Origin of the sequence: Advenella kashmirensis WT001 (genome assembly GCF_000219915.2) — a bacterium.
GTDB lineage: Bacteria > Pseudomonadota > Gammaproteobacteria > Burkholderiales > Burkholderiaceae_B > Advenella > Advenella kashmirensis.
The window spans coordinates 3052461-3167803 of sequence record NC_017964.1 but is presented as its reverse complement, the minus strand read 5'-3'; the positions used below and the strand labels follow the sequence as shown (position 1 = coordinate 3167803).

Sequence of the window (115343 nt, the reverse complement as noted above, 5' to 3'; positions counted from 1 at the left end):
ACAGCGCGATGGAGCGCAAGCCCATGTCGAATACGTCGGCATCGCCGCTTTCGAGTTCGGCAATGGGGCTAAGCATGCCGGCGGCTGTCCAGCCGGCGGCCCCCCGCGCCTGTGCAGACGTGGCGGGGTCAAACACGGAAACCTGATGCCCCTGGCGTGAGAGCACCAAGGCAAGAATGCGCCCCAACAGCCCGGCGCCGGCAATGCCAATATTCATGGTGTAATTCGCTTGCGGACCCGCAGGCCCTGTGATGTTCGATTCGATGCAACAGTATATCGCTGTCCTTGCCTGGTGCAAGGACAACTGCGATCTGGCACCGCAATTGCGCGGCATCTGGACTCATGGTGCCGCGTTTGCAAGCGCCTTGCAATAACCTATTGGCTGACTGTCGCGCCTATCTGCCCAGCTTTTGCTGCAGGGGCGGGCCATATTGCAGGGCCACGGAGGTCAGGTCATTTACAATGGTGGTGGCGCAGCTGCCGCTCGATTCTGACAGGCAGATACGGATGTGCTGCTGGATATTGAGCCAGGGATTGATGGGCGAAGCGGCGTTGACGATGTCCACATTTTCCGCGATGGCGGTAAATCGGCCTCGCGCGTGGGGTCAGCGCTTTGCAGATTCAAGCGGGCAACTGCCCGATTCATATCGTTGACCAGGGTCAGCGTGGGCGAGTTGGCAATCTGGTTGCGGATCTGCGCCGTGATGTAGGTGCCTATCGGATCATTGGGCGTATTGCCAAAAACGTACACCGGGATTTTTGCCAGCGCAGATTGCGCAGCAACGGCAAGCAGGCAACCGATGGCCCCTGTCAGCACATGTGTGATTTTCATATCGAACTCTCCGTAGCGGTATAACGATTATAATAGCTTTATACCCGTGCCGGACAGCGGACCCTTGGTCGCTGCGGCTTAAACCTTTGTCAGTTAATTACCGGCTTTTATTTTTGTGTCTCATTTCTAGTGTCTGATTCCAACACCCCGCTGTCTGTCCTGAAACGTGTTTTTGGTTACGATTCCTTTCGTGGCGAGCAGCAGGCCATTGTCGAACATCTGGTCGCAGGCCATGATGCGCTGGTCCTTATGCCAACCGGCGCCGGCAAATCGCTGTGCTATCAGGTGCCTGCGCTTATCCGGCCGGGAACCGCCATCGTGGTGTCGCCGCTTATTGCGCTGATGCAGGATCAGGTCGACGCCCTGCGCGAGCTGGGCGCACGCGCCGCCTTCCTCAATTCCAGCCAGGAATGGGAGACCATTCGCGAGGTGGAAAACGCGTTTGCACGCGGTGAGCTGGATTTTCTCTATGTCGCTCCCGAGCGCCTCCTGACCGACCGCTGCATGCGCCTGCTGGAGCGGGGACGCATTGCCCTGTTTGCGATTGACGAAGCCCATTGCGTCTCGCAATGGGGGCATGATTTTCGTCCGGAGTACCTGGGCCTGTCCCGCTTGCAGGAACAGTGGCCGGATGTGCCCCGCATTGCACTGACAGCCACTGCAACGCCGCAGACCCGGGATGAAATCGCGCAACGATTGGGTCTGACGCAGGCGCGACACTTCGTCGCAGGGTTTGACCGTCCCAATATCAGATATGTCATTGTCGAAAAAAATGATGTGCGCCGCCAGCTGCTGGGCTTTATTCGCGAGGAGCATGCGGGCGATTCCGGGATCGTGTATTGCTTATCGCGCAACAAAACCGAAGACACGGCAGAGTTTCTTTGTCGTGAAGGCATCGACGCGATGGCCTATCATGCGGGCCTGCCGGCCGAGTTGCGGGCGCAGCGCCAGGCCCGCTTTTTGCGGGACGATGGTGTGGTCATGGTTGCCACGATTGCATTTGGCATGGGCATTAATAAGCCCGATGTGCGTTTTGTAGCGCATATCGATCTGCCCAAGTCGGTCGAAGGGTATTATCAGGAAACCGGCAGGGCAGGTCGTGACGGCTTGCCTGCCACCGCCTGGATGGCCTATGGGCTGCAGGACGTCGTACAGCAACGCAAGATGATTGACGACTCTACGGGCGATGAATTTTTCAAGCGACGCTCGGGGGCGCAACTGGATGGCATGCTGGCCCTGTGCGAAACAGTGCAGTGCCGGCGCACGCGCCTGCTGGCTTATTTCGGACAGCAATCAGAACCCTGTGGCAATTGTGATGTCTGCCTGACGCCGCCGCAAACCTGGGACGGCACCGTGGCAGCCCAGAAGATTCTGTCCGCCATATATCGTCTGCATCGCGAACGTGATCAGCGCTATGGAGCAGGGCATCTGATCGATATTTTGCGTGGCAAACGCACCGAGAAGGTGGCGCAGCATTCGCATGACACTCTGTCCGTCTTCGGCATTGGCCAGGAAATTTCCGAGCAGGGCTGGCGCAGTGTGCTGCGCCAACTGATGGCGGCCAACGTTGTTACGGTCGATGGGGACGGTTACGGGACGTTGGCATTGACCGAAAAAAGCCGCAGCGTGCTCAAGGGCGAGCAGGTGCTGATGATGCGCAAGGAATCAGCCCGCGCTGCGGCACGATCACGCAATATCATGCCGCGTGGCAAGCGCGAAGTTCGCGTATTGTCGGCAGCGGCGCAAGCACGATTTGAAAGCTTGCGACAATGGCGACGCGACATTGCCAAGGAGCACGGTGTGCCGGCCTACGTGATTTTCAAGGACGATACCCTGGCGCAGATTGCCGAGCTGGAACCCAGCACGCTGAGCGATCTGGCTGCCGTCAACGGTGTCGGGCAACACAAGTTGGATACCTATGGCGAGGCGATACTGACGTTTCTGGACGAACTGGAATAACAGCGCCTTGCCTGATGTTGCCGCGTGATTCCGGAGGATCGCCTGCGCACCGCGGCGGCATCCTGGTTCGACAATATGAAACGCCACTCGCAGGGCCGCAAACTTGCGGCGCCATCGCGCACGATAATAAACATTCCATGGCGTTGCGCCACCCACTCCAAAAACGGTACATTTGCATGCTTGATATTCTCAGAGTTCTTTTTGTGCTGATTATGGTCGCTGGCTCCTGTGCACAAGCGAAGCAGATATCTGTCAGCTTTGATGACGGCCTGAATCCGGACACCAACCCGGAGGCGGTCACGATTAACCAGGCATTGCTTTCTCAATTAGGAGAAAACAATATTCAGGCGATCATATACCCAAGCCTGATTAAACTGGGAGGCAGTGCCGGACTGCAACTGGTTGCCCAATGGGGCATGCAAGGTCACGCGATTGGCAACCATAGCGAACGACACTTGAATCTGAATAAAGAGCAAGTGAGTGTGGCAGACTATATCGCAGGCATCGCTGGCGCTGAACGCCAATTGCAAACCCTGCCAGGCTGGACGGCCCGCTACCGGTTTCCATTCTTGAAAGAAGGCGATACCCGGCAAAAGCGCGACGCTGTGCGCCAATGGCTGAACGATCGCGGCTATCGATCCGCTGCGGTAAGTATCGATGCCAGTGACTGGTTTTACAATATACGGTATCTGGCGTATGAAAAGGCAGGAAAAACGGACAGTCTTGCACGCTTGAAGAAAGCGTATATCAGGCACTTGCTTGATCGTGCAGATTACTATGATGATCTGGGGAAAAAGACACTAGGCTATTCTCCCAAACATGTGATCCTGCTTCACACGAACAAGATCAATGCCCAGTCACTCTCCGATATCATTGCTGCGTTCAAGGCGCATGGCTGGGAATGGATTGACCCCGAGACTGCCTATGCTGACCCGCTATACAGGCAACAGCCGGATGTGATCCCCGCAGGAGAAAGTATTATTTGGTCCATTGCCAAAAACAACGGTAATACGACGCTCAGATATCCCGCAGAAGACGCACCCTACGAATTTGAAAATCTCAGGCGTTTCGGTCTGGAGTAAATAGCCATTGAGTCCTGCTGGAACGTGCCACAGGTTTTGCGGCACTACGCCACTGCTTGCGCACTTTACGGCCTTTTCAGGCCAATCCGGATAAGTGTGGCCTTGTTCCCTGATCGGTTGTGCTTTATTTTGCTGTTATGCGTCGCTTTCGGCGTGTGCGCGATCATGTTCTGCCCATTCGCTGGCCAATAGAGGCAGGCGTTCCTGCAGGGGGATCTTGGGGCAATTGCTGCACAACTTGGCGTTCGGGCAGCGAAAGTATTGGCAGCAGACGCGACGGTTCAGTGAGAGCCGGTCCGGCAGGCTGTAGCGGCTCATATCAATATCCAGATAGCCGCTTTCTGCCGGCAGGCCAATAGCCTGCAACCAGACATCGCCGCGTGCGCGAATATGCGCGGTACTGTATTGCGGCAGGTCATGGTAGTAAAGCAGCAATGCGGCAAGCACACTGTCTGCCGTGTGGCGTCCTGCCAGTTTGGCAGCCACCGGTGTGATAATGTTCAGCGTCTGCCGTATTTGCTCCAGACTTTCGACAAGTGCCATGGCAGGTGCCATTTCGTCTGCAATATTCAGCGTAACCGCCTGTTCCGGCAGATACACCTGTTTTGCCAAACCCTCGGAAAAATGCAGCTGCAACTGGCGAGAATCAACCAGGCAGCGATGATGTTCGTAGGCAAGAATGGTCGAATATACAGGCACCCACATGCAGGTGCGCCAGGTATGGGCGTTCCAGTAGTGGCGCCCGGCCTCTGGATGAAGCCGCGCCACGTCGTCATATAGCAATTGCAATGCATCCAGCCGCACCTGCCCAAAGGTCAGGTCGGCGGGGCCGCTTAGCGGCGTCTTTGAAACAGGCAACAGGCGCCCAAGCGCCTGTTGCAATTGCTCATAGAAGGAGAGGTCTTCCTGGATTACCATTTGTAACTGAAGGTGGCTTTGATATTGCGCTTTTCTCCATAGTAGCAGAAGTCGGTGGTGGCGCATGAGGCCACATAGGTCTTATCGGTGACGTTGTTCACGTTCAGGCGGACGGTGGCACCTTTCAGATTCGAATTCATGCGGCCCAGATCATATTCTGCACCCAGGTCAAGCAGGGTATAGGCGGGAACCCGCACGGTGTTTTCGTTGTCTGCCCAGCTCTTGCCAACATAGCGCACGCCTGCCGACAAGGCCAGGCCATTGTTCATACTGTAGCGGCCCCACAGGCTGGCCATCTGCTTGGGCGCCTGGAAAGGCCGATTGCCGGCATTGTCGCCTTTTTTCAGCTTCATGTTGTTCATGGTGTAGCTGGCCATGACGGTGAAGTTGTCGGTGATATTGGCGTTGGCTTCCAACTCAATGCCACGCGAATGCACCACGCCCAGCGGCACGTAGTAATTGGTAGCCGAAGAATGCCGTGCAGCAACGTTCTCCTGCTTCAGATCGTAGTAGGCGGCAGACAGCATAACGTGTTCGTTCGGCTGGTATTTTACGCCTGCTTCATATTGCCTGGCTTCGGTCGGCGGCAGCACCTGGTTGTTGATGTCGGTGTAGCCGTTGGGGTTGAAAGATTCGCTGTAACTGGCATAGGGCGCAATGCCGTTGTCGAAGGCGTAGCTTAAGCCGGCACGAAACGTGGTGTTGCTGCCCTTATAGCCCGATTTGGTGTTCAGCAGAGGATTGCGATTGTCCAGGTCCACGATATCATGACGGACACTGAACAGGCCGGTCAGCGCGCCATAGCGGACCGTGTCCTGCAAGTACATGCCGAATTGTTCCAGCGTACGGTCAAACGGTTCGCTGCTATAGATATTCAGGCCCGGATTGCCATAGACCGGGTCAAAGGCGTTCAGTGGGTTGGCCATGCCGTAATCCCACTGACCACTCGCATTGCGATGCTGATAGTCAAAGCCCGCAATCACCTCATGTGAGGCTGCACCGGTGTGAAAAACTGCTGTCAGGCTGGTATCGAACTGATGGGCTTCCAGTTCCTCGTAGCCGCCGGAATAGTACCGGTTCAGCGAGTTTTCATCGTACCAGCCGTAACCATAGAATTGAGCCATTTTGGACTTCAGGCTGGTCATTCGGAACGAGTTCTTGAATGTCAGGTTCGGCGTGAAATCATGTTCGAACTGGTAACCCAGCATGGACAGTGTACGACTGAATTTTCCGCCTTCATCATCGTCCGAAAATTCAGGTGAAATGCGGCGGCCATTATGATCGGTATTGATGGTAGCATCTGCCGGGAAGCCGCTATGAAAACCGGTGCTGGGGTCTTTCTGGAAGTAGCCCTGCAACAGCAAGCGACTGTTTTCACCCAGTCTGAATTTCAGTGAAGGCGCCAGTGTATAGCGTTCGACCCGGTTGTTGTCGAACTGGGTTTTGCTGTTGCGTGTGATGCCGACCACGCGATAGGCGGCGTTGCCTTCCTTGTCTATCGGGCCGGTCATATCAAAGCCAAGATGGGTTTGTCCCATATTGCCGATACCGGCTGTGATTTCATGGTAGGGCTCATCCAGCGGCCGCTTTGAACTGTAGGAGACCAGGCCGCCTGGCGAATTGCGACCGTACAGGACGCTGGTAGGGCCGCGATAAACGTCGATGCGCTCCAGGGTGTACGGGTCGATTTGCACCGAACTGTAGGTGCCAGAATCGCTCAGGACCTTTTGTCCATCCAGATTCAGGTTGTCGGTGCTGTTTTCATTAAAGCCACGCAGGCTGATGTAATCGTAGCGGGTCGCGCCGCCCACCAGTCCGGTAAAGGCGCCGGGCGTATAGCGCAGCGCGTCGGTCCCCGTGGAAGCGCCAATGGCATCAATACGATCCCGTGTCAGGGAAGAAACCGAATGCGGTGTTTCGATCCAGTCCATGTCGGCCCGGCTGGCCGCACGGCTGACTGTGGATTGAAAACCAATGGTGGGCTCGGTTGAGGTGGCGTCGCTGGTCGCACGAATAATACCCAATTGGGCGACAGGCGTCGTTTTGACCTGCTCCTGCTGGGTCTGGGCATGGGCGCGGAAACGGAGAGCACAGCCAGGACGGCGACATACAGGGTGCGAGGTACCGCTGAAAAGCGAACCATGGACGGGGTCATGATAGAAAAATATCCTTAAAAACAATAAGCAACACAAATAAGAATGATTGTTATTTATAATCAGTCAATTATCGAAATAATGTCATAATTCATATGAAATATGTCAGAAAGCACAGTTTTTTTGTTGCAAAACTGTCTACACACGAGCACCTCAATTGATGACCAGAACCTTTACCTATGCCGATTTTGTGCAATATGGCCAGCAGCACGGGGTAACGCATTACCTGCCGAGGCCATTGTGCAGGACCCAAGCCGTCACCAGGAGACGCTGGCTTATGGCCAGGTGCGCGAATATGCGTTATGTCAGGGAGTGACGCTGCTGCATACCGATATGCATTTTCTGGTGCCCTATCACGCTCAGTCCCGCGTGCAGGAGGCGTATTCCTTTGCCATGCTGCTCAATGGCCAGTTGCGTATCGGGCGTGAACGCTCGCCCTTGCAAACCGTGGGACCTGCTTGCGGCATCAACACCAGCTATCGCAATGAGCGCATGCAGACCCATTACCTGCCTGGGATGCGGCTGGCGGCACTGGATGTGCTGGTGGATCAGACGCAGATTGAACAGAACGCCTATACCGAAAGATTGCTGCCCATACTGGATGCGGCGCCGCCCACCTTTGCCGTGGGCGAACAGGATGATGCATTTCTGGACAACGTACGGTTGCAATTGCAGATGGCGCAGGACGAGAGTGTCGGCCCGCTGATTTACGAGGCGCTGGGTTTACAGTTGCTGGCCCGGGTCAGGGCAGCCCCCAGCGCACCGGCTGAATGGCAGAACAACGACAGGCTAAGCCGCCAGGATCATGAGCGGCTGGGGGCGCTGCGTGAATACATTCACAAAGAACCCTGGCAATTGCATACCATACGCTCAATGTCGCAGTTTACCGGCATGGGTGAGAGTGCGCTCAGAAAGAAATTTCAACTGAAATTCAATACGTCTATCATGGCTTGCGTGAAAGAATATCGGTTGCAGATGGCGCAGCGTTATCTGGAGCAGGGTGAATCGGTGGAAAAAGTGGCAGTGCTTGCCGGTTACCGGCACAGCAGCAATTTTTCCACGGCATTCAAAAAGCGTTTCGGCGTCAATCCACGCCGCTGGTAGATGGCCACCGGATGGTGGATCTCCAGCAGCGGTGGGACCTGACAGGAGTGTGCAGGCGCATAGGCGGACGAATAATCGAACGAATAAGCGGGCGCATAGGCAAGGCGTGTAGGGACGGCCGGCATCGTGACAGCTCCGGCGGCTACGGCCCTGCTCAGAACAAGGGCTTGTTCGGGCCTTCCGGCGGCGTGCAGCCCAGATGCTGCCAGGTGGTGAGGGTTGCCACGCGCCCCTTGGATGTGCGCTGTATATATCCCTGCTGGATCAGGTAGGGTTCGATCACGTCTTCAATCGTATCGCGTTCTTCGCCCACGGCGGCCGACAGATTGTCAATGCCTACCGGTCCGCCATCGAATTTGTGCACAATGGTTTCCAGAATCTTGCGGTCCATCAGGTCCAGTCCCATCGGGTCCACGTCGAGCATGGCCAGAGCCGCCGTTGCCGCGGCATTGTCAATAATGCCGTTGGAGCGCACGTCGGCATAGTCGCGCACGCGGCGTAGCAACCGGTTAACAATGCGCGGGGTGCCGCGTGAACGGCGCGCGATCTCGTGGGCGCCTTCGGGCGTGATGCCGGCGTTGAGCAGATGGGCGCTGCGCGACACAATGCGGGCCAATTCTTCGGTGTTATAAAACTCCAGGCGGGAGACGATGCCAAAGCGATCGCGCAGGGGATTGGTAAGCATGCCCGCGCGAGTTGTGGCACCCACCAGTGTGAACGGTTGCAAGTCGATTTTGACGCTGCGCGCGGCCGGGCCTTCGCCAATCATGATGTCGATTTGGAAGTCTTCCAGCGCGGGGTACAGGATTTCTTCCACCACAGGCGAAAGCCGATGAATTTCGTCAATGAACAGGACGTCGTTTTTTTCCAGATTGGTCAGCATGGCTGCCAGGTCGCCCGGGCGCTCCAGCACCGGGCCGGAAGTCTGCCGCAACTGCGAGCCCATTTCCCGTGCAATGATGTGGGCCAGCGTGGTTTTGCCCAGCCCTGGCGGGCCGAACAGCAGCACATGGTCCAGCGCTTCCTGGCGCATACGCGCGGCCGAAATGAAAATTTCCAATTGCTCTCGCACCCGCACCTGGCCGACATACTCGTCCAGCGCCTTGGGACGCAGGGCGCGTTCAATAGACTCTTCGTTCGGGGTCATGGGCTCCGGAGAGACAATGCGGGGGGCGGCGCTGGTAAGCGCGTCGTTTTGAATGGCCATGGGGCAGCGGTATCTTCGTCAAGACTGAGGGTCTGGGCCTATTTTACCTGAATCGCCGCGCCGCGCCGCCTGCGATGGCCGATCCTTGGCGGTATCCTGTTAACGATATGCCAGATCACGCAGGACCAGGGAAATCCAGGGCACGTAGGTAATCAGCAGCAGGCAAAGCAAAATCACGCCCACAAATGGGATCAGTGACTTGAACAACCGTTCTATGGGCAGCTTTGCGACGGCGCAGGCTGCAAACAGATTGACGCCGAAGGGCGGCGTAATCATGCCCAGGGCAAGATTGACTACCATGATAATGCCAAAATGCGTCGGATCAATTCCGAATTGCTGGGCCACCGGCAGCAGCAATGGCGCCAGCACCACAATGGATGCAGAGGTTTCAATAAACATGCCGATAATGAACAGGGCGGCATTGACACCCAGCAGAAAAGCAACTTTGTCGCTGAATATATGGCTAAGCCATTCGCCCAGCATATTCGGCACGCCGGCACGATTAAGCAGGAATCCGAACAGGCCGGCATTGGCAATCACAAACATAATAATCGCCGTGGAAATAACGGTTCGGTGCAGCGTTTCAGTCAATATGGTAAATGAAATGCGGCGATAGACCAGGGCCCCAACAACCAGCGCGTACACCACGGCAACCACCGATGCTTCGGTTGGCGTAAAGATGCCGCCATAGATGCCGCCTAGAATGATGACCGGCATCAGCAGCGCCAGAAACGATTGCTGGAAAGCCTTGAATACCGGTAAGCGCCCATCGCCATCCTGCTTGCCATAGCCATGGCGTTTGGCATAAATCCAGACATACAGCATCAATCCAACGCCGATCAGTACGCCCGGAAAAATGCCGGCGATGAACAATTCACCCACCGAGGTGTCGGTGGAGACGGCAAACAGAATCATGGGAATGGACGGCGGGATGATCACGCCCAGTTCGGCGGCGGTGGCCTGCAGCGATGCCGAGAACGGCTTGGGGTAGCCGTGGCGCACCATGGCCGGAATAAGGATCGCGCCGACCGCAAACGTAGTGGCGACACTGGAGCCGGCCACCGCGGCAAAAATCATGCATGTGATAATGCATGCCATAGCCAGCCCGCCTTGTACCGAACCGACCAGGCTCTTGGCAAAATTGACCAGCCGCTCCGAAATGCCGCCGGCCTCCATCAGGTTGCCGGCAAGAATAAAGAAGGGAATGGCGACCAGAGGATATTTATCCAGCGAGGCAAAAATCTGCTGAGCAACCACCAGCCAGTTGATGCCGGCCACGTACACCCCGAACAGGCTTGCCAGTCCGATGGAAACGGCGACCGGGATGGTCAGCGCAAAGCAGACCAGCATGGATAAAATCATCAATTGCGACATAATCTGTCTCGAAGGCGGTAGGAATAAGGATGGAGCAAAAATCCGGCTATGGTCTGCAACCACGGCCGCTGTAACTACTTCATAATGCAATTGAGCGTTCGGACCGAAGCCCGGCATGTTGCCCACTTGTACCTGCCTGCGGGCACGGGTGCTACCGTATGCTGCGTCCGACACATGACGGACATGATCGCTACAGCAATGTCAGGTCCTCTTCCTGGGATTCTTTCCTGGCATTGGCCCATTGCACAATGACCGCCAGCAAGGCCAGCGCCATCCCAACGGGAATGGCGGCGTAAATCCAGGAAATGGAAATGCCCAGGCTCGGAATGGTTTGAAAGCGCACCCGGTATGTCATGAGCACGCCGATCCAGGTCATCAGCCCGAAAAAGCCGGCCATGATGAGCATGACCACATGCTCCAGACGGCGTTGCCAGGGATCTTTGAGCAAGGAATGAAGCATTTCCACTTTGAGCATTGCGCCCTGGCGGCAGGCCAGTACCACGCCCAGCAGAACCAGCCAGATCATGGCAGTGCGGGTCCAGCCCTCACTCCAGTCCGATGGTTCCTGCAGGATAAAGCGCGCGATCACCTGGTAAAAAGCGGCGCATACCGCTGACACCAGAAACAGTTGGGCAATGACGGAAATCAGACGGAACAGGGTACTGTCCAGCAAGTGTGTCAATCTGTTCATTCAAGCCTCCGTGATCAGGCAAAAAGTCACTTGGTATTGCGGATGGATTCGACCAGTTCCTTGCCGAATTTTTTGTAGAACTCGGGATAGACTGGCTCCACTGCCTTGACAAAGGCATCGTGATCAACCTTGTCCTGCACCTGCATGCCTTCTTTTTTCAGCGTTTCAACGCCGCTGGTTTCCACTTCGTCAACAAATGTGCGCATGGCTTTGGCTGCCGCCAGGCCGGCCTCTTTGAATTTGGCCTTGTCTTCGTCAGACAAGCTTTCATACACCGAGGGCGAGACCAGGACCAGGGCGGGACCGTAGACGTGCGCAGTGAGTGACAGGTGTTTTTGCATTTGCGACAGTTTGGCCGATACGATCACGGAAATCGGATTCTCCTGGCCATCAATGGTGCCTTGCTGCAAGGCCGTGGCTACTTCGGGCCACGCCATGGGGGTTGGCAGCATGCCGATCTTGCGGAAGGCGGTGATGTGGATCGGGTTTTCCGTTGTGCGAATCTTCAGGCCCTTCAAATCGGCCGGCGTCTTGACTGCGCGCACATTGTTGGTCAGATGACGGAAACCCTGTTCACCCCAGGCAAGCGCAATCAGGCCCTTGGCCGGGAAATCGGCCAGCAGTTTCTGGCCTATCGGGCCGTCCAGAACCTTGCGGGCATGATCCAGGTCGCGAAACAGGAAGGGGATATCAATGACCCCTGTTTCAGGCACGAAATTGAGTGTTGCGCCGGTAGACACAACGGCCGCATCGATGGTGCCCAGTTGCAGTCCTTCGATCACTTCCCGCTCACCGCCCAGGGCGCTGTTGGGAAATTGTTGAACCTTGAACTGACCTTTGGTGCTTTGACCAAGGGCTTGTTCAAAGGCATCTGCTGCAACGCCATAGTGTGAAGTCTTGGACAGGGCATAGGCCATTTTCAGTGTCTGTTCCGCCATGGCCGGCGCCATGACAATGGCTGATAACAGGCTGGTTGCCAGGGCTTTTTTGATCCAGTGAGCGCGCATGATGTTGTCTCCCCAAAGTGGGTGTAATAGGTATGAGTAAAAATATCGGGTAACTTTACGGCAATATTTGCGACGCACTGTGCAATTCGAATGTGATTAGTGCAAACCCTAGGGAAGTAGTCAGCTGGCGCGATGCATTGATAACGAAGACAAAAAAGCCACCTGTTCAGGGTGGCTCGTGGTTAGCTGGACAGTATCTTGAGCGCGGCGCGGATGCCTTCGGAAACGCCCAGATCGGCTGGCAACGATTTGACCGTCGCCCGCGCTTCGCGATCGGAATACCCAAGCGCCAGCAACGCATTGAGCACATCATTCTGGCCTGTGGCCGCAGGCGTGGCCGGTGCAATGGCATCGAGCTTGCCGCGCAACTCCAGTAACAGGCGTTCCGCCGTCTTCTTGCCGATGCCCGGCACCCGGGTGAGCAGGGCGGTGTCCTGCTGGGCGATCGCGGCCGACAGATCCGCGCTGCTCATGCCCGAGAGTACCGCCAGGGCCGTGCGAGCACCGATGCCGGTGACCTTGATCAGGGCCCGGAAGGTGGCACGTTCATCCTGTCGCAGAAAGCCGTAAAGGACATGCGCATCGTCGCGGATGGCCAGGTGGGTGTATAGCGTGACCCTGGCGCCCGCTTCGGGCAAGTCATAGAACGTGCTCATGGGCACGTCGATATCGTAGCCCACGCCGTTGACATCCAGGCACAGGCCTGGCGGTTGTTTTCTATCAGCAGGCCGGTCAGTCGTCCGATCATCAGGAACTCCACAGACCCTGTTTTATGCAGGGATCATCAGAAAAAGTCAAAGAGCTATGGTACACAACCTTGTCGTCTGGCGCTTGAAAAACCGGGCAGTTTCATCAGTCGATCAGTCGACCGGCGCGCAGGCGACTGCGACCACGTCGGGCACCCATCAACACATCCTTGCCGGCCAGACGCGCCGCTAGCGGTGCGGCGTGCGCGTGGCAGATAGCGCAGGCCAGCGCGTCGGCCGAGTCGGGGGCGGGTAGGCTGTTGAGTGTGAGCAGGCGTTGTACCATATGCTGGACTTGCTCTTTTTGCGCATGGCCATTGCCGACCACGGCTTTTTTAATTTGCAGGGCGGTATATTCCGTCACATCCAGATGCCGGTCCGCCAGCGCGCACATGGCGGCGCCACGCGCCTGGCCCAGCAACAGGGTGGAGCCGGATTGGTATTGACGAAAACTTTTTCCAGCGCAGATTCGGTGGGCGAATAGGTGTCGACCACCTCGCGGATGCTATCGAGGATAACTTTAAGGCGTTCGTGCAGGGGGATATCGGAAGGGACCACAATGGTGCCGCTGCCCACGTAGGAGATGCGCATGCCGGCGGCGTCGATCACGCCAAAACCGGTGCGGCGCAGGCCCGGGTCAATGCCAAGAATCCGCAACATCAATGACTCCCTGGAGTTGCCCCGGCACGGGCCGGAGCATTATCACAACTGCAATTAGTGACGGAAGTGCCGGGTGCCTGTCAGTACCATGGCAATGCCGTGCTCGTCGGCTGCGGCGATCACTTCATCATCGCGCATGCTGCCGCCGGGTTGAATCACGCAATCGGCGCCCGCCTTGACGATAACATCAAGCCCATCACGGAACGGGAAGAAAGCATCGGATGCGGCTGCCGTATTTTGCAGCGACAGGCCGGCGTTTTCGGCCTTGATCGAGGCGATGCGGGCAGAATCAATACGGCTCATCTGGCCAGCGCCCACGCCGTAAGTCATGCCTTCGCGGCAGAAGACAATGGCGTTGGATTTGACGAACTGGGCAACATTCCAGGCAAACAGCAGATCGTCCATTTGCTGCGCTGTGGGCTGCTTGCGTGTGACGACTTTGCAGTCGGCCGCTGCCAGCGGTTTGTGATCAGGATTTTGCACCAGCCAGCCACCGCCAACACGTTTGACATCAAAGGCATTCTGGCCATCGCCCAGGGCAACGGTCAGCACGCGGACGTTTTTCTTGCTGGCCAGCAATACCAGCGCGTCGGGCGTATATTCGGGTGCAAGCAGAACTTCAACGAACTGTTCGCTCACGGCCTGTGCGGTCGCTTCATCAACGATGCGGTTAAAGGCGATGATGCCGCCAAATGCAGATGTCGGGTCTGTCTTGAATGCCTTGCGATAGGCACCGGCCGCGTCTTCGGCGACCGCAACACCGCAAGGGTTGGCATGCTTGACGATAACGCAGGCGGGCGTGGCAAAGGTGCGCACACATTCCCATGCTGCGTCGGCATCGGCAATGTTGTTATAGGACAGTTCCTTGCCTTGCAGTTGAGTATAGTTGCCCAATACACCGGCCGGCACGCTGGCATCAAGATAGAAAGCGGCAGACTGATGCGGGTTCTCGCCATAGCGCAGCGCCTGATGCTGACGCAATTGAATGGTGAGGTTCTGCGGCCAGCTCTGACGCGCAGGTTCATTTTCCTGTTCGGGTTCGGTGTCGGTAATCGCGCTCAGATAGTTGGCAATGGCGCCATCATAGGCAGCGGTATGCGCATACACTTTTTTGGCCAGGGACAAACGCAAGCCATATGAAGTGCCGCCCTGTTCGTCAAGCTCGCGCAATACGGCTTCGTAATCGGACGGATCAATCACAACGGTCACGCCGCCTTCACGCGTGCCGTGGTTCTTGGCAGCGGCACGCAACATGGCCGGGCCGCCGATATCGATATTTTCAACGGCATCGGCAAAGGTGCAGCCGGGTTTGGCGATGGTTTCGCGAAAGGGATACAGGTTGACCACCAACAGGTCGATCGGATCAATATTGTGCGTTTTCAGCGTGTCCAGGTGCGCCTGGCTGCCGCGTCGCGCCAATAGCCCGCCGTGAATGCGCGGATGCAGGGTTTTGACCCGGCCGTCCAGAATTTCGGGAGACTGGGTATGTTCCGCAACTTCGGTTACGTCCAGCCCTTCTTTTTTCAGTAGCGCCGCGGTGCCACCGGTTGACAGAAGTTTTACACCCCGGCCGTGAAGCGCACGGGCGAAGTCCACGATACCGGTTTTATCCGATACGGAAAGCAAAGCGGTCTTGATAGTCATGAGCGAATAATTACAGTAAATGATGAGAAATCAGTTTTTTGCGCAGCGTGTTGCGGGTAATGCCCAGCATGTCTGCGGCGCGCGACTGGTTATGTCCGGCTTTGTGCATGACCACTTCAAGTAGCGGCTTCTCTACGCAACTTGTGACCATGTTCCAAAGGTTGCCGCTTCGCCGTCGCCCAATTCTTTAAAATAAAGTTCAAGGTTTGTGCGTACACATTCCTGAAGGTCTTGTGTGTTGTTCATAATGGCGGTGTTGGGGAAGTTTTTGTTGTTCTGACTTAATGGACTGCAGCTTGTGGAACCCGCGGCGCCGATTCATTGACCAGCTTGGTGAACCACTGATTGACTGCATTGTACTGCTCCTGACAGCTTTCGAGGCGATTCATTTGTTGCCGAAACAATTCTGCATCCGGAAGACTGCTTATATACCAGCCGATATGTTTGCGGGCGGTGCGCACGCCGGTGTATTCACCATAGAACCCATAGTGATGGTCAAGATGGGCCAGTAGCACATCGCGCATATGTTCCCATGATGGCGGCGGCAGAAAGGTGTCGGTTTGCAGGTAGTGATTGATTTCGCGAAAGATCCACGGATTACCCTGGGCAGCGCGGCCTACCATGATGGCATCGGCGCCGGTGTACTCGAGCACATGCCGGGCCTTGACCGGATCTGTGATATCGCCGTTGGCGATCACGGGAATACCGATGGCCGCCTTGACGGCCGCGATGGTATCGTATTCGGCCTGCCCGGTATACAGGTCACAGCGAGTTCGGCCATGCAGGGTCAGCGCAGCAATACCCGCGTTTTCCGCCAGCCGGGCAATGCGCAGGGCATTGCGGTTTTGCCGGTCCCAGCCGGTGCGTGTCTTGAGCGTGACCGGTACGTCAAAGGGCCGGCAGGCAGCCACGACCGTTTCCAGAATGCGCGCCACCAGATCTTCGTCGCGCAACAGCGCCGAACCCGAGGCGACATGACATACTTTCTTTACGGGGCAACCCATATTGATGTCGATGATGCGCGCGCCCTTGCCGATATTGAACACGGCGGCTTCGGCCAGCATGGCCGGATCGGCGCCGGCAATCTGCACCGCGATCGGGTCGATCTCGCCATCATGATTCAGTCTTCTGGAGGTTTTTACGCTTTCCCACAAGGCCGGGTTGCTGGCCGCCATTTCGGAGACGGCATAGCCGGCCCCCAACTGTTTGCACAGCTGACGAAAGGGTCTGTCGGTCACGCCCGCCATGGGAGCGACAAAAACAGGATTGGGAAGGGACCAGTTACCGATTTGCATGGACTCATTTTAACCAAGGTTGGACAGCAGGGCCGGCAAAGCCGTTGCCCTAGTTGCGATAACCCTGCAACAGGTGGCGGGCCAGCGGGCGCCGCAGCGGCTCGGTCAGGTCCAGCGCCAGCAAAGACAAGCCGCAGGCGTGTTCGACTAATGGATTGCCGGTGGTGAAAATACGCGGCATGAAATCGGTCAGCTGACGAGTGATGCCGCGATCGGTACGACGCGAGCCCGCAAAAGTCGTCAGAGCTGGCTGAGGATCCTGCGTCGGGTCGATGAGCCACGGCTGCAGCGCTCGCAACAGTCCCGCCACATCGCGCAGTCCCAGGTTAAGTCCCTGGCCGGCCACCGGATGCAACGCCTGGGCTGCGTTGCCTATGGTGACCACGCGGCCATTGACGGTGTTCCTGGTAACGCTGAGCGCCAGCGGGAAAATGTGACGAGGCTCCAGCACGCAAAAGGCCCCCAGCCGGTCACCGAAATGCTCGGTGAGTGCCCGGGAAAAGTTGGCGTCGTCTGCGGCCAGCAGTTCGCGTGCCCGCGTCGGACTGGTGCACCAGACGATGGATTGGGCATCGGCAAACACCGGGTGCGGCAGGACCGCCAGCGGGCCTTCGCGGGTAAATCGCTCCCAGGCCCAGCCGGGCCTGGGCAGGGCAGCGCGGGCAGAGGTAATGATGGCATGCTGGTTATAGTCGCGCAGTTTCGTGTCCGGCTTTGCGCCATCGCATTGCACGACAATGCGCGCCCGATAGATTTTGCCGTTCTGGCTGACGCAGGCTGTTGCGCTGTCCGGTTCACTGGTAACGGTGGCCGGCGCCCCGGCCAGGCGCAAGGTGCGCCCCTCGTTCACATGCTGCTGCAGGCTGGCGTGGACAGCGCGATAGGGAACCACATAGCCCAGCGCTGCAACGTCAAAATCGGTGTGGCTAATGAGCGTTCGCCCCAGGCGGCCCTTTTGCGAGACATGTACGGTTTCAATCGCGGCGTATTGGTCGGGCCAGCCGTGCAATTGTTCCAGAAAGACCCGGCTGCCGTGGTTGAGGGCCAGCACGCGGGTGTCCTGCGCCGGATTATGCATGACCGGGTGATCTGCCTGGAACAGGGCGACCGTTGGCCTGATACCGGGCAGTTTGTCCAGGGCACAGGCCAGCGCCAGCCCCACGGGGCCGGCGCCGATGATTGCAATATCGAAATCAACATTTTCCATTTCGCTATTTTACCCTTTTGCCTGAAAAAAACCGGCGCACGCACCAGTGCGCCCGCGTGTCGTACAATATAGCCTTCAAAGTTGGCAGCGTGCCTGACATAGAGCAAATGTTGAATCAGAAATGTTGAATCAGTTGTGGCGGGCCAGGCCTGCAAACCATTTTCGTTACAAAATCGTCGCCGGGTTTCTGGCCTGTTTTTTTGGCGTGCTGGGTCTGCAGGGCTGGTATCTGAAGCGACCCATTGCGCCTGTCATTACGCTGTTCAGTCTGGCAATGCTGGCATGGTCGTTCACCCAACCCGTGTGGTGGGACTCCATTCCGTTTTTTTTCCTGTTCATCCCGCTATGGGCAGGTTTCATTGAGTCGGCTGTTTATTGCCTGCGTGCCGATGAAAAATTCGACGCGCTTTATAATGTCAACCAGGTGCGGCGCAAACCGTCAGGCGTGCCGCCGGGGCTGATGGCGCTGCTCAATTTGCTGATCGCCGGCATGGTGTCCATGTTCACCCTGTCCATGGTTGTGGCGCACGTCACCTGCCTGCACATGACCTGCTAGTGAGCGGGATGCCGTTTGTGATACGGCACCGATATATTCAAGAGGTTTTATTCGATGGATCTGGACTTGATGCATTGGCTTGCTCCCTGGGAGTTTTCTCCTACGCTGATTGCCCTGTTTCTCCTTGCCGGCTGGCTGTTTGTGCGTGGCACACGCGTGCATCGCGTAACACTTGCGCGACAGCTACTGTTTTGGTCAGGTTTCGTGGTGCTTTATCTATCGCTGCATACGCACGTTGACTATTATGCCGAGCGCATGTTTTTCATTCACCGCATTCAGCATCTGGTCTTGCATCACCTGGGCCCCTTGCTCATTATGGGCGCCTATCCCGGACAGGTGATGCGCGCCGGTCTTCCCCTGCGCGCGCGTGTCTGGCTGCGCGATTATCGTCGCATTTTTCCGGCAGATTCATTACCGGTGTGCTCACCAACAAAATTCTGGTCCCGTTCCTGTTTGTCTTTCTGGTGCTGTTCTGGCTGCTGCCAACCATCCAGTTCTATTCCATGCTCGACTGGCGCCTGTACCGGCTCATGAACTGGTCGGTTGTGGTCAGCGGGTTCATGTACTGGAATCTGATTCTGGATCGTCGTCCCTATGTCGCGCCTGTACTCACGGCCAAAACATGGCTTGGTCGTTTCTTTCAATGGACCATTGCATCGGGCTCCCCGGCGGTCCTGTCGCCAGGCGCACGGATTCTGTCGCCCATCATCACCATGTTGCCGCAAATGATCGTGGGCGCTGTCATCACGTTCACCACCACCGACATTTACCCGCTGTTCGATCTTTGCGGACGGGCGCTGCCCATGTCTGCGATAACCGACCAGAGTATTGGCGGCCTGACCATGTGGATTCCGGCGGCAATGGTCGAAACCTTCGGCTTGCTATTTGCCTGAGCACCATGATGCGACTGTCGGCCAAGGGGCGCCAGAAAACCGGCAGGCAGATGCGTGAAATGCGCCTGGCCCAGCAGCGGCTCAAGGCGGTGTGACGCGGGCTGCAGCGCTTTGCCTGTTGCAATGCCGGTTGTGGTTGCGGCAATACACGATGCGCAATAGATGTCACGGACTGCCGGGTGGATGCAATCCGTACCGGCAAGACGGCAAGAGCATATTATCGATTCTGCGTGAAAAACTGTTCGATCCGGCGCGGCAGCAGCTTAGCTCGCCGCGCCCCGACCCGCTCGCAAAGCCGGCATGGCCACCACTGCATGGGTAGTGCAACAGCACGTGATTGCTGGCCTGATCGGGGCCGGGCAGGCTGGCTTCGGGAATAAAGGGATCGTTGCGCGCAATCAACAGTAGCGTTGGTACCCGAATGGCCGGCAGATGATATTGGCTTGAACAGCGCGACCAGTAATCCAGCGCACTGCGATAGCCATGCACCGGCCCGGTATACGCGTCATCGAACGCAAGCAGTGTGCGTGCCTGTAGCGCTTTGTTCCAGTTGACCACGCCAGGAAAGGCGCAGGCCTTTTGCTGTATTTTGCCGCGCATGGAAGCCAGAAAATGAGGGGTGTATACATAGCGTCCCATCAGGCTGGTTTGCAGCCGCATGCCGGTGGCCACCAGGTCTACCGGCACCGAAATACCTGCCACGGCATTGAGCCAGTTCAGCCGTTGGCCTTGCTCTCCTGTATATTTGAGCAGTGCATTGCCTCCGAGGGAAATGCCCGCTGCATGCCATTGCGCCTGGGGTAACTGGCGGCGTACCTGGCTCAGGATGAAGTCAATATCCTGGGAGTCGCCGGAAAAATAGGAACGGGCCAGCCGGTTCGGCTCACCCGAGCAGCCGCGAAAATGCGCCACTGCGACCATCCATCCACGTTCAACAAAGTACGAGCCGATAGCCTGGGCGTAATGGCTCTGGCTGCTGCCTTCCAGCCCGTGAAAAATGACCAGTGCCTGCCCGCTGAAATGGTAATGGGTATGCGCTTGCGGCCCGGCCCAGTCGATATCCAGAACATCGCCATCGGGGGTATCCAGTCGCTGGCGTACGAACCGCTGTTGGGGGCGGCGTCCCCACTTCATGGCGGCAATCGTCTGGAGATGGCCTTCATATTGCCAGTTCGGAGAAGGGCAGGCGTCAAGATCGAGTCGGGCAGTCACAGCAGGTCCAGTGATTCTGTTGAGGTGTGCAGAGGAACTATAAAGCAGGCAAGCAAGGCCCGGCCAGGGTAAAGGACGTATTTGCTGCTGGCGATCGCGGGCGGCAGGACAGTGTTGCAGGCGGATTAATGCAGCAGGTTGGGAATGTCGTGCATTTCCGATAGCAGAACATCAGAGGGAGCGGAGGCGGAATGATGGTGGACCAGATGCCAGCCGGTGCGACCCTTGTGATACACATTGGTTGCATAAAACAGCAGTTCCCGATTGCCCGCGGGGTATTGGCCTGGACTTCCTCGATCAGGATATGGATGACAGTCATGCCGTAGGTGATGACCACGGGTGATGGGCATGAATATGGAGCGGGCCACTATTGAGCAGCTCCTGCCAGGACGCCTGGATGGCGCTGGTGCCCGTCAGGCGCTCGCCGCCCGGATGGATGCAAACCGTTTCTTCATCATCGGCCCAGGTATGCATGACACGCATGACATCGCCCAGGCGCAGCGCTTCGTAAAAGGCCTGTTCGACCTCCTCGGGGCTGGCGAAGACCGCGCGTTTGGGCGCAGCAGTGCTTTTAGTGCCCATGCACTTTCTCGCCTTCTTTGAGGCGGTATACCGTGCCGCAATAAGGGCAGGCTGCCGAGCCGGTTTTGCTCACGTCCAGAAAAACGCGTGGATGCAGGCTCCAGGTTGGCGCATTCGGGCCAGGGCAATAAACAGGCAGATCGCTTGCAGACACCTCGATGGGTGCCGTTTGTACTTGTGCAGACATCAGTTACTTCCTAAAAAAGCGGAAAGACATGTTATGCGCGCTGTAAACGGCACGCACGTGTGTTTGATGGTAACCGGCCCGAGTGTTGCCGTGCAGCGTCACTTTACTCTGGCCGATGGGTGCTGGCGTATTATATTTCGACCCTGGGGCGGGTGCAATGAGGATGAGCGCGCTGCTTTTGCTAGAATTCCCAGCATATCTTCATTGTCTACGCCGCTACCGAGCATCCGTTCATACGCCGTTACACAGCGTATTGTACAGCACAAGGAACTATTTTGTTTTCCCCGTTTATTCTTTTAGCGCGGGTTTTGCCTGCCGCCAGCGATGCGCACCGGCTGGCGCGTCGACAGGCCGTTCAACTGGGGATGCGGGCGGTGGGTCCTCACCTGCTGGCGTTGTCCGCCTGGGGATTTGTGTCCGGTGTGGCCATGGTCAATTACGGTTTGTCCTTCTGGCAGGCCATGATCATGTCGCTGTGGGTTTATGCCGGATCGGCCCAGCTGACGGCGTTACCGCTGATGGCCGCCGGCGCCCCGGTATGGATGGTGTTTCTGGCCGGTTTCATTGTTAATATCCGGTTTGTCATATTTGGCGCGACGCTTTATCCGTTTTTCGAACGATATTCTCATTTTAAGCGGCTGGTGCTGGGGTATCTGCTGACCGATATCAATTACGTAGTCTTCGTCAGCCTGTTTCGCCATGTCCGCCAGAAGCGCCGTACGGTTTATGTGTGGACCTATCTGTCCATGGGGACGGCCATCGCGGGGGCATGGCAGTTAAGTACCCTGGCCGGTGTGCTGATCGGCGATCGCGTGCCGCGTGAATGGTCGCTGGAGTTTGCCGGCGTGCTCACGCTGATGGCTGTTGTCATCCCGCTCATCAAGGGTCGGCCCATGCTGGTAACGGTGCTGGTGGCCGGCGCAGTAGCCTGGCTGGGCCAGCCGCTGCCGCTGCGCATGGGGCTGTTCATCGCCATTGTGGCCGGGATTGCTGCCGGCATTCTGTCCGAGAAATTCATGATCAAAGGAAAGCGTGCATGAGTGATACCTATATTGCGCTTGTCATTGTGTTGCTGGGCATCGGCAGCTTGCTGACCCGGGCCGGTTACCTCATGCTGGGCCAGTATTTTCCCTTGAGCAAGACGGTAAGTCGTGGCCTGCGCTACGCCCCGGTCGCTGCTCTGACGGCCATTATCGTGCCCAGCCTGTTGCCCTGGACTGTGGGGCAGTGGCCACAGGTCGGCGCCGAGTTTTTTGCGGCGGTGGTGGCTGCGCTGGCATTTTTGCGGGTACGTAATATTCTTTTCATGATCGCTGTCGGTATGGTCGTCTTGTGGCTTTTACGCTGGATTTTCTAAGGCTTTCTCCCTATTTCCGGGCCGATAGGCATAGATGGGTACATGAGTAGAGTAAAATGACGTTTTCGCGGCCTGCCGCAATTTTCAGTTCCTTTACATACACTTGATGACCGACGCCAATACGACTACTTCCGGCAAAACCACTACCTTCGAATCCTTTACCGAGGTCGGCCTGCACCCCGATCTGCTGAAGGCGGTGATGGCCAGCGGCTATACCAAGCCAACGCCCATCCAGGAACAGGCCATGCCGCTGATTATGGACGGGCGCGACATCATGGGCGCAGCCCAGACCGGCACGGGCAAAACAGCGGCATTTACGCTGCCGCTGCTGCACCGGCTCATGCCTATGGCCAACAGCAGCATGTCGCCAGCCCGCCATCCGGTGCGCGCCCTGATCCTGGCGCCCACGCGGGAACTGGCCGATCAGGTCGCAGAAAGCGTTAAACGCTACAGCCACAGCTCTCCCTTGCGCGTGGCTGTTGTTTTTGGTGGAGTGGATATGAACGCTCAGCGCGATCAGTTGCGCAAGGGCTGCGAGCTGCTGATTGCCACGCCGGGACGACTGCTGGACCATATCGAACAGAAGAACGTCAGTCTGAGCCAGGTCAGCGTGCTGGTGCTGGATGAGGCTGATCGCATGCTGGATATGGGTTTTCTGCCAGATCTGGAACGCATCGTTCGGTTACTGCCCAAACCGCGCCAAAGCTTGTTGTTTTCCGCGACGTTCAGTAATGATATCCGTAAGCTGGCGCGCAGTTTCCTGAACAATCCGGTGGAAATCAATGTCGCGCCGCGCAATGCCACGGCCGAAACCGTCACACAAATTGCCTATCCGGTCGCGCCAAATGAAAAGAAAGCGGCGGTGCTGTATACGCTGAAGTCGCGCAACCTGAGCCAGGTCATTGTTTTTGTCAATACCAAAATCGGCGCCAGCCGCGTCGCCCGGGAACTGGTCAGTGAAGGCATCAATGCCGAGTCCATTCACGGCGATCGCTCGCAAGCCGAGCGCATCAAGGCGCTCGAGGGCTTCAAGTCGGGCGAAATTGCGGTTCTGGTGGCCACCGATGTGGCGGCCAGGGGCCTGGACGTGGTCGGCTTGCCTTGCGTGATCAATATGGACCTGCCCTATAACGCCGAAGACTACGTGCACCGTATCGGCCGTACCGGCAGGGCAGGTGCGAAGGGCGAGGCCATCGCCTTTTATACGCAAACCGAAGAGCGCCTGCTGGAAGATATCGAAAAGCTGATCAAAACACCGGTACCACGGGGTGTGCTATCCATTCCCAGCGTTTTTCTGGCGCGCGGACATCACCCGGCGCGAGCTGCAAGCGGCAAGCCTGAACGCTACAAGAAAACTTTTCCTGCGGCCCGGGCCACCCCCATTGACGACTTTTTCTTTCGTCCTTACGAGCCGACCAAGCAAAAGGCCGAATCCGACACTGTGGTAAACCGGCGCCCTGAAGGGCATGGACCCAAGCCCATGCTGGCCGTTTTGCTGGGTGGCCGTCCCAGTACCGACAACTCACCCGAAAACTGATGTTTCAGCCGCGTTCAAATACTTGAAACCGCGGCTTACTATTCCCACATTCCTGTTTAAATCAAGGTTGCGGCAAGCGGGCGTCAATGATGCTGCGCAATTGCCGCATTGCCCGATCTTGCCCTGCGCCTGGCATCGGCCGGCGCTGTCTCAGGCCGAGGCGGTCAACAGCGTTCGCAGATCGGCCGGCCCGTCGGCGCGCGTGTCAGGTTCGTCGCCCACGGCCTGCAGCATGCGTTCCAGGTGGCTGATGTAGGGCAGCATGGTGCCAAAAAAACGAGTTTGCCCGCCGGTCTGGATCAGCAGGGTAGGGAAGTTCTCAACGTCCAGGTCATCCAGCAGCTCGGGATTGTCTTCAACGTCAATCCAAAGGAACAGATGTTGCGGGTAGCGTTCGCTCATGGCCTGGAAGGCCGCGTGATAGTCGCCGCAAGTGTCGCACCAGGCGGCGCAGTAACAGGCAATCAGCCATGTGTCGGGATTGTCCAGTGCCTGGAGCAACTGGGGGACGTGCTGGCCGGGGGTTTGAATGAACATATTGGGTCTGCAAATGAGTAACAGTGAACGAGTCACAGGTAACGGTTGGATCTGAAACCATTTACGCCATTGCGCAAAGGGAAAGTCATGCAAAATAGTACACCATTCGGACAGCAATCAGAAAGTATGCCATCGCCATACGAAGGGGTTGGCCGCGCTTTCGGACGTGCGATGGTCTCACAACTGCAGCCACGCATGTTGCTGGCGCTGTTGCTGCCGTTTGCCGCGGCGCTGATTGTTATGCTGTTTTTTGCGCGCTTCCTGTGGGAGCCGGTGGCCGATTGGTTAAACCTGTTTGTCACGCAGTCGGAAATGATGACTGGCATGGAAGGCTGGATGGCTGGCGTCGGACTGTTATCCATGACAGTCTATCTGGTGCATATCCTGGTGTTTGTCATCATGGTTACGATTGGCAGCAGTATCGGTCTGCTGATTGCCGCTGTGCTGGTCATGCCCATGGTGGTAGGCCATGTAGCGCGCACCGACTATCCGGAACTGGATCGCCGCGGTAGCCAGGTCTTTGTTTCAAGCCTGGTGAACTCGGCCAAAGTGGTGCTGGTATTTATCGTTGGCTGGGTCATTACGCTACCGCTGTGGCTGATTCCACCCGTTGCGGTGCTGCTGCATATATTCTGGTGGGCTTATGCCTTCACCCATATGCTGCGGTTTGATGCGCTGGTCGAGCATGCGACAAGGCAGGAGCGGGCGCAGGTTATCGCTCGTCGGCGTGGCGGCGGATGGCTGATCGGCACGATCTGCGCGACGATTAACCTGATTCCCCTTACCTGGATTGTGTTGCCTGTATTTACCTCCCTGGTCTATGCGCACCACGGTCTGGCTGCACTGGTCGAACAACGTCGGAACAGCCCGCCGCTATTGTCGGCACAGTCCGACCTTTAGCGTTAGAATAGCGTCATCCCGCGACGGGGCAATAACAGGATGAGCATTATGAACGATAAGGCAGCACGTAAAATCAGTTTGATCATTGTGGGAGACGAAATTCTTTCTGGCCGGCGTCAGGACAAGCATCTGTCCAAAATCATTGAGTTGCTTGCCGCGCGAGGCATGCAACTGTCGCGTGCCGAATTCCTGCCGGACGATCTTGAAACCCTGATTGCTGCCTACAAACGCAGTTTTGCATCGGATGATATTGTTTTTTCCAGTGGCGGCATTGGCGCTACGCCTGATGATAAAACCCGCACAGCCGTCGCACAGGCGCTGGGTGTGCCCCTGGCTCTGCATCCCGAAGCCGAAAGGTTGATTACCGAACGTTTTGCCCAGCTTGCGCTGGAAGGGCGCGGCACACACGATCCTGGTTCGCCGGAAAATCAGCGGCGGCTCGCCATGGGGGTGTTCCCTGTGGGTGCCGAGATTGTGCCCAACCCCTATAACCGCATTCCGGGTTTTTTCATCCAGGACCATACTTTTGTTCCGGGATTCCCGGAGATGGCCTGGCCCATGGTCGAATGGACCCTGGATAACCGTTATGCAGATTATCAGAACCTGAGCCAACTGGTTTCGCATAACATTCTGGCCTACGGCGTTCCTGAATCGCGGATCACGCCGGCGCTGGAGCATATCGAAACGAACTGGGCCGGCATTAGCACGTTCAGCCTGCCTACCATGGGCCAGGGTGCAGGTGCCTATATTGATCTGGGCGTCAAAGGCGAAGAGCCAGCGGCCACAGCAGCATTCGACTATTTGAAGGGTGAAATCCTGCGCGTAGGCGGACGGTTTCATCCGGACAAACCCGTATAAAGGGCAATATTGTCGCATTCAAATGAAAATGCGACATTGTCGGGTTTCTATTTTTCACAATATGATATAGAATATATTGCACTGCAATATTTTAAATATCCTCCATCATGGCTAACCGGCTTTTAACTACGCAGGCTGCGTCCGATTCCGACAAGACGAATGGCGCTTCCGGCATCAGTATCCAGGTCCTGGAACGCACAATGAAGGTGCTGGACGTCCTGGCTGACCAGCCGCATCCGGTCTCCCTCAAGGATATAGCGGCGCTCACGGCACTGCACGCCTCCACCGCCCATCGTATTCTGAATGATCTGGCCGTCGGCCGCTATGTTGAGCGTGTCAATAACGGCATGTACCAATTGGGTATTCGGCTTCTGGAGTTGGGAGCGCTGGTCAAGGACCGGCTGAATGTACGCGATGTGGCGCACGACCATTTGCAGACCTTGCACCATCTGACCGGACAAACCGTGAATCTGTCCATTCAGCAGGGCGATGACATTGTCTACATTGATCGTGCCTGGAGCGAACGCTCGGGAATGCAGGTTGTGCGGGCCATTGGCGGGCGGGCACCGTTGCATCTGACCTCTGTCGGTAAACTCTTTCTGGCCTCGTCTGACGCCCGTTACGTGCGCGCCTACGCGACACGCACCGGTTTATCGGGCAACACCCGCAACAGCCTGACGGACCTGGATCGGCTTGAACGCGACTTGAGCTTTGTGCGTCGCCACGGCTATGCCCGTGATAACGAAGAACTCGAGTTGGGTGTGCGTTGCATTTCTGCCGGAATCTACGACGATTCGGGCAAGTTGGTGGCCGGCCTGTCCATTTCCGCACCAGCAGAGCGCCTGCAGGAAGAATGGGTGGAAATGTTGGTAAGCACTGCAGCAAAAATATCGGCCGCACTGGGTTACGAATAACCTGCTGCGCGACAATGACGTCCGCCTGACGAGCTCTCGGCGGGCCACCGGCATGTCATGCCTCAGTCATACAATTCATATAATATTCAGTAAATTATCGCTGTTTGACGGATGGAAGAGTGAGTTTTGTTGCGCTGCACAAAAAAAGCTTGACCCACTGAAAATGATGTGTATAATTTGAATTGTGCAATGCAACAATAATAGGGTGGGTGGTCATAGCCCGGGAAGTGAAAAGAACATTGCCGCCAATGCAGCAAACTGTTTTAGCAGAAACCTGTCGTGCCCGTGCACCAGGTCTGCACAACTTAACACTGTACTATCTACCGAGGATATATCATCATGAGCGCCATTCCACAACAAATTCTTGACCGTCAAAAATCTGCTCTGAACGCTGCTGTTGCCGTTCAGGGTTCCCTGTTCAGCGGCTTTGAAAAGCTGGTTGACCTGAACCTGAAAGTGATCAAAGCGACATTGGGTGAAGTTGCAGAACAAACCCAGCAAGTGGCCGAACTGAAAGACCCACAGGAAGCCGCCGCTTACGTGTCTTCACTGGCCCAGCCCAACTCAGAAAAAGCCATTGCTTACACCAAGCACGTATATGACATCGTTTCTGGCGTGAGCAACGAACTGATCAAACTGACAGAAGCACAAGTTGCCGAAGGTCAGCAACAGGTTTCCGAAGCCATTGACCAACTGGCCAAAAATGCGCCTACCGGTTCTGAAAGTGCTGTTGCATTGATGAAATCATCACTGGCAACCGTATCTACTGCCTATGATTCAATGAACAAAGCTGCCAAGCAGGCTGCTGAAGTTGCCGAGTCCAATATCTCTGCTGCAACTAACGCAACCATCAAGGCAACAGAGACAGCCACAAAAGCAGCTGCAACGGCAAGCCGTTCAACTGCTCGCCGTCAGGCTTAATCTGCGCGAACAACGGGCGGTGCTTCGGCGACGCCCGGGATAAGAAAATAGCCCTTTCATTACGAAGGGCTATTTTTTTTGCGTATTCGAACAGGATATGCGAAAAGGATACGCGAATAGAATATTCGAAAACGAGTCAGGCAGCACCAGGCTGGCCGAGCCCAGCAATCGCCCTGACGCATTCGTCCACCAGCACGGGCCCGCGATAGATCAGTCCCGTGTAGAGCTGAATGGCATTGGCGCCTGCCTGCACTTTTTCGACTGCCTGCGCACCTTCCATAATGCCGCCTACCCCGATAATGGGGTAATCGGGAGCCAATTGCTGCCGCAGACCGCGAATGACTTTGAGCGATGCTTCATGCACAGGCATGCCGGATAAGCCGCCCTTTTCCTTGGCATGGGACAGTCCGTTGACGCCTTTGCGAGACAAGGTCGTATTGGTGGCAATGACGCCATCAATCTCATACTGGGTCAATAGCCCGGCAATGGTTGAAATTTGATTGGCGTCCAGATCGGGGGCGATTTTTACCACAACAGGCACGGCGCGCCCGTGCTGATCGGCCAGTTCCTTGCGTTTTTCGCGCAGCGCGGTCAGCAATCCGGTCAGTTCGTCTACCTGTTGCAGGGCACGCAGATTCTGGGTATTGGGCGACGATATGTTAACGGTCACATAATCGGCGTGCGCGTATACGCCTGCCAGACCCAGCAGATAATCATCGGCCGCCTGCTCTATGGGGGTGGCCGCATTCTTGCCAATATTCAGGCCAAGAATGCCGCCGCGTTTTTTCCATTCGCTGCGCGCCACATTGGCCAGGAAGGCTTCCAGCCCCTGGTTGTTAAAACCCAGACGATTGATCAGGGCATCGGCTTGCGGCAGGCGAAACATGCGTGGTTTCGGATTGCCCGGTTGCGCCTTGGGCGTGACCGTGCCCACTTCCATGAACCCGAAGCCCATGTGGCTTAGTGCGTCAATATAGGCGCCATTTTTGTCCAGACCGGCAGCCAGCCAACCGGGTTGGGCAAATCCAGGCCCAGCATGCGCAGGGGAGCACTGGGCCTGGCATCCAGCACTTTTTTCAACAGCCCCCATTGGTGCAATTTGTTCAAGCCTTCCAGGGTGCGTTCGTGCGCCCGTTCGGGATCCATGGAAAACAGGACCGGGCGGATCAGCGGATAGAGGCGATAGGCAAGTGACATGGCAGATCAGAAAGTAGATAGTTCAGACAGGTCAATGTTTGCGCTGTCGATCCATCGGTGGTTAATATAAAGCTCGATAGGCCGGAAATTGATTTTGTATGCCATTTTACGGCTTTGAGCGATCCAATAGCCCAGATACAACCACGGCAGGCCCCGGTCGTTGCAATGACCGATCTGCCACAAAATACCATAAGTACCCAGGCTGCCAGCATAATCCGGATCATAGAAGGTGTATACGGAGGATAACCCGTCATCAGTTACATCTATGATGGATATCATTCTGAGCACCTGGTCTTCATCATGGAACTGCACCAGTTGCGAGTCGATGCGACTGGTCAGCAGAAACTCTTCATATTGTTCGGCGCTGTCATCGTCCATGCCGCCGCCGGCGTGACGCGACGCCTGGTATTTTTTATAGAGTTCAAAGTGGCTTTCGTCCCATTCCAGGGGGCGGATGCTGGCTCGCAAATTGTTGTGGCGTTTCAGGATGCGGCGCTGGGTGCGGCTGGGCGCAAACTGCGCGCAATTGATTCTGACCGAAATACAGGCGCGGCATTGATCGCAACGGGGCCGGTAGGTAAACAGGCCACTGCGTCGAAAGCCGTTGCGCAGCAATTGGGCGTAAACCGGCGGCCGAATCAGGTGTCCGGGCACAACAACCTGCGAACGCGCCATTTTCCCGTCCAGATAGCTACAGGCATAGGGCGCGGTCAGATAAAACTGCAGGACGTTGAAGGACGGATCGTGGATATCGCTCATGGCTGGTTACCGGCTGTGGGGCATTTTCGCCAACTATACCTTAAAAATGGTTTTGCTCACATCGGGGGAACGATAGTGCCGTCTCCCAGCATCTGACCAGCGGGCCAGAGCAGGGCGGGTTGGTTGACGGTCTCTGACACATGACGCAGAAACGCTGCCCGTGGCTGAGGGCGTGCACCCATACTGGCCAGATGTGGCGTATCCTGCTGACAGTCGATCCATGTGACCTGATTGGCCTTGAGAAAGCGCACCAGCCAGGCCAGCGCAATTTTGGAGGTGTTGCTGCTGGTGGAGAACATGGATTCCCCATAGAACATGCGGCCGATGCCAATACCGTACAGGCCGCCGGCCAGTTGTCCATCCAGCCAGGTTTCAATTGAATGGGCATAGCCCTGGCGGTGCAGTTCCGTGTAGGCGGCGATCATTTCATCTGTAATCCAGGTGCCGGCCTGTGCACCACGTGGCGCAGCACAGGCGCGCATTACCGCCTCAAAGCATGTGTCGGTCGTGACCGTAATGGCGGCGTCTTGCTGACGCTCGTTACGGGCCACACGCTTGAGCAATTTGCCCAGGCTTGGCGAGATCCTGAAGTCATCGCATCGCAGCACCATGCGCGCAGAAGGCGACCACCACAGCACCGGCTGATCGGCCGAGTACCAGGGGAAAATGCCAAGTTTGTAGGCTTGTAGCAGGCGGGAAGTGGACAGATCACCGCCAAACGCCAGCAGACCATCCGGCTCTTTCAATGCCTGGCAGGCCGGAGGAAATGGCTCGCCGTTATCTAGGCAGGGCAGTGTAATCATGGTGGCGAAGAACCCGGGTGCAACTGCTTATTCGATGCTGTGATAATGCGTGGTAAATACGCCGCTGGCCCGGTCCTGCAGGTAGGCCTTCAGGGTATGAGAAACGGTGCGAAAAGACAGCTCATCCCAGGGTATTTCATCCAGGTTGAAAAACCGGGCTTCGAGTGATTCGGGCCCGGGGTCCAGGCGTTCGCTTGTGACCGTTGCCAGAAAATACATATGCACCTGATTGACGCGTGGCACGTCCAGGACCGTAAACAGGTTGCCCAGGCTGATATCCGCCCCGGCTTCCTCATCGGTCTCGCGCAAGGCCCCTGGCTGGTCGTCTCGGACAGTTCCATAAAGCCGGCTGGCAGGGTCCAGGTGTCGTAACGAGGCTCAATGGCCCGGCGACACAGCAGGATCTGATCGTTCCAGATAGGAACGGTGCCCACGACAATCAGCGGGTTACGATAATGGACGGCGCCGCAATGATTGCAGACGTCGCGTTCGCGATTATCATCAGGCGGGACCAGACGCGTCAGCGGGTTGCCACACTGGCTGCAGAAAGCCTGGGTCGTAGGGGCAGGAAAATAGTGCAAAGCGCTGGGTAACGTCATGGTGTTTTTTCTGTTGCGGTGAATTCAGGCATAGTGTAAACAATAATGCCCGGTTATTGGCAAAAAGCATCAGCTGGCTGCCGGCTCTCGAACAAAGCCCAGTCGCGCCGGAATGAGCGCGTTTTCCAGCCATTGCATGGGCGCAGTCCAATCGCTTGCGCCATCCAGCGACACTAGCAAGATGCTGCCCTCGTGCAGTGCTTGCAAATGGTTCTGGTCCAGCGGTGTTGCTGCCGCTGGCGTGCCCGCCGTCCCGGGCATGACCTGCAGACGAGTGCTCAGCAGGCCCATGTCACGTCCTGCCAGCATTGCTGCGCCGTGTTCGGTCTGCATATACAGTCGGCCTTCTGCGTCCAGCAACCATTGGCTGACCCGCGTGACGGGCAATTCGTTATGGGTAAGGAGCGTTTGCATATCGTCAGCCAGGCGGACAATATAGGGTGCGCAGGCAAGATCGACATACACCCGTTGCGGGCCGTTCTGGAAGAACCATTCGCCGGCCTCATTGGCCGCGTAGTTGCGGTTCATGAAGTGGCGGATCTGTGCATTGGCGATTTTCTCGCCGCTTTGGCCTTCGCGTGCGCCACCTTGGGTATGCAGCAGCCAGTCGCCGTGGGCATTAAGCGAGAGCCAGCCATATACTGCCGGCACATTGGGCCACTTTTGCATCGCTCCCAGAACTTGTTCATCCATGATCTGTGTTCCTTTGCATCATTACGTTCCTATTGATAATAACGTCAGTCGCGCGACCCGGGGCAGCACCAGGCATCATGCCTGCAAGAAAGTGGGATTGCGAATGGGATGCAGGCAAGGGCTGTTGGGAGTCGAAAATTGGCGTTGAAAATGGCAGTTGAAGGTGGGTTGCATCAGGGCGCCCCGGTTTCTTGTTGCAACCGGCGCTTTGCATTACTATAGAAAATACAGATTATCAACGATCAAGCCATCACGATACAGATGGCCACAGGAGTTTGTGATGACACCATTGAATGACGCAGATATTGGTATTGCGCTGGCCTCGCTCGATGGGTGGGGGCTGGATGAAGATGGTAAAGCATTGCGTCGGCATTTTAAATTTGACTCGTTTGTCCAGGCCTTTGGCTTCATGACAAAAGTCGCTTTGCTGGCCGAGCAGGCCAATCACCATCCGGAATGGAGCAATGTATATAACAAGGTGGACATCCGCCTGACGACACATGACGCCGATGGCCTGACCGAAAGAGACGTCAAGCTGGCTCAGGCAATAGACGCACTCTGACAGTGGCTGCCCGTGCTCGATAGATGCACGAGTTGCGCCAGTCGCCAGAGATGACGAGCCTGAGCAGGTTCCCGGCAGGGTGCGGCATGGATTGCCACCTGATCTACACGAGGCAGACGGGATCTGGCTGTCGGCTTGGCATTTTCTGTATTGCACGATCTTATTTCGAAATAGAAAATAAAATAAATGCTATAAAAATAGCAAGAAAAAATAAATTATTGCGTTATTTGCCAAAGTTCGGCATGAATTCACCCTGATTTTCTGTGCGTGATATTGTTTCCAAATAATAGTGACATCTGGAGACACCTTATGGAAACGCTAAATTTGAACTCCGTCGAGAAACATGGCTGCGCCGATCCGCAGGCGGTGGCGCCATCGGCCGACTGGACCATTGATCAGAACTGGGAAGCCTATACGCAAGAGGAACATGGCGTCTGGAAAACGCTTTATGAGCGGCAAAGCAAATTGCTGCCCGGGCGTGTGTGCGACCAGTATCTGGACTGCATGAAGCAAATGCCCATTACCGCAGATGAAATTCCCGATTTTCGTCGAGTGAACGATCTGCTGATGCAGCATACCGGCTGGCAGATCGTGGCTGTGCCCGGCCTGGTGCCCGATGACGTGTTTTTCACCCATATTGCCAATCGTCGCTTTCCGGCAGGCCAGTTCATTCGCTCAAAAGACAAGCTGGATTACTTGCAGGAGCCCGATGTCTTTCATGACGTTTTCGGGCACGCGCCCATGTTGATGAACCCGGCCATTGCCGATTTCATGCAGGCCTACGGCCAGGGTGGGTTAAAAGCGCTCGAGCGCGGCATTCTGCCTTTCATTTCCAGGTTGTACTGGTACACCATCGAGTTCGGCCTGGTCCAGCAAAAGGACGGCATACGCATCTATGGCGCAGGTATCAGTTCTTCATTTACCGAAAGCCAGTACTGTCTGCAAGATGACTCGCCCAACCGCATCGGCTTTGATCTGGAACGGGTCATGCGGACGGACTATCGTATTGATGATCTGCAGAAAAGCTATTTTGTGATCAACGAGCTGGATGATCTTTTCGAACTGGCGCAGATTGATTTCGATCCGATCTATGCACGCATCATCGATCAATCCACTTATACACCGGATCAGATTCTGCCGGGTGATCGGGTGCTTCATGCCGGAACGCAGCGTTATCACCGGCAGAAGGCCGCGCGCGCCGACGGCTAAGGCCGACAGTTCATTTTCGATGATTCGGCGCGGGTCCTGAGCGCATTTTTTGCAGGGATGCCTGCAGGTAGACGAAAGGCCTGTGCCGGGTCTTGCGCGGCCTGTCCTGCAGGGCCAAGCCAACATGCTTAATTGACGCTGAATAAAGTGATACTATGGAACCGCAAGCGCCCGGCTAGCGGCCCCGTTCAGTTCCAGTAAAGGTATGAGGATTCCATGAGTGTCGATTTCAGTCAGTTCTTTAATGGCCCGATTCGTGACAGCCTGATTGCACAGGTTTCCGATTATCTGGATATTTCCCGCCCGCAGGCGACCACTGCCTACGACAAGGCGGTTGCGCTGGTGATCGGTGCGATGGCACAGCAGGCAGGCAAGCCCGAAGGCGCGCAAGCCCTGGCGGCTCATATTCGAGACAGCCAGACCCAGACAAGCCTGACCTCCAGTGCCTTGTCGCCAACCGTCCTAACCAACGATCAGTTCGCACAGATCGTGACGCTGGGCGAAAGCGAACAGGCAATCATACTCGGACAGCAGCAGGAAGCGGTCACTGCTCATCTGGAAGTAGCAACCGGCCTGGATACCAAAGCGGTTGGATCGCTGTTGTCTATTGTTGTGCCGTTTGTGCTTTCCTTTTTGAAAAACAATATCACAACTGAAAGTGAGCCGGCGCAAAGCCTGCCAGTGTTGTTCGCCACCCAGGCGCCGCACGTGGCTGCCCAACTGGATGCGCCGGCGCTTGCTGCGCTTGGCCAGGACAGCCTGGAAGGCCTGTTCGGACGCGATGCGCTAGCCGCGGCAGACGCCAATACTGCTGCTACGTCACAAAACGGCAAGAACGGGTCGGCGCAGGGTGTAACAACACACGAAAAACCCGCAAATGGCTGGTTCAAATGGGTGCTGACGCTGGCTGTGGTGCTGGCCGGTGCCGCCTGGATTAAGAGCTGCACCCAATCGGATACGACAACGACTGAAAATGCCAAACCGGCAGACCAGCAGCAGTCAGCAACCGATGCGCCGGCATCCGATGCAGCAACGGCTCCCGCTGCAACCCCCGGCAATAATGACAAGGCGGAGCCGGGGGACGCTACAGCGCCTTCTGCCAATTTCCCTGAACCGGCTTCGCCACAATCTGCCGGCGTAGCAGATGCACCCGCTGCCGAAAGCGCGCAAACAGACAGTGCGCAGGCAGACAGCGCAAAACCGGAAAGCGCGCAGACCAAGGGCGCTGACACACCAGCAACCGCGGTTGCGCCTGCAGCCACGGCTCCTGCAGAAACCACAGAGAGCAAACAGAACACAGAGACAGTCCCGCCAGCAGGCGAGAAGCCTGACAGTGAGCAGTCCGCATCTGCGAGCGGACAGCCGGACGCACCGGCGGCAGATAGCACTCAGCCGGAAACCTCAGCAACGGCTGCACCCGAACCTGCCGCCGATACATCGAATAGTGATTCGACGAATGACGCGAATGACGGCCAAACTGCTGGCCCGACTTACGGCCAGGCCAGTGACACCATGGAGCCCGAAGCGCAGTCTGATGCAACAGCCGCTGCGGCGAGTACAGATACCGTAAGTACAGATGCCGCCAATGCCGTGGCTGACAAGGCGACCGAGCAAAAAGCCCCATCGCCTGCGGAACAGGCCAGTACAGACAATACAAAACCAGCAGCGACAGACACAGACAGTAAGCAGGCTGATCAGATGCCAGCGCCCGCAGCAGAAGGGGCCACAGCGACCAGCACTGCGCCGGACGTATCCAGCGCAACTGCTGAACAAACCGGGTCAAGCAGTGCCGCAACCGCCAATACGGCAGCAGACAGCGCGACAACCGACACCCCTGCAGCAGACACTGCAGCACCGGGCAAGACCACAACTTTTGCTGAACCTGCGCCACTTGCAGACAAACCGCCTGCTACATCAACACCTGAACAGGCGGGTGCCGCCGGCAAAACCACGACCTTTGCCGCATCCGATTCATCTGCCAGCCAGCCCGAACCGGCGCAGCCACAAGAAACAAAGGCTGATCAAGCGGCCGATACTCAGTCCGGCACCGCGCCAGCCAGCGATGGGGTTGCACCTTCTTCAACGACCACCGCATCTTCTGGTAAAACCACGACATTTGGGGCAACGGGGCAGGATGACTCTGCAAGCGCTGGTGCAACGCAGACCGATAGCAACGCAACCGCAGCCGACAGTGCTGGTCAACCTCCCGTTGCTGCAGATTCAGCGACCGGCAGTGGCCAGAGCGGTGTCGCGGCGCAGGTTGAGCTTGAACGTGACGGCGATGCGCTCCGGATCCGCGGAACCGTGCGTGATGAGTCGGCACGCAATCGCATCCTGAATGCGGCCAAATTTGTCGATGGCCATAGCAAGATAGAAGATGAACTGCAAGTGGATAGCCAGACGCTGGCGTCGAAGTTCGATGACTATTCGGGCCTGCTTAGTCTGCTTCGCGGCTATCACGATGTGAATGTCAGTCTTAAGCAGGAGGTCCTGACCTTGACCGGACAAGTATCGTCCAGTGAGGAAAAAGAGGCGTTGACTACCAAGGTTCAGAATCTGGTCGGTGCCGATATTCAGGTGGAGAATCAGGTCGAGGTTGCCGCGCCAGCCCGCGTCGCGGCACCTGATGCAGCCGCTGCATCGGCAGCGCCGCCCCAGGTGCAATTTGCATCTGGCAGCGCACAGGTCGACAGCCGTTTCCATGATGGTCTTGACCAGTATGCGCAGCAATTGATAGAGAGTGGAAAATCAGTGCGACTGGTTGGGTTCGCCGATGAATCCGGTAGCGAGCCGGGTAATGAAGCGTTGTCGAAACGTCGGGCTGAATCGGTCAAAGCCTATTTGATCCTGCGTGGCGTGCAGGCACGGCAGATCCAGACTGAAGGACAGGGCACACAGCGCCGGTGGCCGACAACACCACTGAAGCGGGGCGTGCGAAAAACCGCCGCGTGGAGATCCAAGAACAGCAGTAATCACCGCGTGAGCCAAGGTTTATTTCAGATGTGTTTGTGATAAATCTGCGCTGCCCCGAGCGTATGTTCAGGTCGGACACGATGTGTGATGGCAGTACACATCAAGGCGAAGTCTTCAATCAGCAATAGAACGAAGCCGGATTTACCGTCCGGCTTCAGTGTTTTCAGCGACCACTGGGCTGGAGCGCGGGCGCGGATCAAGCGCCATCGCCGTGTATCACTGTTCTGTGACAGGTGCGCCGAGGACGGCGCAACCGGTGTATCGCCGGTTCTTATAAAATAGTGTGGCGCTCAGATCATAGGTGCTGCGCGTGTTGGTACACGGTGTTCTGTTGATGGTCAGATTGACATTGTTTTTACGGCGTCTGTTTTGCTGTTTGACGGAATAGTCTGTCGCAATGACATTGATGCTACCTTGGTAGTCATACCGTTCTGCCGTGAGCGTTACCAGTTCGGTCGCAGACCGCTCTATCTGCAATAGCGGTCCGTCAACGATGGCGCGCCAGGCGACAGGTTTGCTGCCAAAAGCAGTGAATGCAGAAGTGGGTGGGCTGATGCTGCCTGCCGATGAGTCGCCTTCTGTAAATGTGCCGGGTTCGGGCTGGGGTATTCCGGAAACACCGGCCTGCGAATTGGCGCCTGCGCTAGCGAACTGAGTACATGCGGCGATCGGGAGGATCAGGCAACATAAGACAAGTAATGAAGAAATGGAGTTCATTTTGTATGCCTTGCAAAGTCGGTTTGCTCATCCAGTGCCAGCACCCAGTTTTGAGTTTTGCTAATTGCCGCTAGCGACACACTGGATAGATTCTTTTTATTGCGCGAAATTGGCATAAAAGATCCTGCCTCAGGGATCCAGGCTTCAAAGATTCCGCGTGCCCTGTCTTAAAATGAAAAAGACGTAACAATATTAACATTGTCACGTCTTAGCAATTGTGGATTTTTGTTAAGTCTTACGCCGATCTAACATAAATCACATTATTTTCATTAGCAGGCAGTTTGCACTGTTTTTTCTACCGCGAGCCCGAAAAATGGACGGATTCTGGTGCCAATCACGTTGCCGGCAAAGGCCGCGACCAGCCACAGCCAGCCATGCAGCTGCCGGAGAGAATGCCGCTGAAATAGGCGCCGATATTGCAACCGAAAGCCAGGCGCGCGCCATAGCCCAATAGCAGCCCGCCAATGATCGCTGCCAGCACAGAACGTGCGGGCAATTTCCAGACCGGGGCGAATTTTCCAGCCAGACTGGCCGCCAGCAATGCGCCCAGGATGATTCCGATATCCATGACACTGGTAATGTCATTGCGTATAGGGGCAGCCAGGGACGCAGCGGCTGGCCCTTGCCAGAAGCCCCAGCCGCTGACGTCATAGCCAACGGCCATCAATATTTTCGAGCCCCATAAGGCGAAGGCAGAGGTAATGCCCCAAGGCGCCCGGCCAATGCCAGGGTAGCGAAGTTGAGCAAGACCAGCACAACCGAGCCGATCACCAGCGGCCACGGGCCGGAAAGCAGCCGCCCCCAGCCGCCCGCCTTGCCGGCGCTGACGGCAGACGAAATCAACGTCCCATGGCGACGCTTTTCAGCCCAGACGGTGAATAGGGCAATACCCAGAAACAACACGAAGCTGCTGAGCAATGCGGTAGGGGCGCCCCATTCCAGCACGATGGAGTACGGCGCGAACGACGGCTGCTGGCCCACCAGGGCAGATGGCTGCGCCAATGACTGAACCGATAATGAAACCGACCAGCGTAATAATCATGCGTGTGCTGCCACCGCCAACGGTATAAAGGGTGCCGGAGGCGCAGCCGCCGCCCATTTGCATACCGATTCCGAAAATAAAGGCGCCGACCAATACCGAGGTGCCGACCGGGCTAACAAATCCACTGACGCTTTGCCCCCACAACGTGCCATTGCCCAGTACGGGAAAAAACAGCAGGCAGCCGAACGCCAGCATGAGCATCTGCGCGCGCAGTCCGGCGCCGCGCCGATCTGAAATAAAAACGCGCCAGGACGATGTGAAACCAAAGGCGCTGTGATACAGCGTGGCGCCCAGAAGGATGCCAACGATCCACAACGCGGCTTGCCGACCACTGACGGCACCATTCAGATAAATAAGACCCAGTACGATCAGCGCAGCCGATACTGCGGCGGGAATCAGGTTGATCTGCGATCGCGCAGGGGATGGAAGCGTAGAAGGATTCGAGGCCATGATTAAATAGTCGTCGGGTGACGACATTGATTATGAAAGGGTTATCTTACGCCGCAGGCCAATAAAAGCCAAACGGCACCATTCTTATTTTAAAGATGCTTGCAGTGGTGCGGCTACGGTAACCTTGCTGCCGGAGGGGTCGTCACCCGCGCTAGCGGCAATCCAAATAAAATCAGGCTATATATTTATTTCTCTGGATTATTTAAGGCGATGGTAACGACACCCGCATACAGCACGCGTCCGGTAGGTTGACCGGTTGGTGAGCCTGCCGCCGGTTCAAGACTAACAGCTAGCGTGATCCCGTCGAGCGCCGGCAGTTGCTCTGCGCTGAACTGCGTCGCGCCTGAGCGATTTAACAGACCCAGCGAAACAGGTTTTTTGTCGGCACCTATGCGCCACAACTGCAGACTGTGTTGCGAATCTGGCGCCACTACGTTCAGTGGGGTGAACACCAGTGTTCGCTGGCGTGCATCGTAGCCGGCAATCAGATGAGCTGCCGAATCGGGTGAGGTGGGAGACAGGATTGCGATTGGCTGAACCGATGAAGACACATCTTTATGAACCGTCGAAACGGGCCAAAGCAGAGCAATAACCAGACACGCGGCCAGGGCTGCTGATGTCAGTTGCCATAGACCTGCTCTTCGGTACGCGGGGACGCGGACCGGGTCCGATCTCTTGAAACTCGCCGCAAACTGATCATGATTGGCTGCGCCGGTTTCAGCCTGGGTGTGATCATCGGCCTGGGGCGAGATACTATTGCTGATCGCTTGCCAGACACGCTCGGGTGGCTGGATCGGTGCATCGTGCAAATCTAATTGTGCAAAGGCTTGCTGCCAGCCCGCCACTTCCCGCGCCAGCATCGGCTCTTGTTGCAGGCGGTGTTCAAACCGCCGACGAGCGCCGCCGCGCAGGGTACCCAGCACGTATTCTGCAGCCAGAAGATCCCTGGGTTTGAATTCGTTCATAATTGCAAACACCCTTTTAACTGGGCAAGACCGCGTCTGATCCAGCTTTTTGTGGTTCCTAAAGGTTGTGCTATTTGTTTTGCAATCGCAGCATGGGACAGGCTATGGTAGTAGGCAAGGAAAATGCTCTGGCGCTGCTCGGCCGATAGTTGCTTCATGCAGTCATCCAGTTTTTTTGATGATCTGACTTGTTCGTAGCGGGCAGCCGGGCCCAGGTCGGTATCCTGCAACAGTGCGAGATCTTCATTGCCAGACTCAGTACCGGCCGGTTCCATTACTCTGAGGCGATCAATAGCGCGATTGCGGACAATGTTGGTCATCCATGTTAGTGGTGCGCTGTATTGGCTATTGTAATTGCCGGCCTGATTCCAGACGGTGATAAACACATCCTGTAATAGCTCCTCGGCCAGCTCGGGTCGCTTTAGCATGCGCAGGGCGACCGCGTACAGGCGCGGTGACACCCGCAAGTACAGGATTTCAAATGCCTGCCGGTCCTTGCGGGCGACTGCCAGAAGAAGATCGAGATGCTCGGTATCGCTGTGTTGCGCCATCTGGGTGCTTACCTTCCTATCGGCTTGATTCTCATAGTCACATGAAATTCCAATTGCCGTCAATGCATTTGCAATAATCTCCCCTCGCATCAAGACTACCGATCCACTTGTGCCGGGCTGCCGTTACGCACTGCGTTCTGTTGTGTCTGACACCAGAGAAGAACAGCCGCCGGGAGTGCATGACAACAGTGTGTGATTGTCTGTTGTTTTTTTTGGCCTGACATGCGTCCGAGCGACGGCTTTCGCTTCACATTATTTGGGCATTAGCACAGTGTCGATGACGTTGATGACGCCATTCGATTGCATGACATCGTAGGTGCTGATGTTGGCCATTGCCCCGGCTTCATCCTTGATCTGTATATTCTGCGGACCATTCATCATCAGCCACAACGTACCCCCCTGGACCGTCTTAAGCATGGCCTTGCCGCCGTCTTTTTTGATAATCTTTTCCAGATCGTTTTTGGTATATTTACCCGCAACAACATGGTACGTAAGCACGGCGGTCAGTTTCTGCTTGTGCTCCGGCTTTAGCAAGGTCTCGACAGTGCCAGCCGGCAAGGCATTGAAAGCGGCATTGGTTGGCGCAAATACAGTGTAGGGCCCTTTGCCTGGAGTGTCTGCACCAGTCCTGCTGCTTTTACGGCTGCGACCAGAGTGGTATGGTCTTTTGAGTTCATCGCGTTTTCTACAATATTTTTTTGTTGCCAGCATAGGCGAGCCACCGACGTTAATGGTTGCAGCGCCTGCGATGGTCATGCCAGTTAACATCGATGTCAGCACGAGTGAGCGAATAAGTTTTTTCATGACGATTTCCTTGCATACATTATGTGGGGTGACGTCACCTCACATAAACATATACGAAGCAAACAGCCAATCGGATGCAGTCGGCGAAAAATAAATCTTCGGGGGTATAAGAGACCGTTTCGGGTTCGCCCGATTTGTTTTCTTGTTATATGCAAGCGTCAATGCCCAGGAGTGGTCATGCTGCAGATAGCAGCGGTTATTCTGCGCCTTGGTGCAGAGTGCAAAAAGAACGGAGGATACGATTACCTGATGCGCCATCAGTCTGCCCGGTGCACGCACTTGCCACTTGCCCCGCGATCTCGGCAGGCGCTGAACCATCTGATGTGAGGCTGCTGAATAATTCGTTATTGCTCTTTACGACTCTTTCCGCTCATACGCCGGAGAAAGAGTCTTCATACCCATTCCTCACGGTCATCGTCCAATCGTGGATACGGCAGGATAAGGGGTTGCTACAGTATTAATAAAAATACTGATTAGCGACATATTTGCGAACGCGATTTATATCCAGAAAATCAATATCGCTGCGATGACGTTCACTTTCCGCAAAACTGACGAATTTGATTGCCTGTTCGTCGTTCAATATGCGGGTTCCCCCATTTTCGTAATGGAACTTGACGCCGGGCACCCCATGTTCGTACAGGATGCTCACTGACTTAACGTGATTCATAATGACCTCCAAATAGTATTTGCATAGCACGATCGGACGCTTAAAACTGCGTTTGATGCGTCTATGCGGCCGCCTGTATCGATACGGTCTGTAATCGTCCTGGGGCGTTTTAACAAGGGTTGATGATTATTAAAATTAATACCTTGAATATTGGATTCGCTTGCACCGGTGATCCCCAACCGGCAAAGAGCATGAGCGTGGATCGCATCCATTAAAGCAAGTTGCATCAGGCAGCGTCCAAATGCATAACGCGGCGATGAATCATGCAACTGAAATAAGATAAGTAAAGCAAACAACTTAAGTCGGACAACGAATATTAAGAATAGCGATTGACGAACTTGCTGCATATCTGTAGATAACGTAGCCGCGATTCAGCATGCCCGCCAGTGTTCTGATTTTTATAAAGTATACGATATGTATATAATAATACAATTTATTACACAAAAGATCAATAGCGTGAAACCAGGACTGGAAAACAGGCTGGTTATCCGAGGCTGGTTTTCCGTCAATAAAGTGGGGTTTACGCCACATAAGACGGTTCACTGTCGGGCTGCTGGGGTTGGTTTTGGCTGCCCCACGCTTTGGGGTTAGCACCTGAGTCTGGAAAATGCTGTTCCGGCTGCTCGCGCTGCTGGAGCAATGTTTGCCCACAGTCTCACGCATACGCCCGCCAGCCAGCACAAAGCGTGGCAGCAATGGGGCAAAATCAATCATGTTTGGGAACAGTCATCGCCCCGTTATGGGGTAGAGCCTGGGGTAGTAGGGCCGTGGCCCTAGCGCCTATGCTGGTATTACGGGATTTTGCGCAGCAAGTCCCATTTTTCGGAGCAGAATTATTCTTATTAATTGCCCTGAAAACCGCATAAAGAGTGGAGGCGCAGAGCGGAGTCGAACCGCTCTGGACGGATTTGCAATCCGCTGCATAACCGCTTTGCTACTGCGCCTAAGTAATAACAAACGAAGAGTCAAGCATTATGGTCGATTTTCCATGCGCAGTCAAGGTGATCGGGTGAATCGCACAATCAAATTGTGATTTGGTGTGACGCGAATGCGCGTAAAGGCCTTCGCCTTTGCCAGCTTGATGTCATTGTCGTCTGCCGGGTCAATAGTCAGTTGCAGGTCTTGTCATGACGTCATGATCCATGCGAATCCATTGCGGGTGCGCTTGCACAATTTGCTCTACATATTCGAGTGTTCCTGATAAATGTTCGCGCAGGCGCTGCTGCGCCAGCTCCGGCGTATGGTCGGCAATGGCTCGCACAATCAGGCGGTGATCGCTGACGATGCGTTCCAGCTTACCGGAAACCGGCAGATGCAGGCGGCGCAGTCGGTCCAGATGTCCGCTATTGCTGTGCACCAGATGCCATAATGCATCTTTACCGGCGGCCTGATAAAGCATGCGGTGAAATTGCGTATCGGCCTGGCTGAAAGCGCTCAGATCTCTGGCGGCGCGCAAGGCGTCCTGTTGTTGTACCAGCGCTTGCAATGAGCCGATCAGGCTCGCGTCGCGCGATTGGGCCAGTTCCCGCACCAGTTCCAGTTCAAGGGACTGCCGCAGAAAGTGTGCCTGTCTGGCCAGGGTGACGTCAATCAGGCTGACGCGCGTCGAAGCCTGTGGATAAATATCCACCAGCATTTCTGTCGCCAGTTTCAGCAACGCTTCGCGTACCGGGGTCTGGCTAACCCCATAGCTGTCAGCCACTTCGGCGCGTGAAAGTACAGTGCCAGGCGCCAGTTCCAGAGCAATGACTTTCTGGCGCAACAACTGGTAAAGCTGCGGTGCCGCCTGGCGGCTGCGATCAAGAGGCGTGACTGAGCTCATGTTTTTTGTCCGTGAACGGTGATGCTACTGTCGCCATAGCCGTGCAATACGTAGTTCGTAATGTGGCAATATGAAGTGCGCGCAAGGCCGCAGGTGATCTGCAGTCCCGCCGGCCAACGGAATGGGGCAGGCGTAGCGCGCGCTCGAGTCAGACCGCTGTGCTGATCTTGCCAGGCTCCACATGCTATCGGCCGTTGCGCTGCCGCCAGGCTGAAAAATCGGTTTTTGCCTGTTCATCGGTCGCAGGGTACAGCCCGATAATGGATCGACCCTTGAGTACCTCCTCGGTGACGAAATCTTCGTACGCGGTCATTTCTATGGCCTCGGCTGCAATTTCCTGCGCCAGATGCGCGGGGATCACGACCACGCCCTCGGCATCGCCGACGACGACATCGCCCGGGAAAACGGCAACATCGCCGCAGCCGATAGGCACGTTGATGTCCAGCGCCTGATGCAGGGTCAGATTAGTGGGCGCAGAAGGACGATGGTGATAGGCGGGGATAGATAACTTGGCAATTTCCGGTGAATCACGAAAGCCGCCATCGGTGACCACACCAGCGGCACCGCGCTGCATCAGCCGGGAAACCAAAATGGAGCCGGCAGAAGCGGCACGCGCATCTTTGCGACTGTCTATCATCAGCACCGCGCCTTGCGGGCACTGATCAACTGCAACCCGTTGCGGATGGCTGCGGTCCTGAAAGACGGTAATGGGGTTGAGGTCTTCGCGTGCCGGAATATAGCGCAGCGTGTAGGCCTCGCCCACCATGGTCGGCAAAGCGGGGTTGAGCGGATGTACGTCCTGAATGAACTGATTGCGCAGGCCGCGCTTATACAAGGCAGTACACAGTGTGGCGGTGCTGACGGTTGTCAGTTGCTTGCGAACTTGTGGGTCAAGGGCCATGATGAATTCCTGATCAATAAATGCTGGGTTCGTTGTTGGGGGCGCGAAGCTGGTTTCCAGAAAGTCGAAATCACAACCGGCATCGGCTTGCAGGATATGCTGCGAGAACATCCAGCCGTAGCCGCGTTCGAAGCGGCGTTCGGGTGCGATCCAGTCTGCTCGTCTTGCGGCCAGTTCCTCGTCACTGATTTCAAGGTGGATACGGCGGGCCGGCACATCAACGGTAATCATGTCGCCGGTGCGCACCAGTGCCAGGTTACCGCCAACATACGATTCAGGCGCGACATGTAAAATACAGGCGCCATAGCTGGTGCCGCTCATGCGCGCATCGGACAGGCGCAACATATCCCGTACGCCCTGTTTGATCAGCTTGACCGGGATCGGCAGCATGCCCCACTCGGGCATGCCCGGGCCGCCCAGCGGGCCGGCGTTGCGCAGCACCATGATGTGGCCGGGCGTGACATCCAGGTTTTCATCGTCCACCGCAGCTTTCATGCTGGGATAATCGTCAAAGACGAGTGCGGGGCCGGTGTGTTGCAGGAACTGCGGCGCGCATGCACTGGGTTTGATCACGCAGCCGGACGGCGCCAGATTACCGCGCAGCACGGCCAGCGCGCCTTCGGGATACAAAGGGTTGTCCATGGGACGAATCACGTCGTCGTTATACACTTGCGCGTCTTTGATATTTTCGGCCAGCGTCAAGCCGGTCACGGTCATGACCTCGCCCTGCAGATGATCGCCCAGGCGCCGCATCAGGCTGGCAGGCCGCCTGCATAATAAAAATCTTCCATCAAATAGGTGCTGCCGCTGGGCCGGACATTGGCAATGACCGGCACCTTGCGGCTGGCCGCATCAAAGTCGTCCAGCGTGACATCACAGCCGGCGCGGCGCGACATGGCAATCAGATGGATGACCGCGTTGGTGGAGCACCCCATGGCCATAGCTACGGCAATGGCATTCAGAAAACTGGTTCGGGACAGAATGCGCGCCGGCGTGAGATCCTCCCATACCATCTCGACGATACGCCGGCCGCAGGCAGCTGCCATGCGAATGTGGTTGGCGTCGACGGCGGGAATCGATGATGCACCGGGTAGCGTCATGCCAATGGATTCGGCAATGGCGGTCATGGTGCTGGCCGTGCCCATTGTCATGCACGTGCCTGCGCTGCGGGCAATACCGCCTTCTACGCCAATCCATTCGGTTTTGCTGATTTTCCCGGCGCGCCGCTCATCCCAGTATTTCCATGCGTCCGAGCCCGAACCAAGGATTTTTCCCTGCCAGTTGCCGCGCAGCATGGGACCGGCCGGCAGATAAATACAGGGCAGTCCCGCACTGATAGCGCCCATCAACAGGCCTGGCGTAGTTTTGTCGCAGCCGCCCATCAGTACTGCACCGTCAACCGGATGGCTGCGTAACAGTTCCTCTGCTTCCATGGCAAGCATATTGCGATACAGCATAGTGGTGGGCTTGACGAAGTTTTCCGACAGGGAAATGGCCGGTAACTCTATGGGAAAGCCTCCGGCCTGGAAAATACCACGTTTGACATCTTCCACCCTTTGCTTGAAATGCGAATGGCAGGGGTTGATATCCGACCAGGTGTTCAGGATGGCAATGACAGGACGGCCCTCCCAGTCTTCCGGGGCGTAGCCCATTTGCATAATGCGGGATCGGTGACCGAAAGAGCGTAAATCATCCGGGGCAAACCAGCGGGCGCTGCGCAGCGAATCATAGGTACGTTTTGACATGGTGTATTACCTTGAGGGCACAATAATGAGGTCAAATATCATTGAAACATTAATATATCAGTTGATATATTCGGGATATCGATGACACCGGGACATGCTGCGCCCGCGATTGCCTTGTTAGTGCCAGCCGCCGATTGCAAGCGTCATAGTGGTTCTGGGTGCGTCCAGGGGTATTGGAGGCGCTGCTGGCTTGTCGCTTGCGCATAATTCAATCGCAAGAAAACGATTGCTTGCGATTGAATTGATCTCTATTCTGATCATGACTGCCATATATTCAGGAGATCAATCATGACACCTACGCAGGTACAAGCCCGGTTTACGTCCGAAGAGGCTCGCTGGCAGGCCGTGCAAAATCGCGATCGGCAAGCGGATGGGCACTTTGTCTATGCTGTAAAGACTACTGGCGTATATTGCCGTCCCAGTTCTTCAGCCCGTCTGCCACAACGAAAAAATGTTGTTTTTTTTGATACGGCACAACAGGCTGAGGCAGCAGGCTACCGCGCCAGCCGCCGTGCGCGGGCGGACCGCACTGCCGCTGCAGACGAACGGGCTGAGCTGGTGGCGCGGGCCTGTCGCCACATTGAGTCGGCACAAACGCCACCCAGTCTGGACGAGCTGGCGGCACAGGCCAATATGAGTCCATTTCATTTTCATCGCGTATTCAAGGCTGAAACCGGTCTCACGCCAAAAGCTTATGCCTCGGCCTGGCGTGCCAGGAAACTGCGCGATGAGCTGGGGTCTTCAGTCTCATCGATTACAGATGCAATCTATACGGCGGGCTTCAATTCGAACAGCCGCTTTTACGAAGCGTCCGAGCAGTTGCTGGGGATGCGTGCCGGGGAATATCGGGCCGGGGGGCAGGGCGCTGTCATTCGTTTTGCTATCGGGCAATGTTCGCTGGGCGCCATTCTGGTGGCGCAAAGCCACCGCGGCATCTGCGCCATTATGCTGGGTGATGATCCCGATGCGCTGTTGCGCGACTTGCAGGATCAGTTTGCCAGGGCGCAGCTGGTTGGGGGCGATGCTGCCTTTGAACGTCTGGTGGCGCAGGTGATCGGTTTTGTAGAGACGCCGTCGGTGGGTCTGAACCTGCCGCTCGATGTTCGTGGTACGGCTTTTCAGGAGCGAGTGTGGCAGGCATTACGGGACGTGCCTGCCGGCACGACCGTCAGCTACGGTCAGATTGCCGAGCGGATCGGGGCACCCACCGCTGTGCGCGCCGTGGCTCAGGCCTGTGGCGCCAATCGCATTGCGGTTGCCATTCCCTGCCACCGCGTGGTCAGGCGCGATGGCGATATTTCGGGCTATCGCTGGGGCGTGGAGCGCAAGCGCCAGTTGCTGGAACGGGAGTCAACTACACAACCGTGATCCGTAGAAAGGTATGTGTTTTTGTCTTGTGGTTGCGTCATTGAGCACTATTGATGGCGATCGCAGGGCATGGGATAAAGTCTGTCGTTTGATCTGTCGGGGACTGATCTGGTCGCAATTTACAAGTCAGTTGTCTGGAGCCAGTCATCGTGGAATCAGCAATTGAATAATTGAACAATTGTGGGACAATAATCGTGTAGCCGGTGCTGCATTGGGTGAGTCTGGTCATTGGCTGGCCCGGGCAACTCTGATACGTGAGGGTGGACAGAATAAATCCAAAAAGAGAGAGACTTATGACAGATGAAATACAAATGGGCCTGATGCAGCCGCATCCATTGCTGATATCGTCGCTGATCGTTCATGCTGAGCGCATCATGGTGATGGTCAGATTGTCTCGCGGCGCGTAGAGGGGGATCTGCATCGCTATTGCTGGCGCGATGTGGCCCGCCGTTCCCGCCAGGTAGCGCGTGCACTTGATGCCATGGCCATGCCGCTTTCTGCGCGGGTGGCCACGCTGGCCTGGAATGGCTACCGGCATCTGGAGCTTTATTTCGGTGTCAGTGGATCGGGCAGGGTGCTGCATACCATTAATCCGCGCCTGCATCCGGATCAAATCGCGTGGATCGCCAATCATGCCGATGACCAGGTTTTATGTTTCGACCTGAGCTTTCTGCCTTTGGTGCAGGCAGTGCATGGCAAATGCCAAACGATCAGGCACTATGTTGCGTTATGCGACCGTGATGCGTTGCCACAGGACAGCGCAATACCCGGCCTGATTAGCTACGAGCAGTGGGTCCAAGAGCAATCGGACGACTATCGCTGGCCGCAATTTGATGAGAACGCGGCTTCCAGCATGTGCTACACCAGTGGAACCACCGGGCATCCGAAAGCGGTCATGTACAGCCATCGCTCAACGCTGCTGCATGCCTATGGCGCTGCATTGCCCGACTCTATGGCCATATCGGCGCGTGATGTGATTCTGCCCGTGGTACCCATGTTTCATGTCAATGCCTGGGGCATCCCTTATGCGGCCGCACTAACTGGCGCTGCACTGGTCTTTCCTGGCCCGCTTCTGGACGGGAAGTCCGTCTATCAGTTGATCGAACAGGAACGAGTCACATTTGCTGCTGGTGTACCAACCGTATGGCAAATGCTGCTTGATCACGTCAAAGGCGGAGGGCAGCAATTTTCCACTCTCAAGCGGACCGTGATTGGCGGCTCGGCCTGCCCGCCGGCCATGATACAAGCATTCCGGGAGCAGTACGGCGTTGAAGTTATCCATGCCTGGGGAATGACAGAAACCAGCCCGCTGGGAGCGCTATGTGCTCTGAAAAATAAGTCCCTGATGCAGCCAGAGGAAGAACAAATAAAGCTGCGGTGCAAGCAGGGACGGGCAATGTACGGAATTGATTTCAAAATTGTCGGCGACGATGCGGGCGAATTGCCATGGGACGGCAAAACATTTGGCGATTTATACGTTAAGGGGCCTTGGGTGGTGCGCGACTATTTCCCTGGTAAAGACACTGCCGCACTGGTAGACGGCTGGTTTCCCACCGGAGATGTAGCGACCATCGACGCCGATGGCTATCTGCAGATTACGGACCGCAGCAAGGATGTGATCAAATCCGGCGGCGAATGGATCAGCTCGATTGATATTGAAAACATCGCCATGGCGCATCCGGCCGTCCAACTGGCTGCCTGCATCGGCGTCAGTCATCCAAAATGGGACGAGCGTCCGGTTATTGTGGTTGTCCTGCGCGAGCAAATGACGCTAGCTCGGGAGGAGCTGCTGCAGTTTTATGAAGGCAAGATTGCCAAATGGCAGATACCGGACGACGTTATATTTGTGGACGCCATCCCTCTGGGTGCCACAGGAAAAATGCTCAAATCCAAAGTCAGGCAGATGCCCGAGGTTGCAGCGTATTGCGCACATGGAGGCAGTGGGTCGTAACCGAGCTATTTTTTAGCGCCGGGATGCAATCCGGCGCGCAAGTGCTGCGCGACCCTTGCAAACTAACGGTGTGCCGCCAACCAAGGCATGGGTACAAGCCGCGCTCTGGCGTCGGCGTCAGCGCGTGGTTCGTTCCCAGATCATCTCTGCTGCAACCGACAGCGGCTCCTTGGAGCGATATAACCGTACTTCGAAAGGCACTTCGTTTTGCCTGCCGCCCAATACGCGCAATATTCCTGAAGTGCAGTCCTGCGCCACCACGGACCAGGGCAGCCAGCCGATACCACGTCCCTTCTTGATCAATGACCAGGCCACTTCCACTGAATCACAATAAGCCACGGGTTCCAACGCATAACTGCTGGCACGCAGATGATCGCTCAGAATATGGTGCAGCGACAGCGTATTGAGATAGGTTACGTGCGGAATGGGCGTGAATTCATCAAGCAGGTCATAGACTGTGTCGCCGTATTTGGCAGCGCTGCACACCGGTACAAATCGGTCTGTACCTAATTGCAGATACTGGAAATTGGCAGTCGCAACCGGGACAGATAAGTTGGGGTGTTCATAGCAGCACAGAAAATCCACTTCCTCTCGCTGCAGCAGGGCGACCATATCCGGCGTCGAGCCGGTTCTGATCTGTACTGACACGGTCTCCGACAGTTCCCGGCCAATGACATCTGACATCGCGCAGGCCCAGTCCGCTACCAGCGTACTGGCCAGGTAGCGTCCGGTCGCAATACGCAATGCATGGCTCGTCTGCTGTCCGGGCGATTTTATTTTCTTGCTGACGGTGTTGAGCCTGGCAACGATGTATTCGGCCGTCACCAGCAGTTCGCGCCCCGCTTGCGTAAGCTTGACGGGAATTTTGCTGCGGTCAACCAGCGTTGCCCCTGCCCAGTGTTCCAGTTCGCGGATGCGCCGGCTGAAAGCAGGATGGGTCACATTGCGCAGCTCTGCAGCCTTGGTAAAACTGCATGTTTTGGACAGGGCAATCAGATCTTTCAGAAGCTTGGTTTCAGCCATGGGATAGCTACCGTATCAATAGGGGTTCGAGACGTGGGGCTGGCTCATTGAAATAGCGTCGTTGTGCAACGGGCCATTGCGGTTTTATTTTGCACGGCATTGTGCAATAAAAGCACAATGATGGCGTTTTTCAGCAATTAGTATAGAGGCAATAAGAATTTCAACGGAGACATTGTCATGAAAAAGTTAAGTAATCACCTTAAGCGAAGGGCATTCTGTGTTCTGAGCGCGTTTGCCTTGCTGGCGGTAAGTGGCCCGGCGGCATTGGCGGCTTCGGGATACCCCGATCGCCCTATCACGATCGTGGTCGGGTATCCGGCGGGCGGCAGCGTTGACCTGAACGGCAGGGTAGTGGCCGACACGCTGGCCAGGAAAATAGGCGCCAAGGTGGTGGTTGAAAACCTGGGCGGCGCAGGCGGCACCATCGGCGCCCAGAAAGTAATTCGCGCCAAGCCGGATGGCTATACGCTATTGGTGGGTTCGCTCAATGAAATCGTGATCGCCAGCCTGGTAAATCCGGCGGTAAAATATAACGGTGTTACCGATTTGCAGGCTATTGGCCTGATCGGTGATCAGCCGTTGGTGCTGGCTGCCTCCAAAAAGACCGATATCAGAAACACCGCTGATCTGGTCAAAGTAGCCACATCGGGGAAGTCGGAGAACTACAGTTATGGCTCGTCCGGGGTTGGCACCTCCTTGCATATGGCTGGTGAAATGGTTAACGCCGAAACGCGGGCCAAATTCCTGCATGTGCCCTATCGTGGCGTTGCACCGCTGGTAACAGATCTGACCAGCGGGCGCCTGCCTCTGGGCGTTTTTGCCTTGTCTTCGGCATTGCCGCAAATACAGTCGGGCCAGATAACGGCCATCGGCGTCACCAGCGCAAAACGGTCCGCTTTTGCTTCCGACATTCCGGCCTTGGCTGAAAACCCCGCTCTCAAGGCCATGGATATCAGCGTCTGGTTTGGCCTGTTCGGCCCCAAGGACATGCCCGAGGCGGTCGTCAAAAAATTGCAGACCAGTCTGCAGCAGGTGCTGGCCGACCCGCAGTTTCAGGAGAAATACCGAGCTACCGGTAGCAATGTCATGCGCGAGCAGCCCGATCTGGCCGCGTTCTTTCAGGCAGAGCACAATAAATTCAAGAAACTTGCCGAAACGGCCCATATCGCAACGGGACGGCCATGAGTACAGGGTTTGAGATTGCGGTACCGGACTTGTCTGCAGAGCGACTGGGTAATACCGATACACCAGGCGTATGGGCGTTTGATTCGGGCACTGCAGGTCCCACGCTATTGATCACAGCATTGATTCATGGCAATGAAATTTGCGGCGCCTGGGCCTTGAAGGAATTGCTGGCCGCAGGCCTGCGTCCGAAAAAAGGGCAGCTGGTTCTGGCGTTTTGCAATCTGGCGGCATTCGATACGCTGGATGTGGCCGCACACGACGCTGCTCGTTTTGTTGATGAAGACATGAACCGGGTCTGGAGCAGTGCAAAACTGGATCAGCCGGTCACACAGGAACGTCGGCGAGCGCTCGAGCTCAGAAAATGGGTTGCGGCGGCAGACTGGTTGCTTGATATTCATTCCATGCACGAACCCAGCCCGCCCTTGATGATGACCGGTCTGTTAAAGCGCAATGTGGAATTGGCTAAACGGCTGGGTGTACCGCAACATGTGATCATGGATGCGGGGCACAAGGACGGCACGCGTATGCGTGATTTCGCCCAGTTTGGCGATCCGCAATCGCAGGCGCTGGCGTTGCTGATCGAATGCGGGTATCACGGAGATCCATCTTCTGTGGACACGGCGCGAAACGTGGTCGCGCATTTTCTGCTCGAGTCGGGCATCGTAGATGCAGACGACCTGCCGGGCCATTGGATGCTGGCACAAAAAGGGCCGCAGACGGTGTTGCAGGTAACTGCGCCGGTCGTGGCGATGTCGGAGTCATTGACTTTTTCCGAACCATATCAGGGAATGGAATGTATTGCGCATGCGGGCACGCAGATTGGCCAGGATAATGACAAGCCTATCGTCACGCCCTATGACAATTGTGTTTTGGTCATGCCGTCCCTGCGTCAGTTAAAGGTGGGGGTTACTGTGATGCGATTTGCGCATGAGCTGCCGGCCGACCCTGAACGGCAATAGGGCGATCCGCGAGAACAAGGATAGTGCATATCGAGGCTGCTGCAATAGGCTGGCGTTGCCCGACATCGTTAATGACGGGTAACGCCAGCCTATCGGCTTTGTCTGCTTATGTATTGTGCCGCTATCGGCTTAGTCGGATTCACGCGCAAACCGGCGATCCAGCTCGTCGCCGCCAATAATTCCGCCGAAGCCGTCGAACCTGCCTTCCTGTGCGATCTGCTGTGCGACCCGAAGAAAGCTGTCCATGGCCACGCGCGCCAGCGCTCCGCCCACACTGATCCGACGCACGCCGAGTTGCTCAAGTTCGGCGGCGGTCATGCCGATTGCGCTGCCGCACAATACATTGACTGGACATCCATTGGCGGCTTTGACAACGGCGCTGATCTGCTCTGCAGTTTTTATGCCAGGGGCATAGATGCAGTCAGCACCTGCCTCTACGAACGCAGCAATGCGTAGGGTGGTTTGTTCAAGGTCGGGTGCACCACGTATAAAGCCCTCGGTCCGTGCCGTGAGCAGCACCCGCTCTCCCGTCTGATCAATGGCAGCGCGCGCCGCGCTGATGCGCGAGACTGCCACGGTAAAATCATACAAACCATCAGCACCACCTTGGGGTGCATCTTCGATGGACAGCCCCGCCACGCCGGTCGCAACACACTTGATGATGTTTTGCTGCATCTGCTTTATATCGTCTGCATAGCCATTTTCGAAATCGGCATTCAGCGGAATATTCACTGCAGCGGCCAGTTCGGTCAAGTGGGCCAGAACCATCTCAAGCGACTGCGTTCCGTCGGGCATGCCGTTGGCGTAGGCATGTCCGGAACTGGTCGATGCCAGCGCGGCAAAGCCCATTTGCTCCAGGCATCTTGCAGTACCGATATTCCAGGGGTTGGGGATGGTAAAGCAGCCGGTCTGGTGCAATTGAAAAAAATCTTCACGTTTCTGGCTGCTTGTGCGCACTGTGGTCATTGGACACCTGTTTACCTGTTCTATAGCGAAGAAACACGAGCGAAATACCGAGTTTGGACAAATATTAGCATGCTGTCATGGGAAGGGTGTGGGACGTTATCGTGTCACTGGTGGCAGGATAGCCCTGGTATCGCGAACCAAAATACGGGAAATCCCTCGATTTCAATTTCGTATAATCGTATACAATTATACGAAACAAAGGAAGTTTATATGGATTGGCTAAATGGACAGATCGGACAGGAAACGTTCGAAGGAATCAAAAATACGTCACTGGGTAAACTGGTGCGCGACTATTTGCTCAATCAGATTATGTCGGGAACGCTAACGCCCGGGCAGGCATTGCGTGAACCGGAGTTGGTGGAGCAAATGAAAGTATCCCGAGTGCCGGTGCGTGAGGCACTGCGTGAGCTGGAAAGTATGGGGCTGGTAGTATCGCGCAAGCATTCGGGCGTCTACATCCGGGAACTGTCCGAGGAAGAGGTACACGATCTGTACCAGTTTCGGGCACTGATGGACAATCATGCCGGCCAGATGGTTGCGCAGTTGACGCCCGAGCGACGCATGGCGCTGGTGGCTTTACTTGATATCTGCGTGGCGCAAATGGATCAGGCCAATCTGGAAAGTAATGTGCAAGCGTATTACAACGCCAACTTGCACTTTCACTGGCACTTCATTGAATTTGCCGGGAATCGTGAAATTGCCAAAAGCTATCGCGAGGTGATACAGAAATTGCATCTTGCCCGGGTCAAAAATCTGTCTACACCGGATCATCGTCACAAATCCAATGCCGAGCACAAGGAAATTGTGCAGGCGCTGCGTGATGCGGACAATATTGGTGGCGCGCTGCATTGCGCCGAACTGCTGTCGCATCACGTGGTCAAGGCTCACAAGCGCCTTGCCGATATGTGAGGCTCGTTATAACGACCTTATTTCTTTCGAGGTTATTAATCAGACATTGAATATCCCGCTTTGCTGCCGGTACAGACTGGCAATTCACAACTAACACATCCGAAATATATCGGAGGAGACAAATCATGGATCGTCGTTCATTCCTGCTCAGTATGGGAGCAGGCGCCATTGCTTTACCTACAATTTCCGTGGGACAGGAAAAATATCCCGCCAAACCCATTAGTTATATCGTTCCGGTGGCAGCCGGTGGCGGGAGTGACTATGTCGCCCGCGCCACTACAAGCGAATGGGGCAAAGGGCTGGGCAATGCCACCTTTGTGGTTGAAAATCTTGGCGGTGGAGGCGGGGTGATTGCCTGCCAGCGCGCGGCGCGTGCTCCGGCAGATGGCTATACTTTGATGCAGGGTTATGTCGCAACGCTGGGCACCGGCCCTGCAACGAGAAAAGTACCCTATGATCCGCTTAAGGATTTTACGCCGGTGGGCATGATTGGCGGCACACCCAATGTATTGGTGGTGGATGCCAAACTGCCCATTACCACGCTCACCGAATTCGTAGACTATTTTAAGAGAAATACAACAAGCAATTATGGTTCGGCAGGTGCCGGTTCATTGACTCATCTGCTAATGGAATTACTCAAGCAGGACACTGGCCTGCAAACCCAGCATATTGCCTACAAGGGAATCGCGCCTGCATTTCAGGATTTGGTCGGTGCTCGTACGCAAGCGATGTTTCCTGGTCTGGCCGCGGCCGTTCCTCATCTGCTTTCAAAAACCGTTCGCGCGATTGCATTGACAGGCAACAAACGCAATGCGCGGTTTCCGGATATTCCCACATTCGAGGAGTTGGGCGTCAAGGGATTTGATGATGTGCTTCAGTGGTACGGCGTGTCTGGTCCCAGGGGTATGAAAGACGATATTGTCAAGACACTGAATGATTCGCTCAATGCTGTTTTGATCAAACCCGAATTGGAAAAGCGTCTGCAGATTGAAGCAATTTTGCCGATGCCGATGAATCCGCAGGAATTTGAACATTATGTTCAGAAAGATCTTGAACGCTGGAAGAAAGTTGCGCAGGACCAGAATATACGCCTTGACGCATGAGTCTGCCCTGTATTCCAGGCCAATTGCATTTGTAATATTTTAATTGAACTTTATCAGGATTATCATGGCTGTAAATACGAAGGTTGAAGCAGATCAGAACGCACCGGCAGTAACCCGTATTCTTGCGGAGTTTGTCGCCACCCATCCATCAAAAGGCTGGAGCGATGAAGTGGAGCATGAGGCGCATCGCACATTTCTCAACTGGCTTGGATGCGCCGTGGGTGCATCGCAGCACGCGGCTGTGCAGGCCGCCTGCGTGCTGTCCAGATCCTCGAGCCGGCAGCTCAGGCCACGATCGCAGGCCGTCAGGAACGGGTAGATATTGCCAGTGCCGCTCTCATCAATGGAATTTCGTCGCATCTTTTTGATTTTGACGACACTCACCTTAAAACGATTATTCATCCTGCCGGACCCGTCTGCTCGGCGGTACTGGCCCTGGCGGAACTGACCGGCGCCAGTGGTCGCCAGCTTATCGATGCCGTTGTGCTGGGTATCGATGTTGCATGCCGCGTTGGCAACACCATTTATCCGCACCATTATGACAGGGGTTGGCATATTACAGGGTCTACCGGATCTCTTGGCTCTGCCGCAGCTTGCTCAAGGTTGCTTGGCCTGGACACAGAAAAGACGGCAATGGCATTGGGTATTGCAGCTTCGCAACCGGTGGGATTGCGCGAACAGTTCGGCACCATGACCAAGCCCTTTCATCCTGGCGGTGCTGCACGAGCGGGCCTGATGTCGGCATTGCTGGCGCGAGAGGGGTTTACCGCCAGTCCGCGTGCGATTGAAGCACCCAGGGGCTTTGCGCAAGTGGTATCGACAAAGTTCGACTGGAATGAAATTACTGATGAGCTTGGTCAGCGTTTTGAAATTTCTTTCAATGCATACAAGCCCTTTGCTTGCGGTATCGTGATCCATCCCAGTATCGATGCCTGCGTGCAGCTCAGAGCGCAGGGTGTGACTGCAGACAATCTGGTGCGTCTGGACCTGCGTGTTCATTCGCTGGTGCTTGAGCTGACAGGGAAAAAAGAACCGGCTGATGGTCTGCAGGGCAAGTTCAGTGTTTATCACGGTTGTGCTGCCGGTCTGATTTTTGGCAAGGCGTCCGAAGATGAGTACGACGACGCCATAGTCAATCGGGAAGATGTCGTGGCAACACGTCGCAAAGTCGTTGCCATTGTGGACGATACAATCGATGAAGCGGCAGTCCAAGCTACAGCTACACTCAAGGATGGCAAGATCGTGCACATACGCGTGGACCATGCCATTGGGTCTTTGCAACATCCGATGACCGATGATGACCTGATGGCCAAATTTACTGCCATGTCCGCTCCGGTGCTTGGAGCAGAAAAAACCGTCCGTCTGATACAGCAGTGCTGGAGCCTGTCTGATGCAGATGATGTGCGTGCGCTTGTCGCGCAGGCAAGTTGAGCAGGTTCGGGTATGGATAGCAAACCGACCGTTGTAGTTTTGGATGACTGGGAAAATGTACTGCGCGACCGCGTAGACTGGCGAGCAATCCGGTCGCGGGCAAATGTGATCATTCACAATACAAGGTTGTGCGGGCACGCTTTGCGTGCAGCGCTCTCGTCGGCCCAGGTGCTTGTTGTATTTCGCGACCGAACGCCTGTTGATGCCGATTTGATTGCCCTGTTGCCTGGCTTGCAACGAATCATTAGCACCGGCGCGCGCAATCGCACCCTGGATGCCAAGGCCGCAGAGCAGGCCGGTATACATGTCGGTCATACCGCATGGGGACCGTCCAAGGCCAGCACGTGCGAACATACCTGGGCGCTGATTCTGGCTGCGGTCAAGCGTGTGCCTCAATCGGCATTGTCTGCGTCAAACAGCCGCTGGCGCAATCCTGATGTTAGCGCCTTTATGCCGCCTGTCATGGAAGGTAAGCGGCTTGGGCTGATTGGATTGGGTCAGATTGGCCAGCGTGTAGCGGCCATCGGCAAAGTGTTTGGTATGCAAGTCGTGACATGGAGTCCGAACATGACGGCAGAACGCGCCGCCGAACATGGCGTACTGGCAGTGTCGTTAAAAGAGCTGCTGGAAACTTCGCTGGTGGTCAGCTTACATCTGGTGCCGTCAGAGACGAGCCGTCACTTGCTAAACGCCGAGCGCCTTGGCTGGATGCACGCTGGTGCAATCCTGGTCAACACTTCGCGTGCCGAACTTATCGACACGGATGCGCTGGTGGATGCTTTACATCACAAACGTATTGCCTATTGTGCTCTGGATGTATTTGATCAGGAGCCGCTGGCGCCCGACCATCCGCTATTGAACATGCCCAACGTGTTGCTGACTCCGCATGTCGGTTTTTTGTGTGAGGAAGTAGTGCACAATTTTGCGGTGGGAGTACAAGACCAGTTGGAAGCCCATCTCTCGCAACAGGGTGTATATAGCCCGCTTTGATCAGGAGGCGGCCTGCACTGAGTGGTGGGACAGATGCAGGCCGCTTATACCAGCACGTATCACATCTATTGCATAGATACCAGTCGCGCTGTCCAATCTGCTTTGCCGTCTATGGTTCCGCGCATTTGTTTATTCTCCACTTTGCCAGAGTATGTTTGCCCGTCCACGGAAAAGGTAATGTGCGCTCCGTTCAGGCGTGCGTTGCTGATGCGCCGCTGGTTGGCACCGTCGCTCAGTGTTCCGTCCAGCATCTGGAATGTCTGCTTCAATTGAAGCTCACGCTCGCCGATTTTCCAGGTGCCGGCCACCTTGGCCGGAACGATCCATTTATAGGCATGGCAGTAATTGGTGCAGTTCTCTTTGACTTCGACTGATTCATCCGGCTCCCATGCCTCCATTGCAAATGAATTGGAAACGACGCGCGTGCCGGGCTTCATGTCCAGCAGGGTCGGACGCAAGCGCAGATTCAGACTGGGTAACAGGAAAAGCGTGACCACAGTGGCATCTGAAAAATCGGATTCGAAGATATCTGCCTGTTCGAAAGTGGCGCGCTGCGCTACGCCTTCGGTTTGTGCAGCCCGTTTTGAGATGGCGACCAGGTCTGGGTTGAACTCAATGCCGCGCGAAATTGCGCCGCGCTTGGCAGCGGTAATGACCAGCCGGCCATCGCCCGAGCCCAAATCAACCAGCCGGTCATCTGCTGTCAGCCGGGCCATCTGCAGCATGCGGTCAACCAGCGCCTGTGAGGTTGGCACCCACACGACGTCTTTGCCCTGTTGCCCGACAGACGGCGTGTATTGTTTGGTGGTCGCGTTGTTGTCGGCAGCGGCGGGAGCGGTTTGTGCCGCAAGTGGCGAGCTCACCGTCATGGTGAACAGTATCGCGGCGACCAGGGGTTTAGCAGGCGTAGTCATCGATTCTCTCCTATTGAGGTGATTACTTCAGAACGGTGATTTCAGTTTGTGCTTTCGGCCCGTCCGGCTCCTGATCATCCCTGACCCGAAACAGGAGAATGGGCGCGCCTGCGGCCAGCACGGCCAGTCCAATCAGTGCAGCCACGCCGGTGTATGCGACGCTGGCGTAGAACATGTACAGGCAGGTCAGGCAAAACAGAATGGGCGTGATGGGGTACAAAGGCACTTTGTAGGGCAGGATGCGCTCAGGATGACGCCAGCGAAGCACGAACAGCGATAGGCCGACCAGCAGCATGAAAGCCCAGAATACAGGTGCTGTATAGTCCACCATGGCCTTGAAACCATCTCGGGTAATGGCGCCCATGGCGATGAGCGCCAGGGCGATGACGCCTTGCAGAATCTGGCCGTTGGCCGGGGTTTTGCCGCGGCTGTCCCAGATCGCCACCCACCTGAGTATGGTCATATCGCGCGCCATGACATAAAAAACCCGGGCACCCGTAAAAATGGTTGCATTCAGGGTAGAGATCGCCGCGACGATAATGGCCAGGGATACTGCGACCCGACCGGGTTCGCCAGCGACCACGTACATCATATCTGCGGCAACGGCATTGGATGCGCGCAGCCCGTCCAGGCCCAGAATAGAGAGCAGCGCCAGATTGGTGAGGACATAAAGCGTTACCAGAATCAGGGTGCCCAGCATCAGCACTTTGGCAATGTTGCGTGGCGCGTCCTTGAGTTCACCGGTCAAATAGGCCGCTTCGTTCCAGCCGCCATAGGTGAGCAGCACGAATATCATGGCCATGCCAAGTGCAGCCGTTTCCGGGGTAGCCGGTTGCGTTGCGGGCGGCGCCTGTCCAGAGCCCAGAAGACCAAACAGAATGATGGCGGCGACCGCTGCCACTTCGATAAAGGTGACGATAATCTGCAGGTTCTTGCCTTCAGTGGTGCCTATAAAATTGACCCCGGTCAGCACAATTACCGAGACCGCTGCATAGATGGAAGGGCCGTGGGGTCCCAAGGGGACAATTTGCGCCACGTAGTCACCGAGCATGAACGCAACTACCGCGATGGCGCCGGTCTGGATTACGGTGCAGCGCGCCCAGCCAAACATCATGGCAACCGAGCGACCATAGGCGCGCGACAGGAAATGGTATTCGCCGCCAGCATGAGGGTGCGCCGCAGACAGCTCGGCATAGCATAGCGCACCCACAAGAGTGATGAGTCCGCCAACAATCCAGACCAGAATAAACAGCCATTCGTAGGCGACATTGGCCGCGACAATTGACGGCGTGCGGAAGATACCGATACCGACAACCAGTCCGACCACAATAGTGACGGCGTCAAAAACAGAAAGCTGGGGCTGCGGCCTGGCCTGGTTCGGGCTGTGATCAGTCATCTGATTCCCTTGCTGTCAAACAAAAAATGTCAAACAAAGCTGAATGCTGCGTGGCAAATACGCCGTAGCGTCTGGATATCAAGGTGCTGCGAATGGTGCCGCAGATACTGTCCCGCCAAGATGTGGACAGAAAGGGCGTGGTCGGGGCGACGGGGCACTATGCCGGACAGGACGTCGCTTGATGTTGTCTACACCGGCAATGATGGAGCTACCGGTAGTGGCTGGTGCAAGTACAATGCAGAAGCTTACAACCAGCTGAAAAATACTTTACCATAAAAATAATGACAAGGCTGTGTAATTTTTTTGTGAAAATCACAAAAGTGATTTCTGTGATTTTGGTCAGGTCATGAGGCAAAGGAGCCAACTGCGTCAGGTCAGGCACGTATTGCATATGCCCGACCTGGTCGGATTATTCGGCAGCTTCGCTTTTGGCTCGCAGTACGATCTGCGTGATCTCGGACGGGCGTCCCAGCCGGATGGGAAACCCATTCCATAGCCCGGTTCCCATGCTGACGTACATTTTCATGGCATCGACATCATATAAGCCATCGACGAATCCGTCATTGGCCATTTTTGTGAGCACGTGCGCGCCTAAAATCTGGCCGCCATGCGTGTGCCCCGACAATTGCAGCGACACGCCGGCCTGTGCATGGGCGGAGGCACCCATCGGGCGGTGAGCCAGCAGGATAACGGTCTGGTTGGCGGGCGCCTGCTCCAGGGCAGCAGCGATGTCGGGGTCGGGAAGGCCAAAGCGAGCGGCCGCATGGTCGGTGATACCGGCCACCACAATCTGCTGGTTGTCGTGAGTGATGGTAACGTGCTGGTTAATAAGCATGCGTAGCCCAAGGTCGTTGAATGCCGACAGCCAGCTTTGGTATCCGGAATAATATTCATGATTTCCCGGAATGGCCAGTACGCCATATTTGGCCGTCAGCGATTGCAGCGGCTTGACATCATCTGCTCTGGCCTGTGGTGAGCCATCGACCATGTCACCAGTGATGACAGTCAGGTCGGGGTCCAGCGCATTGGCCCGGTCAACGACAGCGGCCATCCAGGGCCGCTGCAGCAGGCGGCTGGCATGCAAGTCGGTTAATTGAACAATACGAAAGCCGTCAAAGGCTGTGGGCAGGCCGGGCAACGCAATTTCAATTGTTTTTACTTTCGGGATCTTCACTGCATTCCAGACGCCGACAGCGGCGATCACAAGGGTGATCATGGTGATGACGACCAGTAGCCGCGGCGAGGCCAACAGCAAACGACCGGTGGCAGCCGATACAGGATAGGTCACGATTCCCAGCAAATCTTTTATGAGAATGAAAAAGCCCAGCAGAAGCAACGTGCAAAATAGCCAGCCCACCAGCATCAAGACTGCAGCAGGGACTTCAGGTGAGGCCATGGAGCCAAACCAGGTTCGGGTGATCAGGTGATGTTCGGCGATGCAAAGGACGGCTAGAGTCAATACGATTTTGGTAGTCAGATTAAGCGAAAGCGGCCAGATGCCGCGTGCGCTGACGTATAGACCAATGACCGCCATAATGATATGGAGCACGGGGAAATTCCTGGTGAAGTTATTGTGGTTCACGGATGTGGCACGGGCTTATGTCAAACCAGACATGTAAAACCACATACCGATTTTCAATCGTCATTATTAGTTGGTGCTGAACAAGTATGAACGATATGAAGGGAGATCGTATTATACGCAAGCGCGGGACATACCTGGTGTGTTTACCGTAAGCAGGCCGACCGTTTCAATCATGACTGGCAACAGGTGAGCCAGTCGGGACACTCAGGACGGATGTACGGGGCTGGCGCCCACTGTCTTGGCTGGGATAGCTGTGTGTATATACCCTGGGGGTATATACACACATGTGAACTACAGATAGATCTGTCTGTTACTGAAGCTTGCGTGCAACAGCAAGGCGGCTCGGCGCTCAGGCGAGCGCGGTGGTATCGTCGGCCATTTCATGCAGGCGATAGCGCCGGTCGCTGTCCAGGAAATCCTCTGCATGAATCAGGACTTGTTCCTCATTGAGCAGCACTACACCGTATTGTGGTTGCTCATGACTGCCATGGATGCAGCTTTTATCAGCATGCAGGTCAAGTGCCACCTGATGATTGGTGCCCCTCAGGGTTGAATAAGCCATGCCTCTGAAGGTGCCGCATATAGCCGATGGATATGGCCAAAAAAGACCTGGCGAATGCGGTGTTCAAAACCGTCAATCGCGCCGAAAAAAGCTGCGGTGTCCAGTAGTGAAAGTGCATCCATACTGCGAATGCCTATTGGAAAGAAGGGATGGTGCATGAACAACAGAACCGGTTTGCTCGATTCGGCCAGCCGTGCGCGTAGCCAATTGGCCCGGGTTTCGCAATAGACGCCCCAATGTACGCCCGGTTCGTTGGTATCAAGGAACAAGGCAAGGTATGGGCCGAAATCACGGGCATACTGAACAAAGCCGTTCTCGTCGGCATCGATATGTGCAAAGTGATGTCGGAACTGTTGCCGGCTATCGTGATTGCCCAGGATGGGGTACACCGGCATGGTCAATGGTGCCAGACATTCGCGCAAATGGACGTATGCCTGGGCGTGCCCATAGTGCGTGAGGTCGCCGGTAATCACAACGGCCTGCGCATCGGTTGGTGCGCGAGCATATGCGTTACGGCTTGTTGCAGGCGTTGCTTTGGATTGGTGCCATATAGAACACCGGCATCAGCAACCAGATGCGTATCAGTCAGATGGATAAATTTCATGATTATCACCTCACTTGAGAAGGTTTTGCACGTCTTGGGCCATGGCTTCCAGGGCTGGCTGCGGTTGGGCCGATTTATCGAATACAGTCTGCAGACGATCATTAATAACGTCCGTGATTTTCAGGCCGTTCTCTCCGGGGAAAGCATACCAGCCGGTGAGCCAGGGCATCTGCTTGACAGCGGTGTATTGGTTGGGATTGGCATCGTAGTACCCTTTGAGTTTTGCCGGATCGTCAATAGGCAATGTGTTGGCAGGGAAGTAGCCAGTACCTTTCGTCATGATCGTGGCGCCTTCGGGGCCGGTGGCAAATTTAATGTATTCCCAGGCTGCCTTTTGGCGCTCCGGGTCTTTGGTGAACATCATTGCTACGTTGCCGCCGGCCGGAACCTTTCCTTGCTCGCCATAGATTGGGAAATAACCTGTCACCATCTTGAATTTGTCACCAATTTGCTCTGCAATGCTCGACAAGCGCGATGTAGACGATGATAGGACAGCCAATTTCCCTGTCACGAACAGTTGGGTCGCATCCTTGAATCGCAGATTCTGCATGGTGTCGTTTTCGACCATGCGGCCCATCTGTGCAATGGATTCCTGGCCGATTTTATCGTTGAACGCCACCTTGGTTTCATCGGCGTTCAGCATCGTGCCGCCTTTGGAGAAAACCATGGCCTGCCAAAGCCAGTTGCCGGTAATTTCCCAGTCGTAATGCAGCCCGTTGGTGCCGGGGTTGGCCTTGCGTGACTTGTCGGCGATAGCGATGATCTCATCCCAGGTCTTGGGCAGTGCATCTGCTTTGACGCCGGCTTTGCTCAGCAAATCCATGTTGTAGTACACAATGGGGGTAGAGAGCGAAAACCCGATGCCGACCTGTTTGCCATTGACCTGTCCCAGCGAGAGCAGGGCGGGGCTGTAGCCGCTTTTGGCCCAGTCTTTTTCGGCATTGATAAACGGAGTGAGTTCGACCGCGATATTGCGATCGACAAAAACGCGCTGGCGATTTAAGCCCTGGTAGGACACGTCGGCCAGTTGTTTGGTAACGGCATGGCGCAATGCCTGCTGGGTCGCCTCTTCATACTCGGGCGTAGGCGCGCGGAACTTGACAGTATAGTCGGGAAACTTTTCGGTAAAGCGTTTGGCAATTTCAGCATGCACCTGATTGAACACATCAGGATATGGGTAGTCGACAATGAGTTCAATTTTTGCGGCAAAGGCCGTATTGCTTGTCAGGGACAGGCACGCCAGGGCGCGCAACAGATTTTTAGTTTGCATCATGAATTCCTTTGTTTAACCTTTGACACCCGAGAGGGTGACACCTTCGATAAAGCGCTTCTGCGCGGACAGAAAAAACAGCAGTAGGGGCAGCGTGATGATGACGGTGCCGGCCATCAGCGGTCCGAAATCGGTTCCGGCTTCCTCGTTCTTGAAGAACATCGTTCCTAGTGGCGGCGTGGCCAAGTCAGCGGTGTTGATTACCAGCAGCGGCCAGAAATAATCATTCCAGTGCCACACCACCGAGAATATCGAGAATGCGATCAGCGCCGGCATGGCTGCCGGCATCATGATGCGCCAGACCAGTTCGAACTCGCTCATGCCGTCAAGACGGGCGGCGTGAATAAGGTCATTAGGCACGCCCATAAAAAACTGGCGCATCAGAAAAATACCAAACCCGGACGCGATGAACGGAATGATTAGTGCGGCCGTCGTATCCAGCAATCCTGCGTGATACAGCAGGATGTAGAGCGGAATGGCCGTCGCCTGAAACGGAATCATCAGCGACATCATCACCAGTCCCCAGGCCAGGCGCTTGCCCCGGAACTGCAACTTGGCAAAACAATAGGCGGCGGGCAGCGCGACAATGATCTGCAGAACCAGGATGCCGGCACAGACCACGATGCCATTGACTAGATAGCGAAGCAGGGGCACCTGGGTTAGCGCCTTCGAATAATTTTCGATCGCAGCCCAATGCTGTGGCAACAGATGAAATCCTTCACGGAAAATCTCATCTGCCGGTTTCAGGGAGGTGGACAGCATCCAGACAAAGGGCAGCAGGAAGACTGCAGCGCCCGCCATTAACACCACGTGTCGGAATATTTGCCAGGAAAGCGAAGCGTGCATTGGATTTTTCATTGGTAATGGGTCCGTTTTTCCATGCCAATTTGCTGGATTAAGGTAAGTATGAAAATGCAGGCGACGAACACCAGCACGATGGCTGCGGCGTAACCCATGCGGAAAAAAATAAAGCCTTCGGAGTAAATCGTATGCAGGAGCACTTCTGTGGACTTGTTCGGCCCGCCCTGAGTAAGTGCATGTACAGTATCGAAAACTTGTAGTGATCGAATGCTGCAGACCGTTACTACGAACAGCATGGTTGGTCCCAGCATGGGTAAGGTCAAGCGCAGCAGGCGATCCAGCGGATGACGCATGCCGTCAAGCAGGCTGGCATGGCGCAGTTCCATTGGAATGTTTTTCAGGCCGGCAAGGAACATGACCATGGCCAGTCCCGCCATTTGCCATATCCCGATGGCAGCCAGCGACGGCAGGGCCAGGTCGTAATCGTTCAGCCAGTTCTGGGGGCTGATGCCAAACCATGACAGCACTTTGTTCAGAAAACCGACAGTGGGATGCATGAGAAATTGCCATACCACAGCCATGGCGATCAGTGTTGAGGCAACCGGCATGAAAAAGGCGGTACGGTAAAACCCGCGCAAGGATTCGTGGGATTCGATGAGCAAGGCAACACCCAGGCCGATTGCAATGGAGCACACCGACACGATGACCAGGTAATACACAGTATTGGCAAAGCTTTTGCGAAAGGTAGGGTCATTCCAGAGGTCGACGTAGTTGCCCAGCCCTACCCAGTTCCAGGTGCCGGCGCCGAACTGCCAGTCTGTTAAAGACATGAGCGCCACAATGAACAGGGGTACGATCAATAGCAAGGCAGTCAGAACCAGACAAGGGCCCAGTAGCAGCGACAGTTGCAGTGGCTTGATGCGCATAACGATCTCCTAGGCTGCCAATGACAGGCATTGCCTGTCTGCGCGCAAACTGTGCCCTGGGCATCAAACACATGCCAGGCCTCTTGTGGTACATGCACTTGCAACACTTCGCCGATTTTCAGGTGCGGCGCCGTTTCCAGCACCACGACTACAGATTCACCGGCCGATGTTTGCATGGTCACCATGCATTCAGGCCCGGTGAACTCGACCAGCGTGATTCTGCCCCTGACGCTCAGCGTATTACTCGAGGCAGTCAGTGATGCCTGTTGCGGACGAAATGCCAGTTGTGATGCGTGCTTCGGAAAGAAATCATGCAGCGGCTGGTCCTGCAGGCAGGCATGTCCGGTGGCATTTTGCGTGACCGCCAGGAAGTTGATCCGAGGTGCCCCCACAAAGGCGGCAACATTAGCATGGCTTGGGCTGTGATAAATTTCCTGGGGCGTGCCCAGTTGCAGGATATGCCCGCCTTTCATCACGGCGATACGATCAGACATGGACATGGCTTCGTGCTGGTCATGCGTGACATAGACGAAGGTGACACCCAGTTCATCGTGCAGTTGCCGGATTTCGCTGCGCAATGACTGGCGCAGGCTGGCATCCAGATTCGAGAGCGGTTCATCGAACAGGAACAGGGAGGGGCGTCGCACCATTGCACGCGCCAGCGCGACACGCTGACGCTGGCCGCCGGAAAGCTGTACGGGCTTGCGATCCCACAGATGGGCAATGCCCAGGATCTCGGCAATTTTTCGTCCCTGTTTTTGTGCGTCTTCGGTTTTGCGACGCGTTGCCGGGCTGATCCAGCGTGCCCCTGGCAGCCGTTGCGCAAAATGCAGCGTGCGCATATACAGCGGGGTGCAGATATTGTCGCCTACGGTCATATGAGGATAGAGCGCGTAGGACTGGAACACCATGGCGCAGTCTCGTTCGCCGGGCGACTGCGTCAATACATCCGTATTGCCCTTTCTGATTGTTCCGGTATCCGGCATCTCCAGTCCCGCCAGCAGTTTGAGCAGGGTTGATTTTCCGCAACCGGAAGCGCCTAGCAGGGTGAGAAATTCGCCATTACGTATAGTGAGCGATAGCTTGTTAAGTACGGTGGTTGTGCCGTAAGACTTGCTGATGTGGTCAAGGATAATATCAGTCATGATTCAGTTCCGGTAGAAGGGTGAACCGTTCGGCCAGCCATTGACTGAGCTCACCTGCATGTCGGTAGCTCAGCACGGCAGGGCTCAGTTCACCTGGGTGAGTGTGATAGCCGCCAAGATGGGCTGCAAAGTCAATACCCGCCTGCGCTGCGCAACGCGCGTCGATCCAGGAGTCGCCGACGAATAATGCTTCCCGCAACGGGCATTGGAGATGCGATAAGGTAGCCAGAATGGCAGCCGGATTCGGCTTGGCCGGCAAGCCATCATCCAGGCAGTGAATATGTGAAAAGAGTGACCGCCATCCGGTCTGATCCAGTAGGGCCAGCGTGGAAGCGCGATCGCGATTGGTGCACAACGCCAGCGTCAGGCTAGCCAAATGCAGTTGCGTGAGCATTTGACTTGTGTTCGGGTATGGCACAGCGGCAGATAATGCATGGCCATAATAGGAGCGCTCCATGTCGCGCATGGCTGCCTGCATCGCCTCGGCGCCCAGTTCCATTTGTTCGGTGGCCCGCAAGAACATTGCGCCAATACCCTGGCTTAATGCCAGACGCAGTGCTGCAGCTTCTAGGGTCGTTACGCCGGGAGTAACCGTGCGCACGGCCTTCAGCAGGCTGGGCCAGGTGTCCAGAAGTGTGCCGTCCAGATCAAAGATAATCGTTTTGTAGGTGGTATGTGGTGTCATGGCGCCCACTTTAACGATCGAATATGACATGGATATGAACACAAACGATCATTTATGATCTTTTTTCAACTGACTAAATTCATGACTGTTCATGTTATGGTAATGAATCTCAGCCAAAATGGATCATATATGCTCAAAGTAGAACGTCAACAGCGCATTTTGGCGCTTATGCAGGAAACCAACGCCGTGACCGTGCGGGACTTGGCGCGTGCGTTTTCAACGTCGCCGATTACCATCCGACGTGATTTACTTGAGTTGGGTGAAAAAGGGTTGCTGGAACGCACCCACGGCGGGGCGGTGGTCTCGCAAGAGGTGCTTGCCGAAGGCAATGCTCGCTACGAGATGTACAACTACGCCGAAAGGCATCGCCAGCAGTCGACTGAAAAGGCTGCCATTGCCGAATGCGCCATTCAGTATATTTCTGACGGCGACAGCATTCTCATCAATGCCGGGACGACCGCCCACGCACTGGCCCAGGCACTTAGCGGTCATCAGGACCTGCATGTGATTACCAATGGCCTGACAGTTGCTGCGACAGCCGGGCAAAGCCATCTTGCCCATGTCTATGTGCTGGCCGGGCGTCTGGACCCGCGCAAGCAGGCCACCATAGAGCGTGCCGACAATGATGTGTTATCCGGCATTCAGATTCGCGAAGCCTTTCTGGGTGTGCATGCAGTATCTGCCGCGGGTATTTTCATGCGTGATAGCGAAGATGCTTCCATGAATCGGGCTTTTATCGCAGCAGCCAGTTGTACCACGGTTATGGCAGACCATACTAAGCTTAACGCCTTTGCAAGCTTTCGCATTTGCCCGTGGTCGCAGGTTGAGCGCCTGATTACCGATGCTGCTGCTGATCAGGCGGTGTTGCAGGCGATTCGTGAACAAGGTGTGGAAGTGGTCATCAGCGGCTAATCGTTGTTGGCAAAAAACTCAATTGCAGCTTAACCGCGCATTTGCCCGTGCGTTTCTTCTAAATACTAAATACATATTATAATTTGTATATTGAAAATACAATGTATATTTTGTATACTGATAATACAATTTAAATGCTGTATTTTAAATTTACAGCTTATAATTTGTAAAAATCTCAGGAGATATGGATGCGCGACTATACTGTTCAAACGTCGGCACAACTGCCCATGCTGCTGCAGGCGTTCCGCAAGGAGGCCGGGCTCACGCAACGTGAAGCAGCCCTTCGGCTGGGTGTGACGCAGCAGACATTGTCTGCACTGGAGCGTCACGCAGACACCGTGAGCGCAGATCGACTGTTGCGATTGCTCAGCATTCTGGGCGTGGATCTGGTGCTGCGCAAAAGCGGTGAGCCCGACACCGCGGCCGGCGTAGTTCCCTCAGTCTGGTAACGCCATGGGCAGACGCTCTCATGCCCGTACACTCGGGCTATGGATGAACGCAGACTATGTGGGGACCTGGCATACCCGGCCAGGCGATGGCGAGGTTCTGCAATATGCAGACAGCTGGGTTGCCTCGACGCGTGGCCGGGCGCTTTCCCTGTCTCTTCCTTTTGCACCTGGCAATCCGCCACATCGTGGCGACGCCGTACGCGCCTATTTCGAAAATCTGTTACCTGACAGCAAAGAAATTCGCCAACGGGTGGCGCGTCGATACCAGACAGGTTCCACCGATGCGTTCGACTTGCTGATGCAGGTGGGCCGCGATTGCGTGGGCGCCTTGCAACTGCTTCCCGAAGGCATGCAGCCAGAGGCGGTAAACGCTGTTCATGCCACACCACTTAGCGAGGCCGAAGTCGCCCGCTTGTTGCGCGATACGCTCAATCCCGGCCCCTTGGCCGCGCAGCCGGTTCCGATGCACAAGACTTGCGCATCTCCATTGCCGGCGCGCAGGAAAAAACGGCCCTGTTGTATTTCCAGGGTCGCTGGTGCCGACCGCAAGGCGCGACGCCCACGACGCATATTTTCAAGTTGCCAATGGGGCTGGTCGGGAATATGAAGCTGGACTTGAGCGAGTCTGTCGAAAACGAATGGCTTTGTGCCCAGATCCTGCGCGCCTACGGGCTACCGGTAGCCGAATGCGAACCGCTGCAGTTCGAAGACATGAAGGTATTGTCCGTAACGCGATTCGATCGTGCCTGGATTGCTCATGGAGAGCAAAAACCGTGGCTGGCCCGGCTGCCACAGGAAGATTTTTGCCAGATCACGGCGACCCCACCCCATTTGAAATATGAGGCTGATGGTGGACCTGGCGTAGATCGCATCATGAGGCTACTTGACACCTCTCTTTATTCTGAACGTGATAAACGCACTTTTTTCCAGTCGCAAATACTTTTCTGGATGTTGTGGGCGCCCGATGGTCAAGCGAAAAATTTCAGCGTTTTTCTCAGGCCTGGTGGAGGCTACGAGCTCACGCCGCTATATGACATTCTTTCCGTTCTGCCTTTTCTGGGAGAAGGCAAGGGCAAGCTCTCGCCTTTCAGGGTGAAAATGGCGATGGCCGTGCGCTCAAAAAACGCGCATTACCTGATGCGAACAATTGAGCGACGGCACTGGTTGAATGTGGGCGAGCGTTATGGGGTAGTCACGCCTGACGGGCACAGCGCACAGGCAGTTGTAGATGATCTTGTGGCGCGAACGCCCGCGGTCGTGCGGGCTGTGCGGGCCGGGCTACCCAAGTCATTTTCCGAGTCGCTGGCTGACAGTATTCTGCAGGGTCTGCAGGCTTCGGCTGACAGGCTGGCGGGGTGATGCTGCGGACCGGGTTTTGGTTGTTTGTTTGCCAGAGCCCGTTTAATTCGCAGGACACATCAGCAAGCCGACGTTCGCCAAACCATAATTTGCACGCGGCGATTTTCGCGGGGCGCCGGTAGACGGCTGCATCAACAGCCACTGTAATGCTGTCATGCCGGGGCTTGTTGGCCAGTGTCCGCCAGCGAGAGATTGGTATTGCTCTTCAGACAGCATAACCGCAGTCTCTTTTTAACAGTACTGCTTGTGGAATTAGAGTACTAAATTCGGTATTGAAATATAAGATACCTTTGCTATAGGAGATATTGAAATGGCAGTTACTCAATTAAAAGGTCAATAACATAGCTTATTGACATAAAAATGGGAAGCGGTTAGGATGAGCGTGCAATGTATTAATGAATAAATATGCCATTCGTCATTAATGCCCCAGCAGTTGCGTCGATCAATTCGTGCGCTGAGGGTGCGCAGGGAAATTGCATAAGAGGACATAGTCATGAGATTGCCAGGCTTTTTTATATGCTGATCCGATAGTTCGCGGGGTCCGCTGCGCTCGCGAACACGCAGGCGCATTTGTGTTCGGTTCTCATCACAGTAACCAGCGATAGGCATGACAAGTGGCATTAGTAATAAGCGATAGGCATGGCGCTTTGAAACCTCATTTGAAAAAAACGGCAGCAGATTGTTTTCAGAACGCAAGCGTCGCTATACCAGGCACTGGTATGCAATGCGTTCCCGCTGCCTTAAAGGATTGTTAGCTACACGTTTTGCCGGATTGATTTCGCTTGAGTAAATGATATTTATAACAATGGGAGAGTAGAGATGAGCATAAAATTTCGGGCTGTAGCCCTTGCTGTTGGCGCCATTGCAATGATCGGCGTGGGATCAGCGCACGCAGAAGAGGCTGTCGTCAAGTCGGTGAAGAACGGCACCGCGACGATTAGCTATCATGCACAAGGAAAAGGGCCGCTGGTTCTGCTGATTGCCTCAACAGGACGCGGCACCGAGGAGTTTGGCCAACTGGCCGAGCGCCTGGCGCAACGGGGTTACCGGGTACTGCGACCGGAGCCGCGCGGTATTGGTGGCAGTCACGGTCCGATGCAAGGGGTTTCCTTTCATGACTTTGCCAAGGACTTTGCCGCTGTCATCAGGAACGAGGGCGACAAAGCCATTCTCGCGGGGCATGCGTATGGCAACTGGATTGCCCGTACGATTGCTTCAGACCACCCAGAACTGGCGCGCGGTGTCGTTCTGGTTGCGGCCGGCGCCAAGTCCTGGCCGAAGGAACTGAGCGAAGCCATTACGATGATCAATGATCCTGCATCCTCGCGCGAGCAACGTCTGGAAGGCTTGAGGCTGGCATTCTTTGCACAGGGAAGCGATCCGGAACCCTGGCTTGAAGGCTGGAATCAGGCAGTGACCAAAAGCCAGCGCGCGGCCCGCAAACTGACCAACCGGGATGACTGGTGGGCTGGTGGCACCGTGCCCATGCTTGATCTGCAAGGCGGTGTTGATCCCTTTCGTCCGGCCGCCTCGCGCAACGAATTGAAGCAGGAGTTTGGCGATCGGGTTACGGTCAAGGTGATCGACAATGCAAGCCATGCGCTGCCCGCTGAAAAGCCGATAGAAACAGCCAATGCGATTGCAGATTGGGCCGACACCTTAAAAGAGTAGTTCACGTTACGATGTCATGAAAACGGGGGGGCGATGTGTAATGGCGCAGACATCGACCGCTTACCAAGAGCCAATAGCTTGTCTGCTTTCATCATGGGCGCGCTTTAACGATGGGCAGCTGCGGTTCGCTCAGCCGCTAGCGTGGACCGTATGATTGCTCTGCAACGATATTGGCTTGGGTACATGGGCAGGTGGCATATTATCATGCAGGAGGTATATCGGTGACCACTGCCTTGCCCAACCCGGCGGGCAGGTACGTTGGGTCGATCGTCGCGTGTTTCCATTTTCTGCAATTGACGCAATGATCGGGTGACTGCTGTGACTGTGACTGCAAAGCGCCAGTACTTGCGACGCCATACTCGCAGTGGCAACCACAAGTGTGGCACGATTACGCCAGGCACCCATTGGGGACGCCAGCGCAGCATATTGCGGGGTCGGTGGGATATCGTGACGGTTGGCACACCCAGGCCGAGGCCAGGTGCCCAATGCCTGAATCGTTGCCGATCAGATAGCCCGATTCGTGGATAAAATCGCCCAATGCCTGCAGCGATTCAAAATGATGCACGGAAAAGGGTTGTTTCTGTGCCGTAGCCTGCCATGCCGCGGCTTCGCGCTCTTCCACTACAAAGGCAACGTCATGCCCTTGGCGAGACAAGCGTTGCGCCAATTCTATAAATTTGGAGTCGGACCAATAGCGTTCGGCTGACCCTGCTGTCGGGTGGATCACGATACGCCTGCGGTTTTGCCGCCAGCGCTCCGGATGTGGGAGAACCAGGCCGCAGGCGCTGGACCAGTCTTCAATACCATAAACGGCTTTTGCAAAATGGCGCAATTCGTCCAGGAAAAGTCTGGGCTGTGCCGGCTGCTGGCGCAACCACGTGGTCAATGACCTGAGCGGGCGCGGACAGTTGTGTGGATCAAGCGCGATGGCTGATCAATATCCATCTGGAACACGCTGTCAAATTGCGTCAGGGCCAACGCGCCTTCAGAAGGAATCGGCCGCACTTCAAGGCCTGGCAACCACGAGGCCAGTGCATGCGCCTGCCGTCCGAACACGGTGACCCGGCGGCCGCTGCGCACCAGATTGTGGGCCAGAGCGAGCAGCAACAGGGAATCGCCAAGTTTATTGGAAACCAGGAAAGCGATATGTTCGGAAGGAGCCATGAAAAGGTGCTGCAGAATATGAATGATTCGTATCATATTGTTACGCCGGAAAAAAGGCAATGCCGGCGAGCGTTAGCCGCAAAATAATTATCCAATCAGACACCGACAGCCAGCCTGATCGGTTATGCATGAATAAGGTGTAAAAATGAATCGGGACTCGTTATTTTTGTGGGATACGAATGAATGTTGCGACAAATAAAAAGGCCGAAAGCAATAATCTTTCGACCCTTCGCTGTGCTCATGAAAAGGTCATGGCACTTAATCAATCGCCTTTGTGCCAGGTTATTTCACTTGTTGTTTGTTTAGTTTGCGAGCAAGTGTGCGGCGATGCATGCCCAGGCGACGTGCGGTTTCCGAAATATTGAATCCCGTTTCTGCCAGTGTTTCGTGGATGCGCTCCCATTCCAGGGTCTTGATGGATGATTGGCGCGCGCTGAGCTTGACGTTGGTGACGCCGCCCGAACGGCCAAAGGCGGCCTCAATGTCATCTGTATTAGCTGGTTTGGCAAGATAATGACAAGCGCCAAGTTTGATGGCCTCTACAGCGGTGGCGATACTGGCAAATCCGGTCAGTACGACGATCAGCATGTCCGGGTTATGGGCGTGCAAGTCCTTCACACAGGCAAGTCCAGAGCCTTCTCCCTTTAGCTTGAGGTCAACAACCGCATACGCGGGTGTGCGGTCCTGCAGCACGGCAAGCACAGATTCCTGACTGTTGGCGGCAACGACGTGATAGCCGCGACGCTCCAGCGAACGCGTTAGTGTGCGTGCGAACGCCGCATCGTCTTCCACGATCAGTAGCTCACCTTTAATGGCGTCATTCGTCAATGGTCATCTCCTTTTTCCAGTTTGATGGCCGATAGGGGCAATAACAGTGTAACTGATGCACCGCCAGACAGCAGATTCTGTGCGGTAATGCTACCCCCAAGGGTGCGGGCAACGTTGACCGAGAGAAACAGACCCAGTCCGCCTCCAGGCTTGCCTTTGTTGGAGTTGTATGGCTGTCCCAGGTGAGCCAGCATTTCCGGAGCGAATCCGGGGCCTGCATCCTTGACGGTCAGAACAAGCAGATCGTCTTCACGCGTGACTTCTACGCGCAGCCAGTCGGGCGAGGCTTCCAGCGCGTTATCCAGGACATTGCCGATCATCTGTTGCAATGCAGAGTCTGAAACGATACGCACGTCCGGGCCAAAACGGTTGTCATAAAGCATTTGCCTGGGTTGGCGCACCAAGCGCCATTGCTCCAGCACTTGATCAAGAAACTGATGCACTGTTGTTTCTGTTGGAGAGTCACCGCGTGTTTTACCGGCAGAGACCAGAATGCCGGTAACGATTGCCTTGCAGCGCATGACCTGGGTCTGCATTTCATCGATATCCTGCAGCAATTCCGGATTTTTGGTAAAGGGTAACATATGCTGCCAGTCGCCCAGAATGACGGCCATCGTCGACAGCGGCGTGCCCAGTTCATGCGCGGCACCGGATGCCAGCAGACCCATGCGCACAATATGTTCTTCTTCTGCTGCGGCCTGGCGCATGGCAGCCAGGTGGGTATCACGCATGCGCAGGTTCCGGCTGATCCGTGTCATGAACACCATGATCAGGGCGGCATTGAGCGTGAAGCAGACCAGCATGCCCAGCACGTACAGGCTGTTCAGACCCTGTTCATGGGCCGGTGGCAGGATCAGCGTTTGCTTGGACAGGGCAAGCCAGGCAAAGCAGGCACTGGTTATGCCCATCATTATCCACGTACTGCGGGGCGTGAGCAGCACAGCTGCCAGTGTGAGTTGCAGCAAGAACAGAAAAATGAATGGGTTGCTCGCGCCGCCGCTAAAGTGCAATTGGGCTGTGAGTATGCCTACATCGGCCAGCAATGCGACGAAAAGCTGGGTGTTGCTGACCGGATTGCCGGCACGCAAGAACAGCATGCTGCCCACGTTAAACAGCACCAGTAGCAGTACCAGGGCCAGCATGGTATTGAGCGGCAGTGCAAGATCCAGGACAAATTGCGCTACCAAAATTGTCATCACCTGACCCAGCACGGCAATCCAGCGCAATTGGATCAATTGAAGCATATTCTGGCGGCCCGTGGCATTGCCATCATCGAGCCGGCCCGGGTCAGTTGCCTGCAGGTAGGTGGTCCGACTCAGGGAGGGTTGGTTGCGAAAAGGGTCCAATTTCAGATAATTCCGGGTCGTCGCCTGGTTTATGGCGGAAAACTGCGTGTCATTTTTCCGACTTGCGGATGTGATATTCCTCACGCCAAACGTAGTACACGGCAAGGATGACCAGTATAGCCAGACCAAACCAGGTGATGGCATACATTAAATGGTTATTACTGAATGATACTACCGTCAGACCTGCAACTGGCAGGTGTTCGTCGGCAATATGCAACTGACCGGAGGCGCTCGTAGCGGTCGCTGCTGCGGGTTCACTGCTATTGGATGGCGCGGCCGGTGACATGCCCGGAAAAATACGGGCGCCGGGGCCATCGGCATCTACAAAATAGGGCGCCAACGGGCTGAGTCCACGGCTTTTCCCGATTTGCAGCACATCTCTGGAAAACCAGCGATTTTCATCAGGGCGATTATCTCGCAGAAAACCACCACGGGGCTCGGTCAATCGTATCAGACCCGTCAGCTTGATCTCGCCTGCCGGTTCATGACTGTGGCGCCAAGGGCCGTTTTGTTGTGCCTGCGGCACGAAACCCCGGTTAACCAGAACAATGCTTTGATCATCAAGACGCAGGGGCGTCATGACCCAATAACCTGTGCCAAGAACGGTTGACGCTTGCACCAGCGCAGATTGCGCATGCAGATAAGTACCGCGCAGTTTGACACGGCGATATTCATCGCGGGACGCCGACATGGTATTCCAGTCGCCGCGATCAGGAGGAGCAACGGCCGGGGCGTGGATGCGCTGCGCCACGCGCTCCATCAGATCCAGCTTCCAGGCACGCCGTTCCATTTGCCAGATACCGAGAGCGCAGAAGCCGAGGAAAACCACAAGTGCAATTAGTAACCAGACCAGGCGTACCCAGGCCCGTTTCGGCGGATGAGGATCAGGTTGGGTGGTGAGGGAAGGGGGAGAAGGGGAACTGACGATGGTCTCCTGCCGGGACCTCTGGCACGACCGACCCGTTGATCGGCATGCCTGGATGCGGTCCCGGAAAGCGTGGATCAGAGCATGTTTTTCATGTCATGAATCATGTTGGGCATCATGTTGGTATTCAGATGGTACATGACCACACAGGGAGCCAGCCAGCGCGATGACGACGATGATGATCGTAAAGATCATGGCCAGCAGGCTCCAGCCGCCTTCGGCGCGCGTGTTCATGTGCAGGAAGTAAACCACATGCACACACATCTGTATGGCGCCCAGAGCCAGGATGACCAGGGCCGTGACGCCGGATTTTTCAAACACATTGCCCATGACCAGCCAGAACGGAATAATGGTCAGAATGACAGACAGGATGAAGCCGGTCATATAGCCGCGAAATGTGCTCTCGCCGTGTCCGTCATCGTCGTGGTGATCGTCGTGTGCGTTTGTGTGGTGCTGTGCAGTATTGGAAGGTGTGGTCATGGCAGGACCCCCATCAGGTAGACAAAGGTGAAAACGGCGATCCAGATCACATCCAGGAAATGCCAGAACATGGATAGACACATCAGGCGCCGCCGGTTCTCAGGAATCAGGCCGTGCTTTTTCAATTGGAACAGGAGCGTGACCAGCCAGATGACCCCAAAGGTAACATGCAGGCCGTGCGTACCAACCAGAGTAAAGAAAGATGACAGGAATGCGCTGCGCTGAGGGACGGCATTCATATGGATCAGATGAGCGAATTCGTATAGTTCCAGTCCCAGGAAGACGAGTCCGAAAAGGCCGGTAATGCCCAGCCAGATCATGGCCGGACGTAGGCGATTGCGCTGCGCTTCCAGCATGCAGAACCCATAGGTAATGGAAGAGAGCAACAGCATGGCTGTATTGACCGCCACCAGTTGCAGATCAAACAGGTCTGCCCCAGACGGGCCTGCCGCATAATTGCGGCCTACCACACCATGCACGGCGAACAGGCAGGCAAAAATCAGGCAGTCGCTCATCAGGTAGATCCAGAACCCTAGTGCGGTTCCGTTCTGCGGGTGATGCTCTTGCTTCAGGTAAAAATCAATTGGCGCAGTGGCCGCTACCTGACGAGGGGGGATGGCGGTGGTATCAGACATGGTTGGCTAATAAACGAGTGCGTTCGGCTTCAGTACGGGCAACATCTTCTGCAGGAATGTAATAATCGCGCTTGTAGTTGAACGTATGGTAAATGGTGCCGCCAATGATGGCGAGAAATGTCAGGGCGCTGACAAGCCACATGTGCCAGACCAGCGCAAATCCGAGCAATGTGCATAGACCGGCGATGATAATGCCTGCACCGGTATTGGCGGGCATGTGAATTGGCAGAAAACCTGTAAGCGGACGCTGAACGTTGTTCTGTTTCATATGATCCCAGGCATCGCCTTCGTGTACTTGCGGCGTGAATGCGAAGTTGTAGGACGGCGGAGGCGATGAAGTTGACCACTCCAGTGTGCGTCCGTTCCAGGGGTCGCCGGTAGTATCGCGCAACGAATCACGCTTGCGATAGCTGACAACCAGCTGGATCAGGAAGCTGGCGATGCCCAGCGCAATCACGAAAGCGCCGGCTGCAGCAATCTGGAACCAGATCTGCAAGGATTGATCCTCGAAGTGGTTCAGGCGACGTGTAACGCCCATGAAGCCCAGCACGTACAGCGGCATGAAAGCCATGTAAAAGCCAATCAGCCAGCACCAGAACGAGCACTTGCCCCAAAAAGGATCCAGCTTGTAGCCGAATGCCTTGGGGAACCAGTATGTGATTGCGGCGAACAAACCGAATAGCACGCCGCCAATAATGACATTATGAAAGTGTGCAATCAGAAAGAGGCTATTGTGCAGGACAAAGTCGGCCGACGGGATGGCCAGCATCACGCCTGTCATACCGCCGATGACGAAAGTCACCATGAAGCCAATTGTCCACATCATGGGAACATCGAAGCGGATCCGGCCGCGATACATAGTGAACAGCCAGTTGAAGAGCTTGGCGCCGGTCGGGATCGAAATGATCATGGTGCAATGCCGAAGAAGGAATTGACACTGGCGCCCGAGCCATGGTGAAAAAGTGGTGCAGCCAGACCAGATAGGACAGAATCGTGATCACGACGGTGGCGTACACCATGGATGCGTAACCGAACAGGCGTTTGCCGCTATAAGTGGAAACGATCTCGGAGAATACGCCGAACAATGGCAGAATCAGGATATAGACCTCAGGGTGACCCCAGATCCAGATCAGATTCACATACATCATGGGGTTGCCGCCCAAATCGTTTGTAAAGAAATTGGTACCTACGTAGCGGTCCAGCGTGAGCAGGGCCAGCACGGCGGTCAGGACGGGGAACGATGCCACGATCAGGGTGTTGGTACACAGCGATGTCCAGGTAAATATCGGCATTTTCATCATGCCCATGCCGGGAGCCCGCATCTTGACAATCGTCACGATCAGGTTGATACCTGACAGGGTCGTTCCGACCCCCGCTACCTGCAATGCCCATATGTAATAATCCATGCCGACGCTGGGGCTATGCTCTATGCCTGAGAGCGGCGGATAGGCCAGCCAGCCGGTGGTCGAGAATTCGCCAATGAAAAGGGAAATCATCACCAGCACGGCACCGCCGGTGGTCATCCAGAAACTGAAGTTGTTCAGGAACGGAAAGGCGACATCCCGCGCACCGATCTGCAGCGGGACGATATAGTTCATCAGCCTGTCACCAGAGGCATGGCCACGAAGAAGATCATGATCACGCCATGTGCAGTGAATATCTGGTCGTAATGATGGGGCGGCAGGTAGCCTGTGGCATCGCCAAAGGCAATGGCCTGCTGAATCCGCATCATGATGGCGTCGGAAAAACCGCGCAGCAGCATGATCAGGCCGAGGATCATGTACATGATGCCGATTTTCTTGTGATCGATGCTGGTAAACCATTCGAGCCATAGGTAGCGCCACAGCTTGAAATAGCTAATTGCCGCAACGAGAGCAACACCGCCAAGTAACACGACGGCGAAGGTAGCGATCAGGATAGGTTCGTGGAAGGGTATGGCGTCCCAACCGAGGCGACCTAGAATAAGGGAATGCAGATCCATGGGCTCAAATTATCGAAAATAGAGTGACGGCCAATACTGCTGGCCGGGATATGGCTTTTAAGAGGACATAGCCTCAGGGCGATGCGTTCATCAGTTTTAGCGAGGAAAAGGCCGGATCTGTAGTCGTGCAAAAAGCACTCACATAAGTCCGGTGTCTGGCATTCTCCAGGCCAAGGTTGATCCGGGTGGTTTTATCCAGTTCAGCCATGTTGTATATGCCAGGCACACCCATACCTCCCTGGGCATCAATGGCCATAATGTCGCGCATGCACATGCGGTTTGGCTCTACGCAGCGATTCAATACGGCGTCATACAGTCCGGGAGCCACACTGGAATAATGACGTACGGGTTCACGCTCGCTGGGCACTTCCAGCTTTAGGTAAGCCGCGCGGCTGAGCTCAGTCTGGCTTTGTTTGACTGTTTTTACCCAAGCGTCAAAATCTTCCGTATTCAGTCCATGAAATTTGAACCGCATGCCAGAAAAACCAGCCCCACTGTAATTGGCGGAAAAGCCCTTGTAGACACCTTCCTTGTTGATGATCGCATGCAGTTGCGTCTCCATGCCTGCCATGGTGTAGATCTGGCCGGCCAGCGCTGGAATAAAGAAGGAATTCATGACGCTGGATGAGGTCAGCCGAAACGCAATAGGGCGGTCGACAGGCGCAGCCAGCTCATTGACGGTCGCAATGCCGTACTCCGGGTAGAAAAACAGCCATTTCCAGTCCAGCGCAACGACCTGTACCGTTAAAGGCTGGACGTTTGCCGGAAGCGCGCGCTGTGCGTCAATACGCTCAAGTGGGCGATAGGGATCCAGTTTGTGCGTGCTGACCCAGGTCACGGCGCCAGTGCAATAATGATCAGCAGGGGTACCAGCCAGATGACCAGCTCAATGAGCGTTGAATGATTCCATTCTGGTGCATAGGTCGCCTTGGTATTGGACGCACGGTAGCGCCAGGCAAAGAACAATGTCAGGAAAATGACCGGTACAATCACAATTAGCATTAATGCAACTGAAATATAGATCAGGTTGCGCTGCTGCAGGGCGATATCGCCGGAAGGAGAGAGCAGGACAGCGTTGCACCCCGTAAGAATGGGTGCAAGCGCCATCAGGCCAGGAGTCGAAAGGTCTTGGAATCAAGCATGCCAAAAAGTTGCCAGCATAGAGCCGTGGAAAAATATAGCATATACTTAAACCGTTCCTATTAGGAATTGGACGTTTTGTCCTATGGTGTAAATGCGCGGCAGATGCGATCCTTCGTTTTTGGATTATATTAATTGAATTGAACCTATTATGTCGAGTTTTGACCAGACAAGTACTGAGCCCTCCTCGCGTACGATGGAAAATGATGCCAGACAACAAATGGCTGGCCACGGTCCGGTTGCTGCCGGCGAAATAGCCATTGGTGTTGTCATTGGTCGCGCATCCGAGTATTTTGACTTTTTTGTCTACGGTCTCGCATCGGTACTGGTCTTTCCCGCCCTGTTCTTTCCGTTTGTCGACACGCTGACCGGTACGCTCTATTCATTCAGCATTTTTGCCGTCGCCTTCATTACCCGTCCATTCGGTACCGCCCTGTTCATGAGCATTCAGCGACGATGGGGAAGGGGAACCAAGCTTACTCTGGCGCTATTTCTGCTTGGCACTGCAACGGCCGGTATTGCATTTTTACCGACCTACGAATCGTTTGGCGCGTTGTCGATTGCCCTGTTGGTCCTGTTTCGCAGTCTGCAGGGGGTCGCGTTCGGCGGCTCATGGGATGGCTTGCCTTCGCTGCTCGCCCTGAACGCTCCCAAGCAGCGCCGGGGTTGGTATTCCATGCTCGGTCAACTGGGCGCCCCCGTGGGCTTTTTGGTGGCTAGCTCCTTGTTCCTGTTTCTGCATTCCACCTTGTCAGCCGAAGATTTTCTCGGCTGGGGCTGGCGCTATCCGTTTTTCGTGGCCTTTGCCATTAACGTGGTGGCACTGTTTGCGCGCTTACGGCTTGTCCTGACAGAGCAATACACGAAGTTGCTGGAAGAGGGGGAACTGGAGCCTATCGGTACATGGGAAATGCTTGCCGGGCAGGGATACAATCTGTTCATCGGCGCGTTTGCCGCGCTGGCAAGCTATGCCTTGTTTCATATTGTGACCATTTTTCCGCTATCCTGGATTGCCCTGACGGCCACTCAATCCATTAATGAGGTGCTTTTCATTCAGGTTATTGGCGCCGCTGTCGCCATGGCGGCTACTATTACATCTGGCATTATTGCCGATCGCATCGGACGCCGTACAACACTGACTGCCCTGGCCATTCTCATCGCGATTTTCGGGTGTTTTGCGCCGTTGTTGTTAAATGGCGACGCGATGGGGCAGGACGCGTTTATCCTGATCGGTTTTGCCTTGCTTGGCTTGTCCTATGGTCAGTCCTCTGGAACCGTGACTGCCAATTTTTCGCCGCGTTTCCGTTATACGGGTGCGGCATTAACGTCAGATCTGGCGTGGTTACTGGGCGCCGCCTTTGCTCCCCTGGTGGCGCTAGGCTTGTCGATACATTTCGGCCTGGTCGCTGTCAGTCTCTACCTGCTGTCCGGGGCCGCATGCACGGTGCTGGCGTTGTGGATCAATCGCAAGCTTAAGCCGCTGACACTGCGCAAGGGCGGATAAGCGCGGTTTTGTAAAGGTCGGGCCGTAAGTTTCCCATGCGGCCGCTCATAGCTAAATTAAAAAACCCAAACTTCGGTTTGGGTTTTTGCATTCTGGGATGGGAAACGAGGATCACCTTGGGCTGTCGATTCATTTGGCCCTGGCTGTGTGGTCTTGATTTGAATGGCCTTTGCGCTTGGCAATTATTGTAGCATTCGGGCTACAAATACGTAAATACTGAGTTATTTGACGCCTATAGGCTACAAAAATATTTATAAATTATTCTTTATCGATAGAGGAATTGTTAATTTGGTGGATCGCTTGCAATGATGTGTCTCTTGGGCTACATTTTAGGATCGGAACTTAATTTTGACGCCTGGGGGATACAGTGACAACATTAGCTGACGTTGCGGACCTGCTGCGTAGGGTGCGCAAGGCGGAGCGTTTGAGCCAGGAAACGCTGGCGCAACGTGCTGGCGTCTCGCGTACAACGGTTGCTCGTATGGAAACGCTTGCCAAAGGCGATATGAGTGTCTCTGTTTTGCTACGATTGCTGGAAGCCGCGGGCTATGACCTCAAGCCGATCAAGCGGGGGCATGTCCGAACCATTGAAGATATTCTGGACGAGCAGCGACGGGGTGATGAGGCATGAAACTCGACGTGCATGTATGCGGGCGAGCAGTCGCCAAGCTCTATCGGGAGCGTGACGAGTATGTCTTGAGTTATCTGCCTGACACCGACCCTGCTGATTTTGTCAGCCTGACGATGCCGGTGCGCTTGGAGCCCTGGTGCTGGCCGCGTGATCTGCATCCTTTCTTTCGTCAGAACCTGCCCGAGGGCTATCTGCTGAGCATCATTCGCGAAGAATTCGGGCCGTTGCTCGATGGCACGGATCTTTCGCTGCTGGCGGTGGTTGGTGGAATGGGGATTGGACGCGTCACCGTCACGCCTGAAGGCGGGGCGCTTGGCGCAGACATGGAGCCATTGCGGATTGAGGCCTTGCTCAAAGCGGAGAACACCACGGCGCATTTCGCGAGCCTGGTGCGTCGCTATGCTCGTTCATCCATTTCCGGGATGATGCCAAAGTTCATTGCGCCCGAAGATACGGAAACCACTGTGCATGTGGTGGGCAAATCAACGTTGCGTACCAGTCGCCACATCATCAAGGGATCGGATGATAGCACTCCCTACCTCGGGTTCAACGAGTTTTACACTATGCGGGTACTGGAGAAACTAAATGTTGTACCAGTGGCCAAGACGCGCATGTCGGACGATGGGCGCGTGCTAGTTGTGGATCGATTCGACGTGGATACGCAGGGTGCTGTCACGCATGGGGTTGAAGATGCCTGCGGCTTGCTGGGACTGCCGCCTCATGAGAAATATGCAACAACGAATGAGCGCGTATTGAATGCTACCAGGGTCTATGTGCCTGCTGCAGTCACTGGAGCTCAACTGGCGCAGTTCGGCTGGCACTTGCTGGCCAACTACGTGGTGCGCAATGCCGATTGCCATGCAAAGAACATCGCGCTGTATTACACCGGTTTAAATGACGTGGCTTACACACCTATTTACGACTTGGTTACTACACAGGCTTATCCACGTTATGCGGATAATCCGCCGGGCTTGCCTGTGGATGGTCGGCAAACCTGGGTGGTGGGCAAAACGCTGGAGCGATTTTTCAAGGCCAGGCTCGGTATTGCCCCAAAACTATATGCAGAGATGGTGGAGCGCTTATGCGAATCTGCAGTGGAGGTTGGGCAAGAGGTAATCGAGGCGGCCAGGAATGAGCCGCGCTGGCATACCGTTGCCAAGCAGATGGTGTATGCCTGGAACGATGGGATGGCGTCATTGCACAGTCCGAAGACTACTGTTGCTTTCAGAGGGCTGAGTGACGCGATTGCACATGCAGGATTTTCAGAGCCTGAAAAGCCCGAAAGTGAGCGAGTGGTCGTTGGGCGGTCGGAGTTGTTGGGGCGGCCGCGTAAGCGGTAAGTTCGTTTATCCAGACGATTAAACAACAGTCCTGTCAACTGAAATTTTTACTTTCATATATTTTTGATTGGATAGGCAAGACGAAAAAAAGCCCAAACCGAAGTTTGGGCTTTTTCTTAAATTCTGGAGCGGGAAACGAGGCTCGAACTCGCGACCTCAACCTTGGCAAGGTTGCGCTCTACCAACTGAGCTATTCCCGCAATTTCAGCTGAAAATTACTTTGCTTTTAATCGAATAGTGTTTAATTATTCGGTAACTGCATTTGCAATCTCGATCAGCTAAGCCATAAATTATATACAAGCTATTTGAGATTTGCAACATATTTTCTTGCTGCGTTCTTCGAAAATTCAATTCTGTGTTTTTTATGCATCACCGAGGTGATTCCATCGCCATAACGGAACAATCGCTGTTGCCACATGAATCTCTTTGCGAAGAGGCGAAACTATAGCAGTAAATTAATTATAATGTCAAATTAATTTCACACTAGCGGGTGCTTTTTGATGCGGGATGAGACTAAGCAGGATCTGACAGGGCTCAATACATTGGGGCTGGTCTCGCATGCCGCCCATTATTTACGACTCGAAAGCGAACAGCAGTTGCCCATGGTCACGCAATGGCGGCAGATGGCGGGCGGCCTGATCTACGTGTTGGGCGGTGGCAGCAACCTGATATTGCGTGAGCACCTGTCGCGACCCGTGCTGCACAATTTACTCAAAGGAATCCGGCTGATCGAAGAGACGCCTGAAGCCTTTATTGTGGAAGCGGCGGGAGGAGAAGTGTGGCACGACTTTGTTGCTACGTGTATTCGCAATGGCTGGTATGGGCTGGAGAATCTTGCACTCATTCCCGGTACGGTGGGGCGTGCCCGGTACAGAATATCGGCGCTTATGGCGTCGAGGTCATGGATCGGATCGACAGTGTACACACCTGGGATCTGACGCAAGGCCAGCCCCGTTTGTTTAGCGCGCTGGAGTGTGCGTTCTCTTATCGCGACAGTCTTTTCAAAAAACCGGCAGGACAAGGTTATTTGATCACGGCGGTGCGCTTTCGTCTGCCCAAACAATGGGTGCCGGTTATCTCGTATCCTGACCTCAAAAACGATCCTGAGCTTGCGCGCAACGCCACGCCACAAAAGATTTTTGATGCGGTTTGCAGAATTCGGCAGGCCAAGTTGCCTGATCCGGCCAAAATCGGCAACGCCGGTTCTTTTTTCAAGAACCCGATCGTGCCTGCTGCGAAGCAATCACAATTGAAAACAGACTATCCTGCGCTCGTGTCCTATCCACAAGCTGATGGTAGCTATAAGCTGGCGGCCGGCTGGATGATCGAGCAATGTGGCTGGAAGGGGCGCTCGCTTGGGCCTGTGGGCATGCATCAACGCCAGGCGCTGGTGCTTGTCAATCATGGCGGCGCAACGGCAACAGATGTCCTGGCGCTGGCCGATGCGGTAGTCGCTTCCACGCAGCAGAAATTTGACGTGACGCTGGAGCGCGAGCCGGTGTTGTTCGATTGATTCATCAAAGCGCCCGCTATCACAACTGTCGTTATCACGACTGTCATTGTTGCTGCTGACATTCTCATCATGTCTGTGGCGATTCTTTCAAATGCAAAAACGGCTGCCTGATGGCAGCCGCTCCTTTCGTGTCAATCGGACAAATCAACAGGCCTCAGCCCTCACTGGGTGTTAGCCGCCAATCACATCTTGCATGGAAAACAGGCCTGCTGGCTTGTCCTGTAAAAACAGCGCAGCCCGCACGCTGCCCTGGGCGTAAGTGCTGCGGCTGGAGGATTTGTGCGTAATTTCAATACGCTCTCCGGTACCCAGAAACATCACGGTGTGATCACCGATCACATCACCACCACGCACCACGGAAAAGCCGATATTGCCGTCCTTGCGCGCGCCCGTGTGGCCGTGTCGGCTCCAGTCGGCAATATCTTCCAGCTTTTTGCCCCAGGCGTTGGCGACGGTTTCGCCCATGATCAGCGCCGTGCCGGACGGTGCGTCTACTTTGTGCTTATGATGTGCCTCGTATACTTCCACGTCATAGCCGCTGTTGAGCATTTTTGCAGCCTGCTCAAGTAGGCGCAGCGTCGCGTTGACGCCAATACTCATATTCGGGGCAAACACGATGGCAATGTGCTCGGCGGCCGAGGCGATCGCTGCCTGGCCTGCTGCATCAAAACCGGTAGTGCCGATAACCATTTTTACCTTATGCTGTACGCAAGCTGGACATGCGCCAGGGTGCCTTCGGGACGGGTGAAATCGATCAGGCAATCACAGTCTTTGAGCGCTGCCAGATCACTGCCCAGTTGCACGCCGGTAGCCTTGCCCAGAAACGCGCCGGCGTCCTCCCCAAGATGGCTGCTGCCGGCATGATCCAGGGCCGCAGCCAGCGTGAGTTCGGGGCGCGCCAGAACGGCTTCGATAAGCATGCGGCCCATACGGCCGCTGGCTCCGGAAATGGCTATACGCATGGTGGGATAGTTCCTGAAGAAAGCTGCAGCCCGGTGCGGGCATGCAAATAAATAGGGAGTGAAAGCGGGAATGCAGCCCGTGGTAATACACTATCCTGCCCAAGCCATCGGCTCGGCACAGGATGGTGGGCACGCTTATTGGGTGCGGGTTGCGCCGGGAGCCGGTTCAATATTGATCGGTTCATTCGATGGCGCAGCAGGAGCGGAGCTTGCAGCCCCTGAGTACTGCCCATCGTCCATTGGGTAGGTCGTGACTGCGTTGCTGTCAGTGCCTGCCGGCGCGGCTTGCAGTGCCTGCGGGTCGGTCACTTCGTTCTCGGGGGCTTTATCGCCAGGCCGGTACAAGCGCGCTTCTTGCTTGAAGGGCTGGAAGGAGGGCTGTTCATCGCCTTCCCAGCGATCTACCCGGCCGTTGACAAACCAGACAGAGAACTTGCGCTGTACGGCATCGCCATAGCCAGGTTTGAAATAATAGGGGTAATCCCAGCGATCGGGATGGAACATGTCTTTGAGGGTCGGCGAGCCCAGTGCAAAGCGCACCTGATCCTCTGTCATGCCTTTTTGCAGGAGAGCGACATCTTCGGCGGTGATCCAGTTACCTTGTTGAACAGAAGGCCTGTATGGGAAACCCCATTCTCCTGAGGCGCAACCACCCAGCACGGCAAGTGCTGTAAGGGATGCGACCAGACCATACCGGATACGGGGGAAAAGGCGAGTTTGGTTCATGACTTGGCGACGTTCCTGTATTTGGACTCGTAAAAGCGTTATGATAATAGTTCTGGGCAATCAATAGGATTGTTTAGCCAGGTAATCTCAAAAATTAGTCGGAAGCGTGTTTTCCGCGATATCTTATCCACCTCCCATTTATCAGCGAGCGAGCCTTGAACGAATTACACGATCCCAGTGAACTCAAAAGCATGGGTCTTAAAGCCACTTTCCCGCGGCTCAAGATCCTGGACATCTTCCGGAAGGCAGAAATTCGTCACTTGAGTGCCGAGGATGTCTATCGTCTGCTTATTTCCGAAAACGTCGATATCGGTCTTGCCACTGTCTACCGGGTGCTCACCCAGTTCGAGCAGGCCGGCATTCTGTCCAGAAGCCAGTTTGACAATGGCAAGGCAGTCTACGAATTGGATGATGGCGATCACCACGACCACCTGGTATGTTCTGTTTGCGGAAAAGTTGTTGAGTTTTCTGATCCGGAAATCGAACGACGCCAGTCAAAAGTAGCCAAAGACAATAACTTTGTGCTGGAAAGCCATGCCATGGTTCTTTATGGCATTTGTGGTGACTGCGAATCTAAACATCGTCGCTAGACAGGCGGCATGGGCCCGGCAAAACGCAGGCCCGTTGGTTCGACCTACAGTACTTCAGGCGGCATGGCCGCTCAGTAGGGTGTTGTCAAAAAAGGCAGATTGCAATCTGCCTTTTTTATTGTCCGGCGGGTTTGTTTATTACCCGGTGGGTTTGCAGCGCTCAGTCGCCGTGAGTCAACATTTCGCGGGCATGCTGGCGCGTAGTCTCGGTTATCTTGACGCCGCCGAGCATGCGGGCAACCTCTTCCGTACGCGCCCGCTCATCCAGCAACTCAATGCGCGATACGGTTTCTTTTTTGCCCTGTTTTTTCTGCACTTCGAAATGGTGATGCGCGCAAGCGGCCACCTGCGGCAGATGCGTCACGCAAAGAACTTGATGATGCCGACCCAGATCACGCAGCAGTTTGCCGACCACTTCGGCAACCGCGCCGCCAATGCCGGTATCCACTTCGTCGTAAATCAGGGTAGGTACCTGGTGGGCGCGATTGGCCATGACCGACAGGGCCAGCGATATACGGGCCAGTTCACCACCAGAGGCCACTTTGGCCAGTGGGCGCGGCTCACTGCCGGTATGGGCTGCCACGTTGAATTGCACATTGTCCATGCCCGAGGCGCCGGGGTCGGTCGGCTGTATGGTTATTTCAAATGTGCTACCTTTCATGGCAAGGGTCTGCAGTGCTTTGCTAACTTCCCTGGACAGGGTGCCTGCCGTGGCCTGGCGCGCCCTGGTCAGTTTTTCGGCGGCTTCGTGATACGCCGCTTCGTGTCTGGCGACCTGTTGCTCCAGTCCTGCCAGGTCTGATTCGCTGTTCAGGGCTTCCAGGCGTCGGTCAGTTCCTGCAGGCGATCGTACAGCATTTCCGGTTCGAGCCGGAATTTGCGCGCGGTAGCGAACATGGCGCCCATGCGCGCTTCGGTTTCAGCCAGGCGGTCTGGGTCCAGTTCGGCCTTGTCCAGATAACTGGCAAGATCGGAAGACGCTTCGGTGGCGGCAATTCGGGCTGATTCTATGGCATCGTGTACGCCCTGCAGACGCTCGTCATTGCGCAATAAGGGTTCGATGCGGTGCAACGCGGCGTTCAGCATTTCCAATGCAGAAGTCTGCTCTCCATCGAGCAAGTTGAGTGCTCCTGCGGCGCCTTCGAGCAGCGCAGACGCATTGGCCAGCCGATTGTAGTCTGCGTTGACGCTCGCCCATTCATCCTTGCCCGGATTGATCTGGCTGATTTCATTCAATTGCCATTCCAGCCGTTCCCTTTCGGCTTCGGCATCACGCTGGCTGCTACGGGCACGCTCCAGCTTCTGCTGGGCCTGCTGCCAATCGGCCCAGTGGGCGCGAACCTGGCTGGCCAGCGCTTCGTGCTGTCCGTGAGCATCAAGCAAAATACGCTGTTCATGGCGTTGCAGCAACTTCTGGTGGGCGTGCTGGCCATGGATATCCAGCAGGTGCGAGCCTATGGCCTTGAGCTGGCTGAGCGTACCGGGCACGCCATTGATAAACGCCCTGGATTTGCCGGCCCGGTCTATGACCCGGCGCAGCACCAGCTCGTTGTCTTCCGGTTCCAGTTCCTGTTCTGCCAGCAGCGCGCGCAGCGAGTCAGGCACATCGAAGATGGCGCTGATGTCGGCCTTGTCGGCGCCTTCGCGGATGGCGCCGCTGTCGCCGCGGGCGCCCAGCGTGAGGGCCAGTGCGTCGATCAGGATAGACTTGCCCGCACCGGTTTCCCCGGTAAAGACCGAGAAGCCGGCGTCAAAGTGCAGTTCGGTCTGTTCAACAATGACAAAATCACGGATATGCAGGGAACGGAGCATGAATACGTACTTCTGTGATGAGTGGGATTGCTGGGGTGTGTAAGTCAGGAGCCCTGGCGCGAATGGCTAAGCAGTTTCCGGCATGATATTCCAATGCAGCTTCTGGCGCAGGGTCGAGAAAAAACTATAGCCTTTGGGGTGCAGGAAACGAATCTGATGGTCTGCCTTGGTAACCACGATTTTGTCGCCCAACTGCAGATCGGACCAGGTCTGCATGTCGAAATGCACGCTGGCGCCGGTTTCTACCCGACCCACTTCTGTCAGGGTCAGGGTGAGCGTACCTGTGTCGGGCACGGCAATGGGGCGGTTCGACAGTGTCTGGGGGGCCACCGGGACCAGCAGAAACGCGTTGACCGCCGGATGCAGGATCGGGCCGCTGGCGCTGAGCGAATACGCAGTAGAGCCGGTTGGGGTGGCAACGATCAGCCCGTCGGCACGCTGCCGATACATGAGTGTTTCATTGTATTCCACGCAGATTTCAATCATGCCGCCGCGACTTGCCCGGTTCAGCACCACATCATTTAAGGCCAGGGCACAGGTCAGCGTTTGATCGTCGCGCACGACAGAAGCCTGCAGCAGCGTGCGGTGTTCAATATCGTACTGGCCGTCAAGAACGGATTCGATGGCCTCCAGGGCGTTTTGCACCGGAATGTCGGTGATAAAGCCCAGCCGCCCGTGGTTGATGCCAAGCAGCGGGACGTCGTACTGGGCCAGCTTGCGACCGACGCCCAGCATGGTGCCATCGCCGCCCATGACAATCACCAGGTCAGCCTGGCTGCCGATTTCGGCGGTCGTTGCCGTGGAATACTCGGTCACTCCGGTGTTCTCGGACGTTTCCTTTTCAATCAGAACCTGTCGGCCGGCTGCACGCAGCACACCTGCCAGCGCCCGCAGCGGGGCATCAAGACCGGAGTCATGATATCTGCCGACCAGCGCTATGGTTGAAAAATGCATAATGAAACCATATACAATAAACGAAACGACAATGAAAAGTAACAGAAGTACCGGAAATGAAACCTACGGCAACCGTCATAATACGTTATTCTACATTGACTGCAGGTTTAACAATTAACGTGCCCGTAAAATATCCTCTGGTACAAACCATAACAGACCCACCATGGATGATCGCGCAAACGCACTCTTGAAAGCTCTGATTGAGCGGTATATTGATGATGGACAGCCGGTAGGCTCCAGAACGCTATCCAAGCTGTTCGAGCTCTCGCCTGCTACCATTCGCAATGTGATGGCAGACCTGGAAGACCTGGGCCTGATTCACAGCCCGCATACCTCGGCCGGCCGCATTCCTACGCCCCGCGGATACCGCCTGTTTGTAGACAACTTGCTGGTGATCAAGCCCTATGAGCTGGAAGAGCCGTCCGAGCTGCATGATGTATTTTCCAACACGGCGCCCAGCAAGGCGCTTAGCGTTGCCGCGTCGCTGGTATCCAACCTGACCCAGTTTGCCGGCGTGGTGCTCACGCCCAAGCGCTCGCAGGTATTTCGCCAGATTGAATTTATCCGGCTGTCGCAGCGGCGGATCCTGCTCATTATCGTGACCCCCGATGGCGACGTGCAGAACCGGATTCTGTCTCCCGTGCACGACTATACCGAAGCCCAGCTTATCGAAGCTGCAAATTATTTTAATTATAATTTTGCCGGCAAGTCCTTTGAGCAGGTGCGCGAGCAACTGGGGACTGAACTGAGCCGGCTCAAAGAGGAGATTTCCTCGCTGATGCAGGCTGCGGTGGACGCCGGCAATGACGACGACCAGGAGTCATCCGTGGTCATTTCCGGCGAGCGCCGGTTGCTGGAGATCAAGGACTTTGCCACCGATATGGATCGCCTGCGCAAGATGTTCTCGCTGTTTGAGCAGAAAACCGATCTGATGCAACTGCTTGATGTTACTGATCGATCACAGGGCGTAAAGATCTATATCGGCGGCGATTCGCGCCTGGTGCCCATGGAAGATGTTTCGGTGATCACAGCGCCTTATGGCGTTGACGGGAAAATCGTGGGTACGCTGGGCGTGATTGGTCCAAGCCGCATGTCCTACAATCGCGTCATTCCTATTGTGGACTTGACGGCCAGACTGCTGTCCAACGCGCTCAGCCATCAGTAGGGCGCTGCGGGTACGCCATTGCAGACAGTGCGCGGCGACCCATTGTGGCGGCTGCAGGTGCTGCAGCCCATGGCGGGTGCGCAATCCGGGTACAATCCCATCTCGATATTGCATTTGTAAAAGTCGCCATGTGTGGCGCTTTTTTTGAGTTGCCGCGTCGTTCGTGTCTGGCGGACAGTCTGATGGGCGGCACCATATCCGCAACCTACAGGAAAGCATGAATACAGGAGTAGTACTGATCAACCTGGGCACCCCGGCCAGTCCCGATGCGGGTGCAATCAGGGCCTATCTCTCGGAGTTTCTGTCCGATCCGCGCGTGGTTGAAATTCCGCCCGCTCTTTGGAAGCCGATACTCAATCTAGCGGTTCTGCCGCTGCGGCCGTCCAAACTGGTGCCAAAATACCGTCAGATCTGGATGGAGGATGGTTCGCCGCTGCTTGTGTATGGTAAGCGTCTGGCGCAGGGCGTGCAGGCGCAGTTGGATCGGGAGCTGACTCCCGCCACCGTGGTGCTGGCCATGCGCTATGGTCAACCGTCGATGCAACAGGCCTTTGCCCAGTTACGCGAAGCAGGATGCGAACGCATCCTGATCGTGCCGCTTTATCCGCAATTTGCCGCCAGCACAACCGCTACTATTTTCGAGCGCACGCTGGCACTGTATGGCGATGCGCGTGATATGCCCGAATTGCGTTTCATCAAGCGGTTTCATCAGTTGCCCGGCTATCTGGATACGTTGGCGCAAAATGTGCGCGACTATTGGCGCGAGCACGGTAAACCCCAGCAACTGCTGCTCAGTTTCCATGGCTTGCCCAAGCGTTCGGTCGAACTGGGCGATCCTTATCTGCGTGACTGTACGGCTACGGCCGAGGCGTTGCAGCAGCGGCTGGCCGCAGAAGGGGTGCCCATCGATATCGCTTTTCAGAGCCGGTTTGGTAAGGCCGAATGGCTCGGCCCGTCGACATTGTCGGTGCTGCAGGCCTATCCGGGAGACAATATCCGTCATGTGGACGTGCTGTGTCCTGGTTTTGTGGCCGATTGCCTGGAAACACTTGAGGAAATCCAAATTGAGTGTGCCCACGCCTTCAGTCAGGCGGGAGGCGAGCAGTTTCGCTATATTCCCTGTCTGAATGATCATCCGGCATGGATCAATGCCATGGCGGGCCTGATCCGGCAACATATTGCCGGCTGGCCCGACCTGGGTGGGGCCTGACCGAACCTTTTATTTATTTGTTTTTTTAGAGAGTCATCATGGCCGTCACCATTCGTGGTCTATATGTGTATCCCATCAAGTCCTGCGCCGGCATTGCGCTCGATCGTGCTGACATCAGCGCGGCAGGGGTCCAATGGGACCGGCAGTTTATTCTGGTTGACGCTGCGGGTGCGATGATGACCCAGCGCACGGTGCCGCGCATGGTGCTGATCCAGCCGGCACTTGATCTTGCGCAGGAGCAGTTGCGCCTGGAGGCGCCCGGCGCTTCGACGCTGACGGTCTCGCTGCTCCCCCCGCAGGCGAACGACAAAGCGATTGCCGTCAGGGTATGGGGCGGCCAGCCGCAAGGCACACCCGTCAGCGCTCAGGCAGACCAGTGGTTCAGCAAGGTGCTGGGCCAGCCCTGCCGCCTGCTGCGCCTGCATCCCGAGTCGCAACGACGCGTTTTGCCCGATTTCCCCGATAGCTGGCAGCAGCGCCACCGCGACTGGAAGCCGCTGAACGCCCAGGACCAGACCTTCGGGTTTGCTGATGGTTTTCCGTTTTTGTTTGCCAGCACCGCTTCACTGGATGCGCTCAATGCCACGCTGGCCGGCAAACAGCAGGCACCGGTGGATATGATTCGTTTTCGACCCAATATCGTGCTGGATGGCTTGCCTGAATACGAAGAGGATTATGTTTTCGGGCTCACCGCAGGAAAGCTCAATTTTGCCTTCGTCAAGCCGTGTACCCGCTGCACAATCCCGAATGTTGACCCGGCATCGGCTACGTTCGCCGATGAGCCGGGCATTACATTGATGCAAACTCGCAGTGCCGACCTGGGCGTGCTGTTTGGCGTAAATGCCGTATTGACCGACAACATCAGCGATGTGCTGCATATCGGTCAGCAGGTGCAGCCAGAATACGATTTCTGAGCTTATGCTGCGGCACGTGCGCGGGTTTTGCGGTTGCCGTCTGCATTAATCCCTGGTTGTGCCGCGCTCGCCCTTTGAGGCGACCGCAGCGATAGCGCCTTTGGCCGTTGTTATGCAACAGCCCGATGATGGGCAGGCATGGCGCAGGCATGGTAGCCGCCAATACAGCCACAGTTGCACCCTTGAATTTATCTTCGCCGCCCCCAAGTGGGGGGTAACTATATTGATTTGATGCAGGAGTAGAAATGACACAGGAATTTGATCCTAACAAGAACCAGGCCCCCAAGGCTGACAACGAACAAACCACTCAGGCTGAGGTTGCCGACACTGAACAGCCTGACCAGGACGCGGTAAATACGCCGACAGACGATCTGGAAGCCAAATATACCGAACTCGAAGCCAAAGTCAGCCAGTATCATGATCAGTTGCTGCGTGCTCATGCCGAAATGGAAAATGTACGCCGCCGCGCCCAGGAGGATGTTTCCAAGGCGCGTAAATTCGGCACAGAATCTTTTGCAGAAAGTCTGGTTCCCGTCCGTGACAGCCTTGAGGCCGCGCTGGCGCTGGAAGACCAGTCGTTCGAATCACTCCGGGAAGGGCTTGAAACCACCTTGCGTCAACTGACAGCCGCATTCGAACGCAACAATCTGAAGGAAGTGGCCCCCGTTGCAGGGGATAAGTTTGATCCGCATGTGCATCAGGCCATTTCCACCATTCCAGCCGAGGCACCATCTGGCACGGTCGCCAGCACCTTGCAAAAAGGCTATACCATTGCCGATCGGGTCCTGCGTCCTGCACTGGTCACCGTTTCGGCGGGTCAGGGGTAATTATAATGCGCCGGCAGACTCAGGTCTGTCGGCCATTTTTCTGTCCGAATGGCTGTTTGTGATCAAAAAACGTGCCAGAAATGCAAAAAATCACAAAAATCCGGTTTTTTTCTCTTGAAATCGCAAACCGCCAGCCCCACGTACTAGACAACGAAAGATCCTGTGCCGCGAACATGTGTAAGCAGGATCCATTATTTTGAATTATTTGATAATAGGGTAGACTCAAATGGGAAAAATCATTGGTATTGACTTGGGTACCACCAACAGCTGTGTAGCAGTATTGGATGGCGATAAGGTCAAAATTCTGGAAAACGCAGAAGGCACACGCACGACCCCATCCATTATTGCTTACATGGAAGACGGTGAAACGCTGGTTGGCGCCCCTGCCAAACGTCAGGCAGTGACCAATCCGACAAATACACTTTACGCAGTCAAGCGTCTGATCGGCCGCAAATTCGAAGAAAAAGCCGTGCAAAAAGACATTGACCTGATGCCTTACACGATTGTCAAGGCTGACAATGGTGACGCATGGGTTGAAGCGCGCGGCAAGAAAATGGCGCCGCCACAGGTGTCCGCTGAAGTGCTGCGCAAAATGAAAAAGACTGCCGAAGACTATCTGGGTGAAGAAGTGACTGAAGCCGTTATCACGGTGCCAGCCTACTTCAACGACAGCCAGCGCCAGGCAACCAAAGATGCAGGCCGCATTGCCGGTCTGGAAGTCAAACGGATCATCAACGAGCCAACTGCGGCTGCGCTGGCTTTTGGCCTGGACAAAACCGAAAAAGGCGATCGTAAGATTGCGGTGTATGACCTGGGTGGCGGTACCTTTGACGTATCCATTATCGAAATTGCCGACGTTGATGGCGAGAAACAGTTCGAAGTGCTGTCTACCAATGGTGACACCTTCCTGGGCGGCGAAGACTTTGACCAGCGTATTATCGACTACATCATTGCTGAGTTCAAAAAGGAACAGGGCGTTGATCTGAGCAAAGACGTGCTGGCGCTGCAACGCCTGAAAGAAGCGGCTGAAAAGGCCAAAATCGAGCTGTCTTCCGCAACGCAGACTGAAGTCAACCTGCCTTACATCACGGCTGATGCATCTGGTCCGAAACACCTGACGCTGAAGATCACTCGTGCCAAACTGGAAGCGCTGGTTGAGGATCTGATTGAACGCACCATTGCGCCTTGCCGCACAGCGGTTACTGACGCCGGTGTCAAAGTGTCTGATATCGACGACGTGATCCTGGTCGGTGGTATGACCCGTATGCCAAAAGTGCAGGAAAAAGTCAAAGAGTTCTTCGGCAAGGACCCACGTAAAGACGTGAACCCTGACGAAGCCGTGGCTGCCGGTGCTGCGATTCAGGGCTCGGTGCTGTCTGGTGATCGTAAAGACGTATTGCTGCTGGATGTGACACCATTGTCTCTGGGTATTGAAACCCTGGGTGGCGTCATGACCAAAATGATCCAGAAAAACACCACGATCCCAACTCGCTTTACCCAGACATTCTCTACAGCAGAGGACAATCAGCCTGCCGTGACCATTAAGGTCTTCCAGGGTGAGCGTGAAGTGGCCGCCGGTAACAAGGGGCTGGGCGAGTTCAATCTGGAAGGTATTCCACCTGCTGCACGCGGTCTGCCGCAAATCGAGGTGACGTTTGACATCGATGCCAACGGTATTTTGCACGTTTCTGCAAAAGACAAAGGCACCGGCAAGGAAAACAAAATCACGATCAAGGCAAACTCCGGTCTGACCGAAGACGAGATTCAACGCATGGTCAAGGATGCCGAAGCACACGCTGACGAAGATCATCGTGTCGCCGAGCTGGCTCAGACCCGCAATCAGGCCGATGCGCTGGTTCACTCAACCCGCAAGTCACTGACTGAATATGGCGACAAGCTGGAAGCGGCCGACAAGGAAGCGATCGAAGCGGCACTCAAAGAGCTCGAAGAAGTGCTCAAAGAGGGCGACAAAGCTGCGATCGACGCCAAGGTTGAAGTGCTGACAACCGCATCCCAGAAACTGGGCGAGAAAATGTATGCGGATATGCAGGCCCAGGCGCAAGCCCAGGGTGAACCTGGTGCCGAACAGGCCCAGCCAGCAGACGACAACGTTGTTGACGCCGATTTCAAAGAAGTGAAACGCGACGACAAATAATGCAGGTTGTCTGATTAGAAAAACCCGGCCGGTCTGAAAAATGACAGGGCCGGGTATTGTTTTTTATATATTAAAGAAGAAATCTAAAGGCGTATAACGATGGCAAAACGTGATTACTACGAAGCCCTGGAGACTGGCCAAAAACGCTTCGGACGAGGATATCAAGAAGGCGTATCGCAAACTCGCCATGAAGTATCATCCGGATCGCAACCCGGACAGTCACGAGGCAGAAGAAAAATTCAAGGAAGCCAAGGAAGCCTACGAGATTCTGTCCGATCCGCAGAAGCGCGATGCCTATGACCGCTACGGTCATGCGGGTGTAGATCCCAATGCAGGCATGGGCGGCGCCGGTGGTGCCGGTTTTGGCGATGTCTTCGGCGACATCTTCGGCGATATCTTCGGTGGCGGCGGTGGCGGACGGCGTGGCGGTGGCCCGCAAGTGTTCCGCGGCGCCGATCTGCGCTATCGGCTGGATATTACCCTTGAGCAGGCGGCCAAGGGAATGGAAACTGAGATTCGCGTTCCAAGCTGGGAAAATTGTGATGTCTGTCACGGCTCCGGCGCCAAACCCGGCACCGAACCTACGACCTGCCACACCTGCCATGGCGCGGGCGCAGTGCGTATGCAGCAGGGCTTTTTCAGCGTCCAGCAAACTTGTCCCACTTGCCACGGCACCGGTAAGGAAATCAAGGATCCGTGTACGGCATGTGACGGTGTAGGCCGCAAGCGCAAGAACAAAACCCTGCAGGTCAAAATTCCTGCCGGGATTGATGACGGAATGCGTATTCGCTCGGGCGGTAATGGTGAGCCTGGCGTTAATGGCGGCCCTGCGGGTGACCTGTATGTCGAAATTTCCATTAAGGAACACAGTATTTTCAAACGTGATGGCGACGATCTGCACTGTGAAGTGCCACTGCCGTTTGTAACTGCAACCCTGGGTGGCGACCTGGAAGTGCCTACACTAGGTGGCAAAGGCGAGATCACGGTTCCTGAAGGCACGCAGACCGGCAAGGTTTTCCGTTTGCGCGGCAAGGGCATCAAGGGTGTTCGGGCCTCCTATCCGGGTGACCTGTACTGCCACGTGGTTGTCGAAACACCGATTCGGTTGAGCGACGAACAGAAGGCGCTGTTGCGGCAGTTCGAGACCTCGCTTAACGACGGAGGCGATCGCCATTCCCCAAAGAATAAATCCTGGACCGACAGAGTGAAAGATTTTTTCAGCTGATCACTGAACATGCCTGTCCAGGCAGCGGTTCCTATTTAGAATGCACGTATCACTACGTGCATTTTTTTTGCATGAGTTTGGGTTCGCTACGTTTAATATCGGGGAGTATGTCATATGTCATCAACAAGCAGTCTTCGTTTTGCGCTTGCAGCCAATCGCCTGCACCATGCAACGCCTGATGCGGGCCTGTTCACCTGGCTCAAGGCATCATCCGAGACGATTCGCGAACTGGATATAGAACTGCATACCGTTGGCCGTACGTATGACGCTATCCAGCGCGAAGGTTTCCTGTCGGGTTACCGGAAAAACATCCGATATCCATACGGACGGGAAGGGGGACTGATGAAGCTGGTGTCACGCGTCACCGTTCACGAAGCAACGCCCATAACGCTCGATGGAGCGATTTATCTAATTGATCCAGTGGACCCCTCATCAATTTTCCCCGAGGCACTGGCGCTTAAGCGACAGTGCATTACCCATGGCAAGCCCTTTATTTCAACTGTGGCCGGCGCATCGAATGGATGGAGGTCGAGCGTGTACTGGCAGGGCTGGAACCCCTGTCCGACTGCCTGTCGTCCGATGTGATTCGAGGGCAGACCCTGGCGCTGATTTCCCACGATGCGCTCAAAGCGGAAATGGTCGCCTATGCCTCGCAGTATTTCGAGATACTGTCGATGTTCGAGCGCCGTGTTGCCACCGGCACGACTGGCGGTCTGCTGAATGAATTGGCCTGGTCCAAGGGCTGGCCGGCTGACAAACCCTGGGTGGAGCGTTATCTGAGTGGTCCATTGGGCGGCGACGCACAGATCGCTGATCTGGTGCTGGACAGGCAATGCCAGCGGGTCATCTTTTTTGAAGACCCCCATGTGGCCAGACAGCATGAAGCAGATATTCAGTTGCTGGAACGGGCAGTACGCGTAGTCACTCACGACGCGACCTGCGCAACCGCAAGACAAGTGGCTCGCAAATGGGCCGATGCCGTGCAACGCGCCAACGCTGTATAAGTGCTTGCGACTGTGTCGGCATGTGCGCTGACCGCAGCGGAAGGTGGCAGGGCATACGCAGGCAGAACTTAAGCCGGCAGGGTATGCGGGTAGCAGGCAGGGGTCGTGGGTGCGCCAGATAACGACAACGTTGCGTGCGTGACAGGCACACGCTACTTTAACATTGGACTCAGGCAGGTTTCGATATATAATCATCTATATATCGGATTGTGCCAGTGGCCATGAACGTTTCAGGCGCAGGGGTCCGATACCTCTTCAATGCCCATATTGTGCAGGAAGCCATGGAACAAAAAAATATTCGCAGATATCGCCGGGCGCAGGCACTGGTCGCGGGTCTTGTCTTTTCGTTCGCATCACTTGCGGCAGGCGCCGACACGCTGACAGTGTCGGCCGCTTCCAGTCTGACCAATGTCTTTAAGGAGGTGGCAGCGGCATACAGCAAAGCCCATCCAGACATGCAAATCCAGTATAACTTTGCCGCATCGGGCGCACTACTGCAACAGATCCGTCAGGGCGCGCCGGTAGATGTGTTCGCTTCTGCGGATCAGAAAAGCATGGATGACGCGGCCCAAGGCGGCTTGCTTGATGAGGCAACGCGGAAAAATTTCGTACGCAATGAAGTGGTGCTGATCGTTCCTGCTGCTTCCAATGGTGCCGTCAGAGACCTGCAGAGCCTGGAAGCGCCCGCAGTCAATAGAATTGCTGTGGCAACGTTGCCAGCGTGCCTGTCGGACGCTATACCAAAGAGGGCCTGGAAAAAAGCGGACAGTGGGACAAGCTCGCACCCAAATTCATTTTCGCCGAAAATGTACGTCAGGTGCTGGACTATGTTTCCCGTGGCGAAGTGCAGGCAGGATTTGTCTATGCTACCGATGCCGCCGTGCGCAGCGACAAGGTCAGCGTGGTGCAGGCCCTGCCTATCAATACCGTGGTCAGTTATCCTGTCGCGGTCATCAAGTCTTCAGCCAAGGCGGCGCAAGCCCGTTCGTTCGTACAGTTTCTTGACTCTGAGCAGGCACAGGCAATTTTTGCCAACGCCGGCTTCAAAAAGCCCTGACGGCAATCAGTGATGGAACCGGTCTGGATCCCCTTGCTGATTTCCCTGAAGGTTGCCGGTGCTGCAATCCTGATCAATCTTGTCCTGGGCATTGGAACGGGCTGGCTGCTGGCGCGGCGTGCCTTTCCTGGCCGAGACCTGCTCGATACCATTTTGACGCTGCCCATGGTGTTGCCGCCAACCATTCTTGGTTACTATCTGATTGTACTTCTGGGGCGTTATGGCTGGCTGGGCCGCTATCTGGATCAATGGTTTGGCATACAGCTGATCTTCACCTGGCAGGGTGCCGTTGTGGCTGCGGTCATAGTCTCGTTTCCACTGGTATTCAAGCCGGCGCGCGCCGCTTTCGAGAATGTCGACAGCAGTTATGAAGATGCTGCCCGGGTGTTGGGGTTGAATGAGCTGGCGCTGTTTTTGCGCGTCACCTTGCCCTTAGCCTGGCGCGGCATTCTTGCCGGTTTGCTTTTGGCATTTGCACGTGCGTTGGGCGAGTTCGGCGCTACACTCATGATTGCGGGTAATATTCCCGGGAAAACCCAGACACTTTCCATTGCGGTGTATGAAGCCGTGCAGGCAGGGCCGATGCGCAGGCCAATTTCATTGTGGTCGTCATATCAATCGTATGCATCATCATTCTGTTTTCTGCAAGATATCTGGCGCCACGCCGTCTGGAGCAGCAATGAAAGCGGAAGTAAGAGAGGGCACAATGGCACCCGATAAGGGCCCAGGGGCTGCATCTGTTAGGCGTGAACCTGCTACGCCGTTTCAGCTGGATGTGTCGATTCGCCGTCAATTGCCGGTGGCGCGGCACGGTTTCACGCTGGATGTCGCGTTTTCTGCACGTACCCGGCGCATTGTGATCCAGGGCCGTCCGGTGCTGGCAAAAGCATGACATTGCGCGCCCTGGCGGGGTTGATGACGCCCGATAGCGGACGGGTTGTGCTGAACCAGGATGTTCTGTTCGATTCTGCCGCAGGCATTGCCAGAACTCCCCGGGAGCGGCAGATATCCTATCTTTTTCAGGACTATGCGCTGTTTCCCCATTTGACGGTCCGACAAAACGTGGCCTTTAGCCTTAACCGTGGTCTGCTGAATCCGGCGCGCAATGCCTGGCGCGAAGAGACGGATTACTGGCTGGATAAAATGCATATGCAAGCCTATGCCGATCGTTATCCCGAACAGCTTTCCGGTGGACAAAAGCAAAGGGTGGCGCTGGCGCGGGCACTGGCCAGCCGGCCGCGCCTGTTGCTGCTTGACGAACCCTTTGCCGCGCTGGACACCAACTTGCGACAGCATTTGCGCCAGGAGATCAGCCAGTTGCAATCACAGTTGCAATTGCCTTTGATTTTGGTGACACACGATCCGGTTGATGTCGCTGTGTTTGGCGATTTACTGCTGCACGTTCATAACGGCAGTATTCGTGAGCGGGGGACAGCATGAGCCGGCGCCAGACCTCTGCCGGCGAAATTGCCGGTGAATCTGTCGTTACCCGTGAGCCTGCAGCCCGCTCTTCGGTTCACACCGGTACAGTAGTTGAAAACTCGCCACCGCGACTGAATGTGCGTACGGCCATTGGTTTCGGACTGGAGCAACACGCGCTGGCAGACGAGCGTGATCTGCAACTGCTGGGTCATGTGCATCGCCTGGGCTCCATCACCCGTGCGGCCCAGGCCGCCGGCGTAACATACAAGACGGCGTGGGACAGGTTGCGCAATCTGCAGACGCGTCTTGGCCACGCCGTTGTGATTACCGCCAAGGGCGGGCGCGGCGGCGGACGCACACTGCTTAGTGAAAAAGGGCAGGCCCTGCTGCAGTACTATGAACAACTGCGCAGACAGCAGGATCATGCCGTTGAGCCCGATGTTGAACTGGATGCTGTCGGTGATGTGGCGATGCGCCCTTTGCCCCTGCGAAAAACCAGTGCGCGTAACCACTTGCAGGGCGTAGTCGCGGCTATTGATCGCGACGGCATGCGCGATGCCGTCAACATCAGTCTGCACGACTCGCTGCATGTGAGTGTCAATATAACGCACGCCAGCACGCTGGCGCTGGGTTTGAAAAAAGGCGTGGCCGTCTATCTGCTTATCAAGGCGCCGGCTATCCGGTTTGCCCGGCAGCAGCAGGTGCGTCAGAATGTATTTGGCGGGCTTGTCCGCAGTACTCGGCGCACGCATGATCAGCAGGAGCTCGAGGTGCAAATTGCCCCCGATGTACACGTGATCACCGTTGTGGGGATGGACCAGGCACCGCCTTGCGCAAGGTGACCAGTCTGGATTTATATTGATCCCGATACGGTGATTCTGGGCGTTGATTGAAAAGGGCGCGCACGGCGCCGGTATGTTTATTCGGTCGCAAAGAACAAGCCGGCCACGTGATTGTCAGCTTTAGAACGTCAGATCGTGACCTTGTCACCCAGTAAAAATTCCAGGCCGGCCCCCACGGTGTTGAAAAAAACTATTTTGACAATTGCCGCATGGCCGCTTCGATACCCGTCATGGTGACTGGATACATGTGATTCTGCATGATATTGCGAATGACATCTATAGATTGCCGATACTGCCAGTAGGCCTGTGGCTCGGGGTTGAGCCAGATGGCCTTGGGCCATGCGTCCAGGATGCGGGCCAGCCAGACGGCACCAGCCTCTTTGTTGTAGTGTTCTACCGAACCACCGGGGTGGACAATTTCATACGGACTCATGGTGGCATCGCCCACGAAAATAACACGCCAGTTGGCGTTATAGGTTCGCAGCAACTCCCAGGTATCGGTATATACTCGGCGCCACTCGCGTCATAGCGCCAGAAACGCTCATAGGGGCAATTGTGAAAGTACCAGACTTCCAGATTGCGAAATTCCGTGCGCGAGGCTGAAAACAGTTCCTCGACGCGCGCGATGTGATCATCCATGCTGCCACCGACATCCAGAAGCATCAGCACATTGACTGCATTATGCCGCTCCGGCACCATTTTGACATCAAGAAAACCGGCGTTGCGCGCCGTGCTGCGAATGGTGTCGTCCAGATCCAGTTCTTCTGCAGCGCCTTCCCGGGCAAAGCGGCGCAGGCGCCGCAGGGCTACCTTGAAATTGCGTGTACCCAGTTCCTGTTGATCGTCATATTCCTTAAAGCGGCGTTCTTCCCACACCTTGACGGCGGTCCGGTTGCCGGCCGAAGGGCCGCCGACACGAATGCCTTCTGGATGATAGCCGCTATTGCCAAACGGCGATGTACCACCGGTGCCTACCCATTTGCTACCCCCGGCATGGCGTTCTTTCTGCTCGTTCAGGCGTTCCTTGAACATCTCCATGAGCTTGTCCCAGCCGTGCTTTTCAAGCGCCGCCTTTTCTTCGGGCGTGAGGTTTTTCTGCATCTGGCTGATCAGCCAGTCCAGCGGAATGTCGGGCCTGGCGGGCAGGGTGGCGGGCAGTTTTTTGACAAACAGAGCAAAGGCCTGGTCAAAGCGGTCGAAAAGCGTTTCGTCCTTGACCAGTGTCAGACGCGCAAGATGATAGAAGTCATCCAGTGAGGGCGGCATAACGCGCTCGCGCAGGACTTCGAGCAGGGTCAGGTATTCCTTGACCGATACCGGAATCTTGTGGTTTTTCAGGTGATAGAAGAAGTCGATAAACATAATATGTTTGTCACCCCGAAGCCGGTACTTGGTCTAGCGCCGTGTCTGACGAGCCAGACCCGACAGGCGTTCCAGCAGGCTGATATCCTGCTCGTTTTTCAGGAGCGCGCCGGCCATCACGGGAACCGAAGTTGCCGCGTGGGCATCAATGCGTGCTGCGTCGATGTCTTCGGCCAGCAACAGGGCCAGCCAGTCCAGGAATTCGGAGGTGGACGGCTTTTTCTTCAGGCCTGGCGCATCGCGCAGCATGAAGAAATGATCCATCGCGGCGCGCAGAATATCGGTTTTGACTTCTGGATAGTGCACCTTGACAATTTCGCGCAGCGTATCGCGGTCTGGGAACTGGATGTAATGGAAAAAGCAACGGCGCAAAAAGGCGTCGGGCAGTTCTTTCTCGTTGTTGGAGGTGATAATGACCAGCGGTCGATGTTTGGCACGAATGGTCTGGCCGTTTCATACACATGAAACTCCATCTGGTCCAGTTCGCGCAGCAGATCGTTGGGAAACTCGATATCAGCCTTGTCAATTTCATCGATCAGTACGACGGTAGGCACATCGGATTCGAAAGCCTGCCACAGCACGCCCTTGCGGATGTAGTTGGCAATGTCCCGTACCCGTTCGTCACCCAACTGGGAATCGCGCAGACGCGATACGGCATCGTATTCATATAAGCCTGATGCGCTTTGGTAGTGGATTTCACATGCCATTGCAGAAGCGGATAGCCCAGGGCCCCGGCCACTTCTTCGGCCAGCATGGTTTTTCCGGTGCCCGGCTCGCCCTTGATTAACAGGGGTCGCTGCAGTGTCAGGGCGGCGTTGACAGCCAGTTTGAGATCGTCGGTGGCAACGTAACGTTCAGTGCCGCCAAAGCGGCTTGGATTCGGTGGAGATTGGCTAGGTTTCATTTCAATTCTGCAACAAAATAGGGATGATTTGAGCATCTGATCCCCAATACTACCCTAATCTAGATCAATTATGTCGTACAATCTGAAGCTTTAAAGCTGATCCGACCCGCTGGCAGTCTTGCGGTACGTTCAATCTCGACATTCGCTAACAAAAGAGCAAAATATGAAGTTATCCGCTTTCAAGCGCTCAGTTGCTGCGCTCGCCATTGTGGTTCCCTGTGCCTTCTTTAGTCAGGCATTTGCCCAGCAGGCTGCTGCTCCCAAAGGGGACATCGAAGCTGCCAAAGGCAAAATCTCCATGTGTATCGGCTGTCACGGCATTCCTGAATACCGCGCCAGCTTTCCCGAAGTCTATCGGTTCCCATGATTTCGGGCCAGAATGCGGACTATATTGTTGCTGCATTGAAAGAATACAAATCCGGTGCCCGGACTTTCCCTTCCATGGTCGCTATCGCGAAAAGCCTGTCCGATCAGGATATGCTGGATATTGCCGCCTATTTCTCTCAAGTAAAATAATCCGGGAACTGATATGAAACGCGTCTCTATTTTATTGTCAGGTGCCGTATGTGCACTCGTGGGTATGGCATCTGCCCAGGCGGCAGATCTGGCTGCCGGCAAGGCCGCCTTTGAGAAGAACGGTTGTGTGGCCTGTCACGGCGCCGCCGGCGACAAAACCATTGCACCCATGTACCCCATTCTGGCAGGCCAGCATGATGATTACCTGGTTCACGCCCTGACTGCGTACCAGCGTGGCGTCAGCAATGCGCCTGAATCGGCCAATATTCGCAAAAACCCGATCATGGGCAACGAAATCAAGAAATTGGGTTCAGCCGATATCGTTAATATTGCTGCATGGCTTTCTGCACAGAAAGGTCCATTGACACACAACCGTAAATAAGCGGCTTCTGGTTATCACGATCGGAATATTGCAGTTGTATTAAGGGGGCGCACAGTGATATGCATGTGCGAATACCAGACAGAAAAAACCGGACTATATGTTCCGGTTTTTTTCGTCCTCATGACCGTAGCCGTTGCACAGGCCGACCGGCCTGGCGGTGGCGTTGTCAATGCCTGGTTGAATGCTGGCGCAGCAGTTCCAGGTAATGGTCGGTGTCCAGTGGTTTGCCCAGGCGCTGTGATTCCCAGATGACCTGGCCCAGGCACTCCATGATTTCGTGCATGGCGTGATGCTCATCGCTGCGGGCAGCCAATTGCTCATAGATACTGCGAATGCCTGGCGGATGATCAATGGAGACCTGTTCATTGATGGCCAGGTGCATGGATAAATGCAAAAACGGATTGACCTGCCCCTTTTCCACCGCAAATTCCTGCTGGGCGGCATCCGGGTTCTCCAGCGCAGCGTGGTACTCCGGGTGTTGCAAAATCCAGGTCAGCGCCATGGACTCCATGGGCGTAAGGATTTTATTCTGACGATGCTTGGCCCAGGTTTCCGTAAAAAACTGGCGAACCTGGTCGCGGGATGGATTGAACATAAAAAAATAGGGAATAAAATAACGGGATTAGCTTAAAGTTAAAGCCCGAACAGGTTGATCGTGTGAAATATGAGGGGCCAGATGTCGTGACCCAATGCCGGCACCAGGAGTTGAGCCCCTGCACAAAAATCCAGCAATACCTATGGCGATTCGTGCCGATCCGTCGCAGGCTTGTTGCGGCGCATCCGTCATGGAACCGTTAGATGATTACCAGCGTTTGGTGACATTACCGATGGCCATCTGGTCATATCGTTCATCATAACATGCGCATTTGACCTGCTGCCTGCATTAACGCGCTCAATGGGCGCGATCCCGGCCTTACCATATTTTGTTTGGATAGGGGAGATTCCTGCCGCAAAAAAGCCGTTTTTCAGTTAAACTAATATGTCTTATATAAGACTCGTTTATCCAACGATTGTCTTCATGTTTTTTACTTGTGGGTTACGGAGCCAGCATGTCTTACCAGCACATCAAAGTCCCTTCATCGGGCGAAAAAATTACGGTCAACGCCGACTTTTCACTGAATGTCCCTGACCAGCCAATCATCCCGTTCATCGAAGGCGACGGCACCGGCGCCGATATCACGCCTGTGATGCTCAAGGTTGTGGACGCTGCGGTTGAGAAAGCTTACAGCGGTAAACGCAAAATCCACTGGATGGAAATCTATGCTGGTGAGAAATCTACGAAAGTATATGGTTCCGACGTCTGGCTGCCTGAAGAAACATTGGAAGCAGTCAAGGACTATGTGGTTTCCATCAAGGGTCCGCTGACGACACCTGTTGGCGGTGGTATTCGTTCATTGAACGTGGCGCTGCGCAGCAACTGGACCTGTATGTCTGCCTGCGTCCGGTACGCTACTTCAAGGGTGTGCCTTCACCTGTACGTGAGCCGGAAAAAACCGATATGGTTATTTTCCGTGAGAACTCCGAAGACATCTATGCCGGTATCGAATTCGAAGCTGAATCGGACCAGGCCAAGAAATTGATCGCGTTCCTGCAGAACGAGCTGGGCGTCAAGAAAATCCGTTTCCCTCAGACTTCAGGTATTGGTGTGAAACCCGTATCACGTGAAGGTACTGAGCGTCTGGTGCGCAAGGCAATCCAGTACGCGATCGACAATGACAAGCCCAGCGTGACCATTGTTCACAAAGGCAACATCATGAAGTTCACCGAAGGTGGCTTCCGTGACTGGGCCTATGAACTGGCACAGAAAGAATTCGGCGCCGAGCTGATCGACGGCGGTCCATGGAGCAAAATCAAGAACCCACGGACAGGCAAGGAAATCATCATCAAGGATTCCATCGCCGACGCCTTCCTGCAACAAATTCTGTTGCGTCCTGCCGAGTACTCTGTGATTGCCACATTGAACCTTAATGGCGATTATGTATCTGACGCGCTGGCCGCCCAGGTGGGTGGTATTGGCATCGCTCCCGGCGCCAACCTGTCTGACTCCGTTGCCATGTTCGAAGCGACCCACGGCACAGCGCCCAAATATGCCGGCAAGGACTACGTGAACCCAGGTTCAGAAATCCTGTCTGCAGAAATGATGCTGCGTCACATGGGCTGGACTGAAGCGGCTGATCTGATCATCGCTTCAATGGAAAAATCCATTCTGTCCAAAAAAGTCACTTATGACTTTGCCCGTCTGCTCGAAGGCGCAACGCAGGTGAGCTGCTCCGGTTTTGGTCAGGTCATGATCGAAAATATGTAATACCGGCTGACGGTTTACGTCGGTTCTCAAACCCGCATGGTGTATATCATGCGGGTTTTTTGTTCTCAATATACGGATTTTCGATTTGGCGATTTTATATAATCAGAGCTCGCTGGCTTTGCTCTGCGCCAGGCCAGATAACTATCAGGCCCCGGCTTTTTAAATACCCTGACGCCTTGTGTTATTCCGGCTGAATGCCGGCGCTCTTGATCACCCCGGACCAGCGGGCCGCTTCTTTGTCGAAGAATTTTTTGTGGCCTTCGGAGGACAGTCTGTCGTCGTTCACAATTGAAATGCCCAGTGCTTCCTGGCGTTTGATCAGTTCAGGATTTTTCAGCGCGACGCGCAGGGCGGCATTAATTTTTTCTACGATCGGCCGGGGCGTGCCCTTGGGAGCATAAAGCCCATGCCAGACACTGAAATTGAAACCAGACAGTCCGGCCTCATCCAGTGTCGGTACAGCGGTTAACGCAGGTATGCCCATGCGTTTCATGCTGCTCACACCGTACACCTTGACCTTTTTGCTTTCGATTTGGGGAATGCTGTTGGTTGCCTGTTCGCACATGATATCGATTTGCCCACCCATCAGATCAGTCATTGCTGGTGCAGTGCCTTTATAGGGAACAAAGGTCATCTTGCTGTTCAGTGCGCTTTGCAACATCAGGCTGCACAGATGGGAAGCCGAGCCAACGCCTGCGTTGGCCAGATTGATGGCGCTGTCTTTTTCTGCAATGTACTTTTTCAATTGCGCAAAATCGTTGGCTGCCAACGCAGGTTTGCTAATCAGTGTCGATGGCGCCTCATTGATCAGGCCCAGAAACTCCAGGTCTTCTATTTGGTAACCCGGGTCTTTGTACAGCGAGTGTGCCGTGGCCAGGCCAATGTGATGAACCAGCAGGGTATAGCCGTCATTTTTTGCCCTGGCGACGCGGGCGGTGCCGATCGTGCCACCTGCGCCAAGGCGGTTTTCGATAACGATGGGTTGGCCCATGGGTTCCCTGAGCGCTTCGGCGACATCGCGCGCAATTTTGTCGGAAGGCCCGCCTGCCGAAAATGGCACCACAATCGTGATGCTTTTTTCCGGATAGTCGGCCAGTGCTGTCGTGGCTGCAGTTGCGGCAAACAGGCCCGCAAGCAAGGTGAAGCCCAAGTTAATTCGTGTTGCGTGGTTATGCATGTTGCTGTCTCCTCTCTGTCGTTATTGGGGCGCGTTATGCCGATAGTTGCTGCATGACCTGATACAGATCGGCCTTGCCTTCGAATCCGATGCCCGGCAGATCGGGCATGGTAATGAAGCCGCTTTCCACTTTCACGCTATCGGGAAAGCCGCCGAATGGCTGAAAAAGATCGGGATATGATTCATTGCCGCCCAAACCCAGACCGGCAGCAATATTCAAGGACATCTGGTGACCGCCATGCGGGATGCAGCGTGTGCGCGACCAGCCGTGTTCATTCAGCATGTCCAGGGTGCGCAGGTACTCGACCAGGCCGTAACTCAGGGCGCAATCGAACTGCAGCCAGTCGCGGTCGGCGCGCATGCCGCCATAACGGATCAGGTTTCGCGCATCCTGCATGGAAAACAGGTCTTCACCGGTGGCCATGGGGTTTGGATAATAATTTCGCAGGGCAGCCTGCAGTTCGAAATCCAGCGGGTCGCCGGGCTCTTCGTACCAGAACAGATCGTACTGGCTCAGCGCCTTTGCATAGGCGATGGCGGTGTCCAGATCAAACCGGCCATTGGCGTCCACCGCCAGTTTCTGTCCGTCCTGCAGTACGCTCAGGATGGAGTCGATCCTGCGCAGATCTTCATCCAGGGAAGCGCCGCCGATTTTCTTCTTGACCACGGTATAGCCGCGATCAATATAGCTGCGCATTTCGTCCTTGAGTTTTTCATGATCCTGGCCGGGGTAATAATAACCACCTGCCGCGTATACAAAAACCCGGCGATCGGGCTGGCCGTTGCCATAGCGATCAGCCAGCAATTGGAACAGTGGTTTGCCTTCTATTTTTGCAACGGCATCCCATATTGCCATGTCGATCGTGCCTATTGCGACCGAGCGCTCGCCATGTCCGCCCGGCTTTTCGTTCGAGAACATGGTGGCCCAGATTTTGTGCGGGTCCAGGTTGTTGCCTGAGTCATCAATCAGTGTCGCCGGATCCGCTTGCATAATTCTTGGGATAAAACGTTCGCGCATCAATGTTCCCTGGCCGTAGCGACCATTGGAGTTAAAGCCATAGCCGATGACCGGCTTTCCATCACGAATTACATCTGTGATTACCGCTACGAGACTGAGCGTCATCTTGGAAAAATCAATGTAGGCATTACGGATGGGCGAACTGATGGGCAGGGTTTTTTCGCGAATTTCAACGATTTTCATTAGGGTTCCTGAGGTCTGAGTACGTGCTGTCTTTTTTGTACAGGCCTTAAGATTACGAGCAAAATAGCTTTTTATTCTTCACCTATAATTAATAATCTATTTACCTGAGGTGAACAGAACAATGATCTCTGACCTGGAATTCATGGTGATACTGGCCCGGCATGGCAATTTGGCGGCAGCGGCGCGGGCGTTGGATGTGACGCCGCCAGCGGCAACCAGGCGTCTGGCCCTGCTTGAAAAACGGCTGGGTGTCCGGCTTGTGAACCGGACCACGCGAAGCTTCAGCCTGACCAGTGAAGGCGAAACCTATCGCCAGCATGCGACCCGGATACTGGGCGACATTCTGGATATGGAAGATATTATTTCGTCAAGCCGCAGGCCGCGCGGGCTATTGCGGATCAATGCCACGCTGGGTTTTGGCCGGACTACGGTCGCCCCATTGGTGTCGGAGTTTGCCAAACGCTATCCGCAAGTCGAAGTGCAAATGGAAGTGACCGACAGGCCGGTAGACCTGGTCGAGAATGGGTTTGACCTGGCCATTCGTTTTGGCGCCTTGCCAGATAAGCGCCTCAATGCCAGACGGATCCTGTCCAATCAACGATTCCTTTGCGCTTCGCCGCTATACCTGGAGCGCCACGGTACGCCGTCCAGCCTGGCCGATCTGGCCCAGCACCGATGCATCATCCACCGACAGAATGACGATGCCTATGGTATCTGGCGCTTTACCCATCACGATCACAGTGAAGTGGTGAAAGTCCATGGGATGCTCTCGAGCAACGATGGCGATATCGTGCTCGGTTGGGCGCTGGATGGACACGGCATCCTGATCCGCTCCGAATGGGATCTGGCCAAATATCTGCAAAGTGGCCGGCTCAGGGTCGTCTTGCCGGCCTTTACGCTGCCGGCTGCAGACTTATATGTTTACTATCCCAGCCAGCGCAATCTGCCCGCACGCACCCGGGCATTCATCGATTTTCTGGTCGCGCATTTTGAGCGGCCGGCCCAAAGTGAAGTGCCGACAGAAAAATCGGGGCCGGCAGGTTGATGGGCAGTCTTTGCTAGCCGCATGCATGTGGGAGGAGTGCGTTCAGCGGGGATCAGAATTTCCATCATCTGGATTTCCATAATTAGGTTCGTCTATTATTGTATTCCAATGTATTCAATAGTATATTATTCGAATTCTATTTCTGGAGACTAAGCAATGACCTCGTTCAAACCCTGTATGCTTGCGGCCCTGTTGGCTGCCAGTCCGCTCGCCGCATTTGCCGCTTATCCCGAGCAGCCAATCCGACTTGTCGTACCACATCCCGCCGGAGGTTCTTCGGATATTCTGGCCAGGACGATGGCAGCCGCCATGTCAAAAGACTTGGGGCAGTCTATTGTTGTGGAAAACAAAGGGGGCGGTAACGGTGCGATCGCTGCCCACTCGGTGGCAAGTGCCAAGCCCGACGGTTATACGCTGTTGCTTGCAACCGCCAGCACGCACGGAATCAACCCTACGCTATACAGGAAGCTGAACTACGATGCTGTTAAGGATTTTGCACCGGTTACGTTGTTTGCGACCGTGCCCAATGTGTTGGTAGTGGGTAATGCGCATAAGCAGATGAACGGGCTCAAAGACCTGATTGAATATATGAAGGCCAATCCAGGAAAGACCAATATGGGATCGGCCGGCAGCGGGACGCCGGGTCATCTGGCTGGCGTCATGCTCAAGGACGCCGAGCGTCTGGATCTGGTGCATGTGCCGTTCAAGGGCGGGGCGCCTGCAATCAGCGCACTAATCGGCGGACAAACCGATTTCATGTTTACCACCATTCCCGGCGCGATCAGTCATATCAAAGCCGGCTCCATCAAGGGGTTGGCGGTGTCGTCGGCCGAGCGTTCCGATGCGCTGCCGGACCTGCCACTGTTGCCGAGGCCGGCGTGCCTGGATTTGAAGCCGTATCCTGGCACGGCCTGGTGGCGCCCGCCAATACGCCGCAGCAGGTGATCGATACGCTGTATCAGTCAGCCAGCAAGGCGCTCAACAGCGAAGAGGTCAAAAGCAAGCTGGGCAATGAAGGGGCAAAGGCGGCCAAAATGACGCCAGCCGAGTTCGGCGCGTTTATTCAGGCGCAGATCAGCAGTTGGGGGAACGCGGTCAAATCATCGGGCGCGCGCGTTGACTGATCATTTGCGATCCAGCAGGAAGCGGCTAAGCCGGACCTTATAGGCTTCACTGATATGTCGGCTTGATACTTCCTGCGCCTTGTCCGGGTCGCGTTGCTCCAGGGCGTTGATAATCTGCGCATGTTCCTCGCGTGCGGTCGATGGGCGGCCGCTTTCGGCCAGCGTGCTTTTGCCCAGCAACAGCATGGCGTTTTGCAGTACCTGCAGTGTTTTGAGCAGATAGCGGTTGTGCGCGCACTGGTACAGCGTCTGATGAAACAGCCGGTTGTTATATGACAGGGCGGCAGGATCGTCCAGGGTTTCATCCCGATCAATGATCTGCCTGAGGACCGCGATTTCAACGTCCGTTGCATGGCGCGCAGCCAGCGCAGCAGCCGTGCTTTCCAGGACCCGGCGCATTTCGTAAAGTTCGCCAACCATGTTCTGATCAAGCTCGGTAATGATCAGGCCACGCTTTGGATCGTTGGTGACCAGCCCTTCGGACATCAGCCGGTTCAACGCTTCACGGATGGGGGTGCGGCTCAAGCCGATATCGGCGGCCAGTTCCGTCTCGCGCAAACGCGTGCCAGGTGGCAGGCTGCCGTTTTCCAGGGACTGGACAATATAGTTGTATGCCTGATCGCTCAACGTGACGCCACGATCATTGGCTTGTTCCGAGTCGCTCTCGGAACGGTTGGGTGCAGAAGAGGGTTTGGATTTTGCCATGATGTGATTCCTTGCTATTGACACAGCATAACGCAATTGGGAAGCTTTGCGGCTGTTTTTACCTTTTCAGACACAGTGATAAATATTTGTGTACAATAGAATACAAGAGTATATTAAGTAAGGAAATAGGACATGAATGACACATTGGCATGTGATGTTCTTGTGATTGGGGGCGGCAATGCGGCACTGTGCGCCGCGCTGTCAGCCGCTGAGCAGAACGCCTCGGTAATTCTGGTTGAAAGTGCGCCGCGCGCCTGGCGGGGAGGTAACAGTAGTCATACCCGCAACTTTCGTTGTATGCACAACACGCCCACCGATGTGCTGACGGACAGCTATCCGGAAGACGAATATTTTCAGGACGTATTCAGGGTAACAGGCGGAGAGACCAATGAGGATATGGCGCGCTATGTGATTCGTGAAACCGAAGGGTGTACGCCATGGATGAAGGCCAATGGCGTACGGTTTCAGCCATCACTGGGCGGCACGCTGCACCTGGGGCGCACCAATGCCTTTTTCCTGGGCGGCGGCAAGGCGCTGGTCAATGCCTATTACAAAGCGGCCGAAAAAGCCGGCGTGCAGGTTCTGTACGACACTGAAGCTAAGAAACTGAATTTTTCCGATGGCAAGTGTGACAGTGTAGAGCTGGTCAGAAACGGCCAGGCACTAACCATTGTGGGTAAATCCGTGGTCATTGCCTCGGGTGGTTTCGAGTCTAATGTGCAATGGCTGGAAGAGGCCTGGGGGCCGGCTGCGCGCAATTTCCTGATCCGCGGCACCCGGTTCAACCAGGGCGTCATGCTGCGCGAGCTGATGCGTAATAAGGCCTGTATTATTGGCGATCCGACTCAGGGGCACGCCGTGGCCATTGATGCACGGGCACCCAAATATGATGGGGGCATCGTCACCCGTGTAGACTGCGTCTCGCTGGGTATCGTGCTTAACAAGGACGGGCGCCGCTTTTATGACGAAGGCGAAGACTTCTGGCCCAAGCGCTACGCCATCTGGGGACGTCTGGTTGCCCAGCAACCCGATCAGATTGCTTATTGCATTATTGATTCGAAGGCCATTGGCCGGTTCATGCCCTCCGTTTTCAAGTCTATTAGTGCCGATTCCATTGAAGCGCTCGCGCAGCGCCTGGGGTTGCCAGTCAAGACGGCAGTGGAAACGGTGGCGGCCTTTAATGCCGCGGTTGAGCCCGGACAATTCAATCATAGCGTACTGGATGGTTGTCGCACGCATGGACTGCAGCCGGATAAGACCAACTGGGCACAGAAAATCGATACCGGGCCGTTTTATGCGTATCCGCTGGCCACCGGA

Annotated in this window: 87 protein-coding genes, 2 tRNA genes and 28 pseudogenes (2 of these 117 cut by a window edge); 50 read left to right on the top strand and 67 right to left on the bottom strand. The window is 55.4% G+C overall.

Annotation, left to right across the window (positions count from 1 at the left end):
- Both TKWG_RS14900 and TKWG_RS14895 read right to left on the bottom strand, forming a co-directional pair.
- Window positions 1-217, bottom strand: partial view of an FAD-dependent oxidoreductase gene (locus TKWG_RS14900; protein WP_014751636.1) — the 5' portion only. 857 nt of this gene lie to the left of the window's left edge; only the first 217 of its 1074 coding nucleotides appear in the window; its start codon is at window positions 215-217; its stop codon lies off the left edge, out of view.
- A 240-nt stretch (window positions 218-457) separates the two neighbouring features.
- Window positions 458-832: a hypothetical protein gene (locus tag TKWG_RS14895; protein WP_014751634.1), complete on the bottom strand. Its 375-nt coding sequence runs from the start codon at window positions 830-832 to the stop codon at window positions 458-460.
- 129 nt (window positions 833-961) lie between these two features.
- Here TKWG_RS14895 and recQ point away from each other — a divergent pair, with 129 nt between their 5' ends.
- Complete coding sequence (recQ, locus tag TKWG_RS14890) at window positions 962-2791, top strand: DNA helicase RecQ (protein WP_014751633.1); 1830 nt, start codon at window positions 962-964, stop codon at window positions 2789-2791.
- 176 nt (window positions 2792-2967) lie between these two features.
- Window positions 2968-3873, top strand: coding sequence for a polysaccharide deacetylase family protein (locus TKWG_RS14885; RefSeq protein ID WP_041710360.1), 906 nt, complete (start codon window positions 2968-2970; stop codon window positions 3871-3873).
- A gap of 135 nt (window positions 3874-4008) precedes the next feature.
- Here TKWG_RS14885 and TKWG_RS14880 read toward each other — a convergent pair whose 3' ends face one another.
- A complete protein-coding gene (locus tag TKWG_RS14880) occupies window positions 4009-4791 on the bottom strand; it encodes a (2Fe-2S)-binding protein (protein WP_014751631.1) in 783 nt (260 codons plus the stop codon).
- On the bottom strand, window positions 4785-6815 hold the full coding sequence (locus tag TKWG_RS14875) for a TonB-dependent siderophore receptor (protein WP_014751630.1): 2031 nt from the start codon (window positions 6813-6815) through the stop codon (window positions 4785-4787). Before TKWG_RS14875 ends, TKWG_RS14880 begins: the two co-directional genes overlap by 7 nt.
- A 369-nt stretch (window positions 6816-7184) precedes the next feature.
- Here TKWG_RS14875 and TKWG_RS14870 point away from each other — a divergent pair, with 369 nt between their 5' ends.
- Entirely contained in the window at window positions 7185-8048 is an 864-nt protein-coding gene (locus TKWG_RS14870; protein ID WP_014751629.1) for a helix-turn-helix transcriptional regulator, read from the top strand.
- A 154-nt stretch (window positions 8049-8202) separates the two neighbouring features.
- Here the strand turns inward: TKWG_RS14870 and ruvB are convergent, their stop codons facing one another.
- From ruvB to TKWG_RS14820, 10 genes and pseudogenes are all read right to left on the bottom strand, one after another.
- On the bottom strand, window positions 8203-9255 hold the full coding sequence (gene ruvB, locus TKWG_RS14865) for a Holliday junction branch migration DNA helicase RuvB (RefSeq protein ID WP_014751627.1): 1053 nt from the start codon (window positions 9253-9255) through the stop codon (window positions 8203-8205).
- Window positions 9256-9354: 99 nt separating this feature from the next.
- Complete coding sequence (locus TKWG_RS14860; protein WP_014751626.1) at window positions 9355-10629, bottom strand: TRAP transporter large permease; 1275 nt, start codon at window positions 10627-10629, stop codon at window positions 9355-9357.
- A 190-nt stretch (window positions 10630-10819) separates the two neighbouring features.
- Entirely contained in the window at window positions 10820-11320 is a 501-nt protein-coding gene (locus TKWG_RS14855; RefSeq protein WP_014751625.1) for a TRAP transporter small permease, read from the bottom strand.
- A 26-nt stretch (window positions 11321-11346) separates the two neighbouring features.
- Window positions 11347-12327 carry a TRAP transporter substrate-binding protein gene (locus TKWG_RS14850; RefSeq protein WP_014751624.1) on the bottom strand — a complete coding sequence of 327 codons (981 nt, stop codon included), beginning with the start codon at window positions 12325-12327 and terminating at the stop codon, window positions 11347-11349.
- Window positions 12328-12509: 182 nt separating this feature from the next.
- Window positions 12510-13075, bottom strand: a pseudogene (gene ruvA / locus TKWG_RS14845) (Holliday junction branch migration protein RuvA).
- A 104-nt stretch (window positions 13076-13179) separates the two neighbouring features.
- Window positions 13180-13664: pseudogene (gene ruvC, locus TKWG_RS14840) on the bottom strand (crossover junction endodeoxyribonuclease RuvC).
- A gap of 123 nt (window positions 13665-13787) precedes the next feature.
- Window positions 13788-15377, bottom strand: a complete 1590-nt coding sequence (purH, locus tag TKWG_RS14835; protein ID WP_014751622.1) for a bifunctional phosphoribosylaminoimidazolecarboxamide formyltransferase/IMP cyclohydrolase — start codon at window positions 15375-15377, stop codon at window positions 13788-13790.
- Between the two features lie 10 nt (window positions 15378-15387).
- A pseudogene (locus TKWG_RS14830) lies at window positions 15388-15623 on the bottom strand (helix-turn-helix domain-containing protein).
- Window positions 15624-15658: 35 nt separating this feature from the next.
- Entirely contained in the window at window positions 15659-16672 is a 1014-nt protein-coding gene (gene dusB, locus TKWG_RS14825) for a tRNA dihydrouridine synthase DusB (RefSeq protein ID WP_014751620.1), read from the bottom strand.
- Window positions 16673-16721: 49 nt separating this feature from the next.
- A complete protein-coding gene (locus tag TKWG_RS14820; protein ID WP_014751619.1) occupies window positions 16722-17879 on the bottom strand; it encodes an FAD-dependent monooxygenase in 1158 nt (385 codons plus the stop codon).
- Between the two features lie 121 nt (window positions 17880-18000).
- Here TKWG_RS14820 and TKWG_RS14815 point away from each other — a divergent pair, with 121 nt between their 5' ends.
- Together TKWG_RS14815 and TKWG_RS14810 are read left to right on the top strand one after the other, a co-directional pair.
- Window positions 18001-18435: a hypothetical protein gene (locus TKWG_RS14815; protein WP_014751618.1), complete on the top strand. Its 435-nt coding sequence runs from the start codon at window positions 18001-18003 to the stop codon at window positions 18433-18435.
- Window positions 18436-18489: 54 nt separating this feature from the next.
- Window positions 18490-19423: pseudogene (locus TKWG_RS14810) on the top strand (cytochrome c oxidase assembly protein).
- A gap of 122 nt (window positions 19424-19545) precedes the next feature.
- Here the strand turns inward: TKWG_RS14810 and TKWG_RS14805 are convergent.
- The 3 genes and pseudogenes from TKWG_RS14805 to TKWG_RS14795 form a co-directional block, all read right to left on the bottom strand.
- Window positions 19546-20540: pseudogene (locus tag TKWG_RS14805) on the bottom strand (YheT family hydrolase).
- A gap of 315 nt (window positions 20541-20855) precedes the next feature.
- Window positions 20856-21122, bottom strand: a complete 267-nt coding sequence (locus TKWG_RS25175) for a YybH family protein (RefSeq protein ID WP_014751615.1) — start codon at window positions 21120-21122, stop codon at window positions 20856-20858.
- A complete protein-coding gene (locus tag TKWG_RS14795; protein ID WP_014751614.1) occupies window positions 21112-21309 on the bottom strand; it encodes a zinc-finger domain-containing protein in 198 nt (65 codons plus the stop codon). Before TKWG_RS14795 ends, TKWG_RS25175 begins: the two co-directional genes overlap by 11 nt.
- Before the next feature lie 275 nt (window positions 21310-21584).
- Here TKWG_RS14795 and TKWG_RS14790 point away from each other — a divergent pair, with 275 nt between their 5' ends.
- From TKWG_RS14790 to TKWG_RS14780, 3 genes are all read left to right on the top strand, one after another.
- Window positions 21585-22349, top strand: a complete 765-nt coding sequence (locus tag TKWG_RS14790) for an AzlC family ABC transporter permease (protein WP_014751613.1) — start codon at window positions 21585-21587, stop codon at window positions 22347-22349.
- Window positions 22346-22666 carry an AzlD domain-containing protein gene (locus TKWG_RS14785; RefSeq protein ID WP_014751612.1) on the top strand — a complete coding sequence of 107 codons (321 nt, stop codon included), beginning with the start codon at window positions 22346-22348 and terminating at the stop codon, window positions 22664-22666. The genes TKWG_RS14790 and TKWG_RS14785 overlap by 4 nt, the downstream gene beginning before the upstream one ends.
- Window positions 22667-22772: 106 nt before the next feature.
- Window positions 22773-24203 (top strand): DEAD/DEAH box helicase, encoded by a 1431-nt coding sequence (locus TKWG_RS14780; protein ID WP_014751611.1) that lies wholly within the window; start codon window positions 22773-22775, stop codon window positions 24201-24203.
- Window positions 24204-24353: 150 nt separating this feature from the next.
- Here TKWG_RS14780 and TKWG_RS14775 read toward each other — a convergent pair whose 3' ends face one another.
- Complete coding sequence (locus TKWG_RS14775) at window positions 24354-24740, bottom strand: thioredoxin family protein (RefSeq protein ID WP_014751610.1); 387 nt, start codon at window positions 24738-24740, stop codon at window positions 24354-24356.
- 87 nt (window positions 24741-24827) lie between these two features.
- On the opposite strand from TKWG_RS14775, the gene TKWG_RS14770 reads away from it, so the two are divergent.
- The 4 genes from TKWG_RS14770 (at window position 24828) to phaP (ending at window position 28333) form a co-directional block, all read left to right on the top strand.
- On the top strand, window positions 24828-25640 hold the full coding sequence (locus TKWG_RS14770; RefSeq protein WP_148274552.1) for an EI24 domain-containing protein: 813 nt from the start codon (window positions 24828-24830) through the stop codon (window positions 25638-25640).
- 48 nt (window positions 25641-25688) lie between these two features.
- Window positions 25689-26498, top strand: a complete 810-nt coding sequence (locus TKWG_RS14765; RefSeq protein WP_014751608.1) for a competence/damage-inducible protein A — start codon at window positions 25689-25691, stop codon at window positions 26496-26498.
- Between the two features lie 107 nt (window positions 26499-26605).
- Window positions 26606-27412 (top strand): IclR family transcriptional regulator, encoded by an 807-nt coding sequence (locus TKWG_RS14760; protein WP_041709568.1) that lies wholly within the window; start codon window positions 26606-26608, stop codon window positions 27410-27412.
- Window positions 27413-27751: 339 nt separating this feature from the next.
- Window positions 27752-28333, top strand: coding sequence for a TIGR01841 family phasin (gene phaP / locus TKWG_RS14755; protein WP_014751606.1), 582 nt, complete (start codon window positions 27752-27754; stop codon window positions 28331-28333).
- A 136-nt stretch (window positions 28334-28469) separates the two neighbouring features.
- Here phaP and TKWG_RS14750 read toward each other — a convergent pair.
- From TKWG_RS14750 to TKWG_RS14730, 5 genes and pseudogenes are all read right to left on the bottom strand, one after another.
- A pseudogene (locus tag TKWG_RS14750) lies at window positions 28470-29530 on the bottom strand (quinone-dependent dihydroorotate dehydrogenase).
- Between the two features lie 6 nt (window positions 29531-29536).
- Window positions 29537-30289: an arginyltransferase gene (locus tag TKWG_RS14745; RefSeq protein ID WP_014751605.1), complete on the bottom strand. Its 753-nt coding sequence runs from the start codon at window positions 30287-30289 to the stop codon at window positions 29537-29539.
- Window positions 30290-30345: 56 nt separating this feature from the next.
- Entirely contained in the window at window positions 30346-31089 is a 744-nt protein-coding gene (gene aat / locus TKWG_RS14740; protein WP_041710356.1) for a leucyl/phenylalanyl-tRNA--protein transferase, read from the bottom strand.
- A 30-nt stretch (window positions 31090-31119) separates the two neighbouring features.
- A pseudogene (locus tag TKWG_RS14735) lies at window positions 31120-31691 on the bottom strand (NUDIX hydrolase).
- A gap of 69 nt (window positions 31692-31760) precedes the next feature.
- Window positions 31761-32384: a DUF2946 family protein gene (locus TKWG_RS14730; RefSeq protein ID WP_014751603.1), complete on the bottom strand. Its 624-nt coding sequence runs from the start codon at window positions 32382-32384 to the stop codon at window positions 31761-31763.
- 280 nt (window positions 32385-32664) lie between these two features.
- Between TKWG_RS14730 and TKWG_RS14725 the strand changes: the two genes are divergently transcribed.
- The 3 genes from TKWG_RS14725 (at window position 32665) to TKWG_RS14715 (ending at window position 37167) form a co-directional block, all read left to right on the top strand.
- Window positions 32665-32946 carry a 4a-hydroxytetrahydrobiopterin dehydratase gene (locus tag TKWG_RS14725; RefSeq protein ID WP_014751602.1) on the top strand — a complete coding sequence of 94 codons (282 nt, stop codon included), beginning with the start codon at window positions 32665-32667 and terminating at the stop codon, window positions 32944-32946.
- A 309-nt stretch (window positions 32947-33255) separates the two neighbouring features.
- Complete coding sequence (gene phhA, locus TKWG_RS14720; protein WP_014751601.1) at window positions 33256-34155, top strand: phenylalanine 4-monooxygenase; 900 nt, start codon at window positions 33256-33258, stop codon at window positions 34153-34155.
- A 216-nt stretch (window positions 34156-34371) separates the two neighbouring features.
- Window positions 34372-37167 (top strand): DUF937 domain-containing protein, encoded by a 2796-nt coding sequence (locus tag TKWG_RS14715; protein ID WP_014751600.1) that lies wholly within the window; start codon window positions 34372-34374, stop codon window positions 37165-37167.
- A gap of 177 nt (window positions 37168-37344) precedes the next feature.
- Here TKWG_RS14715 and TKWG_RS14710 read toward each other — a convergent pair whose 3' ends face one another.
- The 10 genes and pseudogenes from TKWG_RS14710 to araD form a co-directional block, all read right to left on the bottom strand.
- Window positions 37345-37845, bottom strand: a complete 501-nt coding sequence (locus tag TKWG_RS14710; RefSeq protein WP_041709567.1) for a hypothetical protein — start codon at window positions 37843-37845, stop codon at window positions 37345-37347.
- A gap of 269 nt (window positions 37846-38114) precedes the next feature.
- Window positions 38115-39337, bottom strand: a pseudogene (locus tag TKWG_RS14705) (YeeE/YedE family protein).
- 185 nt (window positions 39338-39522) lie between these two features.
- Window positions 39523-40302: an anti-sigma factor gene (locus TKWG_RS14700; protein ID WP_014751598.1), complete on the bottom strand. Its 780-nt coding sequence runs from the start codon at window positions 40300-40302 to the stop codon at window positions 39523-39525.
- On the bottom strand, window positions 40299-40853 hold the full coding sequence (locus tag TKWG_RS14695) for a sigma-70 family RNA polymerase sigma factor (RefSeq protein ID WP_014751597.1): 555 nt from the start codon (window positions 40851-40853) through the stop codon (window positions 40299-40301). The genes TKWG_RS14700 and TKWG_RS14695 overlap by 4 nt, the downstream gene beginning before the upstream one ends.
- A gap of 252 nt (window positions 40854-41105) precedes the next feature.
- Window positions 41106-41621 (bottom strand): annotated as a pseudogene (locus TKWG_RS14690) (fasciclin domain-containing protein).
- Between the two features lie 493 nt (window positions 41622-42114).
- Window positions 42115-42324 carry a hypothetical protein gene (locus tag TKWG_RS14680; protein ID WP_014751594.1) on the bottom strand — a complete coding sequence of 70 codons (210 nt, stop codon included), beginning with the start codon at window positions 42322-42324 and terminating at the stop codon, window positions 42115-42117.
- An 870-nt stretch (window positions 42325-43194) separates the two neighbouring features.
- Window positions 43195-43268: transfer RNA gene (locus tag TKWG_RS14670), tRNA-Cys, on the bottom strand.
- A gap of 158 nt (window positions 43269-43426) precedes the next feature.
- Window positions 43427-44146, bottom strand: a complete 720-nt coding sequence (locus tag TKWG_RS14665) for a GntR family transcriptional regulator (protein ID WP_014751592.1) — start codon at window positions 44144-44146, stop codon at window positions 43427-43429.
- Between the two features lie 184 nt (window positions 44147-44330).
- A complete protein-coding gene (locus TKWG_RS14660) occupies window positions 44331-45047 on the bottom strand; it encodes a ribonuclease activity regulator RraA (RefSeq protein ID WP_041710354.1) in 717 nt (238 codons plus the stop codon).
- Window positions 45048-45071: 24 nt separating this feature from the next.
- Window positions 45072-46792, bottom strand: a pseudogene (gene araD / locus TKWG_RS14655) (L-arabinonate dehydratase); the annotation flags it as partial.
- 288 nt (window positions 46793-47080) lie between these two features.
- Here araD and ada point away from each other — a divergent pair.
- Together ada and TKWG_RS14645 are read left to right on the top strand one after the other, a co-directional pair.
- The gene (ada, locus tag TKWG_RS14650) at window positions 47081-48160 is read left to right on the top strand and encodes a bifunctional DNA-binding transcriptional regulator/O6-methylguanine-DNA methyltransferase Ada (protein ID WP_014751591.1); all 1080 of its coding nucleotides are present in this window, start codon (window positions 47081-47083) and stop codon (window positions 48158-48160) included.
- Between the two features lie 311 nt (window positions 48161-48471).
- Window positions 48472-50111, top strand: a pseudogene (locus tag TKWG_RS14645) (3-(methylthio)propionyl-CoA ligase).
- A 117-nt stretch (window positions 50112-50228) separates the two neighbouring features.
- Here TKWG_RS14645 and TKWG_RS14640 read toward each other — a convergent pair.
- Complete coding sequence (locus tag TKWG_RS14640) at window positions 50229-51134, bottom strand: LysR family transcriptional regulator (RefSeq protein ID WP_014751588.1); 906 nt, start codon at window positions 51132-51134, stop codon at window positions 50229-50231.
- 177 nt (window positions 51135-51311) lie between these two features.
- Between TKWG_RS14640 and TKWG_RS14635 the strand changes: the two genes are divergently transcribed.
- Window positions 51312-52319 carry a Bug family tripartite tricarboxylate transporter substrate binding protein gene (locus TKWG_RS14635; RefSeq protein WP_014751587.1) on the top strand — a complete coding sequence of 336 codons (1008 nt, stop codon included), beginning with the start codon at window positions 51312-51314 and terminating at the stop codon, window positions 52317-52319.
- Window positions 52316-53278: a M14 family metallopeptidase gene (locus TKWG_RS14630; RefSeq protein WP_014751586.1), complete on the top strand. Its 963-nt coding sequence runs from the start codon at window positions 52316-52318 to the stop codon at window positions 53276-53278. Before TKWG_RS14635 ends, TKWG_RS14630 begins: the two co-directional genes overlap by 4 nt.
- Before the next feature lie 129 nt (window positions 53279-53407).
- Here TKWG_RS14630 and TKWG_RS14625 read toward each other — a convergent pair whose 3' ends face one another.
- The gene (locus TKWG_RS14625) at window positions 53408-54244 is read right to left on the bottom strand and encodes an isocitrate lyase/PEP mutase family protein (RefSeq protein ID WP_014751585.1); all 837 of its coding nucleotides are present in this window, start codon (window positions 54242-54244) and stop codon (window positions 53408-53410) included.
- 210 nt (window positions 54245-54454) lie between these two features.
- Here TKWG_RS14625 and TKWG_RS14620 point away from each other — a divergent pair, with 210 nt between their 5' ends.
- The 4 genes and pseudogenes from TKWG_RS14620 to TKWG_RS14605 all read left to right on the top strand — a co-directional run bounded on the left by TKWG_RS14620 (window position 54455) and on the right by TKWG_RS14605 (window position 58677).
- Complete coding sequence (locus TKWG_RS14620; protein WP_014751584.1) at window positions 54455-55153, top strand: GntR family transcriptional regulator; 699 nt, start codon at window positions 54455-54457, stop codon at window positions 55151-55153.
- 125 nt (window positions 55154-55278) lie between these two features.
- Window positions 55279-56256: a Bug family tripartite tricarboxylate transporter substrate binding protein gene (locus TKWG_RS14615; protein ID WP_014751583.1), complete on the top strand. Its 978-nt coding sequence runs from the start codon at window positions 55279-55281 to the stop codon at window positions 56254-56256.
- A gap of 64 nt (window positions 56257-56320) precedes the next feature.
- Window positions 56321-57687 (top strand): annotated as a pseudogene (locus TKWG_RS14610) (MmgE/PrpD family protein).
- A 12-nt stretch (window positions 57688-57699) separates the two neighbouring features.
- Complete coding sequence (locus tag TKWG_RS14605; RefSeq protein WP_014751581.1) at window positions 57700-58677, top strand: D-2-hydroxyacid dehydrogenase family protein; 978 nt, start codon at window positions 57700-57702, stop codon at window positions 58675-58677.
- A gap of 65 nt (window positions 58678-58742) precedes the next feature.
- On the opposite strand, the gene TKWG_RS14600 is transcribed toward TKWG_RS14605, so the two are convergent.
- The 11 genes from TKWG_RS14600 to TKWG_RS14555 form a co-directional block, all read right to left on the bottom strand.
- Window positions 58743-59591: an SAM-dependent methyltransferase gene (locus tag TKWG_RS14600; RefSeq protein ID WP_014751580.1), complete on the bottom strand. Its 849-nt coding sequence runs from the start codon at window positions 59589-59591 to the stop codon at window positions 58743-58745.
- Between the two features lie 22 nt (window positions 59592-59613).
- Window positions 59614-60987 (bottom strand): APC family permease, encoded by a 1374-nt coding sequence (locus TKWG_RS14595; RefSeq protein WP_014751579.1) that lies wholly within the window; start codon window positions 60985-60987, stop codon window positions 59614-59616.
- Between the two features lie 409 nt (window positions 60988-61396).
- Window positions 61397-62536, bottom strand: a complete 1140-nt coding sequence (locus TKWG_RS14585; RefSeq protein ID WP_014751577.1) for a metallophosphoesterase — start codon at window positions 62534-62536, stop codon at window positions 61397-61399.
- A 382-nt stretch (window positions 62537-62918) separates the two neighbouring features.
- Window positions 62919-63131 (bottom strand): hypothetical protein, encoded by a 213-nt coding sequence (locus TKWG_RS25170; RefSeq protein ID WP_238534188.1) that lies wholly within the window; start codon window positions 63129-63131, stop codon window positions 62919-62921.
- Complete coding sequence (locus TKWG_RS25165) at window positions 63113-63604, bottom strand: metallophosphoesterase (protein WP_238534187.1); 492 nt, start codon at window positions 63602-63604, stop codon at window positions 63113-63115. The genes TKWG_RS25170 and TKWG_RS25165 overlap by 19 nt, the downstream gene beginning before the upstream one ends.
- Window positions 63601-63735 (bottom strand): hypothetical protein, encoded by a 135-nt coding sequence (locus tag TKWG_RS26070; RefSeq protein WP_014751576.1) that lies wholly within the window; start codon window positions 63733-63735, stop codon window positions 63601-63603. Before TKWG_RS26070 ends, TKWG_RS25165 begins: the two co-directional genes overlap by 4 nt.
- 10 nt (window positions 63736-63745) lie before the next feature.
- A complete protein-coding gene (locus tag TKWG_RS14575; RefSeq protein WP_148274551.1) occupies window positions 63746-65008 on the bottom strand; it encodes an ABC transporter substrate-binding protein in 1263 nt (420 codons plus the stop codon).
- Between the two features lie 12 nt (window positions 65009-65020).
- Window positions 65021-65863 carry a carbohydrate ABC transporter permease gene (locus TKWG_RS14570; protein WP_014751574.1) on the bottom strand — a complete coding sequence of 281 codons (843 nt, stop codon included), beginning with the start codon at window positions 65861-65863 and terminating at the stop codon, window positions 65021-65023.
- Entirely contained in the window at window positions 65860-66732 is an 873-nt protein-coding gene (locus TKWG_RS14565) for a carbohydrate ABC transporter permease (RefSeq protein WP_014751573.1), read from the bottom strand. Before TKWG_RS14565 ends, TKWG_RS14570 begins: the two co-directional genes overlap by 4 nt.
- Window positions 66678-67877, bottom strand: a complete 1200-nt coding sequence (locus tag TKWG_RS14560) for an ABC transporter ATP-binding protein (RefSeq protein WP_014751572.1) — start codon at window positions 67875-67877, stop codon at window positions 66678-66680. The genes TKWG_RS14565 and TKWG_RS14560 overlap by 55 nt, the downstream gene beginning before the upstream one ends.
- On the bottom strand, window positions 67870-68592 hold the full coding sequence (locus TKWG_RS14555) for an HAD family hydrolase (protein ID WP_014751571.1): 723 nt from the start codon (window positions 68590-68592) through the stop codon (window positions 67870-67872). Before TKWG_RS14555 ends, TKWG_RS14560 begins: the two co-directional genes overlap by 8 nt.
- A gap of 99 nt (window positions 68593-68691) precedes the next feature.
- Here TKWG_RS14555 and TKWG_RS14550 point away from each other — a divergent pair, with 99 nt between their 5' ends.
- The 3 genes and pseudogenes from TKWG_RS14550 (at window position 68692) to TKWG_RS14540 (ending at window position 71282) form a co-directional block, all read left to right on the top strand.
- Complete coding sequence (locus tag TKWG_RS14550; protein ID WP_041710349.1) at window positions 68692-69474, top strand: DeoR/GlpR family DNA-binding transcription regulator; 783 nt, start codon at window positions 68692-68694, stop codon at window positions 69472-69474.
- Window positions 69475-69662: 188 nt separating this feature from the next.
- On the top strand, window positions 69663-69923 hold the full coding sequence (locus TKWG_RS14545; protein ID WP_014751569.1) for a helix-turn-helix domain-containing protein: 261 nt from the start codon (window positions 69663-69665) through the stop codon (window positions 69921-69923).
- Window positions 69924-69927: 4 nt separating this feature from the next.
- A pseudogene (locus TKWG_RS14540) lies at window positions 69928-71282 on the top strand (type II toxin-antitoxin system HipA family toxin).
- 333 nt (window positions 71283-71615) lie between these two features.
- Here the strand turns inward: TKWG_RS14540 and TKWG_RS14535 are convergent.
- Window positions 71616-71978: a hypothetical protein gene (locus TKWG_RS14535; RefSeq protein ID WP_014751568.1), complete on the bottom strand. Its 363-nt coding sequence runs from the start codon at window positions 71976-71978 to the stop codon at window positions 71616-71618.
- Window positions 71979-72101: 123 nt separating this feature from the next.
- On the opposite strand from TKWG_RS14535, the gene TKWG_RS14530 reads away from it, so the two are divergent.
- Complete coding sequence (locus tag TKWG_RS14530) at window positions 72102-72953, top strand: alpha/beta fold hydrolase (protein WP_014751567.1); 852 nt, start codon at window positions 72102-72104, stop codon at window positions 72951-72953.
- 388 nt (window positions 72954-73341) lie between these two features.
- Here TKWG_RS14530 and TKWG_RS14525 read toward each other — a convergent pair whose 3' ends face one another.
- The 9 genes and pseudogenes from TKWG_RS14525 to cyoA form a co-directional block, all read right to left on the bottom strand.
- On the bottom strand, window positions 73342-73839 hold the full coding sequence (locus TKWG_RS14525) for a glycosyltransferase family 9 protein (protein WP_041709560.1): 498 nt from the start codon (window positions 73837-73839) through the stop codon (window positions 73342-73344).
- Window positions 73836-74153 carry a hypothetical protein gene (locus tag TKWG_RS14520; protein ID WP_041709558.1) on the bottom strand — a complete coding sequence of 106 codons (318 nt, stop codon included), beginning with the start codon at window positions 74151-74153 and terminating at the stop codon, window positions 73836-73838. The genes TKWG_RS14525 and TKWG_RS14520 overlap by 4 nt, the downstream gene beginning before the upstream one ends.
- Window positions 74154-74399: 246 nt before the next feature.
- The gene (locus TKWG_RS14515) at window positions 74400-74945 is read right to left on the bottom strand and encodes a response regulator transcription factor (RefSeq protein ID WP_014751566.1); all 546 of its coding nucleotides are present in this window, start codon (window positions 74943-74945) and stop codon (window positions 74400-74402) included.
- The gene (locus TKWG_RS14510; RefSeq protein WP_014751565.1) at window positions 74942-76291 is read right to left on the bottom strand and encodes an ATP-binding protein; all 1350 of its coding nucleotides are present in this window, start codon (window positions 76289-76291) and stop codon (window positions 74942-74944) included. Before TKWG_RS14510 ends, TKWG_RS14515 begins: the two co-directional genes overlap by 4 nt.
- A 49-nt stretch (window positions 76292-76340) precedes the next feature.
- Window positions 76341-77129, bottom strand: coding sequence for an SURF1 family protein (locus tag TKWG_RS14505; protein ID WP_407636930.1), 789 nt, complete (start codon window positions 77127-77129; stop codon window positions 76341-76343).
- 164 nt (window positions 77130-77293) lie between these two features.
- Window positions 77294-77696, bottom strand: a pseudogene (cyoD, locus tag TKWG_RS14500) (cytochrome o ubiquinol oxidase subunit IV).
- On the bottom strand, window positions 77693-78331 hold the full coding sequence (gene cyoC / locus TKWG_RS14495) for a cytochrome o ubiquinol oxidase subunit III (protein WP_041709554.1): 639 nt from the start codon (window positions 78329-78331) through the stop codon (window positions 77693-77695). Before cyoC ends, cyoD begins: the two are co-directional and overlap by 4 nt.
- Window positions 78324-80312, bottom strand: a pseudogene (cyoB, locus tag TKWG_RS14490) (cytochrome o ubiquinol oxidase subunit I). The gene cyoC and the pseudogene cyoB overlap by 8 nt, the downstream one beginning before the upstream one ends.
- A 73-nt stretch (window positions 80313-80385) precedes the next feature.
- Window positions 80386-81419: pseudogene (cyoA, locus tag TKWG_RS14485) on the bottom strand (ubiquinol oxidase subunit II).
- A 229-nt stretch (window positions 81420-81648) separates the two neighbouring features.
- Between cyoA and TKWG_RS14480 the strand changes: the two are divergent.
- From TKWG_RS14480 to TKWG_RS14470, 3 genes are all read left to right on the top strand, one after another.
- Entirely contained in the window at window positions 81649-82956 is a 1308-nt protein-coding gene (locus TKWG_RS14480) for an MFS transporter (protein WP_014751558.1), read from the top strand.
- 367 nt (window positions 82957-83323) lie between these two features.
- A complete protein-coding gene (locus tag TKWG_RS14475; protein WP_014751557.1) occupies window positions 83324-83587 on the top strand; it encodes a helix-turn-helix transcriptional regulator in 264 nt (87 codons plus the stop codon).
- The gene (locus TKWG_RS14470) at window positions 83584-84927 is read left to right on the top strand and encodes a type II toxin-antitoxin system HipA family toxin (RefSeq protein WP_014751556.1); all 1344 of its coding nucleotides are present in this window, start codon (window positions 83584-83586) and stop codon (window positions 84925-84927) included. Before TKWG_RS14475 ends, TKWG_RS14470 begins: the two co-directional genes overlap by 4 nt.
- Window positions 84928-85051: 124 nt before the next feature.
- Here TKWG_RS14470 and TKWG_RS14465 read toward each other — a convergent pair.
- Window positions 85052-85127, bottom strand: a tRNA-Gly gene (locus TKWG_RS14465).
- Between the two features lie 300 nt (window positions 85128-85427).
- Here TKWG_RS14465 and TKWG_RS26620 point away from each other — a divergent pair.
- Together TKWG_RS26620 and TKWG_RS26615 are read left to right on the top strand one after the other, a co-directional pair.
- Window positions 85428-85865 (top strand): FAD-binding protein, encoded by a 438-nt coding sequence (locus tag TKWG_RS26620; protein WP_322786554.1) that lies wholly within the window; start codon window positions 85428-85430, stop codon window positions 85863-85865.
- Complete coding sequence (locus TKWG_RS26615; protein ID WP_322786553.1) at window positions 85829-86440, top strand: hypothetical protein; 612 nt, start codon at window positions 85829-85831, stop codon at window positions 86438-86440. The genes TKWG_RS26620 and TKWG_RS26615 overlap by 37 nt, the downstream gene beginning before the upstream one ends.
- A 171-nt stretch (window positions 86441-86611) precedes the next feature.
- On the opposite strand, the pseudogene dapB reads toward TKWG_RS26615, so the two are convergent.
- Together dapB and TKWG_RS21755 are read right to left on the bottom strand one after the other, a co-directional pair.
- A pseudogene (gene dapB, locus TKWG_RS14455) lies at window positions 86612-87402 on the bottom strand (4-hydroxy-tetrahydrodipicolinate reductase).
- Between the two features lie 135 nt (window positions 87403-87537).
- Window positions 87538-88128, bottom strand: coding sequence for an outer membrane protein assembly factor BamE (locus tag TKWG_RS21755; protein WP_014751553.1), 591 nt, complete (start codon window positions 88126-88128; stop codon window positions 87538-87540).
- A 155-nt stretch (window positions 88129-88283) separates the two neighbouring features.
- Between TKWG_RS21755 and fur the strand changes: the two genes are divergently transcribed.
- Entirely contained in the window at window positions 88284-88718 is a 435-nt protein-coding gene (fur, locus tag TKWG_RS14445; RefSeq protein ID WP_014751552.1) for a ferric iron uptake transcriptional regulator, read from the top strand.
- Between the two features lie 160 nt (window positions 88719-88878).
- Here fur and recN read toward each other — a convergent pair.
- Together recN and TKWG_RS14435 are read right to left on the bottom strand one after the other, a co-directional pair.
- Window positions 88879-90530, bottom strand: a pseudogene (gene recN / locus TKWG_RS14440) (DNA repair protein RecN).
- Between the two features lie 66 nt (window positions 90531-90596).
- Window positions 90597-91484 carry an NAD kinase gene (locus tag TKWG_RS14435; protein WP_014751551.1) on the bottom strand — a complete coding sequence of 296 codons (888 nt, stop codon included), beginning with the start codon at window positions 91482-91484 and terminating at the stop codon, window positions 90597-90599.
- 163 nt (window positions 91485-91647) lie between these two features.
- Between TKWG_RS14435 and hrcA the strand changes: the two genes are divergently transcribed.
- The 11 genes and pseudogenes from hrcA (at window position 91648) to TKWG_RS21750 (ending at window position 103305) form a co-directional block, all read left to right on the top strand.
- Window positions 91648-92649 (top strand): heat-inducible transcriptional repressor HrcA, encoded by a 1002-nt coding sequence (gene hrcA / locus TKWG_RS14430; protein ID WP_014751550.1) that lies wholly within the window; start codon window positions 91648-91650, stop codon window positions 92647-92649.
- 217 nt (window positions 92650-92866) lie between these two features.
- The gene (gene hemH, locus TKWG_RS14425) at window positions 92867-93859 is read left to right on the top strand and encodes a ferrochelatase (RefSeq protein WP_014751549.1); all 993 of its coding nucleotides are present in this window, start codon (window positions 92867-92869) and stop codon (window positions 93857-93859) included.
- A gap of 38 nt (window positions 93860-93897) precedes the next feature.
- Window positions 93898-94773 (top strand): MOSC domain-containing protein, encoded by an 876-nt coding sequence (locus tag TKWG_RS14420; protein ID WP_014751548.1) that lies wholly within the window; start codon window positions 93898-93900, stop codon window positions 94771-94773.
- A 245-nt stretch (window positions 94774-95018) separates the two neighbouring features.
- Complete coding sequence (gene grpE, locus TKWG_RS14415; RefSeq protein ID WP_014751547.1) at window positions 95019-95600, top strand: nucleotide exchange factor GrpE; 582 nt, start codon at window positions 95019-95021, stop codon at window positions 95598-95600.
- Between the two features lie 226 nt (window positions 95601-95826).
- Window positions 95827-97755, top strand: a complete 1929-nt coding sequence (gene dnaK, locus TKWG_RS14410) for a molecular chaperone DnaK (RefSeq protein WP_014751546.1) — start codon at window positions 95827-95829, stop codon at window positions 97753-97755.
- A 99-nt stretch (window positions 97756-97854) separates the two neighbouring features.
- Window positions 97855-98980, top strand: a pseudogene (gene dnaJ, locus TKWG_RS14405) (molecular chaperone DnaJ).
- A 114-nt stretch (window positions 98981-99094) separates the two neighbouring features.
- Window positions 99095-99984: pseudogene (locus tag TKWG_RS14400) on the top strand (methylglyoxal synthase).
- A 281-nt stretch (window positions 99985-100265) separates the two neighbouring features.
- Window positions 100266-101041: pseudogene (gene modA, locus TKWG_RS14395) on the top strand (molybdate ABC transporter substrate-binding protein).
- 12 nt (window positions 101042-101053) lie between these two features.
- A pseudogene (gene modB, locus TKWG_RS14390) lies at window positions 101054-101724 on the top strand (molybdate ABC transporter permease subunit).
- 86 nt (window positions 101725-101810) lie between these two features.
- A pseudogene (locus tag TKWG_RS14385) lies at window positions 101811-102481 on the top strand (sulfate/molybdate ABC transporter ATP-binding protein).
- The gene (locus TKWG_RS21750; protein ID WP_014751539.1) at window positions 102478-103305 is read left to right on the top strand and encodes a TOBE domain-containing protein; all 828 of its coding nucleotides are present in this window, start codon (window positions 102478-102480) and stop codon (window positions 103303-103305) included. Before TKWG_RS14385 ends, TKWG_RS21750 begins: the two are co-directional and overlap by 4 nt.
- Window positions 103306-103495: 190 nt before the next feature.
- Here TKWG_RS21750 and TKWG_RS14375 read toward each other — a convergent pair.
- Window positions 103496-104667: pseudogene (locus TKWG_RS14375) on the bottom strand (vWA domain-containing protein).
- A gap of 33 nt (window positions 104668-104700) precedes the next feature.
- Window positions 104701-105571, bottom strand: a pseudogene (locus tag TKWG_RS14370) (AAA family ATPase).
- Between the two features lie 163 nt (window positions 105572-105734).
- On the opposite strand from TKWG_RS14370, the pseudogene TKWG_RS14365 reads away from it, so the two are divergent.
- Together TKWG_RS14365 and TKWG_RS14360 are read left to right on the top strand one after the other, a co-directional pair.
- A pseudogene (locus TKWG_RS14365) lies at window positions 105735-106087 on the top strand (c-type cytochrome).
- Between the two features lie 13 nt (window positions 106088-106100).
- On the top strand, window positions 106101-106469 hold the full coding sequence (locus TKWG_RS14360; RefSeq protein ID WP_014751535.1) for a c-type cytochrome: 369 nt from the start codon (window positions 106101-106103) through the stop codon (window positions 106467-106469).
- 166 nt (window positions 106470-106635) lie between these two features.
- Here the strand turns inward: TKWG_RS14360 and TKWG_RS14355 are convergent, their stop codons facing one another.
- Entirely contained in the window at window positions 106636-107064 is a 429-nt protein-coding gene (locus TKWG_RS14355; protein WP_014751534.1) for a DUF1841 family protein, read from the bottom strand.
- A gap of 454 nt (window positions 107065-107518) precedes the next feature.
- Here TKWG_RS14355 and icd point away from each other — a divergent pair.
- Window positions 107519-108774: pseudogene (gene icd / locus TKWG_RS14350) on the top strand (NADP-dependent isocitrate dehydrogenase).
- Between the two features lie 181 nt (window positions 108775-108955).
- Here icd and TKWG_RS14345 read toward each other — a convergent pair.
- Window positions 108956-109951 (bottom strand): tripartite tricarboxylate transporter substrate-binding protein, encoded by a 996-nt coding sequence (locus tag TKWG_RS14345; protein WP_014751531.1) that lies wholly within the window; start codon window positions 109949-109951, stop codon window positions 108956-108958.
- A 34-nt stretch (window positions 109952-109985) separates the two neighbouring features.
- Window positions 109986-111152, bottom strand: a complete 1167-nt coding sequence (locus tag TKWG_RS14340; protein ID WP_014751530.1) for a mandelate racemase/muconate lactonizing enzyme family protein — start codon at window positions 111150-111152, stop codon at window positions 109986-109988.
- A 121-nt stretch (window positions 111153-111273) separates the two neighbouring features.
- Here TKWG_RS14340 and TKWG_RS14335 point away from each other — a divergent pair, with 121 nt between their 5' ends.
- Window positions 111274-112197, top strand: coding sequence for a LysR family transcriptional regulator (locus TKWG_RS14335; protein ID WP_014751529.1), 924 nt, complete (start codon window positions 111274-111276; stop codon window positions 112195-112197).
- 156 nt (window positions 112198-112353) lie between these two features.
- Window positions 112354-113321: pseudogene (locus TKWG_RS14330) on the top strand (Bug family tripartite tricarboxylate transporter substrate binding protein).
- Here TKWG_RS14330 and TKWG_RS14325 read toward each other — a convergent pair.
- Window positions 113322-114026 (bottom strand): GntR family transcriptional regulator, encoded by a 705-nt coding sequence (locus TKWG_RS14325; RefSeq protein ID WP_014751526.1) that lies wholly within the window; start codon window positions 114024-114026, stop codon window positions 113322-113324.
- A 132-nt stretch (window positions 114027-114158) separates the two neighbouring features.
- On the opposite strand from TKWG_RS14325, the gene tcuA reads away from it, so the two are divergent.
- Window positions 114159-115343: the 5' portion of an FAD-dependent tricarballylate dehydrogenase TcuA gene (tcuA, locus tag TKWG_RS14320; RefSeq protein WP_014751525.1), read on the top strand. It continues 210 nt past the right edge of the window; 1185 of the gene's 1395 nt are visible here — the first part of the coding sequence; the start codon lies at window positions 114159-114161; its stop codon lies off the right edge, out of view.

Bases quoted from the DNA above. Each gene is read 5' to 3' on its own strand.
- TKWG_RS14895 (WP_014751634.1), bottom strand. From the start codon at position 832: ATGAAAATCACACATGTGCTGACAGGGGCCATCGGTTGCCTGCTTGCC.
- TKWG_RS14885 (WP_041710360.1), top strand. From the start codon at position 2,968: ATGCTTGATATTCTCAGAGTTCTTTTTGTGCTGATTATGGTCGCTGGC.
- TKWG_RS14880 (WP_014751631.1), bottom strand. From the start codon at position 4,791: ATGGTAATCCAGGAAGACCTCTCCTTCTATGAGCAATTGCAACAGGCG.
- ruvB (WP_014751627.1), bottom strand. From the start codon at position 9,255: ATGGCCATTCAAAACGACGCGCTTACCAGCGCCGCCCCCCGCATTGTC.
- TKWG_RS14860 (WP_014751626.1), bottom strand. From the start codon at position 10,629: ATGTCGCAATTGATGATTTTATCCATGCTGGTCTGCTTTGCGCTGACC.
- TKWG_RS14855 (WP_014751625.1), bottom strand. From the start codon at position 11,320: ATGAACAGATTGACACACTTGCTGGACAGTACCCTGTTCCGTCTGATT.
- TKWG_RS14850 (WP_014751624.1), bottom strand. From the start codon at position 12,327: ATGCGCGCTCACTGGATCAAAAAAGCCCTGGCAACCAGCCTGTTATCA.
- purH (WP_014751622.1), bottom strand. From the start codon at position 15,377: ATGACTATCAAGACCGCTTTGCTTTCCGTATCGGATAAAACCGGTATC.
- dusB (WP_014751620.1), bottom strand. From the start codon at position 16,672: ATGCAAATCGGTAACTGGTCCCTTCCCAATCCTGTTTTTGTCGCTCCC.
- TKWG_RS14820 (WP_014751619.1), bottom strand. From the start codon at position 17,879: ATGGAAAATGTTGATTTCGATATTGCAATCATCGGCGCCGGCCCCGTG.
- TKWG_RS14815 (WP_014751618.1), top strand. From the start codon at position 18,001: ATGTTGAATCAGTTGTGGCGGGCCAGGCCTGCAAACCATTTTCGTTAC.
- TKWG_RS25175 (WP_014751615.1), bottom strand. From the start codon at position 21,122: ATGGGCACTAAAAGCACTGCTGCGCCCAAACGCGCGGTCTTCGCCAGC.
- TKWG_RS14795 (WP_014751614.1), bottom strand. From the start codon at position 21,309: ATGTCTGCACAAGTACAAACGGCACCCATCGAGGTGTCTGCAAGCGAT.
- TKWG_RS14785 (WP_014751612.1), top strand. From the start codon at position 22,346: ATGAGTGATACCTATATTGCGCTTGTCATTGTGTTGCTGGGCATCGGC.
- TKWG_RS14780 (WP_014751611.1), top strand. From the start codon at position 22,773: ATGACCGACGCCAATACGACTACTTCCGGCAAAACCACTACCTTCGAA.
- TKWG_RS14775 (WP_014751610.1), bottom strand. From the start codon at position 24,740: ATGTTCATTCAAACCCCCGGCCAGCACGTCCCCCAGTTGCTCCAGGCA.
- TKWG_RS14770 (WP_148274552.1), top strand. From the start codon at position 24,828: ATGCAAAATAGTACACCATTCGGACAGCAATCAGAAAGTATGCCATCG.
- TKWG_RS14765 (WP_014751608.1), top strand. From the start codon at position 25,689: ATGAACGATAAGGCAGCACGTAAAATCAGTTTGATCATTGTGGGAGAC.
- TKWG_RS14760 (WP_041709568.1), top strand. From the start codon at position 26,606: ATGGCTAACCGGCTTTTAACTACGCAGGCTGCGTCCGATTCCGACAAG.
- phaP (WP_014751606.1), top strand. From the start codon at position 27,752: ATGAGCGCCATTCCACAACAAATTCTTGACCGTCAAAAATCTGCTCTG.
- TKWG_RS14745 (WP_014751605.1), bottom strand. From the start codon at position 30,289: ATGAGCGATATCCACGATCCGTCCTTCAACGTCCTGCAGTTTTATCTG.
- TKWG_RS14730 (WP_014751603.1), bottom strand. From the start codon at position 32,384: ATGGATGAACAAGTTCTGGGAGCGATGCAAAAGTGGCCCAATGTGCCG.
- TKWG_RS14725 (WP_014751602.1), top strand. From the start codon at position 32,665: ATGACACCATTGAATGACGCAGATATTGGTATTGCGCTGGCCTCGCTC.
- phhA (WP_014751601.1), top strand. From the start codon at position 33,256: ATGGAAACGCTAAATTTGAACTCCGTCGAGAAACATGGCTGCGCCGAT.
- TKWG_RS14715 (WP_014751600.1), top strand. From the start codon at position 34,372: ATGAGTGTCGATTTCAGTCAGTTCTTTAATGGCCCGATTCGTGACAGC.
- TKWG_RS14710 (WP_041709567.1), bottom strand. From the start codon at position 37,845: ATGAACTCCATTTCTTCATTACTTGTCTTATGTTGCCTGATCCTCCCG.
- TKWG_RS14700 (WP_014751598.1), bottom strand. From the start codon at position 40,302: ATGAACGAATTCAAACCCAGGGATCTTCTGGCTGCAGAATACGTGCTG.
- TKWG_RS14695 (WP_014751597.1), bottom strand. From the start codon at position 40,853: ATGGCGCAACACAGCGATACCGAGCATCTCGATCTTCTTCTGGCAGTC.
- TKWG_RS14680 (WP_014751594.1), bottom strand. From the start codon at position 42,324: ATGAATCACGTTAAGTCAGTGAGCATCCTGTACGAACATGGGGTGCCC.
- TKWG_RS14665 (WP_014751592.1), bottom strand. From the start codon at position 44,146: ATGAGCTCAGTCACGCCTCTTGATCGCAGCCGCCAGGCGGCACCGCAG.
- TKWG_RS14660 (WP_041710354.1), bottom strand. From the start codon at position 45,047: ATGGCCCTTGACCCACAAGTTCGCAAGCAACTGACAACCGTCAGCACC.
- ada (WP_014751591.1), top strand. From the start codon at position 47,081: ATGACACCTACGCAGGTACAAGCCCGGTTTACGTCCGAAGAGGCTCGC.
- TKWG_RS14640 (WP_014751588.1), bottom strand. From the start codon at position 51,134: ATGGCTGAAACCAAGCTTCTGAAAGATCTGATTGCCCTGTCCAAAACA.
- TKWG_RS14635 (WP_014751587.1), top strand. From the start codon at position 51,312: ATGAAAAAGTTAAGTAATCACCTTAAGCGAAGGGCATTCTGTGTTCTG.
- TKWG_RS14630 (WP_014751586.1), top strand. From the start codon at position 52,316: ATGAGTACAGGGTTTGAGATTGCGGTACCGGACTTGTCTGCAGAGCGA.
- TKWG_RS14625 (WP_014751585.1), bottom strand. From the start codon at position 54,244: ATGACCACAGTGCGCACAAGCAGCCAGAAACGTGAAGATTTTTTTCAA.
- TKWG_RS14620 (WP_014751584.1), top strand. From the start codon at position 54,455: ATGGATTGGCTAAATGGACAGATCGGACAGGAAACGTTCGAAGGAATC.
- TKWG_RS14615 (WP_014751583.1), top strand. From the start codon at position 55,279: ATGGATCGTCGTTCATTCCTGCTCAGTATGGGAGCAGGCGCCATTGCT.
- TKWG_RS14605 (WP_014751581.1), top strand. From the start codon at position 57,700: ATGGATAGCAAACCGACCGTTGTAGTTTTGGATGACTGGGAAAATGTA.
- TKWG_RS14600 (WP_014751580.1), bottom strand. From the start codon at position 59,591: ATGACTACGCCTGCTAAACCCCTGGTCGCCGCGATACTGTTCACCATG.
- TKWG_RS14595 (WP_014751579.1), bottom strand. From the start codon at position 60,987: ATGACTGATCACAGCCCGAACCAGGCCAGGCCGCAGCCCCAGCTTTCT.
- TKWG_RS25170 (WP_238534188.1), bottom strand. From the start codon at position 63,131: ATGGCTTATTCAACCCTGAGGGGCACCAATCATCAGGTGGCACTTGAC.
- TKWG_RS26070 (WP_014751576.1), bottom strand. From the start codon at position 63,735: ATGAAATTTATCCATCTGACTGATACGCATCTGGTTGCTGATGCCGGT.
- TKWG_RS14575 (WP_148274551.1), bottom strand. From the start codon at position 65,008: ATGATGCAAACTAAAAATCTGTTGCGCGCCCTGGCGTGCCTGTCCCTG.
- TKWG_RS14570 (WP_014751574.1), bottom strand. From the start codon at position 65,863: ATGAAAAATCCAATGCACGCTTCGCTTTCCTGGCAAATATTCCGACAC.
- TKWG_RS14565 (WP_014751573.1), bottom strand. From the start codon at position 66,732: ATGCGCATCAAGCCACTGCAACTGTCGCTGCTACTGGGCCCTTGTCTG.
- TKWG_RS14560 (WP_014751572.1), bottom strand. From the start codon at position 67,877: ATGACTGATATTATCCTTGACCACATCAGCAAGTCTTACGGCACAACC.
- TKWG_RS14555 (WP_014751571.1), bottom strand. From the start codon at position 68,592: ATGTCATATTCGATCGTTAAAGTGGGCGCCATGACACCACATACCACC.
- TKWG_RS14550 (WP_041710349.1), top strand. From the start codon at position 68,692: ATGCTCAAAGTAGAACGTCAACAGCGCATTTTGGCGCTTATGCAGGAA.
- TKWG_RS14545 (WP_014751569.1), top strand. From the start codon at position 69,663: ATGCGCGACTATACTGTTCAAACGTCGGCACAACTGCCCATGCTGCTG.
- TKWG_RS14530 (WP_014751567.1), top strand. From the start codon at position 72,102: ATGAGCATAAAATTTCGGGCTGTAGCCCTTGCTGTTGGCGCCATTGCA.
- TKWG_RS14520 (WP_041709558.1), bottom strand. From the start codon at position 74,153: ATGATACGAATCATTCATATTCTGCAGCACCTTTTCATGGCTCCTTCC.
- cyoC (WP_041709554.1), bottom strand. From the start codon at position 78,331: ATGTCTGATACCACCGCCATCCCCCCTCGTCAGGTAGCGGCCACTGCG.
- TKWG_RS14480 (WP_014751558.1), top strand. From the start codon at position 81,649: ATGGAAAATGATGCCAGACAACAAATGGCTGGCCACGGTCCGGTTGCT.
- TKWG_RS14470 (WP_014751556.1), top strand. From the start codon at position 83,584: ATGAAACTCGACGTGCATGTATGCGGGCGAGCAGTCGCCAAGCTCTAT.
- TKWG_RS26620 (WP_322786554.1), top strand. From the start codon at position 85,428: ATGCGGGATGAGACTAAGCAGGATCTGACAGGGCTCAATACATTGGGG.
- TKWG_RS26615 (WP_322786553.1), top strand. From the start codon at position 85,829: ATGGATCGGATCGACAGTGTACACACCTGGGATCTGACGCAAGGCCAG.
- TKWG_RS21755 (WP_014751553.1), bottom strand. From the start codon at position 88,128: ATGAACCAAACTCGCCTTTTCCCCCGTATCCGGTATGGTCTGGTCGCA.
- TKWG_RS14435 (WP_014751551.1), bottom strand. From the start codon at position 91,484: ATGCATTTTTCAACCATAGCGCTGGTCGGCAGATATCATGACTCCGGT.
- hrcA (WP_014751550.1), top strand. From the start codon at position 91,648: ATGGATGATCGCGCAAACGCACTCTTGAAAGCTCTGATTGAGCGGTAT.
- hemH (WP_014751549.1), top strand. From the start codon at position 92,867: ATGAATACAGGAGTAGTACTGATCAACCTGGGCACCCCGGCCAGTCCC.
- TKWG_RS14420 (WP_014751548.1), top strand. From the start codon at position 93,898: ATGGCCGTCACCATTCGTGGTCTATATGTGTATCCCATCAAGTCCTGC.
- grpE (WP_014751547.1), top strand. From the start codon at position 95,019: ATGACACAGGAATTTGATCCTAACAAGAACCAGGCCCCCAAGGCTGAC.
- dnaK (WP_014751546.1), top strand. From the start codon at position 95,827: ATGGGAAAAATCATTGGTATTGACTTGGGTACCACCAACAGCTGTGTA.
- TKWG_RS21750 (WP_014751539.1), top strand. From the start codon at position 102,478: ATGAGCCGGCGCCAGACCTCTGCCGGCGAAATTGCCGGTGAATCTGTC.
- TKWG_RS14360 (WP_014751535.1), top strand. From the start codon at position 106,101: ATGAAACGCGTCTCTATTTTATTGTCAGGTGCCGTATGTGCACTCGTG.
- TKWG_RS14355 (WP_014751534.1), bottom strand. From the start codon at position 107,064: ATGTTCAATCCATCCCGCGACCAGGTTCGCCAGTTTTTTACGGAAACC.
- TKWG_RS14345 (WP_014751531.1), bottom strand. From the start codon at position 109,951: ATGCATAACCACGCAACACGAATTAACTTGGGCTTCACCTTGCTTGCG.
- TKWG_RS14340 (WP_014751530.1), bottom strand. From the start codon at position 111,152: ATGAAAATCGTTGAAATTCGCGAAAAAACCCTGCCCATCAGTTCGCCC.
- TKWG_RS14335 (WP_014751529.1), top strand. From the start codon at position 111,274: ATGATCTCTGACCTGGAATTCATGGTGATACTGGCCCGGCATGGCAAT.
- TKWG_RS14325 (WP_014751526.1), bottom strand. From the start codon at position 114,026: ATGGCAAAATCCAAACCCTCTTCTGCACCCAACCGTTCCGAGAGCGAC.